Below are 104109 nucleotides of genomic sequence, written 5' to 3'. Positions count from 1 at the left end.
GATGGAAATATAAACATTTCATCAAAAAGTGCGGTTAGAATGCTCAAATTTTTATCGCTATAATTTCTTACGTAATGAAACTTCACCACCATTAAACATCTGAATTTTATTGCCACATAATACTTTTAAATAACCGTGTTCATCTATGCCTTGTTCAATACCTGAAATAACGCCTTGTTCAGTCAGCACATTTACTTCACTATTTGAAAATGCATTATATAATTGCCATGCTTGTTGAAATTCCGTATTAATACCATTTTTCTCAAAGATATTTAAACGTGTATATAAATGTTGTGTGAGTTTGGGTAATAAGGTTTGTCGGTCTACATCAGGATCTATTTCACATACTTCCGCATAAGGCTGACTAATTTCTGTTTGTTTTGGCAACAACACATTAATACCTACGCCAATCACTAAATTGAGCATACCATTTTTATGGTTAGCGATTTCAACCAAAATTCCACCTAACTTTCGCCCATCAAACAAAATATCATTAGGCCATTTCACTTGCACGTTTAACACTTCAGCAATCGCCAAACCAATGACCAAACTCAGGCCTTCGATAGGTTTTCTCGGATCAAACGTCCAATAAAAACTAAAAATGATTTGCCCGGCAAAAGGCGATAACCATTGGCGACCACGTCGACCGCGTCCTGCAGTTTGATATTCAGCCACACAAAGATCGCCTTTTTTTAAGGAAGGAATATTTTGTAGTATCCATTCATTTGTAGAGGAAATAATCGGCTGATAATGGATACTATAAGGAAAAAGTGCGGTTGAAATTTGCTGAGGATTTAATAAAGGAAGACTAGGCACTAAGCAATAATTTTGGCCATCAACGACAATTTCCAAGCCTAGCTCACGTAGTTGTTTAATGTCCTCTTCAATATCCAGAGAAAACTTTTCCAATTCAAACCGCACTTTCGGCTGACAGTCAGCTAAATATGTCAATAAAGCGAAATTCATCATTTATTCCTTGTGGCAAACGGAGCGAAAATCATAGCATAAATCCAAAAATTTCGTTTTCAAAATCAAGCAAAATCTGTATAATCCCGCCGCAATATTTTTTAACTTCAACTTAGCGAGAATATTGCAATGTCATTACGCATTAAACAAGAAGCTCTGACTTTTGACGACGTTCTACTCGTCCCCGCTCATTCAACTGTTCTTCCGAACACAGCTAACCTCTCAACTCAACTCACCAAAGAAATTCGCTTAAATATTCCTATGCTTTCTGCCGCGATGGATACTGTCACAGAAACCAAATTAGCGATCTCTTTAGCACAAGAAGGTGGCATCGGCTTTATTCACAAAAATATGACGATCGAACGCCAAGCGGATCGTGTTCGTAAAGTGAAAAAATTTGAAAGTGGTATCGTATCTGAACCTGTAACTGTTTCGCCTGATTTAACCCTTGCAGCACTTGCTGAAATGGTAAAGAAAAACGGCTTCGCAGGCTACCCTGTTGTGGACAGTGAAAATAACTTAATCGGTATCATCACTGGCCGTGACACGCGTTTCGTAAAAGATTTAAGCAAAACTGTTTCACAATTAATGACGAAAAAAGAAGACTTAGTCACCGTAAAAGAAGGTGCAAGCCGTGAAACAATTTTAGAATTAATGCATCAAAACCGTGTAGAGAAAGTACTTGTAGTAGATGATGCATTCAAATTAAAAGGCATGATCACCGTTAAAGACTTCCAAAAAGCGGAACAAAAACCAAATGCATGTAAAGATGAATTCGGTCGTTTACGCGTAGGTGCAGCAGTAGGTGCTGGCCCAGGCAACGAAGAACGTATCGACGCATTAGTAAAAGCGGGCGTAGATGTATTGTTAATCGACTCTTCCCACGGTCATTCCGAAGGCGTATTACAACGCGTTCGTGAAACTCGCGCAAAATATCCAAACTTGCCTATCGTTGCGGGTAACGTAGCAACAGCTGAAGGTGCAATCGCACTTGCAGACGCAGGCGCAAGCGCAGTGAAAGTAGGTATCGGCCCTGGCTCTATTTGTACCACTCGTATCGTGACGGGTGTTGGTGTTCCACAAATCACGGCTATCGCAGATGCCGCTGCGGCATTAAAAGATCGTGGTATTCCAGTTATTGCTGACGGCGGTATCCGTTTCTCTGGTGATATTGCAAAAGCTATCGCTGCAGGCGCAAGCTGTGTAATGGTTGGTTCTATGTTTGCCGGTACTGAAGAAGCGCCAGGTGAAATCGAACTTTATCAAGGTCGTGCATTTAAATCTTACCGTGGTATGGGTTCATTAGGTGCAATGGCGAAAGGCTCTTCAGACCGTTACTTCCAATCTGATAACGCAGCAGACAAACTCGTACCAGAAGGTATCGAAGGCCGTATTCCATACAAAGGTTACTTAAAAGAAATCATCCACCAACAAATGGGTGGCTTACGTTCTTGCATGGGCTTAACTGGCTGTGCAACCATCGAAGAATTACGTACAAAAGCAGAATTCGTTCGCATCAGTGGTGCAGGTATTAAAGAAAGCCACGTTCATGACGTAACCATTACTAAAGAAGCGCCAAACTATCGTATGGGCTAATCCGTAAGGTGGGCTTTAGCCCACCTTTTGTTGTTTTAAAGTGCGGTTGATTTTTGCAAAATTTTGGAGAAAATTGACCGTCTATACTATCAATAATAAGAGCATTATAAATGACAAATATCCACAACCATAAAATTCTGATCCTCGACTTTGGTTCACAATATACTCAGCTGATTGCGCGTCGTGTGCGTGAAATCGGTGTGTACTGCGAACTTTGGGCGTGGGATGTGACTGAAGAACAAATCCGTGAATTTAATCCAGACGGTATTATTCTTTCTGGTGGTCCTGAAAGCACCACTGAAGAAAACAGCCCACGAGCGCCTGAATATGTATTTAACGCAGGCGTGCCTGTATTAGGTATTTGTTACGGCATGCAAACCATGGCGATGCAACTTGGTGGTTTAACTGAAACCTCTGAACATCGTGAATTCGGCTATGCTTCTGTTTTAATGGATAATCCGACCGCACTTTTCGCTCATTTAAATGATGGCGATAGCAAATTGGATGTATGGATGAGCCATGGCGATAAAGTAACGCGTTTACCTGAAAACTTCCAAGTTACTGGTACGACTCCAACCTGCCCAATTGCGGCAATGTCTGACGAAAATCGTCGTTTCTACGGCGTACAATTCCACCCTGAAGTAACCCATACCAAAAAAGGTTTGGAATTATTGATGAATTTCGTGGTGAACATTTGTGGTTGCGAAACCAAATGGACTGCAGAAAACATTATCGAAGATGCCGTTGCTCGCATTAAAGAGCAAGTGGGCGATGATGAAGTGATTTTAGGTTTATCTGGTGGTGTGGACTCTTCTGTGGTTGCATTACTTTTACACCGTGCTATCGGCAAAAACTTACACTGTGTATTCGTGGATAACGGTTTACTCCGCTTACACGAAGGCGATCAAGTCATGGAAATGTTTGGCGATAAATTCGGCTTGAACATTACCCGTGTTGATGCAGAAAGCCGTTTCTTAGGTGAACTTGCAGGCGTATCAGATCCTGAAGCGAAACGTAAAATTATTGGTAAAGTATTCGTAGATGTATTTGATGATGAATCGAAAAAACTCACTAATGTGAAATGGTTGGCACAAGGTACGATCTACCCTGACGTGATCGAATCTGCAGCAAGCAAAACCGGTAAAGCACATGTGATTAAATCACACCACAACGTAGGTGGCTTACCAGACTATATGAAACTTGGCTTAGTTGAACCTTTACGTGAATTATTTAAAGATGAAGTACGTAAAATCGGTTTAGCATTAGGCTTACCGGCTGAAATGATCAACCGCCACCCATTCCCTGGTCCAGGTTTAGGCGTCCGTGTATTAGGCGAAGTGAAAAAAGAATACTGCGATTTATTACGCCGTGCAGATGCAATCTTTATCGAAGAATTGCGCAATAGCGGTTGGTATAAAAAAACCAGCCAAGCCTTCAGCGTATTCTTACCTGTGAAATCTGTAGGTGTGATGGGCGATGGCCGTAAATACGATTGGGTTATCTCACTACGTGCAGTAGAAACCATCGATTTTATGACCGCACATTGGGCGCACCTGCCTTATGATTTATTAGGCAAAGTGTCTAACCGCATCATCAACGAAGTGAACGGCATTTCCCGCGTGGTGTATGACATTAGCGGAAAACCACCAGCCACTATCGAGTGGGAGTAAAAAAGCACTTTTTCAGATACGTTCTAATTATTTCAGTAACTTTAATAAGTGCGGTTAATTTTCACCGCACTTTATTTTTGTTTAAAAGCCCTTCTATGCCAATCACAATGAGACTTAACCAAATAGGCACATAGGTAAAATAGTCGCTTGTGGTTATTTGATTATCCAGCACAAAGACAGCTATTAAAAAAAGCAATATGGGTTCGATATAACTCAACACCGCAAAAATACTGACTGGAATTTGTTGGCTTGATTTTAAGTTGGCTGAAAGCGAAATCGCACTCACCATGCCAAGTGCTGGTAGCAATAACCAATAACGATATTCTTGCGTAACTAAAGAAAGCGTCGTACTTTGATAAAGAATATGAATAACGCAAGGAATCGAAATTAAAATAATATCCAATGTAATCCCTTGTAGGGCAGGGATTTTCATCAATTTACGGCTTAGATAATAAAATGGATAAACCGTACAAACCCACAAGCTTGTCCATGAAAAACTTTGAGTGTGCCATAATTCATGTGCAACACCGCAGGCAGCCAGTAAAAGTGCGATTTTCTGAATAAGTGATAAGCGTTCTTTTAACCAAACCCATCCTAAAACAGCCATAATCAGCGGAAAAAGGAAATATCCCATCGCAATATTTACCCCTTCGCCATTGAGCGGAGCCCACATAAAGAGCCAGAATTGACTTCCCGCATCTAATGTCCCCAGTAAAAATAAAACCCAACGCATCCAACTTTTTCCTAAAGTTGTCGTAATAAGAGACAAAAGAGAGCGGCAACCAATAGTCGGGAATAAAATTAAAAGTAACCCAAAGATCATGGTTAACATACGCCACGCAAAAACATCCGTTCCGCTAAGTGGTTGGAGCCATATGCTAAATAAATACAATATGCCAAATAAACATTGTGAAAAAATGCACAATAATACGCCTTGAGTGACTACTTTCATCTTGGACCTCATCTCATCAATATGATTATTATAAAATCCCAAGACAATAAAAAATCTCAACTTTATTTTTATTGTGATAATATTTTTCCCAATTATTACATTTTTGAGAAATTATCTTATGCAAACACTGGATAAATTAGATCGTCATATTTTGAATGTATTACAACAAGATGCCATGATTCCGTTAAAAGAATTGTCAGAAAAAGTGAATAGTTCTGTTGCAACCTGTCAACGACGTGTACAAGCATTAACTGATTCGGGAGTTATTACAAAACGAGTTGCGGTAGTTTCCCCAAAAGCCGTTGGGCGTACGATTAGCGTGTTTGTTATGGTTGAAATGGACAATCAACACTCTTATTATCAAGAGCAATTTGAACGAAAAATGCGCCAAGAAGACGAAGTGGTGAGCTGTTACGAAATCTCAGGTGACTATGATTTTATGTTGCTACTCCATGCAAAAGATATGGAAAGCTATCACGCATTCACACGTCGAGTATTGACTGGCGAATTTCATGTAAGAACTTATAAAAGTTTATTTGTAATGAATTTTACCAAAGCAGATAGTGGAATTATCTTATAGAACAAGTGCGGTAAATTTTGCTCTTCTCCCACAAAGTGGAGCTAAATAATTACCGATAAATTTAACTGAAATTAAAAGGACTGGGTTCGATACAATATCGTCATCAGTCCTCAAGTAAATAATTTAGTTTTTGAGGTCAAAGCAAATTTACCGCACTCTTCTTATGAACCTAAACGCTGACGCACAATTTCAAATAAACATACCCCTGTTGCGACAGATACATTTAATGATGAAACTGAACCAGCCATTGGAATGCTAATCAGTTGATCGCAATGTTCACGCGTTAAACGACGCATTCCTTCGCCTTCAGCTCCCATAACAAGTGCTAGTGGCCCTGTCAGTTTGCTTTGATAAATGGTTTCAGTGGCTTCGCCAGCAGTGCCAACCACCCAAATATTATGATTTTGCTGTAAATCGCGTAGTGTGCGAGAAAGATTGGTTACACGAATTAACGGCACGGTTTCTGCTGCACCACAAGCAACTTTACGCGCGATAGATGTTAATTGTGCCGATTTATCTTTTGGTACGATCACGGCTGCTGCGCCCGCTGCATCAGCTGTTCGCAAACATGCTCCCAAGTTGTGTGGATCCGTCACGCCATCTAAAACTAATAAAAGCGAATTTTGTTTATTCGCAAGAACTTCATCAAGATCATTTTCATTAAGTTCTTTTGCCGCTTGTACTCGAGCAATGACACCTTGATGAACCTCTCCATCGGCTTTTTTATCAAGGGTTTGTCGATTAACGAATTGCACACCAATTCCTAGGGAATAAAGCTCGTTTAAGAGTGGCTGTAGACGTTTATCTTCACGGCCTTTAAGTACGAAGACTTCAATTAAACGTTCTGGTGAATGAGTTAAAATACTATTAACAGCATGAATGCCGTAGATTTGTTCTGACATAAATTTCTCTTTTTCTTATTTGAATTTTTAATTCATTCCATAATGGGAAGTGAATTATTTTCGTTTTCTAGATGTTTTCTTCGAAACTTCTTTCTTTTTTACCGCACTTTTTCGTTTTTTGGATGCTTTAGACGGTAGTTCTTTAAAGACTTTCTTGGCTTTTTCTTTCGCGGTTTTTCCAGCACGACGAGGCTTACGTTCACTCCCTATCAGCGAGAAATCGACCATTTTATTTTCTAAATGTACTGCTTCAACTTTGATGCGAACTTTATCGCCTAAGCGATATTGCATTCCGCTATTCTCACCGATTAGACGCTGTTTTGCCGCATCGAATTGGTAATAATCATTTTCTAAGGTAGAAATATGGACTAAACCATCGATGAATAAATCATCTAAGCGTACAAATAAACCAAATCCCGTCACAGATGAAATAACACCGCTAAATTCACCGCCGACATGATCTTGCATATATTCACATTTTAGCCAATCTGCCACTTCACGCGTTGCGTCGTCAGCACGGCGTTCGGTCATTGAACAGTGATTGCCAAGTAAATCCATTTCATCAAAAGAGTAATGATAACCGCCAGTATCAGTTGTTTTACGTTTTGCGCCTTGTTCTTTAGCGAGTAAATACTTGATGCCTCGATGAAGTGTTAAGTCTGGATAACGGCGAATTGGTGAAGTAAAGTGTGCATACTCTTCCAAAGCCAAACCAAAGTGCCCGATATTATCAGCGTGATAGACAGCTTGGCTTAATGAACGTAGCAACATTGTTTGAATAAGTTCATGATCAGGTCGTTCTTTAACTTTTTCTAAGAGAGCAGCATAATCTTTTGTGGTTGGTTTTAAGCCACCTTCTAAAGTTAAACCAAACTCACTTAAGAAAGTGCGGAAAGATGTTAATTTTTCTTCGCTCGGGGTGGCATGAATACGATATAACGCTGGCTCTTTATGTTTTTCCATAAAATTGGCTGCTGCGATATTCGCAAGAATCATACATTCCTCAATGATTTTGTGGGCATCATTACGAACAACTGGTTCAATACGGTCAATTCTCCCCATTGCATTGAAAATAAACTTAGTTTCAATGGTTTCAAAATCGATCGCACCACGTTGATGACGCGCACCAAGCAACGCTTGATAGAGTTTATAAAGTTCTTCTAAATGAGGCACCAGCGTAGAATAACGAGTGCGTAATTCTTCATCGCCTTCAAGCATTTGGGCTACTTTGGTATAAGTGAGGCGGGCGTGAGAATTCATCACCGCTTCATAAAAGCGATAATCTGTGAGCTTACCTTTGGCTGAAATTTGCATCTCACACACCATACACAAACGATCCACTTGAGGGTTAAGAGAGCATAAGCCATTCGATAAAATTTCAGGTAGCATTGGTACAACTCTGTTCGGAAAATAGACCGAGTTACCACGATTATGCGCTTCTACATCCAAAGCGGAACGTAAACGTACGTAATAACTGACATCCGCAATCGCTACCCAAAGTTTCCAGCCCTTGCCGTGTTTTTCACAATAAACGGCATCGTCAAAATCGCGAGCATCTTCACCATCAATGGTCACAAGCGGTAAATTGCGTAAATCCACACGGCCTTTTTTGGCTTCTTCAGGGACTTCTTCAGTGAATTTTTTTACGTATTTTTCCACCGCACTTGGAAACTTATGGGGAATATCGTGGTTACGCAAGGCGATTTCCACTTCCATTCCTTTCGCCATGTTATCGCCTAGAATTTCAGTGATCACGCCAATTGGCTGGTTAAAACTGGCAGAACGTTCTTGCAATTCGACAACGACAACTTGTCCCATTCGAGCACCATTACGATGTTCATTTGGCACGAGAATATCTCGGCCAATTCTACTGTCATCAGGCACGACATAGCTAAAACCGTTTTCTAAGAAAAACCGACCCACAATTTGTTTTTTACGACTTTCTAATACGCGTACAATTCTCACTTCACGGCGACCACGACGATCTAATCCAGCAGGCTGAGCTAAGACAAAATCTCCATGCATGACTCTTTGCATTTGATGGTTTGGAATGAATAAATCATCCTTTTTGCCATCGACCTGTAAAAAACCAAAACCTTCGCGATGACCAATTACAGTGCCTTTAAATAAATCTAATTTTTCTGGCAAGGCATAGCGTTTACGTTTGGTGAACACTAATTGGCCGTCATTTTCCATCGCTCGTAACCGGCGACGCATCGCTTCTATTTGATCTTCATTTCGAATGGAAAGTGCGGTCAAAATTTCATCCCGATTCATCGGTGTATTATTGTCTCGAATAACGCTTAAAATAAATTCACGGCTCGGGATTGGATTGCTGTATTTTTCCAATTCTCGTTTGTAATGCGGATCTTGGTTAATTAAGTTTTTACGTTTTTTTGTCATTATTTTTTACAGTTTTAAAAAGTGCGGAGAGTTTGACACTGTAAGGGGGATAATGCAAGGAAAAGAAAATCTGCACTCGTGATGAGTGCAGATAGAAAGTGAATTAAGCCGATTTTTTGGTAAAGCCAATATAGGCGCAGAATATAAATCCAAGAACTAAAGCGTAAGGCGTGAATTCACCAATGCCAGAGCCTGAAGCAGCAAGGCTTAAACGATGTGCAGCGGCTGCACCTAAAATCATACCAAGCACAAAAATGGCGGAGTCGTTATCGCCTTCACCAAGATGAACTAAATGTTTGCCTGGGCAACCACCGCCAAGGGCGAAGCATAATCCGCAAAGTGCCATGCCGAGGAAGTTCCAAAGATATTGATTATGTGCACCAGGTTGTTGTTCAAACCCTAAATGGAATTGGCCAAGTAAAGCATTGGTAATAGCAGCAAATACCACTAAAGCGATGACCCCATTCAATAATGAAGAATCACGGAATAGAATGAAATTGCGAAATGCGCCAATTGAGCAGAAACGTGATTTTTGCATTAATACGCCTATGATTAACCCGCCTGCTAAAGATAATGCCCAAAATGCATGTTGTGCGCCGGGGCCTTTTTGTGAGAAATAAAGGGGTAAGCCTTCGCCAAAACTAAATTGTGTGATAACGCCAATAAGTAATAAACCCGCGATAATCACAGAAATCCAGCCTGTAATAGGAGCTTGTTCTTTTGCTTTGCCGAGCGAAAATCCTCGATTGCTAAAGAAAATTCCGACTAGTACGCCGACAAATAAACCGACTATACCTGCAATCGCAGATAAATCTCCGCCTCCTAAACGCAAATATGCACGCCATGGACAACCTAAGAATGTTAGGGCACCAATCATGGCAAATGCCCCTAAAATTAAACGAATAAATGGTGATGAACCACCACGAGCTCGGAATTCTTTTGCAAATAACGCACTCACTAATGCACCGAATATTAATCCGATGAGTTCTGGGCGAATATATTGAAGTGGAGCGGCTTGATGTAAGCCAATGGAGCCAGCTGTATCGCGTAAGAAACAGGCCGCGCAAAATCCCATATTGCCAGGATTTCCGCTATAAGTAAGTAGTGGAGCGATGATACCAAGTGCAGCACCTGCAACCACAGGCCATTTTGATCCTTTCATAATGAAACCCTTGTGATATCTAAAGTTAAACTAAATTGTGTACTCTCGAATACTCGAAAAGCATGTTCATTTTAATCTAAGAAGTTAAATGGTAAAGAATGTTTTGATGAAAAGATGAGATAAATCAAAAATTTGGTAGGAAGAAAGTGCGGTAAAATTTTTATTGATTGTCGTAATGAAAATAAAAGATCTATACTAACTCCGTTTATTTTTTACTCGGAAGATACGATGACAGAACGTTCAGCCAATATCATTACCCACGATCCTTTTGGTAGCTTACTTGGATATGCGCCTGGTGGCGTGGCAATTTATTCCTCAGATTACAATACTGCGGATGATAAAGAGTTCCCAAATGATGCTGCATTTCGGAGTTATCTAGGGCGAGAATATATGGGCTATAAATGGCAGTGTGTGGAATTTGCACGTCGTTATCTATATCTCAATCATGGCGTCGTGTTTGCTGATGTCGGTATGGCGTATGAGATCTTTTCTTTACGTTTTTTACGCCAAGTAGTGAACGATGCCTTGTTGCCCTTGCAGGCATTTGCTAATGGTTGCAAACGTAAACCTCAAGCAGGTTCCTTATTAATTTGGCAAGAAGGGGGCGAATTTAAACACACGGGGCATGTGGCAATTATCACTGAGGTATTGGCTGATAGAATTCGAATCGCCGAGCAAAATGTGATTCATTCCCGCTTGCCAAGTGGTCAGCAATGGACGCGTGAATTGCCGATGATTGTTTCAGAACAAGGATATTTTTTACAGGATACTTTTAATGATACTAAAATTCTTGGTTGGATGATTCAAACGAACGATACTGAATTTTCAGAACCTCAACCTTTTCCAAAATCAACCGCACTTCGGTTACAAGCTCATCATGTTGATAATCATGGGCAATTTAGTGGGAAATGGTTAAATGAAAATGAACCATTTGATACGGCTTATATCAAGGCGATGGGCGGACATAAAGTAAGTCATTCTGATCAATATCGCTATTTCGCTATGTCTGAAAGTGCTCAACAGGAATTAATTCACGCCACGAACGAACTGCATTTAATGTATTTACATGCGACAGATAAGGTACTCAAAGATGATAACCTATTGCAGTATTTCAATATTCCGAAGCTCCTTTGGCCACGCTTAAGACTTTCTTGGCAAAATCGCCGTTATCAGACGATTACTGGTCGTTTAGATTTCTGTATGAGTGAACGAGGTTTGAAAGTCTATGAATATAATGCCGACTCAGCTTCTTGCCATGCTGAAGCAGGCGATATTATGAATCGCTGGGCAAAACAAGCTGATTGTGTATTGGGGGAAAATCCATCCGATGGTTTGCGTAATGCATTGGCTGATTGTTGGCAACATAGTCAAGCCTCAAAATTAGTTCATATTCTGCAAGATCACGATGATGAAGAAGATTATCATGCCATGTTTATGCAACAAGCATTGGTACAAGCGGGATTTCAAGCCAAAATTATTCATGGAACAGAAGGCTTACATTGGGATAATCGTGGCCGCCTGATTGATGATGAAAATAACCAAGTTCAAACCGTTTGGAAAACCTGGGCATGGGAGACCATGCTAGAACAACTTCGTGAAGATACAACAGGAATGGAAGTCGCTCCACCTATTCGCACAGGTTATCCTGAAGATAAAGTGCGGTTAATTGACGTACTACTTCGCCCTGAAGTGTTGGTTTATGAACCGCTTTGGACGGCAATTCCAAGCAATAAAGCAATTTTACCGGTGCTTTGGTCTTTATTCCCTAATCATCGTTATTTGTTAGAGGCAAGTTTTCATCTCACACCAAACTTAATTCAAAATGGCTATGCACAAAAACCAATTGCAGGTCGCCGAGGTGATAACGTTAAATTGATTGGTGAAAATAATTCGATGCTAGACACAACCGATGGACAGTTTGGTCAGCAAGATAGTATTTATCAACAACTTTGGTGCTTACCACAAGTGGAAGAGCAATATTTGCAAGTCTGCACTTTTACCGTGGGGGGGCATTATGGTGGAACTTGCCTACGTTCTGATTCGAGTCGAGTGATTGTAGGCAATAGTGATATGCAACCATTGAGAGTGTTGAAGGATAAATAAAACACCTTGTGATATTAAGAATGGGTTTTACGCAATGCTTTTCCAATTAAAATGCTTGCAACTAACATCACTAAAGTCGGAACCAACCAAGCCATTCCTTCAGATGAAAGAGGGAAGTGTTCCAATAATGAATTAATGCTTTCTGGTAACATTTTAACGTTATTTAAGCTGTCACATAAACTAAAACAAACAGTTACGATTAATGTGCTGTTGTATGTAAATTTTATTGATGGAAGTTTTTTGCGTAAGAATTGCAATAATACAAGCACAATAGCTACTGGATAAATTAATAACAAAGCTGGGATCGTTATGCGAAGTAGATCCGTTAAACCATATTGTGAAACAGTGATTGTCATTGCGGTAAAAAGTGCGACCCAAAACGGATAAGAAAAACGCACAGAGAATTTTGAAAAATAGTCAGCGGCAGCACTCGTTACACCAACAAGGGTTGTTAAGCTCGCTAATACAATAATACCCGCCATAATCCAAGTCCCAGCAGAACCGAATAAGACATTTACATAACGAGAGAAAATTTGTCCGCCATTAGTTGCACCTTCTGCAACTGCAGCACTAGTCGCACCTAGATAGAAAAGCGAAAAATATAAACCCGCAAGTAGAATGACTGAAACAAATCCGGCTGAGATAGTGTATTTAACGATATCTTTGGGTTCAGTTACATTTTTTGCGGCAAGTGCGCGAGCGACGATTCCACCGAAAGCAATGGCTGCGAGTACATCCATGGTTTGATAACCACTGATTAAGCCGATTAATAAAGAATGGCCATTTTCATACGCTTTACTTGGCGCTTGAATTTCAGATAAAGGTGAAATGAAGACAGTGACGGCTACAGCAACTAATAACACAAGCAATGCAGGTGTCATGAATTTACCAACACTTGAAATAATGGTATTTGGGCGAATCATAAAGCCCATCGCAATTAAGTTGAAAATTAATGAAAAGAGGAAACGAACACTCTTATTATCTTCCACTAATCCTAAAGGTAACCACGCCATTTCGTAAGCAACATTCGTGATACGTGGCATTGCAAAGGTAGAGCCAATGGTTAGATAAAGTATAACAAGAAAACCTGCGCCCGCCCATTTAGGTAAATCTTTCGTGAGTTCTTCACCACGACCTAAAATAGATACAATAACAAGTGTAATAAAAGGCATTAAAACGCCAGTTAATACAAAACCAAAGGAGGCTCCTGCCCAATGTTGTCCAGAAGTAAAGCCTTCCATTGGTGGAAAAATGATATTACCTGCACCTAAAAATAAGGCGAAGATCATCATTCCTAAAACGATAATATCTTTACGTGAAAACATAATTTTTTAACTCTAAAAATAAAAAGGCCTGCATTCTACTACAAAGTGTAGAAAATCCCTATTCTGTAAAACTAAAAATGTGAATTTCGTCACAATATGAAGAATCTTATCGACAATTCGATAAAAATCCCTGCAAAATCGACCGCACTTTTCCCTTTGAGGGCAAAAATATGCTAGGATTCAGCCTCTGTTAATTTTTTGTTATTTATTTTTGGAAGGAGTTTGCGTGGTACAACTGATTCAACGTTTTTTAAAATTAGAATCCGCTGGTGGTATTTTGTTGCTTTTTTCTGCTGCAGTAGCGATGTTGCTGGCTAATTCGCCATTAAGCAGTCAATATCATGATTTTTTGAATTTGCCAGTCAGTTTGCAAATTGGCAGTTTCTCTATTAATAAAACCTTAATCCACTGGATTAACGATGGTTTTATGGCGGTGTTTTTTGTGTTAGTGGGAATGGAAGTTAAAAAAGAATTATTTGAAGGTGCACTTTCTTCCTACCAACAAGCTATTTTCCCTGCCATTGCTGCAGTGGGTGGAATGATCGTGCCCGCATTGGTTTATTGGTTTATTGCAAAACAGGATCCTAGCCTTGCAAATGGCTGGGCTATTCCTATGGCGACAGATATCGCTTTTGCACTTGGCATCATGGCATTATTGAGCAAGCAAGTGCCATTGCCTCTAAAGATTTTTTTACTCGCACTCGCTATTATTGATGACTTAGGCGCGATTGTTGTAATTGCGCTGTTCTTCTCTCATGAATTAAGTGTGCAGGCTCTAATTTTCTCAGGTATTTCTATTTTGACTTTGGTTTTATTAAACCGCTTTAGAGTTAGCGCGCTTTGCGCCTATATGGTGGTTGGAGCAATTTTATGGGCGTCTGTTTTAAAATCTGGTGTTCATGCGACGTTGGCTGGCGTGATTATTGGTTTTTGCATTCCATTAAAAGGTAAAAAAGGTGAACGACCATTACACGATTTTGAGCACATTCTAGCGCCTTGGTCATCCTTCGTTATTTTACCGCTCTTTGCATTTGCCAATGCAGGCGTTAGTTTTGACGGTATTGATGTGAGTATGATTTCATCGCCATTATTATTGGCTATTGCGTGCGGTTTAATTATAGGTAAACCAGTCGGCGTTTTCGGATTTAGTTATATTTCCGTTAAGTTGGGATTAGCTAAATTACCGGATGGAATCAATTTTAAACAAATTTTTGCCGTCGCAGTTTTATGTGGTATCGGCTTTACGATGTCAATGTTCTTAGCAAGCCTTGCTTTTAATGCGGATGCTGGAGAAAGTGTCAATACGCTTTCTCGTTTAGGAATCTTACTCGGTTCAACGGTTTCGGCAACTCTTGGGTATTTATTCTTAAAACAAACGACAAAACTAAACTAATCATACACAAAGTGAGGTAAATTGATCTGCAGCCCTAAAAGTTGGACTAAATAAGCGACCGATGACATACAAACTATGTCAAGAAAAGAAAACTATCTAAACAATGCGGAAATGGAAAGTTTATTTGGTCGATTAAAAACGGAATGTTTTTATAGTTGAGAATTTAACTGTAGCGAGGAAATAATTGATACAGTAAGATATTACTATCATTACTACTCCTTAAATAAACATTCCTTTTTAGCAGATCAATTTACAGAACTTTTGTTTTATAAATTCAAGCAAAATGAGATAATGCAATTTCTAATTTATTAGTTGCAATTATTTCGTTGGTTCGAGAATTTTAGTCACCACTTTCAAATACTCAATCGCCAAGCTATGTTGCGCAACACTGGCATTAAAAACTAAGTCTTCGGAAAGTACGCCACAAGGTTGCTCTTTCGGTACCTCGCCATTTTCGTAAGCCTCGAAATCCTCTCGCCAATCCCCTTCGAAGTAATAATGTTCTAAGCTTTTCATCTTGGGTAAAAACGCCTGCCATTTTTCCAAAAACTGCTCCGCCTCTGCAAGAAAACCATTTGCCTCATCTAAAATACTTTCCATTTCGACAAGTTGAGATAATCGTTCTTTTGATAGCATGTTTTTCTCCCATTCAATTAAAGTGCGGTTAAATTTTACCGCACTTTTCCCATATTAATATCTTACTAACTCTCGGAAAGCATAGCATAAATAATCTATATTGAATGTAAAGATTGTAAAGTTTGGTAAAGTGATCCCTCCAAAAGTTGGACTAAACAAACCAACAATTTAGGTGCAGATTTTATTATGGGCAAACAAGATAATTGAGTCATTTTATATCCAGACCAAGACTGGCGTATCTGATAATAGCTTATCGTCTAATTTTGGCTACAAATCGCATCATTCCAAAGTATGTCTAGAAAAGGAGATAGTTAATACAGTAAAGGATTATTGGGATTACTATAATCACTAACGAATTCAACTGAAATTAAAAAGGACTGAATACGATACAATATCGTCATCAGTCCTTAAGTAAATATCCCAGTTTTTTTGAACTCAGTTCAAATTTACCGCACTTTTTAACACCTATTGTCTATCTTGAACTTCTGCGTTGGCGTAATCAATAGTAACAACCTTACCAGGTAATAACGCACCAGATAGAATTTGTTGTGCCAAGCTATTTTCGATCTCTTGTTGAATTGCACGTTTCAATGGACGCGCGCCATAAATTGGGTCGTAACCCACTTCACCAATGAAATCTAATAAAGCATCGGTAAACACCAATTCGTAACCACGAGTTTCCATACGTTTTGCTAAGCGCTCTAATTGAATATTTGCAATCGCACGAATATTCTCTTTACCAAGCGGATGGAATACCACTGTCTCATCAATACGGTTGATAAATTCCGGACGGAAATGCTGGCTCACCACAGACATCACTAAGGCCTTCATTTCGCTATAACTTTCGTCTTTGCTGCCCTGAATTAAATCAGAACCCAAGTTAGAGGTCATAATCACCACGGTGTTACGGAAGTCCACAGTACGACCTTGCCCGTCAGTTAAACGACCATCATCCAACACCTGTAATAAGATATTGAACACATCCGCATGGGCTTTTTCAACTTCATCTAATAAGATCACTGAATACGGACGACGACGAACAGCTTCAGTTAAATAACCGCCTTCTTCATAACCAACATAACCCGGAGGTGCCCCAACTAAGCGAGAGACACTGTGTTTTTCCATAAACTCTGACATATCAATGCGTACCATCGCATCTTCACTATCAAACAAGAATTTAGCCAAAGTTTTGCAAAGCTCTGTTTTACCTACGCCTGTTGGCCCTAGGAACAAGAAAGAACCAATTGGGCGATTAGGATCGGAAAGACCAGCACGACTACGACGAATTGCATTTGAGACGGCATCAACTGCTTCTTCTTGGCCAATCACTCGTTTATGTAGTTCATTTTCCATGCGCAAGAGTTTTTCTTTCTCGCCTTCCATCATTTTTGATACTGGAATGCCAGTGGCTTTAGAAAGCACTTCTGCGATTTCTTCATCTGTGACGCGATAGCGCAAAAGCGTCATTTCTTTTCCTTCGCTGGTTTCAGCTTGCTCAAGTTGCTTTTCAAGAGCAGGGATACGGCCATATTGCAACTCAGACATTTTAGCTAAATCACCCGCACGACGAGCTTGTTCTAGTTCGGTTTTTGCAGTATCTAACTCTTGTTTAATATGTTGAGAGCCAGAAAGCGTTGCTTTTTCAGATTTCCACACTTCTTCAAGTTCGACATATTCACGTTCTTTGTCAGCCAATTCTTTCTCTAACATTTCTAAACGTTTGCGACTTGCTTCGTCTTCTTCTTTTTGTAACGCCTGTTGTTCCAATTTTAATTGGATAATACGACGTTCAAGGCGATCAAGCGGTTCAGGTTTAGAATCTATTTCCATACGAATGCTAGACGCTGCTTCATCGATCAAATCAATCGCTTTATCTGGTAACTGACGATCGGAAATATAACGATGTGAAAGCGTTGCTGCAGCGACAATCGCAGGGTCAGTAATATCTACATGGTGGTGAATTTCATAGCGTTCTTTCAAACCACGTAAGATCGCAATCGTATCTTCGACACTTGGTTCATCCACAAAGACTTTTTGGAAACGACGTTCAAGTGCGGCATCTTTCTCGATATATTGACGATATTCGTCTAGTGTTGTTGCGCCCACACAGTGCAATTCACCGCGAGCTAAACTTGGTTTTAACAAGTTACTGGCATCCATCGCACCATCGGTTTTACCTGCGCCAACCATAGTATGAATTTCATCAATAAAGAGGATAACGCGACCTTCTTCTTTCGAAAGTTCATTGAGTACCGCTTTTAAACGTTCTTCAAATTCACCACGATATTTCGCCCCAGCAATTAATGCGCCCATATCTAATGAAAGTACGCGTTTATTTTTCAAACCTTCTGGCACTTCGCCATTTACAATACGTTGTGCTAAACCTTCTACAATCGCCGTTTTCCCCACACCGGGCTCACCAATTAATACTGGGTTGTTTTTGGTACGACGTTGTAATACTTGAATCGCTCGACGAATTTCTTCATCACGTCCAATCACAGGATCAAGTTTGCCACTTTCGGCACGAGCGGTTAAATCAATCGTATATTTTTCTAATGCTTGTCTGCTTTCTTCTGCATTTTGATCGTTCACGTTTTGTCCCCCTCTAATTTGCTGAATGGCTTGCGAAATTTGCTCTTTTTTCGCACCGCACTTTTTCAGAATATCGCTGATCATTCCACGTTCTTCTAAAGCTGCCAGCAAAAACAATTCGCTTGAAATAAATTTATCTTGGTTTTGCTGTGCAAATTTATCACATAGATTAAGTAAATTAATGAGCTGGCGTGAAAGTTGTACATCACCGCCATTGCCAATAACCTGTGGCAATTTATTTAGTTCAGTTTTTAATTCATTACGCAATAAAGTTACATTTACGCCACTTGCAGTTAAAATTGGTGCAATGGACCCGCCCTGTTGATTTAAAAGTGCGGTCAATAAATGCACTGGTTCAATAAATTGATTATCTTTTCCGATAGCAAGTGATTGTGCTTCGCTTAAAGCGTCTTGGAATTTTGTCGTAAATTTTTCAATGTTCATACACTTTCCTCAATTTAGTTTTGGCTTTCGCCGTTTGCCTAAATTAAGTAAGATCGTTTGAAAAGATTTCAAGAGAAAAAATGAAATATTTTTGATTTTATCTATCAATAAAAATCTAATGATAGGTTTCAGCCCACCAAAATATCGAATAGTGAGACATCCCAATGCTCAGTGGGAAGATTTTCTACTTGCTGACATTGATGCGCTAAACCTACAGGAATAAAAGACTTATTTTGCCAATTCTGCAATGTGCGATCATAAAATCCACCGCCCATGCCAAGGCGATTTCCCTGTTTATCAAAAGCCACTAACGGCGTAAATAAAATATCCAGTTCATCTAATGGTAAAACATTTTGAACATTCAGCTTTGGCTCCCAAATACCAAACTGATTTTGTTCCATTGGCGTATCAGGTAAATAGCGTAAAAACAATAAATGATGTTTAGTAAAAGGGTGTAAAATAGGCAAATACACATTTTTATTTTGCATCCAAAGGGACTGGATTAAGGCCTTTGTAGAAATTTCACCATCAAAAGAAAAATATAATGCAATATTTTTGGCTTGTCGTTGGTCGATAAGATTTAACGCCTGTTGAGTCACTGATTGTTCAGCTTTTTGCTGTTGAAGTGCGGTTAAATTTGCGCGTATTTTTCGAATTTCAGCGCGGATTTGCTGGCGTTTTTGAGTATTCATAGACATGAAAAGAGAAGATAGGACCCAGAGTGCCGCTGCGGGCGGTAGTCCTTGAACCCGACGGTTCAAGGAAATCAGTTGATACCGTTTTCAGGTTTCTCAGCCCAATGAACGAGTCAAAGGTTAAGCCTACACACCAACGATAGGAAACCAATTTATAAGATTTAAAGTATCGGCTCAGGGACATAGCCTACTGACGAACACTCCAGGTAATTCTTATGGGTTTATACTAGCCCAAATTCTCAGTATTGACTAGCATTTATTTATCAATTTTGATGAGTTGATTATAAAACGACAAAACAGGTGTGATAACACAAATTAGTTTTAGGTATTTATTGATCTTGGAGAGGAGAATCTAAAGAATATGGCGGTGACTTAAGTAATTTTTAACTAATTGCGCTGAATTAGCTACATCTTTTAATTTGAAAAAATCTCAGCTCTATTTCACCGCACTTTACAATTTAATATTGTTCTTTATTTACACGAATATTTTCTAACGAATGGTCTAATTGTTGGATACCCGTTCTCAATACCTCTTCAATTTTAGCTGCTTTATTTTTTTCTTGGCTTAATTCAAAACTCAAATTGAGCGCCACAATCGAAAGCACACGCTCAAGCTGAATAAGGCCTGTCTTTTCTTTCATTTCGGAAACCAATATATCTAAATTACGCGCAGCTTGGCGCAATAATTCTTCTTGTTCAATGGGCACGTTTAAACGCAAGACCTGACCCAAAACTAAAATTTCGACCAATTTTAACGACATTTGATTTCCTTAAATTAAATATTTGAGTGGCTGATATTATGCCATAGCAAAAAACGTTCGTCACAAATTTTACATTGAATCCGCCGTTCGCTCATCACCATAAATTACGCTATAATGCCCGCATTTTTCAGTTTAAAACGAGATTTTTATGGCCCAAATTGCAACAAATCCACTTGTATTAGTAGATGGTTCTTCTTATTTATATCGTGCATTTCATGCCTTTCCTCCTTTAACTAATGCCGCAGGTGAGCCAACGGGTGCGATGTACGGCGTGTTAAATATGCTAAAAAGCCTCATCTCACAAGTACAACCCACTCATATAGCTGTTGTTTTTGATGCAAAAGGAAAAACTTTCCGTGATGAAATGTTTGAACAATATAAATCTCACCGTCCACCAATGCCTGATGATTTACGCAAACAAATTCAGCCTTTGCACGATATGATTCGCGCATTGGGGATTCCACTTTTAGTGGTGGAAGGGGTTGAAGCTGATGATGTGATCGGTACGCTCGCACTACAAGCATCTAGTTTGGGTAAAAAAGTGCTCATTAGTACTGGCGATAAAGATATGGCACAGTTAGTTGATGACAATATTATGCTCATCAACACCATGAATAATAGCTTATTGGATCGCGAGGGTGTGATTGAAAAATACGGTATTCCACCTGAACTCATCATTGATTATCTAGCACTCATGGGCGATAGTGCAGATAACATTCCGGGCGTTGCTGGCGTTGGAGAAAAAACCGCACTTGGTTTACTACAAGGCATCGGAAGTATGGCTGAAATTTATGCCAATCTTGAAAAAGTAGCTGAATTGCCAATTCGTGGTGCAAAAAAACTAGGTGAAAAATTACTGGCTGAAAAATCCAATGCAGATCTTTCTTATACATTAGCAACCATCAAAACAGATGTTGAACTTAACGTGACAACAGATGAATTGTTGCTTGGAGAAAGTCAAAACGATCAACTCATTGAATATTTTGGTCGCTACGAATTTAAACGCTGGCTTAATGAAGTGATGAATGGCGCAGACTCCATTACCCAAACCACTGAACAGCCTATGAAAATGAACCAGTATCAGGCGACCTCACCAGCTAAAAATTCTGTGGAAAATAGTGCGGTGGAAAATACGCCTAAAATTCAAATCGATCGTACAAAATATGAAACCTTGCTCACTCAAGCGGATTTAACCCGCTGGATTGAAAAACTCAATGCAGCAAAACTCATTGCAGTGGATACTGAAACAGACAGTCTTGATTATATGTCTGCAAATTTAGTAGGTATCTCTTTTGCTCTTGAAAATGGCGAAGCCGCTTATTTACCATTGCAATTGGATTATTTGGATGCACCAAAAACACTCGAAAAATCGACCGCACTTGTGGCTATCAAACCCGTTTTAGAAAATCCTGATATTCACAAAATTGGACAAAACATTAAATTTGATGAAAGTATTTTTGCCCGTCATGGCATTGAATTACGAGGTGTTGAATTTGATACGATGTTGCTTTCTTATACGCTAAATAGTACGGGTCGTCATAATATGGATGATTTAGCTAAACGTTATTTAGGGCATGAGACTATCGCATTTGAAAGCATTGCAGGAAAAGGAAAAGGCCAGCTGACATTTAATCAAATTCCATTAGAACAAGCCACAGAATACGCGGCAGAAGATGCAGATGTGACAATGAAGTTACAACAAGCGCTATGGTTAAAATTGCAAGAAGAACCAACGCTTGTTGAATTGTATAAAACAATGGAATTACCATTACTCCATGTGCTTTCTCGCATGGAACGTACGGGCGTTTTGATTGATAGTGATGCCCTCTTTATACAATCTAACGAAATTGCCACAAGATTAACCGCACTTGAAGAACAAGCTTACGCATTAGCGGGTCAGCCATTTAATTTGGCCTCCACAAAACAATTACAAGAAATTTTGTTCGATAAACTTGGGCTACCTGTTTTACAAAAAACACCAAAAGGTGCGCCATCAACGAATGAAGAAGTATTGGAAGAATTAGCTTATAGCCACGAATTACCAAAAATTTTGGTCGAACATCGTGGCTTGAGTAAACTTAAATCCACTTACACGGATAAACTGCCTCAAATGGTCAATTCACAAACAGGCCGAGTGCATACCTCTTATCATCAAGCGGTGACGGCGACAGGACGTTTATCATCAAGTGATCCAAACTTACAAAATATTCCAATTCGGAATGAAGAAGGTCGTCGTATTCGACAAGCATTTATCGCGCGTGAGGGTTATTCTATTGTCGCCGCTGACTATTCTCAAATTGAGTTACGCATTATGGCGCATCTTTCGGGCGATCAAGGCTTAATTAATTCCTTCTCTCAAGGCAAGGATATTCACCGATCCACGGCTGCTGAAATCTTCGGTGTATCATTAGATGAAGCCACCAGCGAGCAACGTCGCAATGCTAAAGCAATTAATTTCGGCTTAATTTATGGAATGTCCGCCTTTGGACTTTCACGCCAGCTTGGTATTTCCCGTCTTGATGCACAAAAATACATGGATTTATATTTCCAACGCTACCCTGGCGTACAGCAATTTATGACCGATATCCGTGAAAAAGCGAAAGAACAAGGCTATGTGGAAACGTTATTTGGTCGCCGTTTATATTTACCTGATATTAATTCTAGCAATGCCATGCGTCGTAAAGGAGCAGAACGCGTAGCGATAAATGCACCGATGCAAGGCACGGCTGCGGATATTATTAAACGAGCGATGATTAAGCTTGACGAAGTAATCCGTCACGATCCAGATATTGAAATGATTATGCAAGTACACGATGAATTAGTGTTTGAAGTGCGGTCAGAAAAAGTAGAATTTTTCCGTGAGCAAATTAAACAACACATGGAAGCCGCTGCGAAATTAGTTGTTCCGTTGATTGTGGAAGTGGGTGTTGGACAAAATTGGGATGAAGCGCACTAAGGAATTTAGCCATGAATAAAGTTATTCAAAGTCGCCACTTTACGGCAGAACGTGCCTGGGGAGCCCTTGATATTACCAATATGAATGGTATTTCGGTGCGTCTTCACTGGACAAATAAACCTTACAAATGGCATATCAATGACGGTGAAGAAGTCTTTGCGGTGATGGATGGTACGGTGGAAATGCGCTACAAAGAAGAGGGCCTAAAGAAAGCCGTATTGCTCCATACGGGTGATATTTTTTATGCGAGTATCGGTACCGAACATGTTGCTCATCCACAAGGTGAAGCGCGCATATTAGTCATAGAGAAAGAAGACAGTATTTAAAAAGAATTTTATGAATCAAGAAAGACTCAACGAAATCGAAAAACCATTAATTCAAATTGTAGAACGCGATGTTGTTCCTGCACTTGGATGTACAGAGCCTATTTCTCTGGCACTTGCATCTGCAACAGCGGCTAAACATTTAGGAAAAACACCTGAACGCATTGAAGCCAAAGTGTCTCCTAACTTAATGAAAAATGGATTAGGCGTTGCAGTACCAGGAACGGGCATGGTGGGCTTACCAATTGCCGCAGCGATTGGTGCTTTGGGCGGTGACCCTGAAGGTGAGTTAGAAGTGTTAAAGCACATCACGCCAGAGCAAGTTTCCCAAGCTAAAGCGATGCTTGATAAAAAGCTCGTTAATGTGGATATTCATCAAACCGAGCATATTTTATATTCAGAAGCTGTGTTGTTTACGGATAATGACCGAGTGAAAGTCGCCATTCAAGATCAACACACTAACATCATTTTGATTGAAAAAAATGGCGAGATCATTTTTGAGAAAGAGCATGATGAATGCGCTGATTGTGATCCTTATGATATTTTCAAGCAGGTGAGCGCACGTGAAATTTTTGAATTTTCTTGTGAAGTTGATCTCGATAAAATTCGCTTTATCGAACAAGCTGCCACACTCAATCGAGCACTATCTAACGAAGGATTGAGCGAAAATTACGGCCTACATATTGGTAGAACGCTACGCAAACAAGTTGGTAGTGGCTTAATGTCAGATGATTTACTCAGTAAAATTATAATCGAAACCACTGCAGCCTCCGATGCCCGTATGGGCGGGGCTACATTGCCAGCAATGAGTAATTCAGGCTCTGGCAACCAAGGTATTGCCGCGACTATGCCTGTGGTTGTGGTCGCCGATTATTTAAACGTGAGTGAAGAAAAACGTCTCCGAGCGCTCTTCTTATCACACTTAATGGCCATTTATATCCACAGTAAATTGCCCAAACTCTCTGCCCTTTGCGCAGTAACAACTGCATCAATGGGAAGCTGTGCAGGTATCGCCTATTTGCTTACAGGGAAATTTGAAACCATGAGCATGGGGATTTGTAGTATGATTGGTGACATCAGCGGAATCATCTGCGATGGTGCATCTAATAGCTGTGCAATGAAAGTCTCCACCAGCGTGGCTTCAGGCTATAAATCAGTACTTATGGCAATGGATGAGACCCATGTTACTGGCAATGAAGGTATTGTCGAACACGATCTTGATCGAACCATTGATAATCTCTGCGCTATTGCATCAAAAAGTATGCAACATATCGACAGACAGGTTATTGAAATTATGGTGAGTAAACCTTGTCCTTAATGAAAATAAAGTGCGGTGAAAAATAAAGAAATTTCAATTTCACTCGAATTTATCGTAAACAAAAGGGTTGAGTATAAATTTATACTCAACCCTTTATCTTCATTAAGAGACGATATTATTTATCGCTTTCTTTTTCGTGTGGATTTCCTTTAACACCAATATGAGAAATTTCCCCATTAGCATCAATCAAATAAGCTTGGCCAAAACCTCTCACAAAACGACCTGTTCCAAGTGTAAGTTCAAATAAATCAAAATCAGTAAATTCACGAATCGTTTTAATTCCGCCCACATCATTCATCGTTTCCGCTAATTTATCTAAAACTTTTTCAACAATTGGATCTTCACGAGGAATAAAACGTGCACTTGCTTTATAACGTAAGCGAGTACGCACAATAATTGATTTCGCTTTATTTTCATCTTCTAAAAACATCACTTCCACTTGATTTGGATTGCGTTTTAAATTGTCATAATGCTCTGCAATGGCACTGATATAAATATAATATTTTCCATCAAGCGAAATAATTGGCGCATAAGATGCCATCGGTAAGCCATCTTTATCTAAAGTGGCAAGCACACAGCTTTTAAATTCTTGACGAAATTCATCAATTTTAGCTTTGATACGATCGTAATTTGCAACTGGTTTATTTTCTACACAAAGATTGATGATTGCTTGTTTAATTGAACCTTCGTCAGCTTGTTGTGGAAATTCCACGCGTAATGTTTTTCCACCATTATATTTAAAATCTAAACCACCAAAATCTACATTAACTAATGTCACATCCGTGATTTCCTTTTCGCCACCAAATTTTTTACAAAGAGCAACCATATCATCTTGGTGATGATCATTCATGTGAGTAATAATTCTATTGAAATCCATTTTTGTTCCTTATATTTACGATTAATCTCATTATTCTACAGATTATCTTCCGTAGGGAATAATGCTGAGCATTATACTCAAGTAAAATATATTTAACATATTTTTTACAAAATAATAATATTTCAAATAAAAAGGCCCTTACGAAATAAGGGCCCAAAAAGAACTGAAATAGTATTAATTATTTACCGTCTACACTCACGCCATAGAAAGCATCATAGCCAAATGGGCTTTGTACATAGCCTTTTACGCGTGGACTAAGTGGTGCAAAACCTACAGAGTGCGCAACTGGAATCCAAGGTGCCTGATTATGAATGATGACTTGCGCTTGTTTATAAAGTGTGGTGCGTTCTTCCTTATTTGTTAATCCGATTGCTTTATCTAGTAATGCATCAAATTCTGGATTTTTAAAACGAGCCATATTGGAATTACCCGCATTTGAACTTGCCAATAATGGAGATAAGAAGTTATCAGGGTCACCATTATCACCAGACCAGCCAAAGATACCAGCAGTTAACTCACCTGCTTTCGCACGTTTTTGGTAATCCGCCCATTCATAGGTAACAGGGTTGGTTTTTACACCAACTTTAGCCCAGTCCGCCATGATAAGTTCAGCCATACGTTTTGGATTTGGGTTAGAAGCTCGTACAACAGGTTGAATCCAAAAATCAGTTTCAAAACCATTTGGGTAACCCGCTTCTGCTAAAAGTTGTTTTGCTTTTTCTGGATCATACGGATAATCTTGAACTTCATCGTTGTAACTCCAAATTGTTGGAGGAAGTGGATTTTTAGCTGGTGTACCCGCGCCTTGGTAAACTGCTTCAATAATCGCTTTTTTATCCACTGCGTAGTTCAGTGCTTGACGAACTTTGACATTATCAAACGGTGCTTTTTCGGTATTGAATGCGATATACGCCACGTTCAAACCTTTTTGTTCCAAAAGTTGTACTTTTGGATCTGTTTTCATTTTGACTAAATCCGCTACATTCGGGAATAAAATTAAATCACAAGATCCAGCCTGTAATTTTGCATAACGTGTTGTCGCATCTGGCACAATATTGATAACTAAACGATCCAATGGTGTTCTACCTTTCCAATAGTTTTCGTTTGCTACATACTGGGCTGCCTGATCTGTTTTGTAATCAACAAAAACAAATGGGCCAGTCCCTACTGGGCGATTATCAATTGTTTCTGGCTTACCTGCTTTCAGCATTGCATCAGCATATTCTGCGGAATAAATAGAAATAAAATCCATACCTAAACTTGCCAAGAAAGTCGCATCTTTTTTGTTCAAGGTAATACGAATTGTGTTGTCATCTAGTTTTTCCACTGATTTTAACAATTCAGGGAATTTCATTGCTTTGAAATATGGATAAGTCCCCTTAGATACATTGTGATATGGATGATTTGGATCTAACTGACGTTGGAATGAAAATACAACATCATCTGCATTAAAATCACGTGTTGGGGTAAATTCTTTTGTTGTATGGAATTTAACACCTTTTCTTAGATGAAATGTGTAAGTTAAACCATCATCGCTAATTTCCCAGCTTTCTGCTAAAGCCGGTTCAATATCCGTTGAGCCTTTTTTAAATTCAACTAAGCGGTTATACACTTGTTGTGAGCTGGCATTATAAGATGTTCCCTCCATTACAAGTGCAGGGCTAAATCCTAAAGGTGCTTTTGCTGTACAGTAAACGAAAGTGTTGTTAGATGCAGATTTGGTTTCAGATTGTGCGGTCGGTTTATTTGCTGAACCTGATTGATCGCAAGCTGCTAATACAAGCGTTGCAGCCGCAAGAGTTAGTGTTGCTTTTAGCTTCATGATAGTTCCTCACTTTGTTGGCAAAGATTTATTCGAGCATAGTGATATACCAAAGATGCTAGATAAATCCTATCTAAAATAAATGTTTAATAAGATATAAGCAAATGTCGCTTTTTTTAAATAAAAAAATTCTATGGATTATAACAAATTAATCTAAGGATTCTTCCGTAAATGATCACCATCATTTTTATGTAATTTCATAAGTGACCAAACTAAGGCGATTGCAAAAAGTGATGAGGTTAAGAAAGTATAGCTAAATGCCTGTTGTAAGCCATCACTTGCGCTAAAGAAATGTCTATAAAGATTTAGAATTATCGATGAAATGGCAATACCAAATCCAATCCCAACTTGCTGCACAATACTTAATACTGTAGAACCTGTGCCTGCCTGTTGTTTTGAAAGATCGCCTACAGTCAACGTATTAATTGAAGTGAAAATTATCGACATGCAAGCACCGTACCACATAAGATTACAAATAATCCAAGTCAGAGAACTTTGTTTATCCAACCAAGCCATGGAAATCACAGATCCCGCCATCAAAAGTGCTGATGAAATTAACGTTGTTTTATAGCCCCAACGATTTAAAATTCGTCCAATTAATATTTTCAAAATTACAGAAATTAACGCAATCGGTGCTAATAGCCAGCCTGACATTTCAGCACTGTAACCGAAAGATAATTGAAACATCAAAGGCAATAAAAAGGGAACGCCAGATGCAGATAATCGGATAAAAATATTGGCAATAATGCCTAATCTAAATGTACGAGTACGGAAAAGGGATAAAGGTAAAATGGCATCTTCATTGTTTTTGGCATAGCTACAATAAGCCACGAGTAACAGAATACCGACAACTAATACGCTATAGGTTGCAATTGGGCTATGCTGGCTTTCACCGAGTAAATCCAAATCAAGCGTGATGCCAACTAACCCTAATGCAAACAGTAAAAAACCTGTCCAATCTAGTTTCTCTGCTTCGCCTTTGATGTTACTCATCACTCTGCCCGATGCCAAAATCCCTAGTGCACCAATTGGAATATTAATTAAAAAAATCCAGTGCCAACTGGCGTGAATGACTAACCATCCACCTAAAATAGGCCCTAGAATTGGCCCAATCAAACCTGCAGTTGCCATTAAATTCCAAGCATTAACTAATTGTTGTTTAGGGACAGCTTGAATAATAGCTAAACGCGCCACTGGCATCATAAAAGCACCGCCTATCCCCTGAATCACTCTGGCTAAGATTAAACTTTCTAAATTAGGGGCCGCGGCACAAGCAACTGAACCTAAAATAAACGTGAAAACTGCACCGCGAAAAACGGTTAATGTCCCAAATTTTGCCGCGGACCACGCGGTTAGAGGAATAAATAATGCAACGGCTAAAGAATAAGCAATAATCGCCATTTGCATTTCAAAGGCGGGCTTATGTAAATCGGAGGATATCGCCGGTAAGGCAGTATTAAGAATGGTGGCATCTAGGCTCTGCATAAAAAGCGCCATTGCTGCTACCCAAGCTAAACCGCGATAAGCATTGGATTCAGTCATCGTGCTCCGTGAAAATGGTGCAACCAATTTTCAATAAAATCGGCAATTTTCGGAATGCGGTTAATATCCAACAAAGTGCGGTCAATTTCAAGGAGATAATTAGTAGCAACCGCCACAACATATTCGTCAATTTCGGGTAAAGGTTTTGCCATTTCTTGACGGTGAAGCAAAATCTTTGGAATAGGCTCTTGTTTAAAGCCTTCCACCAACACTAAATCCGTTAAAGTGTGGTCAAATTGTTGCGCTAAATAATCCAATGAAACAGGTTTTGGCGTTTCCGTCATGATCGCCCAGCGTTCATCATTCGCTAAAATGACTTGAGAAGAACCCACCTCTTTCATACGCCAACTATCTTTGCCTTCTTTATCAACTTGCATATTGTGATGGCTATGTTTAATCACTGAAACGCGAATGTGACGAGCGATAAGCTCTGGGATAAGTTTTTCTAATAATGTTGTTTTACCACTACCGCTATAACCGGTAATTCCAAATAAAGGAATCTGATTGTTCATAAAAATAACCTTAAAAATAACCGCACTTTAGATACCGAAAACCCCGAAAGATCGGGGTTAATAAATTAAGAATGTTTTGCTGCATAATTGGCAAAAATAAGTCCGCCAATAGCAAGAAGAGCAACAATGTCAAGCCCTATAGCAAGCCACATATTATTTTCCCTCCACTAATTGACGAAATTTACGCCCCATCACAAGGCAAGCATAAGCAATAATGAGCAAAAAACTAATATTTAATCCTTTTAGGAAAAGCGGTTGCTCGCCATAAAGTATAACAGGCATTGCTAGAATAGCAACTTTTGCCACATCATCACTAAGTTTTGACCAAGCCTCTAAAGAACTTTTCTCAATGGGTAATTTAAATAAATTCGGCATAGTTTCTCCGATAAATAAAAAAGAAATTTTGCTTAAATAAAAATAGAATTACTCAACTAGCTTTATAGCTTGCGATCTAGATCCAGCAATAATAAAAAGCGAATAAAAACTTAAGATAATATGCGCAATAAAACAGGCTGAAATTCTGTTTGTTGCCCTAATTTTCTGCTATAAGATTTTACAAAAATGAAAGAAAGTGCGGTTAATCCAAAGATTAAAATTGCACGCAAGATTTCATTGTGGCTGATGTAATCAGATAACATCGTCGCAATCAATAAGGTCAAAAGCGGTACAACATACATCAATAATGCCGATAACAACATCGACTTTTCTTCTAATCCAATTTCAACAATTTGACCTTCTCGTAATGGCATTAATGTGTCCACATAAAAAATATGCTCGCCACGTTTACCGTTTAATTCGGAAAGACTTGATGTTCCACAACTGTTTTTAGCTGCACATTGGCCACAGGCACTTTGGGATTGGCATTTCACTTTGGCAATGCCATTTTCATAGCTAATAACAACGGCACTTTCTCTTAGCATTGGGATTCTCCCATATAAATATCAAAGCGATGATTTTTCGTTTCACGGCTAAAGTGTGGTTGTTTTCCACAAAGAAATTCTGCATAGTCAGGACGCTTCACGACCACACGTTTTTTAGCGAGTTGTAGTGCAGGTAAAAGTAATTCATCGGCATCTAAATCAGCCCCGACTAAATGCTGGAATACACGCATTTCTTTTTTTACTAGTGCAGATTTTTGTTTATGTGGATACATTGGATCGAGATAAACCACATCGGCATAATCGCTATTAGGATCAAGTTCATTAATATGGTGAACATTCAGCAAGCGCAAATTTTGTTGCAACATCTCACCGATTTCCTCATCTTGATAAGCACGATTTAGACCATCTTGCAGAAGTAAAAAAACAACAGGATGACGTTCTACTAAACAAACTTGGCAACCAATAGAGGCTAGCACAAAGGCGTCACGTCCTAGACCAGCTGTGGCATCAATAATCGTTGGCAATTCCGAACCTTTAATCCCTACTGCTTTCGCTACAGCTTCACCGCGACCACCACCAAATTTACGACGGTGAGCCATTGTCCCACCTACAAAATCAACATAAACCGCCCCGAGTTTAGGTTCGTCTAATTTACGAAGTTCTAAACGTTCATCGGTTTGAACAAGTGCAAGTGGGCTTTGTTCATCATGAATAATGTTATGTTCAGCACAAAGTGCGGTCAATTCTGCTAATGTTTTTTCTGGAGATTCAGAAATTAGTTGAATACCTACTTGCGAATGAGCCATACGCCGCTTTCCATGTGGTCAGTGTAAGGGAATTGGTCAAATAACGCTGCTTTTTCAATACGGTGCGTTTTTGATAGTTCAATAAGATTATCGCACAGCGTATGTGGATTACAGGAAATATACAAAATGCGATCGTAATTTTGTACAAGTTTCACTGTATCAGGATCAAGCCCTGCGCGAGGTGGATCGACAAAAATGGTATTACATTCGTAAGATTTTAAATCAATCCCTTTCAAGCGGTTAAAGGCTCGAACCCCATTCATTGCCTGCGTAAATTCCTCTGCCGACATACGGATAATTTGTAAATTATCAACTTTATTTTCAGCGATATTAAACTGTGCGGCGGCTACGGAAGGTTTGGCGATTTCTGTTGCCAATACCTTGCGGAAATTCTGTGCAAGTGCAATAGAAAAATTACCGTTTCCGCAGTAAAGTTCTAATAAATCGCCTTCGCTATTTTGGGTACAATCAATTGCCCATTCAAGCATTTTACAGTTTACCATTGGGTTTGGCTGGGTAAAACTATTCTCGACTTGGCGATAAACATAATTTCTGCCATTCACAGGTAAAACTTCATCCACATAATCTTGCTCAAAACAGATTTTTTGTTTACTTGCACGCCCGATTATTTGCACATCAAAATCTTGCTTTTCGAGTAAATCTTTTAGATTTTTAGCCGCACTTTCCCATTCTTCAGTGAGTGTTTTATGATAAAGCAAGCTCACAATAATCTTATTACTCAAAGTGCTAAGGTAATCAATTTGGAATAATTTTTTGTGTAGCACTTCTTGTTGTTTTAACAAAGGTAATAAGGTTTGCATCATGCGATTTATCAGCGTGCTAGCGATTGGAAATTCATCCACGCGATAACGCTGCAACGTCGCTTGATCAAACATAATATGGTAAAAATCATCTTGCTCGTGCCAAATACGGAACTCCGCACGCATGCGATAATGACTTGTTGGAGAGTCAAAAACTTGAATATCAGGCGCATTGAAAGGGCACAAAAGTGCGGTTAATTTTTCAAGTTTTTTTTGTAGCAGTTCGTTGTATTGAGAAATCGGTAATTGCATAGAAATTAGTATTCATAGGGCGTATGAAGACGAATCGTTCATACAAAGATAGGAGAATAAAGTTATCAGCCGTGAATTACGCGAGATTTCACAAGCTATCAAAAACAAAAGGCAGACTTCCGCCTGCCTTATTTAACGTCTCTTATTCGCCGGAATAATCTTCACCGCCAGAGGCAGCTTCACTCACATCACCAGATAAGGTGTAAACACGTTTTTTAGTGTTAATACGAGTACGATATTTATTCCAAGTTTTTTCAAAGAAAGTCTCTGCTGCGCGCTCACCACGGCAAAAAGCGACGAAATCTTTTTCTTCTTTAGTCGCTGGCTCACGTTCCCCTAAGTCTAATGCTTTGAACGCTTGGCCATATTGCTCAAGCACCTGTGATTCCTTGATTGTGTAATCACCGTGACGGGAAAAACCACGTGGGTAGTTTTTATCGTCAAAGAAACGACGCGTTACGCTAAAACTTGCAGCCATAATATTCTCTCTTCTTTCATTAATATTTACAAAATAGGGCAGGCATTAAACCAATTTTTCGTTATTTTTGCAATAAACCTTTTACGGTTTGCACATAATCTTTCACGAAATCATCGTAATTTAACCCTTCAGGGTTTACGCGGAATTTTCCATTTACATAAAAATCAGGTACGCCACGCACCTTAAATTGTTCTGCGGCATTTACTTGTTTATTGACCAAACCATTCACGGCAAAACTATTAATGCCGCCATCAAATTGCTCGGCGGTTACACCATTCGATAAGAAAATGGCTCGAATATCATCCATTGATTTCAAGGCATCCTTTTGAGCCGCTTCAAATAATGGTGCCTTTACTTTACTTTCTGCACCTAATGCCATTGCTAACGCCCAAGCACGCGTTAAATTTTCAGACTGGCGACCTAAGAAATTCACATGATATTGTTTAAATTTCACGTCTTTTGGTAAAGTATCTGCGACTTGTTGTGGAATTTTATATTCCATTTCAAAGGCATAACAATGCGGGCAATAGAATGAGAAAAACTCAATCACTTCTTTTTGCTGTGAAGCCTGTTGACTCACTTGAACATATTGTTTGCCTTCTTGTAAATCTGCGGCAAAACTATTTACAGACATAAGCGTGCTGATACCTAAACCTAACGCAAGTAATACTTTTTTCATTTGCTTTCCTCTTATTTAATGATACCGCGAGCACGGAGCAATGCGGTTTTAAAATCTTCTTCGTAATCTTTTTTGAGACCAGGAATTGGCTCATGTTTATCTGTACCATCCATTTTTAACTGATAAATAATCACTTCATCAGTTAATTCATTTAATGGCTTTTGAAAACCTGATTCATGGGCAATTTTTTGCAAAATTTCCATTAAGCTCAAATCTGGGTCTTTAGACCAATAAGGCTGTAAAAGTTCCAAAACTTCATTTAAACGCTTACATTTCATTGCTATTTCCTTTTTAATCGTAAAAAATAGGCAAATGATACTTGAAATAACGATAGATTAAAATATGACAATTACAATAAGCGCGGTAATTTTGGCTGGTGGCAAAGCACGCAGAATGGGCGGGCAAGATAAAGGATTACAGATTTTAGGTAAACAATCTTTAATTCAACATGTTATTCATCGCTTGCAACCACAAGTTCATGATATTTCGATTAACGCTAACCGAAATCAAACAGAATATGCAAAATTTGGCTTTCCTATTTTTTCCGATGAACTACCCGATTTTCAAGGGCCATTGAGCGGCATGCTAACAGCCCTAGAAAAAACAAAAAGCGACTTCATCCTTTTTACGCCTTGCGATACGCCTTTTTTCCCTACTAATCTTTTAGATAAACTCAAAAGTACGGTTAAAAATGACCGCACTTTAATTACCTATGCTTGCGATGAAGAACGTGAACATCCCGTTTTTTGTTTGATGTCTGTTCAGCTAAAAGAAAAATTACGACACTATTTAGCATCGGGTGAACGACGCCTTTTGCAGTTTATGAAAGAAAATGGCGGGATTTCAGTAAAATTTACGAAAGAAGAAGGCAACTTCGAGAATTTTAATACGCTGGATGATTTAAAGAAAAACAGTCATCTAACCGAAGACTAACAAAAGTGCGGTTTATTTTTATTATTTACGCGCACCAAATATCGCAATCAATTCTTTCACTTTTATGCGTTTTTCTGAATTCTGACTAATAGAACGTTGAACTTTTACCCGTTTAAATTTAGCACCATTGTAAATTTCACGCGTAAATTTAGTATCGTGATTAGAGATCAATATCGGAATTTGTTTTTCTTTTTGTATAGATTTCGCTAAATCTGCCAAAACACGTTGCTGTATCAAACCAAACTCATTGCCCGCATAACCAGTAAAATTAGTCTCTTGTTGTAGCGGAGCATAAGGCGGATCGCAATAAATCACCGAATCTTTATCTGCCAGTTCAAAAGTCTTTTGAAAATCACAGCATAAAAATACCGCACTTTGCGCTTTATGAGCGAAATAACGTAATTCATCTTCTGGGAAATAATGAGTTTTATAAGCCCCAAAAGGCACATTAAATTCATTTTTGCTGTTATAACGGCATAATCCGTTAAACCCAAAACGGTTCAAATATAAAAAAATAATCGAACGTTCAAAAGGATCCGTTGAAGCATTAAATTGACGACGTTTGGTATAGTAATAATCGGGTGTATTGGCATCATCAGCGAAGAAAATAGGCTTACAAGCTTCGATATAACCCTCTACATTTTCTTTCACAATATTGAATAGATTGATTAAATCAGGGTTGATATCTGCCAAAATATAGCGTTCAAAATTAGAATTAAGAAATACTGCTCCAGCGCCCACAAATGGCTCAATTAAGCAGTTTTTTTTGTTTGGGAAGGCTTTATTTATATCGTCCGTTAAACGAAATTTCCCCCCCGCCCATTTTAAAAATGGACGGTGTTTTAACTTAGGTTTTAAAGATTGTTTTTTCGGACGTAACATCTTAATCCGTTTGAGTACAACGACGAATTGCGTTTAACACGAGGGTATGATCGGTATCATTCGCCACATAAGCTTGGCCTAGAGATTTGAGTAGCACCAGACGCAATTTACCCGCTAGAACTTTTTTATCACGCATCATATGCGGTAAATAGTCTTCCGGCTGCATCGTATCCGGTGATACGGTGGGCAAATTGGCACGAGCAAGTAATTTTTCAAGGCGAGACACATCTGCAATAGAAATATCGCCAAGTTCTTCCGAAAGCGCCGCTGCCATCATCATTCCCGTCGAAACAGCTTCACCATGAAGCCAGTTTCCATAACCTAAGTGAGTTTCAATGGCATGACCAAAAGTGTGCCCAAGATTGAGCAATGCACGGTCACCCTTTTCTGTTTCATCTCTCGCGACCACATCCGCTTTAATTTGACAACAACGAGAAATACAATGTTGAAGCGCCTCAGGATGCAAAGCGACAAGTTCATCAATATGTTGTTCTAGCCATTCAAAAAATTCGTAATCTAAAATGGCGCCATATTTGATAACTTCGGCAAGACCCGCGTTTACTTCACGTTTAGGAAGGGTATTAAGCGTGAGCGTATCAATAATAACCATTGATGGCTGATAGAACGCGCCAATCATATTTTTGCCTAATTCATGATTAACCGCCGTTTTACCGCCCACTGAAGAATCCACTTGGGAAAGCAATGTGGTTGGAATTTGAATTAAACGCACACCGCGCTGGTAACTTGCCGCAGCAAAGCCAGCAACATCGCCAATTACACCGCCACCCAATGCAATGATCGTGGTATCTCGGCCATGATTACCTTGCAAAAGTGCGGTGAAAATTAAGTTTAAAGATTCAAGCGTTTTGTATTTTTCGCCATCTGGCAATAAAACATGATCGACCACGCAACCACGTTTTTCTAACGCATAGATGACTGTATCAAGATAAAACTGTGCAACCGTGGGATTCGTTACAATCATCACGCGATCCCCACGCTTAATCGGGTAACTACGTTCATCTTGTAACAATCCGCTACCAATTAAAATAGGATAGCGACGCTCTTGCAATTCCACGTTGACGCACAGCATAATTTATCCTTAGGTGTGTTTAAAGTGCACCATTCAATCCATTCATATTATCAATTAAATCAACAATTTGATTTACCATTACTTTGGCATTTTGCTCATCGGTTGGCAAAGTGATGTCCGCAATTTCTTCATAAAGTGGGTTGCGAATTTTTGCTAAATCTTCCAATACTTGACGAGGATTCTCTGCATCTTGGAGCAATGGACGTTTTTTATCACGTTGAGTACGTTGGAATTGTTTTTCCACTGTTGTTTCTAAATAAATCACGATACCGCGTGCAGATAAATAATTACGACTCTCTTTAGAAAGCACAGCGCCACCACCAGTTGAAAGCACAATGCCTTGCATTTGAGTAAGCTCATTAATAATGCGTTCTTCACGCTTACGGAAGCCTTCTTCACCTTCCAAATCAAAAATCCAGCTAATGTCCGCGCCAGTACGCTCTTCAATCACGGCATCGGAATCAATAAAATCCATATTAAGCTGTTGTGCTAACTGACGACCGATAGTGCTTTTACCCGCACCCATTGGTCCCACTAAAAAAATATTACGTTTTTCCGCCATTGTTCTTTTCTAATTAAATTAAAGGTGAAATAAAAAATTGATCTTTCTAACAAAAATACACAGTCTAAAACAAATTTGACTACTTGAAAGATCTCCCCAAAAATGGTCTAGATTATCGCAATAAACCACCCTATTTTTCAACCTTTCTAGGGAATTTATTTTCCACGAGAAAGCATTCAGTTGTGGAATAATCAAGATTCTCAATCATCTACGGCATCTTAAAGCAGCAAACTCATAACAAAAATAGCGCGTTAAATACGCGCTATTTTTAGTCTATTTTTCAATTTTATTTTTTAGGTAATGCATCAGTTGAAGCATTAAATTTCACATTTGATGAAGTGTAAGCCTCAAAGTGCGGATGTTTTTTCATAAATTTAATGAAACTTTCCGCATCAGGCAAGTATGTATCAACGCCTTCATATTTAGGATCGTTAAATAATTTACCAAAAGTTTTGTACCCATCTTTACCGCTAGCTACATAAGCATTGGTACCAACGAGATAACGTTTATTATCATCAATCGGTTCCCATTGCTGGGTTTGTTTATTCAATACTTCCACGCTCACTAAGCGTTTACCTTCCGCATTTGGTGTTTCATTCGCTTCGTAACGAATGCCTGCGCCATAAGGGAATGCTCCTGTAGAGCCATCGACTAAAGCAAATTGCATCGCATCTTCAAGCACTTGTTTCACTAACGAACCTTCCATTTTATAGGTATATAACGTATTCCCGAAAGGTAAGAAAGTATAAGCATCATTAAAGGTTACATTGCCCGGTAAAATATCCGCACGCACACCGCCTGCATTTTGAATAGTTAAATCCACTGTTTTGAGTTCGTTATACATTGTTTCTGCAATAAAGCGTGTCGCGATAGAACCTTCTGGATTAGAGCCTGCTTTATTTGGGATACGGTTCGCTGAACCACCCGGCATTGCAGAACCAGTGATGACTCCAACAATTTCTTGTGCTAAACGATCTTTTTCACTTTTATATTTTGAAATAAGCATGTCTGTTTTTGCATCATGATCATCAAGTGAAATACTCTTCATTGATTTTAAAGTATCAAGTGCTTTTTTACGTTCATCGCCTGTTAATTCAGTCCATTTACCTTCCGCATTTTTCACTTGAAGTTTATGAGAACTCATTAACACATGAGGAATTTTACGAGTAATAGACGCAATACCTTCAGGACTGAATTTCACGCCTAAGTCACCCACTACAGCAGAATAAGCCCAACCTTCCATTACAAATACCGGTTCACCATTCGGGTTTTTAAATTCAAGCGGATATTCATAGATTACTGGCAATTTTAAACCACGTAATTCATCGTTTCCGTATAAATAATGTGAATCGCCAGTAACGATCACATCAATATCATTCACTTTTTGAGCGATTTCGATATTTTTTTCACTACCTGCGTGTGAAAGTAAGATGATTTTATTAATACCTTGTTGTTTTAGCGCATTTGCCATAATTTGTGCAGTAGCAATTTCATCATAGAACTTCACATCCTTACCTGGTGAAGATGAATTAACCGTTTTATTCACGGTATCTAAACCGATAATGGCAATTTTTTCTCCATCCACAGTGAAAATATCGTAAGGTTTCCATTTGTTATATAAAATTGAATTTTTATCAGGAATAACATTGGCTGAAAGTACTGGAATTTTTAATGGCTCGAGTAGTTTTAATAAACCTTCATTGCCCGCGTCAAATTCATGATTACCCAAAGTAAAATAATGGAAATTACCAGCATTCATGACAGCCGCATCAGCGGAACCGCCAAAAAGGGTGAAATACAGCGTACCGGTAATCGCATCACCAGCATGTAGCACTAATGGATTTTTATACTTTTTACGTAACTCATAAAGTTTTCCATTCACAGCAGAAAAACCGCCAATATCAACCTTTGTTTGTTGACCATTTAAATTAATTCTCGCTTCGTGCGGTTCCAAATAAGAATGGTGGTCGTTAATATGTAAGATACTTAACTCCACAGCTTTATGTGCTTGCGGCGCTTCTTTAGCAAAGGTTGCACCTGAGCAAAGCATTGCTAACGCACTAACTGCAAAGGTAACTGATTTTTTAGATAAAAACATAATGGCTCCTTGTGAGTAAACGGATTAATTTAAGCCTTCAAGCATTGCTTGGAAAGTCTTATAACGAATAGTATAGTTATTGTGTTGAAGATTTTCACGTGCTTGATCTAAATACGAAAAATCATCAACCTCCACACCTTTAAATTGGCGAGCAAACATCATATTAGCTAGAGCGAGGCGGGGCTTAATTTCTGAAGAAGGGGTTATCAAACTCACTCGATTCTCGGTAATAGAAAAAGTTGTTTGATTAGGAAAATCTTGACGTATCTGTTCAATAATTTTTTGAAATATGCCTTTAGCATCCAAAGACAATAATATGATTTGATCTGGTTTTGCCCCTCGTTCTATTAAAGCCTGAACAAATTGCTCCGAATTATCTGTTTGACGAATATAAATTTTTGCCTGCTCATTCGCTAAAAAAGACACCAATAAGTTTTTCTTCATCTCCTGAATTAAATTAGCATCACCAGTATTTATCGGCTCAAAGTATAAATAATCGAGAAATTTAGGAGTGAGATTTTTATCTGTTTTAAAAATACGAGTGAGGATTTTTTCGCTTATTTGGATCTGATTATCTAGGAATTGAGGAGGTAAAGAAAAAAGTGCGGTAAGTTTTTTCTGTAAAATCGAAATTTGTTGCTTTTCTTGCTTAGCCAAAGCGATTGAAAATTGTTGCTTTAAAGCCTCAGCTGAATCAGTAGATATTGATTGGTGAGAAGACGAAGGTGGACTCGCTATCACAGATTGTTGAATGCCAATACATGACGCTAATCCAAGTAACACAGAATGAAAACCGATTTTCATAATAAACCTCATTTAACTGATATTTTATCAATGTAAAATACCGCTTAACGCTTAAACTTGACCTAAAACTGCTTGAGAGTTTCTTAGATTATACGTAAAACAAAATTGTATGTGAATGATAATGTTTACCTTTTCAAGAGAATATAACGTATATATTAGAATGCTCATCCAAAACTTGCAATTTTGCTCAAAAAGTATAAAATTTGCAGGCTTTTTGTCTATATATACAGAGAAAAAAGTAAGCTATATTCTTAAATCACTTTCGAGTTTGAGAATATTCTTTTAGTAATTAAACATTTAGAGGAAGGTTATGGTAACCATTCGTTTATCTCGTGGCGGAGCTAAAAAACGCCCATTTTATCAAATCGTAGTAGCTGACAGCCGTTCACCACGTGATGGTCGTTTCATTGAGCGTGTAGGTTTCTTCAACCCAATCGCACAAGGTAACGCAGAACGTGTTCGTATCGACCTAGACCGTGTTAACCACTGGGTTGGTCAAGGTGCATCACTTTCTGATCGTGTTGCGAGCTTGGTAAAAGAAGCTCAAAAAGCAGCATAATTTTGCTTTTTGATTTAGTTCTTAAACTAAGATAGGTGAGAAATATGGAACAACAACGTATTGAAGTTGTGGGCAAATTAGGCTCAACCTACGGTATTCGTGGGTGGTTACGTATTTATTCATCAACAGAACAAGCTGAAAGCATTTTTGAGTATCAACCTTGGTTTTTGAAAATTAAAGGTGAATGGCAGCCAACGGAATTAGAAAACTGGCGTCATCATAATCACGAAATCATCGTTAAATTAAAAGGCGTTGATGACCGTGAAGCCGCACAAATTTTAGCAAATGTTGAAATTGGTGTAGATCTATCTGTTTTCCCAGAACTGGAAGAAGGCGATTATTACTGGCACGATTTAATTGGTTGCTCAGTCGTAAACCTAGAAGGTTATACAATGGGAACGGTGACAGAGATGATGGAAACAGGTTCTAATGATGTATTAGTGGTGAAAGCCAATACGAAAGATGCTTTTGGAAAACAAGAGCGGTTAATTCCGTTTTTGTATGAACAAGTAGTTAAAAGAGTCGATCTCACCACGAAAACTATTGAAGTGGATTGGGACGCTGGTTTCTAATCTCAAGTATGCACAAACGTAATGTAGTAGGCTTTTTATGTGGATAGGGGTGATTTCATTATTCCCCGAAATGTTTAAAGCGATTACGGAATTTGGGGTTACAGGTAGAGCCGTAAAACATAATCTTCTGCAAGTGGAATGTTGGAATCCAAGAGATTTTACATTCGACAAGCATAAAACCGTGGATGACCGCCCTTATGGTGGTGGTCCGGGAATGCTGATGATGGTGCAACCTTTACGGGATGCGATTCATGCTGCGAAAGCAGAGGCAGGAGAAGGTGCAAAGGTGGTTTACCTTTCGCCACAAGGACGTAAACTCGATCAAGGTGGCGTAACCGAGCTTGCTCAAAATCAAAAATTGATTTTGGTATGTGGACGTTACGAAGGTATTGATGAACGATTGATTCAAACTGAAATTGATGAAGAATGGTCAATTGGCGATTACGTTCTGACCGGTGGGGAATTGCCGGCAATGACATTAATTGATGCTGTTGCGCGTTTTATTCCCGGTGTATTAGGCAAGCAAGCCTCCGCAGAAGAAGATTCTTTTGCAGATGGTTTATTAGATTGCCCGCATTACACCAGACCAGAAGTGTTAGAAGGATTAACTGTACCACCCGTGCTGATGTCGGGACATCACGAAGAAATTCGGAAATGGCGATTAAAACAATCGCTACAAAGAACGTGGCTCCGACGCCCTGAGCTCTTAGAAGGCCTAGCTCTGACTGACGAACAACGTAAACTGTTAAAAGAGGCGCAAGCCGAGCATAACAGTTAGTTTCAGTTACATCTAGGATCAATAAAGGATCAAACAATGTCTAACATTATCAAACAACTTGAACAAGAACAATTAAAACAAAACGTACCTAGCTTCCGCCCAGGTGATACTTTAGAAGTTAAAGTATGGGTAGTTGAAGGTAGCAAACGTCGTTTGCAAGCATTCGAAGGCGTGGTTATTGCAATTCGTAACCGTGGCTTGCACTCAGCATTTACTTTACGTAAAGTATCTAACGGCGCAGGAGTTGAGCGTGTATTCCAAACTCACTCTCCAGCAGTAGATTCTATCGCAGTTAAACGTAAAGGTGCGGTACGTAAAGCTAAACTTTACTACTTACGTGAACGTTCAGGTAAATCTGCTCGTATTAAAGAGCGTTTAGGCGAATAATTTCGCAAAGAAAAGGCTTGGGAATTCCAAGCCTTTTTTGTGTTCATCATATTAATCTGCACTATAATACAATTTTCCGATTTCAATTTTTTGACGACCAGTCTCTTCTCGCCATTTATTACTATCACGTAAAGAATACACACAACCGCAATATTCCTGTTGATAAAACCGCTCACGCTTACTAATTTCAATCATACGTTGCGAGCCACCTTCTTTACGCCAGTTATAATCCCAATAAATAACATCATCATATTTTTCCGCAGCACGATGCCCACAGCCATTTATTTGATTCATATCCTTCCAGCGAGAAATACCCAAGCAACTAGTAAATACAGGGAAACCATGTTCATGAGCATATTCAGCAGCTTTTTCAAAGCGCATATCAAAACACATAGTACAACGAATTCCCCTCTCAGGCTCCCATTCCATTCCTTTGGCTCGATCAAACCAATTTTGACGATCGTAATCTGCATCAATAAATGGAATGCCAAATTTTTGGGCAAAACGAATATTTTCTTCTTTACGAATTAAATATTCTTTGAGTGGATGAATGTTTGGATTGTAAAAATAAATCGTAAATTCAATGCCAGATGCAAGGATTGCTTCCATCACTTCACCCGAACAAGGCGCACAGCATGAATGTAAAAGAAGTTTATTATGCCCATCTGGCAACTCAAGTTTTTCACGAATAAAAGGTGCACTCGGATCTTTACGAACCTTTTGTTTACGAGTTTTACCTTGAAAATTAACCGCACTTTGCTCAGGTTTAGATTGAAGTTCTGTATTCATAAAGTTTAATTAAAATTAATTGGTATTAAGTATATAAGCTAAATTAAGGGCTAATAATTTCTATCCACAGACAAATAAGCCAAAGAAATCAACGCCTTCTTATAATCACTGTCTGGCAACATTACAATCGCATCTACTGCTTTTTGAGCTTCTTCTTTTGCACGATTCATCGCATAATCTAAAGACTTATGCTCAGCCATAATAGCTAATACTTCATCAATAGCTTCACGTTTACCACCTTGCTCAATCGCTTCGCGAATTAAAGCAGCCTGTTGAGCATTACCATAACGCATAGCATGTAGCAGAGGAAGAGTTGGTTTGCCTTCAGCTAAATCATCTCCTACATTTTTACCTAGAGCTTGTGTATTTGCACTATAATCCAATACATCATCCACAAGCTGAAATGCAGTTCCAATATAACGCCCATAATCTTGTAAAGCCTTTTCTTGCACTTCTGTTCCGCCCGCAACAATTGCCGCAGCTTGACCAGCCACTTCAAACAAACGCGCAGTTTTACTATAAATTACACGCATATAATTAGCTTCGCTCGTTTCAGGATCATTAACATTCATTAGCTGCTGAACTTCGCCTTCCGCTAAAACGTTAGTCGCATCGGCCATGATTCCTAAAATCTTCAATGACTCTAATTGTGCAACTAATTGAAATGCACGCGTATAAATAAAGTCTCCTACAAGTACACTTGCAGCATTCCCAAATTCTGAATTCGCCGTAGCGCGCCCACGACGCATATCGGACTCATCCACCACATCATCATGTAATAAAGAGGCAGTATGAATAAATTCAACAAAAGTAGCACAAGTAATTGAACTAGCTCCTTCGAACCCTAAAGATCGAGCTGCGAGAACTGCGATCAATGGTCGGATCCGCTTACCACCGCCTTGAACAATATAAAAACCTAACTGTCCTATTAATGGAACATCTGAATTAAGCTGAGCAAAAATATTTTGATTCACTTTTTGCATGTCGGGATCTGCAAGTTTCTGGATCTCGTCTATGCTCATAAGATCTTGTTTCTTCATTTTTTCATCAATTATTAGCCAAAAGTGCGGTGCATTTTACCCGAATTTTCAGACTTTCTGAAATCAATCCGCAAATGAAGGGAATTTTTTTATTTTATTGTAAATAAATTCTTGCCATAGGTAGGATTTTTCCGTAGAATTTGCGACCTATTTATATGAATTTTTAAGTGTGGACTGCTAAAGAGCAGGGAAACACAATTAAGCGGAGTATTTATGTACGCAGTTTTCCAAAGTGGCGGTAAACAACACCGTGTGAGCGAAGGTCAAGTTGTTCGTTTAGAAAAACTTGAACTTGCAACTGGAGCAACAGTTGAGTTCGATTCTGTGTTGATGGTCGTTAATGGTGAAGATGTTAAAATCGGTGCACCAGTAGTTGCTGGCGCAAAAGTAGTGGCTGAAGTAGTTGCACAAGGTCGTGGCGAGAAAGTTAAAATCGTTAAATTCCGTCGTCGCAAACACAGCCGTAAACAACAAGGTCATCGTCAGTGGTTCACAGAAGTGAAAATCACTGGGATTCAAGCATAATTTCAGAGGAGATCAAGTAGATGGCAACTAAAAAAGCTGGTGGTTCAACTCGTAACGGTCGCGATTCTGAAGCTAAACGCCTTGGTGTTAAACGTTTCGGTGGCGAATCTGTATTAGCAGGTAGCATCATTGTTCGTCAACGTGGTACTAAGTTCCACGCGGGTAGCAACGTAGGTATGGGTAAAGACCACACCTTATTCGCAACTGCAGATGGCAAAGTTAAATTTGAAGTAAAAGGCGAGAAAAGCCGTAAATACGTAAGTATTGTTACTGAATAATTTAAAATCTATTCGATTGAAACGCCCTACAATTTTGTGGGGCGTTTTGTCTTTTTTAATTTCACATAAGCGAGCACGCAATGAAACAACAACCTTTATTAGGCTTTACCTTTGCGCTTATTACCGCTATGGCTTGGGGCTCCTTACCTATCGCTCTCAAACAAGCTTTATCTGTAATGAATGCGCAAACTATCGTATGGTATCGTTTTATTGTAGCGGCGATCTCATTATTAGCCCTACTTGCTTATAAAAAGAAATTACCTGAACTAATGAAAGTCGGCCAATATGCTTGGCTTGCTCTTATTGGGGTAATTGGTCTTACCGGCAATTTTCTATTATTTAGTAGCTCGCTGAATTATATTGAACCTTCGGTTGCACAAATTTTTATTCATTTATCCTCTTTTGGAATGCTTATCTGTGGTGTACTAATCTTCAAAGAAAAATTAGGGCTACACCAAAAGATCGGACTTTTCTTATTATTAATTGGTTTGGGTTTATTCTTTAATGATCGTTTTGATGTATTTGCCGGACTAAATCAGTATTCAACAGGTGTCATCTTAAGCGTAGCAGGATCCCTTATCTGGGTCGCTTATGGAATGGCACAAAAATTAATGTTGCGTAAATTTAATTCACAACAAATCTTGCTAATGATGTATTTAGGTTGTGCCATAGCTTTTATGCCGATGGCTGAATTCTCACAAGTACAAGAACTCACACCTTTAGCTCTGATTTGTTTTATTTACTGCTGTTTAAATACCTTAATTGGATACGGCTCTTATGCGGAAGCACTTAATCGTTGGGATGTATCAAAAGTCAGTGTTGTTATCACACTTGTACCTCTTTTCACGATCCTATTTTCTCATATTGCGCATTATTTTAGGCCAGCAGATTTCGCAGCACCAGAATTGAATAATATTAGCTATATTGGTGCATTTGTTGTAGTATGCGGGGCAATTTTATCCGCAATTGGACATAAATTATTACCGCATAAAACTCATTAAAGTGCGGTTTATTTTGGAGAAGTTTTAATGAAATTTATTGATGAATCCCTTATTCGAATTGAGGCTGGGGATGGTGGCAACGGTTGCGTAAGTTTCCGTCGAGAGAAATTTATTCCGAAAGGCGGCCCTGATGGTGGTGACGGTGGCGATGGTGGCGATGTATATTTACAAGCTGATGAAAATCTCAATACCTTAATCGATTACCGTTTTAATAAACGCTTTGCCGCAGAGCGTGGAGAGAATGGACGGAGTTCAGATTGTACAGGACGTCGCGGTAAAGATATTATTTTACCTGTTCCCGTAGGAACTCGCGCTATTGATAACGACACCAAAGAAACCTTGGGAGATTTAACCCAACACGGTCAAAAAATGTTAGTAGCTAAAGGTGGTTATCACGGTTTAGGGAATACCCGTTTCAAATCATCGGTAAACCGTGCACCGCGTCAAAAAACAATGGGAACACCAGGCGAAAAACGAGATTTATTATTGGAATTAATGCTACTTGCTGATGTGGGAATGCTCGGTTTACCTAATGCGGGTAAATCTACTTTTATTCGTGCCGTTTCAGCAGCTAAACCAAAAGTTGCAGATTATCCGTTTACTACCTTAGTACCAAGTCTCGGTGTTGTGAAAGTGGACGACTCACATAGTTTCGTAGTCGCCGATATTCCAGGATTAATTGAGGGCGCAGCAGATGGTGCTGGGCTAGGAATTCGCTTTTTAAAACATTTAGAACGTTGCAGAGTGCTTATTCATTTGGTCGATATTGCTCCAATTGATGGCTCTAATCCAGTAGATAATGTCGCTATTATTGAATCTGAACTTTTCCAATACAGTGAAAAATTATCAGAAAAACCACGTTGGTTAGTATTTAATAAAATTGATACGATGAGCGATGAAGAAGCTGAAGAGAGAGCTCGAGAAATTGCTGAACAATTAGGTTGGGAAGAAGACTATTACCTGATTTCAGCGGCAACAAGGAAAAATGTTCCACCACTTTGTCGTGATATTATGGACTTTATCATAGCAAATCCACGCGAAGCTGAAACACAACAAGTTGCGCCTGAAGAAGTGAAATTCAAATGGGAAGATTATCATCAAGAACAACTAGCGGAGCATCAATTTGATGATGACGAAGATTGGGATGATGATTGGACCGAAGAAGATGATGAAGGAATTGAGTTCATCTATAAACCTTAAGAAGGTCTGATTTTATAAGCATTAAAAATTCAAAAGCACCTAAACTATTGTTTAGGTGCTTTTATTATATAAAGGAAATACCTTAGATGAAAACTTCTAGTGTTTTACCCGCACTTTAACACTTGATTTATTATTTTTTACCAATTGTAAGTGGAGACCTCGTATAGGTTTGACTATTGGTTTCACACTCTCTGGAAGTTTGCTTTCTACACGTTGTTTAATTTGTGTTGTAGCATCTACTTTAAAATGAAGTTGACGGCTATGAGCATTCTTCATTTCAGTACGGGTTTTGACACCTTTTACTACAACCTGATTATGCTTAGCATTCACCCCAGCATTAGTTGCAGTTTGTTGTTTTTTCGCATTAACTTCAACTTTTGCGTCTGCTTTCACACCAGCAATAGTCCCATTATCCCAATCTTTTTTAGCACTTTCGGCCCATTTATCTACTGTTGGAACAGCGAGTTTTCCACTGCCATTAGCAGAGAGATTGACACTCACTTCATTCACTTTATTTGCTAGTTGTTCAGTGTGAGAATCCCCAGAAATTGTACCGCTTACATGATTTGCATTAACAGAACCACCCACAAATTTAGCGTTACCACCAGCATTAATTGTCGCTGTATTGGTATTCATAGCGGTTTCCGTATGAGTTTCATTACGAATAACATTTACCGATAAATTTCCGCTACCAGATGATGGCGTCCATTTTTGATCATTAACGCTGCCGCCTAATTTTAATCCTACGGATACATCGGTTTTGTTCACATTATCTTTTGCTGCTGTAAGTGATAAATTACCTTTACCTGCATTTAAATTAAGATTTTGAGATTGAGAGTTTACGCCTTGTAAATTCACCCCATTCTGTGCGGTAATATTGACATTCTCGCCGTTTACTGAAACACCAGTATGAGTTTTGCTATTACTAACATTTACGCCAACATTCGCATTAAAGTTAACATTAGATACATCAGCACCAATATTTACACCTAATCCTACGGTAGCTGCCGTATTTTGATTATGATTATTTCCTGCCGTGATATTTACTCGCTTACCCGATAAATTTGCATTTTCTGTAGCCTGTACATTAGTTCCTTGCAAATTTAACACGCCTTGAGTTTGGACATTCACATTTTTACCAGAAATAGAGCCTGTTACTGCTTGGCTTTGATTACCTTGGTTACCATTTGCAGACACACTTACATCAATAGATGGTACTGCAGCTCCCGCCGATGGTACAACCATTGCACCGACACCTAACTTAGCATCAAAACCACCACCAGATTGGTTCTTACTGTTTGTTGCTTGATTAAATTGTGCAGTTTGAGCATTAATATTCACATTTTCTTTTCCATGAATATTTGCTTGGCTATTTAATTTACCTGTGTTGATGTTTATATTTTTAGCGTTAATAGAACCTTGCACTGAATTGCTTTCATGATTGCTTGATTGACTATAATTTGCGCCTACATTAGCGGATACATTAAAACGTTGGAAATCACTCGTATTCGCAGAAACACCCACACTTGCTCCCGCATTCATTTTGTCTGTTGAAGTCTGATTAAAGACAGCAACAAGTTGATGATTTTGTGAGTTAAATTGAGCCGTTTCACCCACATTATATTTCGTTGCATTATCTTGAATATGATTTGCCGTTACATCCACATTTTTACCCGCTTGCAATGCTGAAGCATGATGAGTAACACTTGAGGATGTTTCACGCCCACCTTTTGCAGAAAGATCTGCTTGAACGCTAAATACTTTTTTATTATCAATGCTGGCTGAAACTGTTACTCCTACATTTACATTATTACCAAAACCATTATGGCTATCCTGTGCGGTAGAATGAACAATCTGTTTGGCATTTTCTTGAATATTTCCATTAGCCTGTACTTGTGTACCTTGATGCTCAATACGATTTGCATTAAGTTGAACATTATTTGCAGCGGAAAGCTTACTCACTTGTGCTTTATTATCTACAGATGAATTAAGTGAATGATTCACGCTTGTACCTAAAGTAGCACTGACTTTACTTTCTGTTACTGTACCAGTTAAACCGATATTCACCTCGTTTTTCACACTATTTTGGATAGATTCGTTAGAATCTGCTTTCGTAGAGATGTGATCAGCTTGAATAGTCAAATTACCTTTTGTTGCAGCAACTTCACTACCAGAAATCACCACTTTTTTTCCAGTTAAAGAGACGTCCCCACCTTTTAATGTTGAGGCAGTATGCGTCGTAGCTTGGCTATTTTGACTATTGTTATAGGCATGTAAACCCACATGGAATTTACCTTCTGCTTTTCTCGCATCGGGCTTTTTATCAATACTGATTTCAGCATCAGAATTAATACTTGGTTTACCTTTACTGTTATCTATATTTAAGTTAGCTGTTAAATGCTCATGCTGGAATGTATTTTTTAAGCCATCAAATCTCCCAAAAAGACTAAAGCCCACTTCATTTGAAGATTTTTCAATATGGTTAGTCGCACCTTTAATCTCAATACCGCTTTTCGCAGCAATATCCAGTAAACCAGCAGATTGAACATTTGAGCCTATAATACTGACATTTTTATTAGTAGAAAGCTGTAGGTTTGACTCTGATTTAAGCGTTGAACCATGCGCAGTGGAAGTATGTTCATAACTGCTTTTACGAGCTTTAGTTATATCAAAAATCGTCCCCTGACGAGCATAATCGTTCGAAGTTTTATCGGCATGAGCACTATCAATAGTTAAAAAACCCTCATTTCCTTTTACAACACCATTACCACCAGTCACCACTCGACTACCAGTAATATGGACGCCTCTTTTAGCATCTAATACAGCATCACCTCTTACGGTGAGATCTGAGCCATGAATAATCTCAGCGTTTCTCCCTGTTCCCACAGTTTTAGAACCAGCCAATCCCCCCCAAAAACGCATATGATCATTTAAACTATAATGCTCCGTTGTTTTTTCTGCGTTAAAAGTTAAATCTCCTTCATTTTTAGCTAACAAGTCTCCATCAACCTTAGCAACCACGCCGATAAGATTAACATCACCTTTGCCACCTAAAACAAGATCATTTTTCGTTGAAATTTCAGTTGCAGTATAACGTTGAATATGACTATCTTGATTGCTCGTGCCCGTTTTTAAACGAGCCGTTTCATTTTTGAAATCAGCATAAGCTGATTGAGATTGAGTCGCACTTGTGCCACGTAAAGTTATGCCTTGTTCGCCATAAAGTGCGGTTGTTTTTGCTGAAATATTTGCACCTTCAGTGGTCACTTTACCTTTTGTAGCAACTATATTGATATTGTCGCCTTCGATAGTCGTACGGTGAGTAATTTCTGTTTTGTTGCTATCCAATTCATTACGATACCAACTACCTTTGTTTTGAAACTTGCTGGATTTATTGGCAACAACCGTTTTTTCTGAACCTAAATGAACGCCACCACCATTGATTTGACTACTTTTAGCTTGAATATCGGCACCATTAATATTCAATTGATTAATAACATTAATATTGAGTTTATCTGCTTTAATATGTGTCGCTTGATAATTTTCAGAGGTACCACTACGTTCTTCACGAACATTTACGGTTCCTACTTTGCCAGATTTACCTGAACTATAACCATCTCCACGACTTACTTTTCCATTTATATTCGCTTTACCAGCAGTAATGCTAATTTCTTTTGCACTTAGCTCTGTTGCTTGAGCTGTAATTGTGGCTCGATCATCAGCGGAATGAATACGAATTCTACCAGCCTGAATACTACCAACCACTCGCCCATCTAATACTTGCCCTGTTTTTTCTGTTGTGGTGATTTTTAGTGTACCGTTATCTTCTCGAGTAATTTTATTTTTACCCGCAATAACATTTACCCCTTCACTTGTTGAGATTTGACCAGCAACATTTACTTGCGGTGCAATTAAATCAATATCACCACTTGTTGTAATTTTGCCATTGGTATTCAATCCCTTATCCCCGGTAACATCATAACCATTTAAATTACCAGCTGATACTTGAGGTTTACCAACAACTAAAGAAGCTCTAGGTGTATTTATAAAATCACCACCTTCAACGCTAATACCATTTGGGTTAGCTAATACATAATCAGCCTTATCCCCAAAAACTTCTTGTTTACCTGCAATTTTAGAAGGATTACGACTAATCACTTCATTAAGGATAACTTTTGCAGATTGAGTTTTAAGATTTGGGTTAGCATTAAGATCACCAGCAAGCTGAGATTTTCCATTTTGACGGGAATTATTTAAAACAGCACCCGCTTGCTCTACGTTAAATTTATTATATCGGTTATGGGAAAGCCCAGAATTACTTGGATTAGCAATATTGATGATTTCAATATTTTGTTTTTTACTAACTTGAGTATTACTGTCTGCAGCATTGATCTCAGCAAAAGCTGACTGCCCTGCAATACTTAGTGTAATGGCGAGAGAAATTTTACTTAATGAGTAAGATTTAGACATATTATTACCTCTAAGATGAAAAAGAATTCAGAGACACTCACTATGTAGCTATAGTGCCTCTTAATAGTTATTAAAAGTTTTTGTATTAAAACAAAATCAGAGAAGTTCGACCAGTATTTAAAATCTAGAAAACGTGATCTATATCACAAGATTAAGATTTTTTATTAATTACACTAGAACAAATAGACAAAATTCGTTGAAATAAAACGTTCTTGCTTTACTCCATCTGATTTATCAAATAATCGTCCTGTTGCCCATTCAAGATTTGCTTGAAATGCTTTATAAGACCAATTTAATCCTATCGCATAAGCAAGTGCTTTTTCACGTTGATCTTCATTAACAGATTTCTGTACTCCTAAATCAAAACCTAAATAAGGCGAAAATGTTCCTATTTTCGTTTGCTTGATCCAAGCAATATCGTTATGTGATACAAGATTTTTTTCAGCCGATAGGTTTAAATCATTTAGCCCACGAACACGATTATACCCTGTTAAATCCTCTTGTTTTACCGATGGTAAATAATGTGAAGCATATTGCCCGGTGAGCTGATGAGAGTGACGGAAAAGCTCACTACCTAACGCTTGATAACGATTAAATTTCAAATCCAAATTCCAACGTTTAAATTGAGATTCAGGTTGCTCTTCCCCCCTATTGTTTCCCTGTTCGTAACGAAGATCGACCACTAAGTTTCCATTTTCAAATAATTGAAGATGATTGATACCAACAGAAATACTAGAAAGCTTTGGACTTTGTAATGCCAACACTACGTCTTCAAGACTGTTCTTACTGTTAAGTTTTTCAAATTGGGTAGAAAATGTAGATATATGATTCCCTCCCCGGTGGAAAACATATTCAGCTGAAATTCCAGTTTGGACAGTACGACCATTTTGCTGTAAAGAAAAGTTTTCCAGTATTAAAGGTGATTTAAATTGTGAGAAAGATGCAAAACTACTAAATGTCCAATATCCATATGGTAAAGAATAATGCAGTAACAAAGAGCGGTTAAATTGATAACGGGATTTTAAAGTATGTGCTCCACTTAAATATAACGTATCGGATAAACCAAACGGATTTCCAATGTTCACAGCAGCACGTGCTTGCCAACGTCCATAATTTTTTGACGCTCGATCATCTATACCAACAGAGCCTGAAATACGAGAAGTTGGCTCATTACTAAAAGACAATCTTATTTCACCATTTTTAGCAGGCAAAACATCAACGGTCACATTGTTTCCAGATATGCGATTCGCTTGGTCAAGTGCTTGATCAAGATCTTGCACTTTAAGAGGTTTACCCAAAACATTTGGTAACAACTGATTTAAATTAAGTTGCTTATCATCACTTTCTAATGCTGTAGTTTTTCCTTCAAAAACATGCAAAGTTAATAAACCTGAGTGATCATCTTCAAATTGGAATGGATTATGAATATATCCCTTATCAATATATTCCTGTGTAAGCTGCCGACTAAGTTGGTTTAGTCTTTCTTCATTTATGCACTCTTCTTTCTTTGGTAATAAGTGTTCCACCTTAACAAGTGTCACGCCCTTAAATTGAATGCCTTGATAATTTAAACAAGCTTTTGAAAGAGAATCATTTTTTGGTTGTTGAGTAGCTGATTGAAAAGAATGTTGTTGAATCCAACGATTTTGATTCAAAGATTGAAATTCATTGAATTGCTGTTTAGATTGTTGAAATGATTGAGTCAAATTATCTGCTAAAACCATAGGTGAAATAGCAAATAAAAAAAATGAGAAAGAAAAGTATTTCATATGAGAAAGCTTAATAACAATTACAGTTTATATTCAGTATATCGGAATCTACTTCTTAGTTTAATAAGGGAAGTGCTTATAACTATAATCAAAACTAACGTTCTAATAATACTAAAACGCCATTTATACATTTATGAGTTCAAGATACTGAATCCGATAAACTTTATATAAATGGCGCGTAGTGAGACTAAATCAATTTAGTCACTATCAATAATAAAAATGGCAATTAGCCTTTAATGTATATCACTTCTTGCAAGTTAAGCATTAACGCTCAAAAATTTCAGAATCAGTAAAGAAATAGGCGATTTCACGATTTGCACTTTCCACACTATCCGAACCATGAACCGAGTTCTCACGCTGACTTAATGCAAAATCTTTACGAATTGTACCTTCTGCTGCAGTTTCTGGATTCGTTGTACCAATCAAAGTGCGGTAATCTTTCACTGCATTTTCTTTTTCAAGAACAGAAACCACTATCGGTGAAGACATCATATAATCAACTAAAGGAGCAAAAAATTCTTTGCCTTGATGCTCGGCATAAAAGCCTTCAGCCTGCTCACTCGTTAAGCGAACCATTTTAGAGGCTATAATTTTAAAACCATTTTGCTCAAAACGAGTTAAGATCGCCCCAATTAGATTACGATTTACCGCATCAGGTTTAATAATCGAAAAAGTTCTTTCTGTCATCATATCTCCTTACTTCAATGATTTTGATAACATTAAATTTGCTAAAGTTTGCACACCAATCCCTGTGGCTCCAACAGCCCATAAATCACTACCAGATCTACGATAAGTAGCGGAACAATCAATATGCAACCAATTTTGCTGATAATTTTTCACAAAATACGATAAAAATGCCGTTGCAGTACTAGCGCCCGCTCCAACAGGAACCGAACCGATATTAGCAATATCTGCAAAAGATGAATTAATTTGTGATCGATGAAAATCTTCAAATGGTAAACGCCAGAAAGGTTCATTTTCTTCTTGTGCTGATTGGAAAAGATTATTCACGAGATCATCATCCATAGATAATACCGAATGATAGTCATTTCCTACAGCCACTTTTGCAGCCCCAGTTAAAGTCGCACAATCAATAATAAAACCTGGATTTTGGTTATCAGCTTCAATCAATCCATCAGCCAACACCAAACGCCCTTCAGCGTCAGTATTGAGCACTTCTGCTGTCACCCCATTTTTATAAGTAATAAAATCACCCAGTTTAAATGCATTATTGCTTACCAAATTTTCTGCACAACATAAATACAGTTTAACGCGTTGATTTAATCCGAGAGCGATAGCGAAACCTAAAGCCCCCGTTAATAATGCTGCCCCACCCATATCGGTTCGCATTGTACTCATTCCATCACTTGGTTTAATGCTGTAGCCGCCACTGTCAAAAGTAATCCCCTTACCAACTAAACAAGATAACACTGGCGCATTCGGATCTTGCGTTGGATTGAAATCGAGTTGCAACATAGCGGGCAAGTTAGCAGATCCTTTACCCACCGTCCAAATTCCATGATAACCTTGTTGCTCAAGATCCTCACCAGAAATAATCTTAAAACTTACCGCACTTTTTTCATTATAAATGTCCGCTTGGTTTAAGATAAATTCCGCCGCTCGCTCCGCTAATTTCACAGGCGTTAAACTTTGTGCTGGCTCATTAATAATCCCACGCACAAAATCACTACATTCGATACGCGCTAATAGTTCATCTTGTAGCTCATGATCCAAATGAGGAAACTCAATCCCGTAATCTTGTTTTGCGGTATAAAAACCTTGATAAAACGCCCAGCAAAATTCTAAATCCCATTCTTCACCGACTAATTCCACATCTTTAATTCCCTGCCCACGCAATTTTCGGGCAGCTTGTTGAACTAAAGTGCGGTCAGTTTTTTCATTATTTTTTAAATGAATCATAGCTTTATTAGAGTCAAAGCTCAAAATAGCATTTTTTCCCCAAGCGTCAGAGGCTAACGCATTTGAAATCGTGATTTGCATATATTCCCCACACATCATACATAAAACAAAAAAAGATTAAAAACTATACCAAATTTTATACCTAATTTCACATCATTCCATCATTAATAACAAGCATTTTACAAATATTTAAGGTAGAATCTACTCAATTTAAGTCTGTACATACTTTTATTCGTATGATTCAAGAAAAACATCTAACATTTACAATTAACCTCTTAGTTTCCCTATTTTTCTTAACCGTTTTGATCATTCCAAAGGGTTATAACTACGCGCCAATAATATTAAGCGCAATTGGATTGATTTATTTCATACCATTAAAGAAAAAACTATCTTTTAGCACTGAAGATAAAAAACTGATTTTTTCTTTTTTATTTTATTTCTGCACATTCTTATTATCCATCATTATCAACAAAGATGGGATTAGAGAAATAGACAATCCAAGCCGACTTCTTTTATTCATCCCCCTACTACTTTTATTCAAAAACTTTCCAATAAAAAGGAAGACAATTTTATATGCAATTCCTTCTAGTGCATTAATTACAGGATTTGTTGCGTTATTTCAGAAGTTTGCATTAGGATATGAAAAACCATTCCCCGAAACAATGCATATACAAATGGGTGATATCTCCATATCTTTAGCAATATCAAGTCTTATTATTAGTATCTATTTTTCTATAAAAAAAGAATATAAATCAGCACTATTCGGAATGATTGGTCTGATACTAGCTGTAAGTACTAGTGCGCTATCTGGAGCTAGAGGTGGATGGGTTGGCTTCCCTATTGTATTTTTTATTGTTTTAGTTCTATATAGAAAATATATTAATAAAAAATTAATTCTATCTTTATTTATAATAACCACCCTGGGATTTTCCACATTACTTTCAAGCTCTAAATTTGGAATTGAGCAACGTTATAATGAAGCAAAATCAGATATCATTAATTACTTTGAAGAAAGTAATAAAGATACATCCTTAGGGGCTCGCTTTGATATGTGGGAAAATGCCTTAATTGCTATAAAGGAAGCACCTATCTTTGGTCATGGAAGTAATGGATACGAGTCATTTAAACATAAACAAGTAGAATCTAAACAAATGGCTAAAACCACTTTAGGATTTAACAGTTTACATAACCAATATTTAGAGTCTTGGGTGAAACGGGGGATAATTGGATTTATAGGATTGATTCTTGTTATTCTAACACCATTATTTTTCTTTATTAGAAATTTAAATACCCATAATTTAGAAACAAAATGTATTTGTATTTTAGGAATTATACATATTGTTTCCCATATATTTTATTTCACAAGCCAGTCATTCTTGGCTCATAACTCAGGCAATATTTTTTACTTCTTCAACTATCTTATATTTTATTGTCTAATAAAAAGAGAAAAAATCACAAAATAGATAAACATTCTTATCGTTTACTCTATTTAATAAGAGGAACCATTAAACAAATACCATTTTACCGTCTGACGAAGTCCTTGTTCAAAGGTTGTTTGCGGTTGCCAACCTAATTCTGCATGAATTTTAGAACAATCCAATGAATATCGCACATCGTGACCAGGTCGGTCTTTTACAAAAGTCATTAAATCTTCGTAATACTTAATGTGATTAGGCTTATTTGGTGCAAGTTCTTCGAGTAATTGGCAAATTGTTTTAACCACTTCAAGGTTTGTTTTTTCACAATTTCCACCGATATTATAGTTTTCCCCGACTCGACCTTTTGTCAAAACTAAATATAAAGCTTGAACATGATCTTCCACAAATAACCAATCACGTATCTGCTGCCCATCACCATAAATTGGCAAAGGCTTTCCCATCAGCGCATTTGAAATCATTAAAGGGATAAGCTTTTCAGCATGCTGATAAGCCCCATAGTTATTGGAACTGTTTGTGATAATCACCGGCAAACCATAAGTGCGATGCCAAGCGTGCACCAAATGGTCACTCGCTGCTTTTGAGGCTGAATAAGGGCTACTCGGATGATAAGGGGAATGTTCAGTAAAGGCAGGCTCAGAAAGGGATAAATCCCCATATACTTCATCTGTAGAAATATGGTGGAATCGAAAAGTCGTTTTTTTAGCTTCGTCTAAGGTATGCCAATAATTCTTAGCAACTTCTAACAACATATAAGTGCCAACAATATTGGTTTGAATAAAATCAGCTGCTCCCGTAATAGAACGATCAACATGGCTTTCTGCCGCCAAATGCATCACTGCATCAGGCTGATATTTCTCGAAAACGCTTTCTATCGCCTTAAGAGCACAGATATCAATTTGCTCAAAAGCATAGCGAGGATTATTTTCTACTTCTCTCAAGGCTAATTGATTTGCCGCATAGGTCAATTTATCAATATTGACAACAGAATCTTGAGTGTGATTAATGATATACCGAATAAGGGCAGAACCGATGAAGCCGGAACCGCCGGTGATGAGGATTCGCGTCATTAATAGGCTCCTGTTTTCTTACACACTACTTTAGCAGTTTTAAGTAAGATCACAATATCATTCCATAGAGACCAGTTTTTAGCATACCAGGTATCGAAATAAACTCGCGTATCATAGCTCACATTATTTCGCCCACTGACCTGCCATAAGCCTGTCATTCCAGGTTTTGCCATAAGGTAATAATCAACGTCCTCTTGATAATAAGACAATTCCTTTTTCACTATTGGACGAGGTCCGACTAAACTCATTTCACCTTTAAGTACATTCCAAAGTTGTGGTAGTTCATCTAGGCTTCTCGCTCTTAACCATCTGCCTATTGGTGTAATGCGTGGATCATCTTTAAGTTTGAAGTCTTTTTCCCATTCTAATCTAGCACTTTCATCCGTTGCCAAAATCTTTTCTAACACTTCATCTGAATTATTCACCATTGTTCGAAACTTCAAACATTTGAATTTCTTTTTATGCTGACCAATTCTTGAATGCTCGTATATGAAATTACCGCCATCTCTTGTGATTATAAAATATAAAGGAATACAAAACGGTAACAATAAAAGTAAGAGAAAAGATGAACCTAAGATATCAAAGGTTCTTTTAACAATCTTAGATGAACGTTTTGCTAAATTATTATTTACTCTAAAAAGCACCATTTCTTGGCTAAATAAAAAAGACATATCCGTGCCATAAAGTGGAATACCTCGAAAATCAGGAATCACAGAAATAGAACGGCATCCCTTGCGAATTAAATAACGCAACCAAAAATCTTGTTTGGCTTTATTTTCTTCATCAATTGCAAGAATAAACTGAGTAAATTCTGGCGACACTAATTTCATTAGCAGCTCAGGGTTATGGCGCATGACGGGAACACCCTCAATAAACTCTGAATGATAATCTTCCGTTGTCACAAATAATTTTATGTCGAATCCTAAATACGATTCATTATTTAAGGCGTTAAATACTTCTTTAGCATTTTTTCCATTACCAATAATGATCGTTTCTTTCAAATATATTCCACTTTTTATCAAAAGCTTTTTTACAATAATCCTGAAAAAAGGAAGCCCTACAAAGATACAAATCCAAGTTACAGACCAGAAATAACGAGAAACATATAGACGAGAAAAGGCAACAATCGCCAATTCAATAATGAAAAGAATCAATAAGGTACGGATAATTTCTTTTAATTCAAACCAAAACGGTTTGCGGTAAGTATAGTGCCGTAATCGTATCCAAAACCATAACACACCAACGAAAGATACACAGGCATGAATCAACACATAGGCATTAAATTCCTCCAAAGGAAAATAAAAACGGCCGCCACGAGTGATATCTAACACTTCATAGGCAATAAACAATGAGCTAAAAAGTGCTAGAAAATCAGTGACTAATAAAATAAATTTACACCACGTAATTTTATGCATAGTGAAATCCTTATCTTAAAAATTTCCGTTTTAATAAATTAATCGCTTTTTTAAACAAATTCTCGCCTTCCAAATTAACTACCGGAATTTCACAAAACTTTAACTGATGATGAACCAACCAAACATTGAATAGGCGCTCGGCAATAAAACCAAATACTCTTTTTTGGTAGCTATCATACTGGGTTATATCTATTCGCTTTTCTAATTCAAACAAAATAGGGAAAAGCCACCTACAGTATTCTGATGCTTTCTCTGATGAGATGACAAACATATTATAAATATGAATCTTTCGGCCTTGCATAATTGCATCAAAGCTCGTTATGTACTCAGGATGCAATTCAGAAATAATTTCCCTTGTACAATTCAGATCCTTAACATGATGGGCATGTTGGTAGTGAGAATAAATTGATTCAATAAAATAATTTCGTTTTTTCGGTAAAATCGCATCATATTTTTCTAGAAGAGATAGCAACTCTCTTTCTGATGCAATATGCTGTTTCTTCAAACATAACTTTTTACCTGCGAAATAACGGCGATAGTGTACTAACCCAACATATTGGTTATTTTTAAAGATACCATTTTGCCAAGCCCAATAAAGCCCTGTTAATTCACAAAAACTACTATTTTTTTCAGCAATATTTACACCTGAATTATCTTGGTAAAAGCCCTCATTTTTTAGAGGGCTTGCAATCTTTCCTCCTACAAACAGCGGGCGATAGCATGCAGAATCTGGAAACTCATAGTCTTTATGCGTAATCACTAATACAGTAAGCTTTTGCATGTTATTTTAAGTAATCCTTATGATGAGAGAAGTCACCCATTATGCCATGAAAGATTCCTCTGACCGCAATGCTTAATTTAGAAAAACTCGGTTGGGTCAATGAATAGAACCATAAAGTTTTAAATATAAATGCCAAAACATGCAAATAACTACTGTATTTTTTGTGATTAGAAATAGCATTTCTACACATGCAATAAAGCTTCAACTTCGATGGTGTATCATTAAAATGTAGTTTGTTAAAAAACATCGGCGTACCTAATGATTCATCTTTAGGGTGATAAAAATAAGCATCCACGATAGAAGCAATGTCTACACCATATTTTTTCATTCTTGCCGTGTATTCCATATCATCACCCCAAATAAAATACTCTTTTAAAGGGAAACCAACCTTTTCAACCACTTTAGATGAAAGCAGAATACCGTTAAATGGAATAACTATACCGTCTATCTTTTCTTTAATTTCTAGTGCTTTCAGATCTTCTAATGTATCTAATCTTTTCAAAGTTGAAGGTAATCTCATTGGAAAACAAAAATTATTTGGTTGTTTAATATCAAGCACTAATGGGCCTAAATAATTATTTTCTGTCGCAAAGGGGAATAAACTCGCTAAACAGTCATTCGCAGGTACACCATCATCATCCATTAACCAAATATAATCAAAACCTTGTTCAAACGCATACTTGATCCCTTCATGGAATCCACCTGCACCGCCCATATTCTCGGGCAAAGTGAGCAAAGTAAAAGCATCATTATTTGTCCAACCATGCTCACCTAAAAAATCAGCTGTGCCATCAGTACTGGCATTATCAATTACTACAATATGAGATAATGAATATGTTTGGGCTTTCAGTGCATTTAAGCAATTTAATAATAATGCTTTGCGGTTAAACGTCACAACCGCTGCACAAATTGATTTTTCAGTATGCATAATTGACTCAATTTTATTTAAACAAAAGCCATACACAAAATCGTATATGGCTTGATTCTAGGCTCGCTATACTTAATCCATATTCACATAGAATGGTTTAAGTGCGGTCTGTTTTTCTAACGATTCTTTCACAACATCCGCTGTTTCTAAGGCCTCTTTAATCGTCACATCCATATCTAAATAACGATAAGTACCTAAACGACCAACGAAAGTCACTTGTGTCTCTTTATTTGCCTTTTCAACATATTGTTGCAAGAGTGCTTTATCTTTCACTAAACGAATCGGGTAATACGGAATATCATTTTCACCACATAGACGGCTAAATTCACGATAACAAATTGTTTTCTCGTGTTGTTCCCATGGTGCAAAGTGTTTGTGTTCTGAAATACGAGTATAGGGTACTTCTTCATCACCATAGTTAATTACCGCATTACCTTGGAAATCGCCTTCATCACGGAATGCTTCGAAATCTAAGGTACGATAACCTAAGCGACCCAATTCAAATCCAAAGTATGCATCTAACGGACCTGACCAGAAAATGTGATCAAATTCTGCTTTCATAGACTCCGCAAATGGCGTATTTAAACGCACTTCAATATTTTCATGATCTAAAATCGCTTCCACAATTTGTGTATAACCGTTTTTTGGCATACCTTGGAATTTATGCGCAAAGTAGTTATCGTCATAATTAAAACGCACAGGTAAACGTTTTAAAATGCTTGCCGGTAACTCTTTTGGCTCAACACCCCATTGTTTTTTAGTGTAACCATAGAAAAAAGCTTTATACAAATCCTTACCTACAAAACGCATTGCTTGCTCTTCAAAGGTTTGCGGATCAGTAATAGACAAATCTGCTTGCGCCTCAATTAAAGCTTTTGCTTCTTTCGGTGAACACGTTTTACCAAAGAATTGGTTAATCGTATGCAAGTTAATTGGAAGAGAATACACCGCACCTTGGCTAATCGTTTTTACACGATTAACAAACGGCATAAACTCACCAAAATTGTTCACATAAGTCCATACTCTTTCATTATCTGTATGGAAAATATGTGGACCATAAACATGAACCATCACATTTGTTTCAGCATCACGTTCAGAGTGACAGTTACCTGCCACATGGCTACGAGAATCAATAACAACGGTTTTATAACCATTTTCCGCTAATTCGCGAGCGATAACAGCATTAGAGAAGCCAGCGCCAATTAAGAGAAATTTCATGTTTTATAGACAAAATTACGTAATTTATTTAATAATTTATATGTTCTATTAAACTTATGACGAAGATAAAAAGCCAAATAGAATGATTGAGGATAATTATAAAACATATAGAATTTTCTCCATGTCTTAGGATCTCTACGCATTTCTTTCTTCAGAAGATCCATATCTACTAAATTGGAATATTTGAAATTATCCACAAATAAAGGATAAAGCTCTTTAGGATCCAATTCAACATTAGATAACGTATCTCCACATGCCCATGTAAAAATAGATAAGTTAAAAATTGAATGCTCTAAAGCAATATCCTTTGGAATAGTACCATACCTATTTTTGAATTCATCTGTTACTGTTCTAAGAGCAGAAGATAGATCTAGAATATTTTTTCTATTCTTTACCTTCATAATGCTACCATCTCTTTGACGATAAAGAATACATTTTATTGGCAAATAGAAAATTGTTTCACATTCATCAATATGTAACGTTGTAGTTCTCACATCTTCATAGTTAAATCCAACTGGACTCAATGTTTTATTTAAAATAGATTTTTTAAAAATATGACGCCAAGCATACACTTGAGCGTTATGATAAACAGCTGAAACAATATTATTTTCTTTTACATTTAATAATTTTCGTTCAGGCAATTTCTTATATTTATGAGTTCCCCAAGTGCCACCATCATCCCAGTAATACTGAAAATCAATCACTAAACAATCTGGTTTATTTTCTGATAAACAATATTTAATGTATGGTAATGTCCTTTTACTAAATAAATCATCACCATCCAAAAAAGCCACATACTCTCCCTGAGCGATTGCCAACCCTGCATTTCTTGCAGAACTTAGGCCACCATTTTCTTTATTTACGACTACAAATCTTTGAGAGTTAATTTTTGCTTTATATTTTTCTAATAAAGAAAATGTCCCATCTGTTGAACCATCATTAACAACAATTAACTCCCAATCATCATCCCATTGTCTAATTACAGAATCTATCGCCTCAGATAAATATTCCACAACATTATATGCAGCTATAACAACACTAATTAAAGGCTTATCCATTTAAAAAACCCTCTACCCCTTAAATTCAATAATATATAATTATTTACTTTCATTAAGAATACTGATGTCAAATAAGAAATAATCAACAACTCAAGAAAAATAAATAATGATACCTTAGGATAATACACAGTATCCTTAGCAAGGGGATAACAATAAAATTAATGAGTTAGCCAAATAAATAGGCTTTTATTACCAATATCCTCAACAATCACTTTAAATATATTTAGCAAATAAATATAAGCAATCATTATAATTAATATTAAGAAAACAACCATAAACGGCATGCTATCCCAACCATAACTTAAGAATGTAATCCTTAATATTAATAAACCACCTATCAAAATAAAGATCTTATAATAATTACTACAAGTAAATTTAGAAATTTTTTCTCTAATTTTTAAATCAGAAAAAAGAAAACCTAAAATATAAGATGGTTGCCAATACAAGAAACTTTGAGCTTTAGAAGGAAATGAAGATAAACACCAGAGAACATATGATAAAGCTAATAGTGCAATATAATTATGTTTCATCTTATGAAGAAAAGGGGTTAATCCCATTAATAATTTAGATAACAGTAACACCTTCTGGATATCGCTCTTCATAGGCAAACAGATGGTGAAGTAACATCAATATGATTGCAACTCCTTTAATAAAAGCACTAAGTCTTTTACTAATTAACCCTTTCTCGATATCTGTACTCACTTTACATTCCTTCATATAGCGGAATGATATCTTTAGCTTTACCGCTAGCCCTTACGTTTCCTTTGTCAATCCAAATTACATTCTGACAAAGCTCTTTTACTTGATCGATTGAATGTGAAACGAATAATAAAGTTGTCCCTCCAGAAAGCATTTCTTCCATACGCTTTTTACATTTTTCTTGGAATGATGCATCTCCAACAGCTAATACTTCATCGACAATCAAAATCTCAGGCTTAATGATCGTGGCAACTGCAAAACCTAAACGAGCAGACATACCTGATGAAAAATTTTTCAAGGGTACATCGACAAAATCTTGAAGCTCTGAAAATTCAATAATTTCATCAAAATGACGATCCATGAACGCTTTATTATGTCCGAGCAAAGCACCGTTCAGATAAATATTCTCTCTTGCCGTAAGCTCACCATCAAACCCCGCACCTAATTCTATAAGTGGTGCAATATTACCATGAACTTCTACACTTCCTTTATAAGGCCGCAATATTCCGCAGATAAGCTTCAATAGCGTTGATTTACCAGAACCATTTGTACCAATCAATCCCCATGACTCTCCTTTTCTAACCTCAAGACTCACATCTTTTAATGCTAAAAACTCTTGGAACATAAGTTCACCTTTTAGCATCTTAATGACATATTCTTTTAAACCATTATAACTTTCAGTCGCTTTATTAAAACGAACAGTGGCGTTAGTTACCTTAATTACAATTTCTTTATTCATTAGATATATAAAATAAATTCATCTTGTTTCTTATTAAAATACCAAGTTCCTAGCAATAAAATAACAAAAGCTAGGGCTGTTCCCATATAAATCGAATTAGAGTTCGGGAAATGAGCATAAAGCACAATATCTCTGAACTGTTCTACATACCAATACATTGGATTGACAGTTTTATAAAGCTCCTGATATTCATTAGGAATGATCGAGGCTGGATAGAAAAGTGGAGTTAAATACATCCACATTGAAACAAAAACCCCCCAAAGATATTGAATATCTCGGAAAAAAACTGTTGCAGCTGATAAAAACAACCCTAATCCCAAACTAAATACACAGACTTGTAAAATAATCACCGGGAAGAAAAGTAAATTCCAAGTAAACTCAGCCCCGGTAATAATCATAACAAATACTAAGGCACCTAAAGAAAATACAAGATTGACTAATGAACTCCCCACTTTCGATATTGTAAATATATACTTCGGAACATATGTTTTCTTGAGCAGAGATGCATTCCCGGTTACTGACCATACAGCAGAATTAGTTGCTTCTACCATGAAATTAAAAATTATCTGACCTGATATTAAATACAATGGATAGTTAGGAGTATCAAATCTAAAAATACTGGAAAACACGATTACTTGTACAACCATTAACATTAATGGGTTCAAAATACTCCATAGATACCCCAAATAACTGCGACGATACTTGAGTTTTACATCTCTTATGATAAGTTGTTTTAAAAGTTCATCGAATGCATAAAATCGGCGAAATTTGCCTACAAATTTATTTAGCATAATCTAGTCCTATCTATAATCGGGCTTTGATTATACAGGAATTCAATGTAATATACATACAAAAAGTGCGGTCAAAAATGATCTGCACCCCAAAAGTTGGACTAACCAAACCAACAATTGAGGTGCAGATTTTTTATGGGTAAACACTACACAATCGAATTTAAATTACAGGTTCTTCAACCTATTTTAAATGGGAAAATAAGTATTAGAGAAACTGCGCGTTTTTACAATATTCCTTCCCACGCCTTAGTCGGGACATGGTTGAAACGGTTTGAAAAAAGTGGCATAAAAGGACTGATTCCCCGTAAACCATCAGGACGACCGCCGATGAAACCCAAATATGCAAAAATGCCACCGCCACCCAAAACTGAAGAAGACCGTTTACGTTTGAGAATTTTACAGCTTGAAGCGGAGGTAGCCTACCTAAAGGAATTGAGAAGGCTCAGACTTCAGGACGAAGCCGAGCAACAGAAATTATCCAAAGGTTAAGAACTTGCTATCCGTTAAAATGGCTTTTAGGCTTTGCACAGTTAGCGCGTAGTACGTTTTTTGCTAAACTTCAGATTAAACTAGATAAGGATGAGCAGCTGAAAAAGGCCATTAAAGGCATCAAAGCCAATCATCCTGATTATGGCTATCGACGCGTTCATGCCTGTCTGCCAGGCGTAAATCATAAAAATTTAGTGCAACGGCCCCGAAACAAAAATGGGTAACTGATATCACCGAGTTTAAGGCGAAAGATGGAAGTAAAGCCTATTTATCCCCAATTTTAGACTTATTTAACAATGAGGTAGTCTCCTATAACCTTAGCTATTCCCCAAACTGGGCGCAAGTAGAGGACATGTTAATGCAAGCCGTCAAAGAATTAAATAAAGCTTGTGGTGTCATTTTACATTCAAACCAAGGCTAGCAATATCAAATGGTGGCTTATCGTCGAATCTTGGCTGAACATGGCGTCATTCAAAGTATGTCGAGAAAAGGGAATTGCTTGGACAATGCCGCGATGGAAAGTTTCTTTGGGCGATTAAAAACGGAATGTTTTTATGGTCGGGAATTTAACAGTAGAGAGGAGATAGTTGATGCCGTCAGGGATTATTTGGATTACTATAACCACCGACGGATTCAACTAAAATTAAAAGGACTGAGTCCGATACAATATCTAAAACAATCCTTTAAATAACAGTCTAACTTTTTGGGGTCAGATCAAATTTCACCGCACTTTTCTTGTTCAACAACTTGAATTCTGTTGTTTATCATTATGCATAATACATCTCAAACTCAACCGGATGTGGTGTCATATTTAAACGTTCTACTTCTTTACGTTTAATACTAATAAATGCTTCGATAAAGTCTTTCGCAAACACACCACCTTGAGTTAAGAACTCATAGTCTTTTTCTAATGAATTCAACGCTTCTTCTAATGAGCTTGCTACCGCTGGAATATCTTTTAATTCTTCAGGTGGAAGATCGTAGAGATTTTTATCCATTGCATCACCTGGGTGGATTTTGTTTACCACACCATCAAGACCTGCCATTAATAATGCTGCGAATGCAAGATATGGGTTTGCCATTGGATCTGGGAAACGCGCTTCAATACGAATTGCTTTCGGATTGGTTACTGCTGGGATACGAATTGAAGCAGAACGGTTGCTTGCAGAGTAAGCCAACAATACTGGTGCTTCAAAACCTGGTACTAAACGTTTATATGAGTTAGTACTTGGGTTGGTGAAAGCATTTAATGCTTTAGCATGCTTAATGATACCGCCGATGTAATAAAGTGCGGTTTCAGAAAGACCTGCATATTTATCACCTTGGAAAATATTTTTACCGTCTTTGCTTAATGACATATTGCAGTGCATGCCTGAACCATTGTCACCCGTGATTGGTTTTGGCATAAAGCAAGCGGTTTTGCCATGTTCTAATGCAACGTTTTGTACCACATATTTATAGATTTGTGTTTCATCCGCTTTCAAGGTTAAGCTGTTGAATTTCGTTGCAATTTCATTTTGACCCGCAGTTGCCACTTCATGGTGATGAGCTTCAATGACTAAGCCCATTTCTTCTAAAATCAAACACATTTCAGAGCGAATATCATGTGCTGTATCAATTGGAGCAACCGCACAGTAACCGCCTTTTTTCAATGGACGATAAGCGTTGTTACCATCTTCGTATTTTTTGTTGGTGTTCCAAGCCGCTTCAATGTCATCAACTGCAAAAGAAGCGCGATTCATTGATACATCAAAACGTACATCATCAAATAAGAAGAACTCTGGTTCAGGACCAAAGAATGCTTGATCCGCAATACCGATTGAACGCATATAGTTTTCAGCACGAATAGCAATTGAACGCGGGTCACGATCATAGCTTTGCATAGTCGTTGGTTCATAAATACTACAACGAATAGAGAGGGTTGGGATCTGCGCAAATGGATCGACTACCGCAGTTTCAGCGATTGGCATTAAAAGCATATCGGCTTTGTTAATGGTTTTCCAACCTTCAACAGAAGAGCCATCGAACATTTTGCCATCTTCAAACATATCTTCATCGACAAGGCTAACCGGGATAGAAACGCCGTGTTCTTTACCTTTGATGTCGGTGAAACGAAGTAGCGCGAACTTAATATCGTTCTCTTCGATCAGTTTGAATACGTTGGCAATTGCATTTGCATTTGGCATAAGGAGTCCTCTATTTTGCTATGTATATAATCTTTATAAAAATTAAAAGAGCATTATAACGCAACCGCTTACTTTTTTCATGGGATTTATTTTAAACACTGGCATAGCAGAGTAACGAAATATCGTGTATAATTTTTGCCCTTTCGAGATTCTCGTAGGGTGAGTTTGACTCGCCAATTTAAACTACTTGGACTATTCGGTGGCATAAAAACTCCACCCTACAAAACTTAAACTTTAAGAACGTAATAAATGAAAAACGACATTGATATTAATAAATTGCGCAATATCGCAATTATCGCCCACGTTGACCATGGTAAAACCACCCTCGTTGACAAACTTCTTCAACAATCCGGTACATTTGAATCCACTCGTGGTGATGTTGATGAGCGCGTAATGGACTCAAACGATCTTGAAAAAGAACGTGGTATTACCATTCTTGCAAAAAATACCGCAATTAACTGGAATGGCTATCGCATTAACATCGTAGATACTCCAGGACATGCCGACTTCGGTGGTGAAGTAGAACGTGTGCTTTCTATGGTGGACTCTGTACTTTTAGTGGTAGATGCTTTTGATGGCCCAATGCCACAAACACGTTTCGTAACCCAAAAAGCCTTTGCTCATGGTTTAAAACCAATCGTAGTTATCAACAAAGTTGACCGTCCAGGCGCACGTCCTGATTGGGTGGTGGATCAAGTATTCGATTTATTCGTTAACCTTGGTGCAACCGATGAGCAATTAGACTTCCCAATTATCTATGCTTCAGCATTAAATGGTGTCGCAGGGCTTGAACACGAAGAATTAGCGGAAGATATGACTCCGTTATTTGAAGCGATCGTTCAACACGTTGAACCACCAAAAGTGGAACTTGATGCCCCATTCCAAATGCAAATCTCACAATTAGACTATAACAGCTATGTGGGTGTTATCGGTATCGGTCGTATCAAACGTGGTGCAATCAAACCAAATCAACCTGTAACGATTATTGATGGTGAAGGCAAAACTCGCCAAGGTCGTGTGGGTCAAGTATTAGGTCATCTTGGTTTACAACGTTATGAAGAAGATGTTGCTTACGCAGGCGATATCATTGCGATTACTGGTTTAGGTGAATTAAATATCTCGGATACCATTTGTGATATCAATGCGGTTGAAGCACTACCTTCATTAACCGTTGATGAACCAACCGTAACCATGTTCTTCTGTGTAAATACTTCACCGTTTGCGGGTCAAGAAGGTAAATATGTGACTTCTCGTCAAATTCTTGAACGTTTAAACAAAGAATTAGTTCACAACGTGGCATTACGCGTAGAAGAAACACCAAACCCAGATGAATTCCGTGTTTCTGGTCGTGGTGAATTACACCTTTCTGTATTAATTGAAAATATGCGTCGTGAAGGTTATGAGCTTGCGGTTTCTCGTCCTAAAGTAATCTACCGTGAAATCAACGGCAAAAAACAAGAGCCTTACGAGCAAGTTACCATCGACGTAGAAGAACAACACCAAGGCTCTGTCATGGAAGCATTAGGTATCCGTAAAGGTGAAGTTCGTGACATGATGCCAGATGGCAAAGGTCGCGTACGTTTAGAATACATCATCCCTAGCCGTGGCTTGATCGGTTTCCGTGGTGAATTCATGACGATGACATCCGGTACAGGTTTACTTTACTCCAGTTTCGATCACTACGATGACATCAAACCAGGTGAAATCGGCCAACGTAAAAACGGTGTGTTAATTTCTAACGCGACAGGTAAAGCATTAGCTTATGCGCTATTCGGTTTACAAGAGCGTGGTAAATTAATGATCGAAGCCAACGTAGAAGTTTACGAAGGCCAAATCATCGGTATTCACAGCCGTACAAATGACTTAACCGTAAACTGCTTACAAGGTAAAAAACTCACCAATATGCGTGCGTCAGGTAAAGACGATGCAATTGTGCTCACTACACCTGTAAAATTCAGTCTTGAACAAGCGATTGAATTTATCGATGACGATGAGTTAGTGGAAGTAACACCTGAGTCAATTCGTATCCGTAAAAAACTCTTAACGGAAAACGATCGTAAACGTGCAAACCGTACAACGACAAGTACTAGCACGCATTAATAAACAACGCTAGCACGAAAATTTGTAAAAAATTAACCGCACTTTTGGAATATAACTAAAGTGCGGTTATTTTTATGCTCAATTTATTAAGGAGAAAGTCTTTCTCTAATCCAATTATTGCTTTCTTTACGATAACGAATGCGATCATGTAAACGGCTTGGTCGCCCTTGCCAAAACTCCACTGTTTCTGGCAAGACTAAATAGCCACCCCAATAATCTGGTCGAGGCACATTTAACGGATGTTTAGCGGCAACTAATGTGGCTTTTGCTAACAAAGATTTATAATTAGAAATCACCGCACTTTGCTCACTTGCCCAAGCCCCTATACGACTGGTGTAAGGTCGGGTAGCAAAATATTTATCGGATTGTTCCGCTGGGATTTTCACCGTCTTACCTTCAATTCGCACTTGGCGCTCCAATTCTGGCCAAAAGAAAGTCAGCGCGACATAAGGATTGCGTTCAATACAGCTGCCTTTTCGGCTAAGATAATTGGTAAAAAAGACAAAACCTTGCTCATTGACTTCTTTTAGCAAAACCATTCGGCTATTTGGGCGACCTTGTTCATCAACAGTCGCAATATTCATTGCTGTTGGCTCATTAACTTGAGCATGAATAGCCTCTTTCTGCCACTGTTCAAATTGCAAGATTGGATTTTCATGGCAATCATGTTGTGAAAGCACTCGTTTAGTATATTCATCGCGAATATTGTGTAACTCCATTTTCTTCCCTTTCAAATTTGATGAAAAATGCAAATAGAATAAAGTCTGTAAAATCGTTCGTCAATTTTCATAAAATAAAACTCAAATGACATCGAATCTTGCAATTATTTGAAATATGCGTATTATCTAGCCCCCTATATTCAACCTCGGGTTCCCTAACCCCGATTTATTTAAACTAAAAAGGTACAACATGAAATTAAACTCTCCGATCTTTAATGATCAACAAAAACGTCGTGCAATCTTCTGGCTCAGCTTTTTCCACATATTCATCATTGCAGCGAGCAATTACTTTGTACAAATTCCTTTTGAAATCACGCTAAAATTGACCGCACTTGGTGCAGCAAACGATTTTTCTTTCCACAGCACTTGGGGAACGCTCACATTCCCATTTATCTTTTTGGCTACTGATTTGACTGTGCGTATTTTTGGTGCGGAAGATGCGAGAAAAATCATCTTCGTGGTGATGTTTCCTGCACTTATTGTAAGTTACGTCATATCTGTTTTATTCTCTGAAAGCAAATTCCAAGGTTTCGAATCATTAACGCATTTCGATCTGTTTGTATTCCGTATTGCTATTGCGAGCTTTGCCGCTTACGTTGTAGGACAATTACTGGATGTGATCGTATTTAACCGCTTACGCCAGTTAAAAACATGGTGGGTAGCGCCAACTAGCTCAATGACATTCGGCTCAATGGCGGATACGTTTGTTTTCTTCAGTGTCGCCTTCTACCAAAGTGCAGATCCGTTCATGGCTGAACACTGGGCACAACTCGGCTTTGTAGATTATCTATTTAAATTATTTATAGGAATTATCTTGTTCGTCCCAGCCTATGGCGTAGTATTAAATGTCATTTTACGAAAACTACAAATGCTCGTAGCAGAAGGCGTTCCTGCATAAACCAAATTTCTGGCGCATATAAAACAATTAACCCCGCTCTTTTGAGTGGGGTTAATTATTATTACTTTGCTAAAACAGTGTTGTAAAAAAGTATAAATTTATAACCGCACTTTTTTTATATCAAAAAAATATATTTTCTAGCTAAAAGTTATTGGCGCTACCTTCTTATTTTTTTAGAAAATACCGACCTACTTAGTTCTAAAAGAGAAGGAATATTTATGCTTTTAACCGGATTACTTTGCGGAATCTTACTCGGATTTGTGATGCAGCGTGGGCGCTTTTGTATTACTGGCGCATTTCGCGATATGTATGTCACCAAAAATAACAAAATGTTTGTAGCCCTTTTATTGGCGATTACCGTGCAATCTATTGGTTTCTTCCTCTTAAAAGAAATCGGTGTATTAAATGTCGATCCGGCTGAAAACTTTGCCTTTTTAGCGGTGATTATCGGTGCCTTTGTGTTTGGTGTCGGCATTGTTCTCGCTGGCGGTTGTGCAACAGGCACATGGTACCGAGCTGCAGAAGGCTTAGTCGGCAGTTGGGTTGCTTTATTCACTTATATGTTATTAAGTGCCATCATGCGCACCGGCCCGTTAGGCGAACTCAATAAAACCTTACGCAGCATCAATATTGAACAACGCAACATTTACGATACATTCGGTATATCACCTTGGTGGTTAGTCGCATTATTAACTTTAGTGACGGCTTTCTATGTATACAAACATCTCAGCAAACCAAGCGTAAAAGTCGCAGCATTAAAACCGAAGAAAACGGGGCTTTCTCACTTATTATTTGAAAAACGCTGGCACCCATTTTTCTCAGCAGTGCTAATCGGATTAATTGCTCTTGCAGCTTGGCCACTCAGTGTCGCTACAGGTCGTGAGTTTGGACTTGGGATCACTGGCCCATCAGCTAATATTATGCAATTCCTTGTTACTGGCGACGGTAAATTTATTAACTGGGGCGTATTCTTAGTTTTAGGGATTTTTATTGGATCATTCATCGGCGCGAAAGCGAGCAATGAATTTCGTGTCCGCGTACCAGATGCCACCACTATTCTACGCAGCGGACTCGGCGGTATTCTCATGGGTATTGGGGCAACGCTTGCAGGTGGCTGCTCTATCGGTAATGGCTTAGTCGAAACAGCCTTTTTCTCTTGGCAAGGTTGGGTCTCATTGCCACTGATGATTCTCGGTACTTGGGTGGCTGCCTACTTTACCATTATCCGTCCACAACGTTTAAAATTAACAAAAACATCATAAGGAGTTTATATGATAGTTAAATTACCAACACTCGGCCTTGTTTGCCCCTTTCCTCTCGTTGAAGCCAAAGAAGCAATGGCTAAGTTAAACAAAGGAGATGGCCTAGAAATTGAATTCGACTGTACCCAAGCCACCGAAGCTATTCCTGCTTGGGCTGCTGAAGAAGGTTATGAAGTGACAAACTTCGAACAAATTGACAATGCCAAATGGTCAATTACAGTGGTTAAATAACACACAAATCAAATCCTAAATATCTTTTCTATTAGCTTGGTCAGAATAGCTGGCCAAGCACTAAAAAAAGCAAGCAAGCAAGCAAGCAAGCAAGCAAGCAAGCAAGCAAAATAATAAAATCAATGAGTTAAAATTACATTGTAAATAAAGTGTAAATTTCTTAATTTTCTCTTCCTTTATTTTAAATTTCAGTTAAAATGCGCCACCTTATCGCCCTGTGCGTACGATTTTCAAACAACAACATCGAGTTTGATTAGAACATATAGATATATTTTAAAGGAGTTTATTATGCGACTTTCCAAACTTTTTACTGCAGCGATTGCAGCTTTCATGCTATCTGCTTGCTCATTAAACAACGAAAAATGGTCAAATTTTGATAATCAATCAACGAGTCTGACACCACAAGAAAATCATGCTGGCTTAGTGTTCTATCGCACTGATGCTGGAGCAAACCCAATCGCAGTAAATATCAAAGTAAATGGCGAATACCTGTCTTCTCTTCAAGTCGGGGGATTCACCAAAACAGAAATTTGTGCAAAACCAACCGCACTTGAAACCCACTATGTTGCAATGAAACCTGCAACAAACTTAAATGTAAACCTAGCGAAACAATCTGTTCATTATTTCTACGTCGATACCTCTAATGCATCAAAACCACAATTAAAAGAGGTGGATGCAGCAACAGCACAAGAAGCTTTAAAAATGCTTAAGCATCAAGCTAATACTATTTCTCGTGTAAACCACACAACTTGTGCAACTCATTAATCAATTAAGGGATATTATTTATGTCAAAAAATATTAGCGTAAAGATTAATAACGGTAATAAAACTATTGAAACCGTCAAATTAAATGCAGCAAATCAAAAAGTTATCATCAAAGCACAACCTCATGTGAACTATGAATTAGTTGATGATGCAACTCAATATGCACCAGAAATGATTGATACCAAGCGAGTTGGTAATGATCTTTACATTGCATTTGAAGATACAGATATCAATAAAGATGTTGATTTAGTGTTAGAAGGCTATTATGAACATGATAATACTGAATTAGTATTAGGTATGGCTGAAGATGGTCAATACTATGCTTACGTTCCACAAAGTGGTGTAGAAAGCGATGCGGTGACATTGCTTGCCGATCAAATTTTTGCTCCACAAGCATTAGGCGGAAACAGCGTAGCTGCACCATTCTGGGCATTCAATCCAAACTGGTTATGGGTAGCTGCTGGTGTGGCTGCTGTAGGGGGTATTATCGCAGCAGCCAGTGGCAGTCATGGTGGTGGCTCGTCAAATAATGCTACTGACAAGCCATCTGATAATAGTGATGCTAATAACAATAGCAATACCGCTAAAGACACTACTGCACCGGCTAAACCGACCGTTGAAGCGAAAGACAATGGCTCAGTAGACGTCACGCCTCCTGTAGATGCGGATACCAAGTCTGTAGAAGTAAACTACACTGATGAAGCGGGTACACCAAAAACTGCCACCTTGACTAAAGGTAACGACGGCAACTGGACTTCAAACAACCCAGATGTTGCAGTAGACCCAGCGACTGGCAAAGCAACCATCCCAGCAGACAAAGTGAAAGATGGCTCTCCAGTGACGGCGAAAGCAACTGACACTGCAGGTAACACTGGTGAAGAAGGTACAGCGAATGCGGGTGATAATCCTGATACTACCGCACCAGCTAAACCAACTATTGAAGCGAAAACGAATGGTTTTGTTTATATTACTCCACCTGCAGATGCTAAATCGGTTGAAGTACACTACATTGATGAAAAAGGAAATCCGCAAACAGTCACGATTACTAAAGATGCTGATAAGGGTTGGGTATCATCTAATCTAGAGAACATCTGGCTTAATTCAGAAACTGGCAAAATAACACTTCTGGCACATAAAGTGAAAGGTGGTTCTCTAGTGAAAGCCTCAGCAACGGATAATAAAGGTAACACAGGTGAAGAAGCAACAAGTGAACAAGCAACGGCAAATGCGGTTGACATTCCGGATACTTATGGGCCAAGTATGCCAGAAACAAGGGCTTTAGAAGATCGTTCTGTAAGCGTAACAATGCCAAAAGAGGCCGAGGTTGGTGATTTTGTTGTAATTAAACGAGCTATTTATAAAGAGCACGGTGATTTGTTGGATTGGTCAGATGATATTGATACTGCTGAAACTTTAGCTACCTTGACTAAACAACAGGATGGTAGTTGGATTTCAGATAAACCAGAGAACGTGCCAAATGTTAAGGCCGGCAACGATAGTACGATTATTCCAGCGAATAAACTTAAAGGATTCGAGAATGTATATGTGGGGGCGATGGATCCTGCAGGTAATTCCAGCGGAGTACCGCAAACTTTTCTTCCTAACGAAATGGATGCTCCAAAGGTAACCGTAGAAACAGGTGGTTTTGTGGAAATCACCCCTCCTGCAGCTCAAGACCTTAAGTCTATGAAGGTAAGATATACCGATAAAGCAGGGACACAAAAAATCACAATCTTAACAAAAGGTGAGGACGGTAATTGGACTTCGGACAACCTGGATGTGACGGTAGAGCCAACGACGGGTAAAGCGATGATTTCAGCGGATAAAATACAAGCTGGTTCGAAAGTAACTGCGAAAGCGTTTGCTAATTCGGGTATAATTAGTCGTGAGGATTACCAGACAGTAGGTGAAGCCCCTAAGACTCCTGCACCAAGCGCACCTGAAATCATTCCATCGACTACAGATGGTTCAGTCACCGTGAAAGTACCAGATGATGCAAAAGTAGGCGATAAGGTTGACGTAAGCATAGTTCCTGAAAAGTCTGACATATTTTTAAACCCAGAGGATTCTAATATAGGTGTCGGAGTGACTTTAACCAAAAATGCAGATGGTAGCTGGACTTCAGACTATCCTATAATGTTACCAAATATTGCAGCGGGTCAGAACAGCACAACCATTCCACAAGATCAAGTAAAAGATGGTTCTAATGTGACCGCTCAGGCGAGAAATCCTGATTACAACTATAGCGCAAAAGTAACAGCTCAAGCGGGTGAAGATACTGGAGATGCTAAAGATCCTGATGAGGCTGGGGTATCATCTAATACTATAGATAGTAACGGTATGGGCAGTAGTGGTGATGACTATGCAAGCTTTGATCAAATTGCGGGCACCATTAATATGGGCGCGGGTAATGATATTCTTGAAGCACGCTCTACAGAAATGCCGTTCAGCTATTTCTACACATTCTCCAATGCAAAAGTAGATATGGGCTCTGGCGATGATATCATAAGAACATCTGGTTCTATATACTCAAGAGAATCTATTAATGGTGGCGATGATTTCGATACACTTGAGTTTGTGAATCGAGACGGCAAAGAGATTAGAACCTCTATTTCAGAGATCTCTAACTTTGAGAAAATTGATATTAAAGGTACGTTAAACAACACACTTAATATCCAAAAAGATGATGTTGAGAGAAACCACAGTGCTAAACCAACGGTTGATGACAGTGGTAAATCTCACAACAACGTATTAATTGTTGATGGTGATGAAGGTGATAAAGTGAATTTAAGTGAGATTAGTAAAGTTGCAAGCTCACAAGTTGATTATAAAGGCAATACTTATCATGTTTACCTCACTGGTTCTAACGAACTCTGGGTTGATTCAGATATTGCTGTTGGTTAATTTGTAACCTCCATTAGAAAAACGCACCTTCGGGTGCGTTTTTTGTAAAAATCTAGAAAATTACATTTGTAAATAAAGTGTAAATTTTTTTAACTTCCCTTCCTTTATTTAAAATTTGAGTTAAAATGCGCCACCTTATCGCCCTGTGCGTACGATTTTCAAACAACAACATCGCGTTTGATTAGAACATATAGATATATTTTAAAGGACTTTATTATGAGACTTTCCAAACTTTTTACTGCAGCAATTGCAGCTTTCATCCTATCTGCTTGCTCATTAAACAATGAAAAATGGTCAAATTTTGATAATCAATCAACAAGTGTGACACCACAAGAAAATCATGCTGGCTTAGTTTTCTATCGCACTGATGCTGGAGCAAACCCGATCGCAGTCAATATCAAAGTAAATGGCGAATACCTGTCTTCTCTTCAAGTCGGGGGATTCGCTAAAACTGAAATTTGTGCAAAACCAACTGCACTTGAAGCGCACTATGTTGCAATGAAACCTGCAACAAACTTAACTGTCAATCTCGCGAAGCAATCTGTTCATTATTTCTACGTCGATACCTCTAATGCATCAAAACCTCAATTAAAAGAGGTAGACGCAGCAACAGCACAAGAAGCTTTAAAAATGCTTAAGCATCAAGCGCACACTATCTCTCGTGTAAACAACACCGCTTGTGCAACTCATTAATCAATTAAGGGAGATTATTTATGTCAAAAAATATTAGTGTAAAGATTAATAACGGCAATAAAACCATTGAAACCGTCAAATTAAATTCAGCAAATCAAAAAGTTATCATCAAAGCACAACCTCATGTGAACTATGAATTGGTTGATGAAGCAACACAGTATGCCCCTGAAATGATCGACACCAAACGTGTTGGCAACGATCTTTATATTGCGTTTGAAGGCACCGATATCAATAAAGAAAGCGATTTAGTCTTAGAAGGCTATTATGAACATGATAATACTGAATTAGTATTAGGTATGGCCGAAGATGGGCAATACTATGCTTACGTTCCACAAAGTGGGGTGGAAAGCGATGCGGTGACTTTACTTGCAGATCAAGTTTTTGCACCACAAGCATTAGGCGGAAACAGCGTAACTGCACCATTCTGGGCATTTAATCCAAGCTGGTTATGGGTAGCGGCAGGTGTGGCTGCTGTAGGTGGTATTATCGCGGCAGCAAGTGGCAGTCATGGTAGCGGCTCATCAAATAACACTGCTGACAAACCATCTGATAATAGTGATAAAAATAATGAGGCTGTACTAGATAACGCTAATAATAATGGCAATACCGCTAAAGACACCACTGCACCGGCTAAACCAACTGTTGAAGAAGGTTCAGCAAATGCGGGGAATAATCCTGACACCACGGCACCAAGTGCACCACAAGTAACGCCATCAACCACTAATGGCTCAGTAACCGTGAAAGTACCAGGTGATGCCCAAGTAGATGATACTGTAGAAGTAACCGTAATTAGCGAAACCTCTGATACCCCTGAAAAAGTCACCTTAACGAAGAATGCAGACGGCAGCTGGACTTCTGATAAACCAGAAATCTTACCGAATGTTGATGCGGGTAAAGACAGCTCCACTATTCCACAAGATAAAGTGAAAGATGCTTCTGATGTAACTGCAGTAGCGAAAGACCCAGCGGGCAATAATAGTGCACTAGTAACGGCTCAAGCGGGTGAAAATGTAGATAAAACGGCACCAGCCAAACCAACTATTGAAGCGAAAATGAATGGCTTTGTTTATATTACTCCTCCAGCAGATGAAGATACTAAATCAGTTGAAGTGCACTACATTGATGAAGAGGGAAATCCACAAACAGTCACGATTACTAAAGATGCTGATAAAGGTTGGGTATCATCTAATCCAGATAATGATATCTGGGTAACTCCAGAGAGTGGACTAATGGTACTTAGAGCAGATAAAGTGAAAGATGGATCTCTAGTGAGGGCCTCTGCAACGGATAATCAAGGTAACACAGGTGAAGCAGCAACGGAAAATGCGGTTAGCATTCCGGATATTTATGGGCCAAGCATGCCAGAAGTAGTTGGATTAGAAGGTCGTTCTGCAAGAGTAACAATGCCAAAGGATGCCGACGTTGGAGATTTTGTTGTAATTAAACGAGGTATTTATCATTATGAGTCTTTTTGGGCTTTCGGTGCTTTGATTCCTGATGATGATAATGATGAAATTTTAGCTACGTTAACTAAACAACAGGATGGTAGTTGGATTTCAGATAAACCAGAGAATGTGCCAAATATTGATGCCGGCAACAATAGTACTATTGTTCCAGCGAATAAACTTAAAGGATTCGGTACTGTATATGCTCGTGCAATGGATCATGCAGAGAATTTCTCTGCACCAGGATATACTAATCTTGCTAACGAAATTGACCGTCCAACAATCACCGTAAAAACAGATGGTTTTGTGGAAATTACCCCTCCTGCAGTTAAAAACCTTAAATCTATGGCTGTAAGATATTTGGATAAATCAGGTACACGAAAAACTACAATGTTAACGAAAGATGAGGACGGTAATTGGACTTCAGACAACCCGGATATTATTGTAGAGCCAGCGACTGGAAAAGCAATAATTTCATCAGATAAAATAGAAGGGGGGTCACAATTAGCAGCGAATGCCTTTGATACTTCGGGTATAATCAGTTATCCAGCTCTCGATATAATAGGTAAAAAAACTGATACTACAGCACCAAGCGCACCGGAAGTCATTCCATCGACTACGGATGGATCAGTCACCGTGAAAGTACCAGATGATGCAAACGTGGGCGATTATGTTTCAATATCGGTAATCCCTAACCGCCCTGGTATATTTTTAAACCCAGAGAATTCTAATATTTCTACTGACATAACTTTAATCAAAAATGCAGATGGTAGCTGGTCTTCAAGCTATTATTCAATAGTACCAGAGATTGAAGCAGGTCAGAACAGCACAACCATTCCACAAGACCAAGTAAAAGATGGTTCTTATGTGAGAGCTACGTCGAGAGATAATGCTGGCAACGCGAGCGCAGATGTAAGGGCCCAAGCGGGTAAAGATACTGGAGATGCTAAAAATCCTGATGAGGCTGGGGTATCATCTAATACTATAGATAGTAACGGTATGGGCAGTAGCGCTAATGACTATGCAAGCTTTGAGACTATTGCGGGCACCATTAATATGGGCGAAGGTAATGATATTCTTGAAGCGCGTTCTACAGATTTTCCGTTCACCTATAGTACCGCCTATGGATCCTTACAAGCTAGGATAGATATGGGCTCAGGTGATGATATTGTAAAAACATCAGGTGCTATTGATGCGCCTTACTATTTTGACAAAAAACCATCTATTGATGGTGGTGATGATTTCGACACACTTGAGTTTGTGAATCGAGGCGGCGAAACGATTATAACCAAGATTTCAGCGCTCTCTAACTTTGAGAAAATTGATATTAAAGGTACGTTAAACAACTCAGTTTTTATCCACAAAGATGATGTTGAGAGAAACCACAGTGCTAAACCAACGGTTGATGACAGTGGTAAATCTCACAACAACGTGTTAATTGTTGATGGTGATGAAGGTGATAAAGTGGATTTAAGTGAGATTAGTAGAGCTGCTAGCTCACAAGTTAATTATAAAGGCAATACTTATCATGTTTACCACACCGGTTCTAATGAACTCTGGATTGATTCAGATATTGCTGTTGCTTAATTTGTAACGTCTATTAGAAAAACGCACCTTCGGGTGCGTTTTTGTAAAAACCGAGAAAGTTTGATCGCTTGATGATGAATAAAAAAGAGGTATGACTGGGATGTTTTTAGCCAGCTTTATGCAATATTTATCTTGAACACTGCCTTTACAAGCGGTTGAATTTTACGAGTAGTTTGCATCTTTAATTATTACTCTTAACTGATTTGAGCTATAATTAAACAGTTAAGAAATTTTATTTTGATTACTCTATAAGAGAGCCTTTCCATGAAACTTGTACATCATAAAATCATTGCATTGCTACTCCTTAGTGCATTGCAATCTCCATCGGCTTTTGCAGAAGAACTTGCTGATATTCTTCGCAATGCTTTGCGAAATGATCCTGCATTACTTGAGGCGAGCGCTAATACAGAAGGCGCTTATAATGAAATGGAAGCATCTAAAGCTGGGCACTATCCAACATTTTCGTTAACAGGACAAAATGTTGTCGCCCAGCAAAATACTTCTAATAATGCCAGAATGCGTGATGATGTTGGCATTAAATCCCGTTTAAATTTATATGCTTGGGGTGGAATTCAAGCTGCTGTTGAGCGTGATAAACATAAAATGGAATATTATCAACATAAATATTATGAAACGCGCGAAGAGTTAGCCAACACGATTAGCACTCTTTATTTAACCGCACTTCGTGCAAAAGAATCCATTGCAGTTGCGAAAAAAAATATTAAACGCCATGAGAAATTCTTAGCAGATTTGCGAGTAATTAGTGAATATGATTCTGGTCGTCGTTCAGAGATGACACAGGCACAATCCCGTTATTTACAAGCACAATCAACAGAAGCGAGTTTACAGAAAACGTTATCCGTTACTTTGAGTAAATTAAACAAATATAGCTCAAAACGTTTAACTGAAAAAGATATTGTCGATCCATTTAATAAACAGAATTCAGCACAGCTTATTGCACTATTCGATAAAGTGCCAATCACTGAACATCCAAGTGTGAAAGCGCAAGAATCAGAATACAGTAGTGCATTATCGGATGCTGAAGTTGCAAAAGCTTCAAAATATCCGTCTATTAATTTAGAAGGAAGTGCAACTCGCCATGATAGAAGTGTTGCGGTAACGATGACTTGGGATCTTTATAATAAATCTGCTGATTATACACTGGAGAAGAGCCACGCAGTAATACGCTCAGCTAGAGCGCGCTCAGATGAGTTATTACGTGATATCCAGGAACGAGCAGAAACAGCAAAAGTGGATATGAAGCAAAGTGAGCAGCGCGCTAAAATTGTAAAATCACTGATTTCGACACAATCTCAAGTTGCTCAAGACTATGAGCAACAATTCTATATTTCTCACCGCACTTTGCTAGAAGTATTAGATTCTTATGCAGAATTAGCCGCAACGGAGACAAATTATGTGGAAGCACAAAATGATTACCGCGATGCAGCTGTGGCATATTTATTGGCGAAAGCAAGTTTAGCAAAATGGGCTAAAATCCCAGATTTTAATGCAAATAGTCAGTTCTAAGTAGAAGGCATTTTGTAGATAAATTTTATGAATTCAATTATTAAACATTTAGCTATTGCAACAAAGCTACTCAATCAACCTGTTGCAGAAGAGGCTTTAGCCGCAAATGTCGCAAGGGATCGAAATTTAAATGCGAATATTCAATCACTTAGCGAAGTATTGCGTAGTTATGGATTTGAAAACCATATTTCTCGCCGTAAGTTAGTTGAGATTCCTTCACTTGCGATGCCAGTTATTATTATTTTACATAATGACGAAGCTGCTGTTGTGAGTGAGGTAAAAGGGCGTGGCGAAGAGCGTGTTTATGTTGTTCGCCAAGGTGATGCGCCAGCACATGAGGTTAGCCATAAAGATCTTGAAGCACAATATTTGGGATTCTGCTGGTTTATTAAGCCAAAATTAACTGCGGATCACCGTTCTGAATTACCAGAATATCATTTACCAAAAGCCTGGTTCTGGAAGGTTATTGGTCGCTTTAAAAAATATTACTACCAAGTCATTTTAGCCTCTTTTTTAATCAACATTTTGGCATTGGTGAGTTCACTTTATGTGATGAATGTGTACGATCGAGTGATTCCAAACCAAGCATATTCAACATTATGGGTGTTAAGTATAGGCGTATTCTTAGCTATTACCTTTGAATTTATTGCTAAAATGATACGTTCGCATTTAACTGATATTGCTGGTAAAAAAGCAGATTTAATTGTCAGTTCGGCGCTTTTTAGGCGGGTTATGGCATTACGTTTAATTGAACGTCCAATTTCTTCAGGCTCTTATGCGAATAATTTACGCGATTTTGAGGCTGTGCGTGAATTTATGACAAGTGCTAGCTTATTGGTATTAGTTGATGCACCATTCTTATTGCTTTTCTTATTTGTCATGTTTGTTATTGGTGGAAAATTGGTGATTGTACCTGCAGTGACTTGTGCTTTAGTACTATTAGTTTCTTTTGCAGTGCAGCCAACATTAGCAAAACGTATCAATGAAAGTATGAAAGAGGGCTCCCAACGTCAGGGGCTAGCAGTTGAAGCGGTAGAAGGCATTGAAACATTAAAGGTTAATAATGCAACTAACTGGGCTCAGCAGCGTTGGGATAGACTCAATGCTTTAACAGCTATCAGTTCAATGAAAGTTAAACAGATCAATGAATTTGTTTCTAACTTTACAGTGGGGCTACAGCAATTAAATACCGTAGGTTTAGTTGTATTAGGGACTTATTTAATTCACGATGATGTCGTTGAAGCTCGTATTACAATGGGTGCGGTAATTGCTTCGGTAATCCTTTCTGGCCGCGCACTTTCATCTCTTGGGAAAATTGCAGGATTAGCCATTCGATATCAACAAGCTAAGAATGCACTCAAAGGTGTAAACTCCATTGTTGAAAGACCAATTGAACGAGATCCAGAACGTTCTTATGTAACACTTGATCAAGTACAAGGTCAGATAACCTTTAACAATGTCGTATTTAAATATAATAAAGATTCGCAACCTGCTATTGCAAACCTTAATTTAACCATTCGTCCTGGTGAAAAAGTTGCAATTTTAGGACGAATCGGTAGTGGTAAAAGTACATTATTGAAATTAGCGAGTGGGCTATATGAGCCAACGGGCGGAAATATCTTGTTAGATAATGTAGATATTCGCCAAATTGATCCGAATTTCCTACGTGATAAAGTCACTTTACTTAATCAATCCCCACGTTTATTCCTTGGGACATTACGTGAGAACTTAGATTTAGCTCGAATGGATGGTTATTCAACAGACCAGGAATTGCTTGGTGCATTGCGTAATTTCCATTTAGATCAGTTGGTTCGTAACCATCCTAAAGGTTTGGATATGCCACTCGGTGAAGATGGTTTGGGGCTTTCTGGTGGACAAAAACAAATTGTTTCATTAGCACGTTTGACTTTACGCCATCCGCGTGTTGTTTTATTAGATGAACCCACAACAGGTTTAGATGAGCAAACTGAACAACAAGCGCTAGGCGTGTTAGCTCAATGGGCTAGAGATAAAACCGTTGTAGTGGTGACGCATCGTTTACAAGTGTTACCAATGGTTAATCGTGTCGTTGTTGTTGATAATGGCCGTGTTGTGATTGATGGCCCTCGAGATGCAGTTATTGCAAAATTGCGTGAAAATGAAGAGCGACAAGCACAAGCAGCACAGGCAAAAGCTCAAAATGTTGCACAGGTTGCCGCTGAGAAAAAAGAAGAAAAAGGTGAGTAATATGTCAAATCAGCAAAGAGAAAACGTCAATCAAGAGGATTTAAAGCTGATTAACGATCTAAATGCAGCCTTACAATCGGAAAAACATACGGGTTATTTTTCAATAATTAGTTTATTTTTGTCTTTTATCATTGCTTTTATCATTTGGGCATATTTTAGTCCGCTCGAAGAAGTTGCCCAAGGACAAGGACGAATTATTCCAAGTAGCCGTGAGCAAATCGTACAAAGCCTCGATCCAGGAACGATTCAAGAAATGTTAGTCAAGGAAGGGGATACCGTTGAAAAAGGGCAAATTCTCTTAAAACTAGATGATACTCGTAGTTCTGCTATTTTACGTGAAAGCCAAGCAAAAGTAGAAAACTTAGAAGCTATGGTAGCTCGTTTACAGGCAGAGGCCTACAACACAAATCTTGTTTTCCCTGACCATATTTCAGATGAATTAAAAAAGCGTGAAGAAGCAGCTTACGTTTCTCGTCGTAGAGCGATGGAAGAACAAGTTTCGGGCTTGAGACAAAGTAAAGATGCGCTTGAACAGCAAATAGCTATAGCAGAACCAATGGTAAAGCGTGGCGTTATGTCACAAGTTGATCTTTTACGTATGCAACGTGATTCACATGATTTAGCAGCACAAATTACAGAACGTCAAAACCGTTATACAACAGATGCAAGTAATGAGTTAGTAAAAACAGAATCGGAACTCGCACAGGCTAAGGAAAATATGGCAATGCGAGCTGACCCCGTTGAACGTTCACAAATTCGTGCACCAATGAAAGGGATTGTAAAAAATATTCGAATTAATACGATTGGTGGGGTTGTTAATGCTGGGCAGGATATTCTTGAAATTGTACCGATTGAAGATAATCTTCTAGTTGAGGCTTATATTCGCCCGAATGATGTTGCATTTATCCGCCCAGGTTTGCCTGCAGTTGTAAAACTCACCGCTTATGATTATGCGATTTATGGTGGTTTACAAGGCGAGGTGACGTTAATCAGCCCAGATACATTAAGTGATGAAAAACATAATGCTAGTGAATTAAAGCTAAATATGAATAACGTGTATTATCGCATATTAGTGAAAACGTCAGGGAGCCATCTTGTTGATAAAAACGGGAACGAAATGCCAATTATTCCTGGGATGGTTGCAACAGTAGATGTTAAAACTGGTGAGAAAACAGTGTTTCAATATTTAATAAAACCAATTACGCGAATGAAACAAGCATTAAGAGAGAGATAAATTTAAAAGTGCGGTCAGAAAAATATATAAATTTCTAACCGCACTTTTTCTTTAATGAATCGAAATAATTAAATCAATTCTACCGGTACTTTCACCACCAGTTTTTTCACAATAGTTGATTTACCGTCTACGGTGCAACCCGGTTTATGGGGTTCATAAGGGAAAAAGACAGCGAACATTTTTGGTAAAAGTGTCACGGTGATTTTATCTTCAATTTGTGGGGTGAGTTGATAATCATCTGCTTCACGATATTCATCGTATAAGCTAAGATTTGGATAAGTCGCGCTTACTTCAACATTTTCTTCACCACGAATAAGTAATTGAATATCTAGATATTTGTGGTGAAGTTCAGCCTGTTTGCTATCCGCTTCAACGGTATCAAATTCCATGACGTTCATATAGACTTGCTCGCTTAAATCATGACGACCATTTTCTAATGCTTCAAGATCTAACGTGTTGAGATGATCGCAAATATCTGCGATAACTTTTGGTAACCCCACTTTAAAATTTGGATTATTTAATGCACTGATAATCATAGTATCTCCTTACGTATGTATTTGTATGAGAATATGATAACAAGTCGGTTAAATGAAATAAAGTTACCAATCACACAAAAACCCCTGTATAATGCTTAAGCTTTATTTTCTACATTAGCGTGCGGCTATCAAAAGCAATTTTACTCACTCGAAGTGCGGTTATTTTTACAAAAGATTTCTTTTGCTAGTCGCAATCTGGAAAATAAGGCATTGTTTTTAATATAAATTTTAAGGAAAACATTGTGAATCCAATTGTTAAGCAATTTAAATACGGTCAACATACCGTTACTCTAGAAACCGGCGCGATTGCACGTCAAGCAACTGCTGCGGTCATGGCAAGCATGGACGATACCACGGTATTCGTGACTGTTGTTGCTAAAAAAGATGTGAAAGAAGGTCAAGACTTCTTCCCATTAACCGTAAACTACCAAGAGCGTACTTATGCAGCGGGTAAAATCCCTGGTGGTTTCTTCAAACGTGAAGGTCGTCCATCTGAAGGTGAAACTTTAATTGCACGTTTAATCGACCGTCCAATTCGTCCATTATTCCCAGAAGGTTTCTTCAACGAAATCCAAGTTGTGGCAACTGTAGTTTCTGTAAACCCACAAATCAGCCCAGACTTAGTGGCTATGATTGGTGCTTCTGCAGCATTAACCTTATCTGGCGTACCTTTCAATGGCCCTATCGGTGCAGCACGTGTTGGTTTTATTGACAACCAATTCGTATTAAACCCAACTATGGCTGAACAAAAACAAAGTCGTTTGGACTTAGTGGTTGCAGGTACAGACAAAGCCGTATTAATGGTTGAATCTGAAGCAGACATTTTAACTGAAGAACAAATGTTAGCGGCAGTCGTATTCGGTCATCAACAACAACAAGTCGTGGTTGAAGCGATCAAAGAATTTGCGAAAGAAGCAGGCAAACCACGTTGGGATTGGGTTGCACCACAACCAAACACAGATTTAATCAATAAAGTAAAAGCGATTGCTGAAGCACGTTTAGGTGATGCATACCGCATTACTGAAAAACAAGCTCGTTACGAACAAATCGATGCGATTAAAGCGGATGTGATTGCACAAATCACAGCAGAAGATGAAGAGATCAGCGAAGGTAAAATCGTGGATATTTTCACCGCACTTGAAAGCCAAATCGTTCGCGGCCGTATCATTGCAGGTGAGCCACGTATTGATGGCCGTACCGTTGATACCGTTCGTGCATTAGACATTTGCACTGGTGTATTACCACGTACTCACGGTTCTGCAATTTTCACCCGTGGTGAAACACAAGCATTAGCCGTTGCAACGTTAGGTACTGAACGTGATGCACAAATCATTGATGAATTAACAGGTGAACGTCAAGATCACTTCTTATTCCACTACAACTTCCCTCCATATTCTGTAGGTGAAACCGGTATGATCGGCTCGCCAAAACGTCGTGAGATCGGTCACGGTCGTTTAGCAAAACGCGGTGTAGCGGCAGTTATGCCTAGCCTTGCTGAATTCCCGTATGTCGTGCGTGTTGTATCTGAAATCACTGAATCTAACGGTTCTTCTTCTATGGCATCTGTATGTGGTGCGTCTTTAGCATTAATGGATGCGGGTGTACCAATTAAAGCAGCAGTTGCGGGTATCGCAATGGGCTTAGTAAAAGAAGAAGAAAAATTTGTGGTACTTTCAGATATTTTAGGTGATGAAGACCACTTAGGTGATATGGACTTTAAAGTAGCGGGTACACGCGAAGGTGTAACAGCACTTCAAATGGACATCAAAATTGAAGGTATCACCCCTGAAATTATGCAAATTGCATTAAACCAAGCGAAGAGTGCGCGTATGCACATTCTTGGTGTAATGGAACAAGCAATCCCAGCTCCACGTGCGGATATTTCTGACTACGCGCCGCGTATTCACACCATGAAAATTGATCCGAAGAAAATTAAAGATGTTATCGGTAAAGGTGGTGCAACTATCCGTGCATTAACTGAAGAAACTGGTACGTCTATCGATATCGATGATGATGGTACAGTGAAAATCGCCGCAGTAGATAGCAGTGCAGCGAAAAACGTGATGGCTCGTATTGAAGAAATCGTTGCTGAAGTTGAAGCAGGCGCAATTTACAAAGGTAAAGTAACTCGCCTTGCTGACTTCGGGGCATTCGTTGCTATCGTTGGAAATAAAGAAGGTTTAGTTCATATTTCTCAAATTGCTGAAGAGCGTGTAGAGAAAGTGAGTGATTACCTTCAAGTTGGTCAAGAAGTAACCGTTAAAGTGGTTGAAATCGATCGTCAAGGTCGTATCCGCTTAACCATGAAAGATCTTGCACCAAAACAAGAAACTGAAATTAACCAAGAAGATTTTGTAGAAGAACAGGAATAATCTTGGAATATAGAATCAAAACTTGGTAGCGTTCGCTGCCAAGTTTTGTTGTTTTCCCAACTTTTAGGCATAAAAAAAGCAAATGCGGTGTTTTCGCTTATCTCGCCATTTTATAGTCTATTTATTTAGCTTATGTGCGATCTTACTCCTTGCAGGCTGTGTTCAGTCTAGGGGCGGTTTTGTGTCTAAAAATCATGTTGTGTTGGCTGAACAAAATCCGAATACTCACTTTGAACAAGAAGTGATGATCGTGCGATTAAGCCAAGTACTACTCGTTGGAAAAATGAGTAATGAAGAACGTGCATCGCTACATTTTGAACGTGGCGTACTCTATGATTCCCTTGGATTATGGGGACTTGCTCGTTACGATTTTACTCAAGCCCTTGCATTACAGCCTAAAATGGCATCTGTGTACAATTACTTAGGGCTTTATTTATTGCTTGAAGAAGATTACGACGGCGCATTGGAAGCATTCAATACGGTGTTTGAATTAGATTCAAGTTATGACTATACCCACCTTAATCGTGGTTTAAATTTTTATTATGTAGGGCGCTACCATCTTGCTCAGCAAGATTTCTTACAGTTCTACCAAGCCGATACAAAAGATCCCTATCGTGTCTTATGGCTATATTTGAACGAACAAAAATTAAAACCACAAGAAGCCCAAACAAACCTTGTTGAACGAGCAAAAGGGCTATCAGAGGACTTCTGGGGTACACATATCGTTCAATATTACTTAGGACGCATCTCTGTAGAAGAATTACAACAACGTGCGAGTGAATTTGCTGAAAATTCACAACAATATGCTGAAATTCTCACAGAAACCTATTTTTATCTAGCAAAACAAAAACTCAATGTAGGGCTAGTAGATGAAGCGGCAGCTTTATTTAAACTAGCTATGGCAAATCAGGTTTATAACTTTGTTGAGTATCGTTTTGCCGCGTTTGAACTAATGAAATTAAAACCGGTTCAAACAGAAGACGAAAAAGAAGAGAAAAGTGCGGTAACAAAAGCGATTGTTTTCTAAAAATCAATCAAAAAAACTTACCGCTCTTTGTAGTAGAACGAATAGAAAAATTCATTCGCTCTGCTCAACTTAATAAACCGAAGGCCTCTTTGAGCTTTCCTTATTTATATTCGAGTATTTTAATGACTGACAAAATTACTTTTAATGACTTAGGCTTACCTGAGTTCATCTTAAAAGCTGTTTCTGACTTAGGTTTTGAAACCCCTTCTCCAATTCAACAAGCTTGTATCCCACATTTGCTCAGTGGCAATGATGTGCTAGGTATGGCACAAACGGGTAGTGGTAAAACCGCTGCCTTTGCACTGCCTTTATTAGCGCAAATCGATCCAAGTGAAAAACATCCACAAATGTTAGTAATGGCGCCTACTCGCGAACTTGCTATTCAAGTTGCCGATGCATGCGAACAATTTGTTAAATATGCTCATGGCTCCCGCATTGTTACCTTATATGGTGGCCAACGTTATGACATTCAGCTTCGTGCATTAAAACAAGGCGCACAAGTGGTTGTGGGTACACCAGGCCGTATTCTTGACCATATTCGCCGTGGAACATTAAATCTTTCAGAACTTCGTTTTATCGTATTAGATGAAGCAGATGAAATGCTACGTATGGGTTTCATTGATGATGTAGAAACCGTCATGGCAGAATTACCAGAAAATCACCAAACAGCGTTATTCTCTGCAACAATGCCTGAACCGATCCGTCGTATTACGAAACGTTTTATGAATGATCCGAAAGAAGTGAAGATCAAAGTTAATAACGAAAATGCCCCAGATATCGACCAAAGTTGTTGGTATGTGCACGGCGTGCGTAAAAATGAAGCCCTTCTTCGTTTCTTAGAAGTAGAAGATTTTGATGCAGCGATTATCTTTGCTCGCACTAAAACTGGTACTTTAGACATTACAGAACTACTTGAAAAAAATGGTTTCCGTTCCGCCGCACTTAATGGTGATATGACACAACAATTGCGTGAACAAACCCTCGATCGCTTACGTAACGGCAGTTTAGATATTGTTGTGGCAACCGATGTAGCCGCACGCGGTATTGATATTGAACGTATCAGCCTTGTGGTGAACTACGACATTCCGCTTGATGCAGAATCTTATGTACACCGAATTGGCCGTACTGGTCGTGCTGGTCGTTCTGGTCGTGCTTTATTGTTCGTTGAACCTCGCGAACGTCGTTTACTTCGTAATATTGAACACCTAATGAAAAAAGGTATCAATGAAGTGGAATTACCAAATCATCTTGTGTTACAAGAATGCCGCCGCAGAAAATTCGTCGCAAAAATTACGAAACAATTAGAACATCACGATTTAGAACAATATCGTAGTTTATTAGAAGACTTATTCACAGCCGATCAGGATCAAGAAGATATTGCTGCAGCAATGTTAATGTTGCTACAAGGAAAACAAAAACTCATTCTTCCACCTGATCCACCAATGGATAAACGTCGTCGTGACCGTAATGAACGAGATGATCGACGCGAAAACCCACGTTCAGCTGAACGTCGTGGCGAACGTAAAGGCTATGGAAATCCACAACCAATGGATTTATATCGTATCGAAGTCGGTCGTGCGGATGGTGTAGAAGTTCGCCATATCGTTGGTGCGATTGCTAACGAAGGTGATATCAATAGCCGCTATATTGGTCATATCAAACTTTATGATGACTACACTACCATTGAATTGCCACAAGGTATGCCGAAAGAATTATTGCAACAATTCGGTAAAACACGCGTATTGAATAAACAAATGCAAATGTCATTCTTAGGTGCGGTGAAGTCTGATAGTTCGCGTGGCGGCGATGATTTTAACGGTAAACGTAAAGGCCGTGGTGGCGATTTCCGTGGAGAACGCGGACGTAATGAACGCACTGGTGACAATCGTGGAAATCGTAAATTTAATGAAAAAAGTAACCGCACTTTTAGCGATAAACCACGCCGTGATCGCCGAGGATAATATCCTTGTGATATAAAGAATAGCGCTATTTCCTAATGTTTTGCCATCATTTAAAATTTAGCACTATTGATAAAGTAGAATTAGCCCCTTGCACCTCAAGGGGCTTTTTATTGTCTATTGCTTAAATTCTAGCTACAATCCTGCAAAATTTTTATATAGGAAAAATCATTGAAAGGTCTCTTTTTACGTATTATTACTGCCTTGGCTTTATTGCTTTGGGCTATTGATATGGTATTCCCATGGCAATTTTTACGCCATGCTGAAGAAAACCACTATACAGCAATTCAAGAACGAGGCTCACTCATTGTTGGAACAATGAATAACCCTATTTCTTATTTTATCAATAAAGACGGCGAACGAGGCTTTGAATATGAGTTGGCTAAAGCATTTTCTGATTCACTCGGTGTAGAACTCGAAATTAAAACTTTCGATAATCAAGAACAATTATTTAATGAGTTAGATAAGCATAATATTGATTTAGCTGCGGCTCACCTTTTATATCATCCTAATAATGCAGAGCGTTTCCAAATTGGCCCAGCATATCATTCAGCTTCATGGCAATTAGCTTATCGAAAAAATGAACAACGCCCTAAAAATCTAGGTGATATCAAGAAAGAAATTTATATCGCTAACAATTCATCATTGGAAGAAACACTAAAAGAATTACAAAAACAATATCCACAATTAACTTGGAAAAGAAATCAAGCGTTTACTCAAGAAGAACTATTGCTGCAGCTGTCTGAAGGAAAAATTCCTTATGTTATTGCAAATTCTATTGATATCGCTGCGATCCAACAAATCAAACCTGAATTAGCCATTGCCTTTGATATTACTGATGAAGCAAACATTCACTGGTATTTACCAAATAATGCCTACAATGATCTGCAAGCTGCCTTACTCAATTTTATGAATAACGCACAAGAAACAGGGCTAGTAGATAATTTAAAAGAAAAATATTTAGGGCATATTTCACAATTTGATTACGTGGATACGCGCTCTTATATGAACGCAATTGAAAATACACTGCCACAATTCTCACCGCTCTTTGAAAAATATAAAGGTGAATTAGATTGGCGATTACTCGCAGCAGTCGCTTATCAAGAGTCTCATTGGAATCCAGATGCAACATCATCTACGGGCGTGCGTGGCATAATGATGCTGACGAAAGATACCGCACAACATATGAAAATCAGCGATAGAACAGATCCTGAACAAAGCATTAAAGCGGGATCAGAATATTTACACTGGCTGATTAGTCAAATTCCAGAAACCATTCAAAAAGAAGAAAAAATTTGGTTTGCCTTAGCTGCCTATAACATGGGGCTGGGACACCTAATTGATGCACGTCGTTTAACTAAAAATCTTGGTGGAAATCCAGATAATTGGCTCGATGTGAAAAAAAATCTGCCTTTATTAGCAGAAAAACGCTATTATTCCCAACTCAAATACGGCTATGCGCGAGGCTATGAAGCCCATCAATATGTAGAAAATATTCGCCGCTATATGAATAGCATTGTGAATTATCATCGAGTCCAAGAAAATCAAACAACGAATGATAATGCAAACAACGAAAGTGCGGTCAAGAATTCAGAAGAAATAAAAGAAAAAAAGGATAAATAAAATGTTAAAACGCAAAACTTTTCTTAAAAAGAAAACCAATTTACAACAAACCTCTTTATCACGTAATCTACGTTTGAGACGCTTGAAACACCGTAAACAACAGCAATTTGCGAGACATTCATTACAATTTGTCGTACAAGAAATTTGTTGTTAATTAAAGCATCTCTATCCAACAAAAAAATGGATGCTCTGCGCCCCATTTAACAAAAGCAGAAATAATCCCAACAAATACTGCCACGCCACAACGACGACGGTTTGCTGGACTTTGAGTAAAAATACCTGACATATTTTGCTCTCCAATAAAAGTAAAGAAAAAATAACCGCACTTTTACGTCATTGTTTATACAATTTAAAATGCGAGCCACATTTTGTCGATATAACAAAATATAGGTAGAATACTAGAATGTTTTGTGGATTGGTCAAGTTATTATTCTGATTTAACACCAAGGTTCCCAATTTTCACGCCTAATAATCCAATAAAAACGGGATCGAAATAATCACCAAGAAATTTGAATAACTCATTCAGTTCTGTAAAAGAGCGTTGAATTTTTATTTGATCTTCTACTTTGCGAACGAACTCATAACGTACTCTATTTTTTTCAAAATATGCAGTTAAAGTTAGGTAGATAGTTTCAAAAAAATGGCTTTTAGCCCCCTCTTCACCAGGATCGCTAATGCGTACATTCCATGTATTATTAAATAGGACTTGAGGCTGATTTGACATTTTTATACTCCTTTTTACTATTTTGAGCCTAAGAAAAACCCGATTATAAAGTTTCTGTAATCAAAAAATTTATAATCGGGCTTTTCAAACATTTTCCCTGCGTGTTTCGCTTTACGTTGGTAACTACCTTTCCCTTTACGTTTTTTCTCAATACGCTGACGAAATAGTTTGTCATGTAATAATGCCATCACTGCATTATCTTTTATCACTCCTCGAGTGTGCAAATAAACGGTTTCATTTTCAACCGCACTTTTTTGTTTCTTTCCCATAATTTTTCCTTAAAAAATCCGCGGAAGGATTTCCACGGCTGGAGTATTATACGCGCAAACGTTTAAATTACAAAATCTCAAGTACACTTTCTGGCGGACGCCCAATTTTAGCTTGATTACCATTGATCACAATTGGGCGTTCAATAAGCGCTGAATGTTCACTCATGGCTTTTAATAATTCAACTTGAGAGAGCTCTAAATTATCTAAATTTAAGATTTTATATAAATCATCTTTCGTACGCATCATTTGACGCACATCATCAATCCCTAATTTTTGGGCAATGCTTTGTAATTCATCAATGGAATATTGCTTTTGCAAATACAATTCAACTATTGGCTGAACTCCTTGATTTTCTAATAATGCTAGCGTTTCACGACTTTTTGAACAACGAGGGTTGTGATAAATCACGACAGACATAGGATTTCCTCTTAGTAGCTATAAAGACTATAAATTTTAACTTATAATGGCGGAAAATACTTATAGGAAAAGAAATTATGCTAGAAATGTTGAAAAGCTGGTACTCGCGTCGCTTAAGCGATCCACAAGCGATGGGGCTATTAGCAATATTATTATTTGGCTTTATCTCCATTTATTTTTTTGGAGATTTAATCGCGCCGTTGTTGATTGCTCTAGTACTATCCTATTTACTAGAAATGCCGATCAATTTTTTGCATCAACATTTAAAATGCCCAAGAATGTTAGCGACAATCATCATTTTTGGTGGCTTTATTGGACTAGCGACAATCTTCTTTTTGATCCTCATGCCAATGCTATGGAATCAAACTATTTCCTTATTAAGTGATTTGCCTGCAATGTTTAATAAGCTCAATGAATGGTTACTAAACTTACCTGAGCATTATCCTGAACTCATCGACTATTCAATGGTAGATTCTATTTTCAATTCTGTGCGAGAAAAAATCCTTGGTTTTGGTGAATCTGCGGTAAAACTTTCTTTAGCCTCTATTATGAACTTGGTTTCCTTAGGGATTTATGCCTTTTTAGTGCCATTAATGATGTTTTTTATGTTGAAGGATAAATCAGAACTTTTACAAGGCATGAGCCGTTTCTTACCAAAAAATAGAAACTTAGCCTTCAAAGTATGGAAAGAAATGCAGCAGCAAATTTCCAACTACATTCATGGAAAATTATTAGAAATACTGATTGTCACGCTCATCACTTACATTATTTTCTTAATATTCGGGCTAAATTACCCGCTCTTATTAGCTTTTGCTGTGGGACTTTCAGTTCTCGTCCCTTATATTGGCGCGGTAATTGTCACGATTCCAGTTGCATTGGTTGCTTTATTCCAATTTGGAATCAGCCCAACATTTTGGTATATCATCATCGCTTTTGCTGTGAGCCAGCTCTTAGATGGAAACTTACTCGTCCCTTATTTATTTTCTGAAGCAGTGAATTTACATCCATTGATTATTATCATTTCAGTATTAATTTTTGGCGGTTTATGGGGATTTTGGGGCGTATTCTTTGCCATTCCCTTAGCGACTTTAGTGAAAGCCGTTATAAATGCCTTACCTCAAGATTAAAAATCTAAATTAAAAAGTGATACAAATAAAAAAATAGTTAACCATGAATTTTTGGTTAACTATTTTTTATTGAAGTTTATTCTAAGAATAGAATTTAACTAAGGTAATTCATCAATTTCCTTATCTACTTTAGGCGGGATCATATGCTCACGGCGTAATCCAACATCGTATGCAATTGCGATTGCAATAAAGATTGAAGAATATGTACCAAATCCAATCCCCACAAGTAACGCTAAAGAGAAGTTATGAATTGACGGACCACCAAAAAAGAACAATGCAATAACAACAATTAATGTTGTCGCAGAGGTCATGATGGTTCTTGATAAAGTTTGCGTTAAAGAAACATCAATAATATCAATCGTATCTAGACGTCTTATTTTTCTGAAGTTTTCACGCACACGGTCAAAGACCACGATACTATCGTTAATAGAATAACCCACAACAGATAAAATCGCTGCAACGAAGGTTAAATCAATTTCGATTTGTAACGCTGAAAACACACCAAGAGTAATAATTACGTCATGCGCAAGGGATGCGATACCACCGAAACCTAAACGCCATTCAAAACGAGAACCTACATAAACTAGCATCATCGCTAATGTCGCTAATGTCGCATACACCGCACCTTGTGCCAATTCTTCCCCTACGTTTGGTCCAACGAATTCAACACTACGAATCTTAATGCCAGAATCTACTTCTTGGAGCATTCCTTTTACGCGATCGCCAATGCCTGAATCATTGTCCGTAGCTGGTAAACGAATCATGACATCTTGAACAGAACCGGTTGTCTGCACAATTGGGCTTTCAATACCATTTTCATGGAGCTTACCACGGATTTTTTCTAAGTCTGCAGATTGTGAAAAATGGGTATCAAAAACAACCCCACCGGTAAAATCCAATCCCCAGTTAAAGCCTTTTGATACGATAAAAAATAGCGAAACGGCCATTAAAAGTGCGGAAAAAACATAGCCCCATTTACGCATTTTCATAAATTCGGTCAATGGGAACGGGAGTTTAATCCCATTGATTTCACGGATAAAATGTCCGTCTTTATCTTTTGCAAAAATTTTCATCGTTCCCTACCTAAATTGATAATTTCTTAAGTTGTTTGCCGCCATAAAGCGCATTAACTAATGCACGTGTTCCTGTAATTGCGGTAAACATTGAAATTGCGACACCAAGTGAAAGCGTAATCGCAAATCCTTGAATTGGGCCTGTCCCCACAGCATACAAGATAATTGCAGTTAAAATTGTCGTTAAATTCGCATCAAAAATAGAGGTAAACGCCCCGTTGTAACCTTCGTTGATTGCTTGTTGAATTGGGCGGCCATTGCGAATTTCTTCTTTAATACGTTCAAAAATCAATACGTTGGCATCCACCGACATACCTAAGGTTAATACAATACCGGCAATCCCTGGCATAGAAAGTGTCGCACCAGGTAAAATAGACATTAAACCGACTAACAACACAATATTAATGACCAAAGCAAAACTTGCGATAATACCGAACATTTTGTAGTAGAACAGCATAAAGACAATTACAGCAATGAGTCCCCAGAAACTTGCATTAATCCCTTGTTCTACATTTTGTGCGCCCAAAGATGGGCCAATTGTACGTTCTTCAACAATTTGAATTGGTGCAATTAATGCCCCAGATTTCAATAAGGTAGAAAGATTGTGCGCTTCCGCGATACTATCAACACCGGTAATTTGGAAATTAGAACTGAAACGACCTTGGATCGTCGCCACATTAATGACTTCCTCATGTTTTTCTAAAATAGTTTTACCATTTTCGTCTTTTTTACCGTTATCTTTATATTCAACATAAAGCGTCGCCATTGGTTTCTTGTAATATTTTTTGGTGGTTTGAGACATAATCTCACCACCTTCACCATCCAAGGTTACGCTCACTTGCGGGGTGCTTGAATGCTGATCTAAACCAGAACTTGAATTAATGATATGCTCACCACCTAATACCGCGCGTTTAAATAATGCAACAGGATGACCTTGGCGATCATATTTAACTTCCGAATCAGCTGGCAACATATTACGAGAAATTGCATCGGCCGTAACATTTTGATTTACGATACGAAACTCAAGCGTTGCAGTTGCCCCTAAAATTTCTTTTGCGCGAGCAGTATCTTGAACACCTGGTAATTCAATTACAATACGTTCAGCGCCTTGACGTTGAATGACCGCCTCAGATACCCCTAGTTCAGCAACACGTTTACGCAAAATCGTTAAGTTTTGCTCAATTGCTAAGTCGCGTGCTTCATTTAATGCTGAAGTTGAAAGACCTAAATTGATACTATCATTATCCAACTCTGTGATATCTAAGGTTGGATGCAACTGATGAATAATACGTTCCGCTTTAGAGCGTTGACTTGCATCGGCCAATGTGAGCGATGTACCAAAATGCTCAGTATTTTTAATTGCCGTATATTGAATTTTTTCTTTACGAAGTTCGTTACGTAAACTGTCTTGTAATTGTTCTTGGCGTTTTACAAGTGCAGCATTCATATCAACTTCCATCAAAAAACGAACCCCACCTCGTAAGTCCAACCCCCATTTCATTGGGTTAGCACCAAACATGCTTAACCAAGCTGGAGTGGCTGGAGCAAGATTTAATGCGGTGGTGTAATTATTGCCAAGACGTTCAGCAATTTTATCTTTAGCGAGGAGTTGATCATCGGTATTAGTAAAACGAGCTAGAATTGAGCCGTTCTCAAGCACGATAGATTTGGTTGGAAGATTGTTGGTTTTAAGCACATCTTGAACTTGTCCAAGCACGCTAGTATTCGCTTCTTGACCGCGCGTACCAGAAATTTGAACCGCAGGATCTTCACCATAAATATTTGGAAGAGAATATAAAATCCCGATGGCCACAATAAAAATCACCATCAAATTCTTCCATAATGGATAACGGTTTAACATAGTTTTCCTTTTCTTTTCTAACGCACAGAGCCACAATTCGTGGCTCTGGAAAATAATTTAACGTTACTCTTAAAGTGATTTTAATGAACCTTTAGGAAGAACGCTCACAATGTAGTTACGATTAATCGTAATTTCTGTCGTGTCGTTTAACGCAATCACGATGCTATCGCTACCTTCGGTTACTTTAGTAATTTTGCCGATTAAACCACCAGCAGTTAAAACTTCAGTACCTTTTACAAGCTCAGACATCAATTTTTTATGTTCTTTATTGCGTTTAGCTTGCGGGCGATAAATCATAAAGTAAAAAATTAAACCAAAGATCACGAAAATAAATAACGTGGACATCGGGTTTTGTGCTTCCATTGTATGTTTTCCTTGTTAATTTAAGTTAAAAATTGCGCTTAAAATACCATAAATTGGCTCATTGGGAAAGGTGAACCACGCCCAATATCCTAAGTTATGGCGATTAATTTTATTTTTTCAAGATAACGATAAATTCTTTTTCCGAAGCGTAATATTGCTCGACCAAAGCAACCGAATTTTCTTCGGCAAAAATAGAAAAATTTTCCACCGCACTTTCAAGGTTTAAGATCAACATTAGCTCATCATTTTTATCCAAATTTTTTAAGGCTTTTTGGGCACTTAAAAGAGGAATCGGACATCGAAGTGCGGTTAAATTGAGCTTATATTTCATTCTTTAACTTGACGACGAGCACTCATGTTCTTGCCCATTTCAGTCAAAATATCCGCACTTAAGCACTCACGCCCCATTTCAAATAGCGGTTCTTCTAACGCAATATGACGATCATAACCTTGAATAAAGCGTTCAATTAAATGTTCATCAATATTTTGACGTTGTTCAGAAATAAGCTCTTCTAACTGCGCAGATAGTGCATTCCAATTTTCATGCAAATATTCGTGCTGTTTTTCTAATTCATCAATAGAGCTTTGTGCTTGCGGAGCCACTTTGACTAATTGAGGGAAAAAATCTAATTCTTCATCCTCATGATGTAGGGGGGCGGCACGATTAAAATAAGTTAAAATTTGCTCAACATCATTTAATACAGCCTGAGTATAGCCGTGTTTTTCTAGATAATCAGGCAAAATGCTTAACTGACGACAAAAACGTTTTACCTTACTATGACAGGCATAAAGCATTTCAATAGGTTCATTCCATGTGGCGAATTGTTGAGGTTCAAGAATTTGCATAAGGTTTCCTTTGTTAAAAAGTGCGGTCAAAAAACATTGGATTTTTCTACCGCACTTTCATCAATTATGATTTATCCGCTAATTGTAATGGTGGAACAGGTTTGCCCATGCGAGCATAAAATTCCACCACAAAATCATCAAAACGATCGTCTTCGATAGCTTGACGAATTTCTGCCATTAAACGTTGATAATAGCGTAAATTGTGAATGGTATTTAAGCGTGCACCTAAAATTTCACCGCATTTATCTAAATGATATAAATACGCTTTGGTGTAGTTTTTACAGGTGTAGCAATCACATTCAGGATCCAATGGGCTGGTATCATCACGGTATTTTGCATTACGGATTTTAACAATACCGTCTGTCACGAATAAATGACCGTTACGTGCGTTACGGGTTGGCATCACGCAGTCAAACATATCAATACCACGACGTACGCCTTCCACTAAATCTTCCGGTTTACCCACGCCCATTAAATAGCGTGGTTTATCAGCCGGAATTTGTGGGCAGATGTATTCTAAAATACGGTGCATATCTTCTTTCGGTTCGCCTACCGCTAAACCGCCCACCGCGTAACCGTCAAAGCCAATATTCACTAAACCTTCTAGTGATACTTTGCGTAATTCTTCAAATACGCCGCCTTGAATAATACCGAATAGCGCATTTTTATTGCCTAATTCATCAAAGCGATCTCGGCTGCGTTTTGCCCAACGAAGAGACATTTCCATGGATTTTTTCGCATAATCGAAAGTCGCTGGATAAGGCGTACATTCATCGAAAATCATTACGATGTCAGACCCTAAATCATATTGAATTTCCATGGATTTTTCAGGCGAAAGGAAAATGCGCTCACCATTAATTGGGTTTTGGAATTTCACGCCTTCTTCGGTGATTTTACGTAATTTACCTAAACTAAATACTTGGAAACCGCCACTGTCAGTCAAAATCGGGCGATGCCATTGCATAAAGTCGTGTAAATCACCGTGTTTACGCATCACTTCTTGTCCAGGACGAAGCCATAAATGGAAGGTGTTACCAAGTAAAATTTCTGCACCTGTCGCACGCACTTCTTCTGGTGTCATGCCTTTTACGGTGCCATAAGTACCCACTGGCATAAATGCAGGGGTTTCTACGCTGAACGTGCCTTGTGGACGTTCAAATACCAAGCGACCACGACGAGCATTGCCGCTTGTTTTATCTAATTCATACTTCATTTTTGCTCCAACGAATAAACAGTTCGAAGATTTTCTTGAACAAAAAAGCCTGTTAAAAAATACAGGCTTTGTGATATCATATTTACAATGCTCTTTGAGCAGAGGCGGATCTGCTAAAATCAGTCCGCCAGTATGCACCTGACGGGCTGTTTGAGTAGATCCTTCATTTGTAATCAAATTGAGGATAAAAACTATGATTAATCTCATTATTAAACTAATCATTGTTATTCTACTTTGCCTACTATTGAAAGGTAGCGCTGGCTAGGTAGATTCTCCGACAAGGGATGGTTACCGCCATCTCTTGTTCTTTATTGTAGGTGCTGACTAATTACAAGTCAAACAACTTATTCCAATCCTCTCAAATTAGAATTTTTATTAATAAACATCGCATCTCCATAACTAAAGAAACGATATTTTTCTTGTACTGCATGCTTGTACGCATTCATGGTATTTTTATAACCAGCAAAAGCTGAAACTAACATAATCAGTGTGCTTTCAGGTAAGTGGAAATTAGTAATTAAGCAATCCACCACTCGGAATTTTTTACCAGGATAAATAAAAATAGAGGTATCAGAAAAATAAGGCTCAATTAAATCTGGATTACTAAATTCTTCCGCAGAAAGCGCCGCACTTTCAATAGAACGAACAGAAGTAGTTCCCACTGCAATAACACGTTTACCCGCTTTCTTTGTTGCAATAATAGCATTGCAAACTTCTTGAGAAACTTCTACATATTCTGCATGCATCACATGATCTTCAATATTTTCGACACGAACTGGCTGAAATGTTCCAGCGCCTACATGCAATGTGACAAATTCAAAATTCACACCTTTCTTTTTAAGTTTTTCAAGCAAGGGATCATCAAAATGTAAGCCTGCTGTTGGTGCAGCTACAGCACCGGGTACTTTATTATAAACCGTTTGATAACATTCTTGATCGGCTTCTTCATCTGGACGGTCGATATAAGGCGGCAATGGCATATGTCCAATGGTTTGCAACACATCTAAAAGAGCGGTTGATTTATCACTTAATTCCACTTCAAACAATGCACCATAACGCGCTGTCATTACCGCTTTAATTCCATTATTTTCGCCTAATTTATCTTCACCTAAAAATAATTCAGCCCCTTCTTTTGGTGATTTTGATGAACGGATATGCGCTAAGAAACGATGCTCATCTAACATGCGTTCAACTAAAACTTCAATTTTTCCACCGCTGGCTTTACGCCCGAACATCCGTGCAGGAATGACGCGAGTATTATTGAAAATCAATAAATCGCCTTCATCAATTAAATCCAATACATCTGAAAAAGTGCGGTCAATTACCGCGCCATTTTCTCCATTCAAATGCAATAAACGGCAAGATGCTCTATCCTCTTTTGGATAGCGAGCAATAAGTTCATCAGGTAAATCGAAATTAAAATCTGAAACACGCATAATAAAATTTAGGTTAAATAAAATAGGCGGTAAGTCTAGTTTGAATCGGGGATGATCTCAAGAAAAAATAAAAATCTTATCTTCTATTCATAGTTAAAATTTTTTATTTATCTATTGAGGTGATGCAAGTTAAGAAGTATTTAAGATAGAAAAATGGCTAGCAATTACGCTAGCCATTTTGATGAATTATAAATTTGCTTTTTTAGTTGCTTTTGCGTTTACATCACAATTTTTAATGATGATCTTATCGCTAGTTTTGCCTTTTTGAATTAAATTCACTGGCACAACAGAATCAAATTTATCTAAAGTTAAACCACTATCTACATTCCAAACATAGTCACCAGAAGTGAAACTTGTAAAATCGTTTTGTGATTTATCACGAGCAAAATCTTTTGCAATAATTTTGTTACCTAAACTAACCATTGCCGCAACTGGCTCTTGGTTTTCAAATTGATACACTGCAGTCACAGTTTTTTTATTGCAAGAATAAACTACTGTTTTGTCAGTAATAGTTGACGCAGTTTGAGCAGCCATTTGAGTCGATGCATTTTCCATTATTGGCGCATCTTTTGCACATGCAGATAATACAACAGCGGCAGCAAATGCTGGTAAAACTTTAGTAAAGTTCATTATTAAATCCTCTTAATTAAGCCCCAATCTGAGGCGCTACTTAGATACGTTAAATAAAATAAAGTTCTATTTTAAAGTAAAAATTTGTTGAGATAAAAACTAAACAACTCGTCAAACAAATCAACCTATCTACGAATAATGTTTTACCAACGATAACCTAATTTCAAGCCTATATTTTGCTGTTTATCTAATTGCGAACCTTGTGATTGTGAGATAGCAGCAGAAAATTGGAAATGTAAAATTTCCGTACTTAATCCAACCTCTTTTTGCCAATAACGTCCAAATGGCTGTTGTAATGTAGCACTATTCACTTTGATTTGCATATTGGCATTAGATGCATCAACATAATTCACTGAGAAATAAGGCTTAATCGTGATGTTATTAGTTGGTGTAAAAGTATAATCGAACCGTACACCTGTATTATAGCGATTAAATACAAGGCTAGGTGTTTGAATTCTCACGCCTTCCGATTGATAGTTTTCACGTTCAATAAAATAGCGATTCCCCCCCAAATAAGGCTGAATACCTAATTGCCCTAAGCGGAACTGATAACTTGCATTTACACCATAATTTACCACTTTACGATAAACTTTTCGACTTTGTTCTCCTGCGGTTTTACTTACACTGCTCCCCATTCCTACGCTTACACCGAACTGGAAATCCTTCCATTGATATTGAGCAAATCCCGATAGCATCATCAGTGTAGTATAATTTTTAACTTGCTCATCAAAGGTATTATCCGAACGGCTATGTGAGAAAACTGCCCCAATTCGTCCATTACCTAACACTTTTTGCATCCCAATTTGACGCAAGTTAGTTTTCTGCTTATAAGCACGGAACGCATCAGAATCATAGCGTCTTTTATCCTGTGCGATATTTGTCCACACCATAGGCTGCGTTTGCCCCACAAAAAGACGATCCAATTCATCTTGAACGGAAAGCATACTATTTACGGTAGCAGACAATTCCGATAACGCATTGTTTGAGTATTTGCTAATTAAATTTTTTTGTTTGAGCTGTTTTTTAGCTTCTATTCTTGCTTGCTCTTCTTGAGCTCTACGTTTCTCGGCTTCAATACGCTCTGCTTCTTCTTGAGCTTTACGTTTCTCAGCTTCAATACGTTCTTGCT

Annotated in this window: 93 protein-coding genes, 1 other RNA gene and 1 pseudogene; 37 read left to right on the top strand and 58 right to left on the bottom strand. The window is 38.2% G+C overall.

Annotated elements, in window-relative coordinates:
- Positions 1-57: 57 nt before the first annotated feature.
- Positions 58-966, bottom strand: coding sequence for a bifunctional biotin--[acetyl-CoA-carboxylase] ligase/biotin operon repressor BirA (gene birA / locus AAX18_RS01325; protein ID WP_046952699.1), 909 nt, complete (start codon positions 964-966; stop codon positions 58-60).
- A gap of 129 nt (positions 967-1095) precedes the next feature.
- On the opposite strand from birA, the gene guaB reads away from it, so the two are divergent.
- Both guaB and guaA read left to right on the top strand, forming a co-directional pair.
- The gene (gene guaB, locus AAX18_RS01320; protein ID WP_046952698.1) at positions 1096-2562 is read left to right on the top strand and encodes an IMP dehydrogenase; all 1467 of its coding nucleotides are present in this window, start codon (positions 1096-1098) and stop codon (positions 2560-2562) included.
- Between the two features lie 110 nt (positions 2563-2672).
- Complete coding sequence (gene guaA / locus AAX18_RS01315) at positions 2673-4232, top strand: glutamine-hydrolyzing GMP synthase (protein WP_046952697.1); 1560 nt, start codon at positions 2673-2675, stop codon at positions 4230-4232.
- Between the two features lie 61 nt (positions 4233-4293).
- Here the strand turns inward: guaA and rarD are convergent, their stop codons facing one another.
- Entirely contained in the window at positions 4294-5184 is an 891-nt protein-coding gene (gene rarD / locus AAX18_RS01310; protein ID WP_046952696.1) for an EamA family transporter RarD, read from the bottom strand.
- Between the two features lie 118 nt (positions 5185-5302).
- Between rarD and AAX18_RS01305 the strand changes: the two genes are divergently transcribed.
- A complete protein-coding gene (locus AAX18_RS01305) occupies positions 5303-5764 on the top strand; it encodes an Lrp/AsnC family transcriptional regulator (protein ID WP_005629427.1) in 462 nt (153 codons plus the stop codon).
- A gap of 161 nt (positions 5765-5925) precedes the next feature.
- Here the strand turns inward: AAX18_RS01305 and rlmB are convergent, their stop codons facing one another.
- From rlmB to yedE, 3 genes are all read right to left on the bottom strand, one after another.
- Entirely contained in the window at positions 5926-6666 is a 741-nt protein-coding gene (gene rlmB, locus AAX18_RS01300; protein ID WP_005629428.1) for a 23S rRNA (guanosine(2251)-2'-O)-methyltransferase RlmB, read from the bottom strand.
- 54 nt (positions 6667-6720) lie between these two features.
- Positions 6721-9069: a ribonuclease R gene (gene rnr / locus AAX18_RS01295; protein WP_046952695.1), complete on the bottom strand. Its 2349-nt coding sequence runs from the start codon at positions 9067-9069 to the stop codon at positions 6721-6723.
- A 103-nt stretch (positions 9070-9172) separates the two neighbouring features.
- The gene (gene yedE / locus AAX18_RS01290) at positions 9173-10231 is read right to left on the bottom strand and encodes a YedE family putative selenium transporter (RefSeq protein ID WP_046952694.1); all 1059 of its coding nucleotides are present in this window, start codon (positions 10229-10231) and stop codon (positions 9173-9175) included.
- 228 nt (positions 10232-10459) lie between these two features.
- Here yedE and gss point away from each other — a divergent pair, with 228 nt between their 5' ends.
- A complete protein-coding gene (gene gss, locus AAX18_RS01285; protein ID WP_046952693.1) occupies positions 10460-12334 on the top strand; it encodes a bifunctional glutathionylspermidine amidase/synthase in 1875 nt (624 codons plus the stop codon).
- A 14-nt stretch (positions 12335-12348) separates the two neighbouring features.
- On the opposite strand, the gene brnQ is transcribed toward gss, so the two are convergent.
- On the bottom strand, positions 12349-13659 hold the full coding sequence (gene brnQ / locus AAX18_RS01280) for a branched-chain amino acid transport system II carrier protein (RefSeq protein ID WP_046952692.1): 1311 nt from the start codon (positions 13657-13659) through the stop codon (positions 12349-12351).
- Positions 13660-13885: 226 nt separating this feature from the next.
- On the opposite strand from brnQ, the gene nhaA reads away from it, so the two are divergent.
- The gene (gene nhaA / locus AAX18_RS01275; protein WP_046952691.1) at positions 13886-15052 is read left to right on the top strand and encodes a Na+/H+ antiporter NhaA; all 1167 of its coding nucleotides are present in this window, start codon (positions 13886-13888) and stop codon (positions 15050-15052) included.
- Positions 15053-15370: 318 nt separating this feature from the next.
- Here the strand turns inward: nhaA and AAX18_RS01270 are convergent, their stop codons facing one another.
- The 5 genes from AAX18_RS01270 to AAX18_RS01255 form a co-directional block, all read right to left on the bottom strand.
- On the bottom strand, positions 15371-15688 hold the full coding sequence (locus tag AAX18_RS01270) for a DUF4298 domain-containing protein (RefSeq protein WP_046952690.1): 318 nt from the start codon (positions 15686-15688) through the stop codon (positions 15371-15373).
- Between the two features lie 465 nt (positions 15689-16153).
- Complete coding sequence (clpB, locus tag AAX18_RS01265; protein WP_046952689.1) at positions 16154-18724, bottom strand: ATP-dependent chaperone ClpB; 2571 nt, start codon at positions 18722-18724, stop codon at positions 16154-16156.
- 128 nt (positions 18725-18852) lie between these two features.
- Positions 18853-19416 carry a 5-formyltetrahydrofolate cyclo-ligase gene (locus AAX18_RS01260; RefSeq protein ID WP_046952688.1) on the bottom strand — a complete coding sequence of 188 codons (564 nt, stop codon included), beginning with the start codon at positions 19414-19416 and terminating at the stop codon, positions 18853-18855.
- A 17-nt stretch (positions 19417-19433) separates the two neighbouring features.
- Positions 19434-19631: non-coding RNA, 6S RNA (gene ssrS, locus AAX18_RS08660), on the bottom strand.
- A 246-nt stretch (positions 19632-19877) separates the two neighbouring features.
- On the bottom strand, positions 19878-20180 hold the full coding sequence (locus AAX18_RS01255; protein WP_046952687.1) for a cell division protein ZapA: 303 nt from the start codon (positions 20178-20180) through the stop codon (positions 19878-19880).
- 148 nt (positions 20181-20328) lie between these two features.
- Here AAX18_RS01255 and polA point away from each other — a divergent pair, with 148 nt between their 5' ends.
- From polA to AAX18_RS01240, 3 genes are read left to right on the top strand one after another with little or no spacing between them, the layout of a single operon-like run.
- Entirely contained in the window at positions 20329-23136 is a 2808-nt protein-coding gene (polA, locus tag AAX18_RS01250) for a DNA polymerase I (RefSeq protein WP_046952686.1), read from the top strand.
- A gap of 11 nt (positions 23137-23147) precedes the next feature.
- Positions 23148-23462 (top strand): cupin domain-containing protein, encoded by a 315-nt coding sequence (locus AAX18_RS01245; protein ID WP_046952685.1) that lies wholly within the window; start codon positions 23148-23150, stop codon positions 23460-23462.
- A gap of 10 nt (positions 23463-23472) precedes the next feature.
- Positions 23473-24777 (top strand): L-cysteine desulfidase family protein, encoded by a 1305-nt coding sequence (locus AAX18_RS01240; RefSeq protein ID WP_046952684.1) that lies wholly within the window; start codon positions 23473-23475, stop codon positions 24775-24777.
- A gap of 115 nt (positions 24778-24892) precedes the next feature.
- Here AAX18_RS01240 and AAX18_RS01235 read toward each other — a convergent pair whose 3' ends face one another.
- The 11 genes from AAX18_RS01235 to AAX18_RS01185 form a co-directional block, all read right to left on the bottom strand.
- On the bottom strand, positions 24893-25654 hold the full coding sequence (locus AAX18_RS01235; protein WP_046952683.1) for a HugZ family heme oxygenase: 762 nt from the start codon (positions 25652-25654) through the stop codon (positions 24893-24895).
- A 178-nt stretch (positions 25655-25832) separates the two neighbouring features.
- The gene (locus AAX18_RS01230) at positions 25833-27476 is read right to left on the bottom strand and encodes an ABC transporter substrate-binding protein (RefSeq protein ID WP_046952682.1); all 1644 of its coding nucleotides are present in this window, start codon (positions 27474-27476) and stop codon (positions 25833-25835) included.
- 153 nt (positions 27477-27629) lie between these two features.
- On the bottom strand, positions 27630-29018 hold the full coding sequence (locus AAX18_RS01225) for an MDR family MFS transporter (RefSeq protein ID WP_046952681.1): 1389 nt from the start codon (positions 29016-29018) through the stop codon (positions 27630-27632).
- On the bottom strand, positions 29015-29530 hold the full coding sequence (gene mobB / locus AAX18_RS01220; RefSeq protein ID WP_046952680.1) for a molybdopterin-guanine dinucleotide biosynthesis protein MobB: 516 nt from the start codon (positions 29528-29530) through the stop codon (positions 29015-29017). Before mobB ends, AAX18_RS01225 begins: the two co-directional genes overlap by 4 nt.
- 153 nt (positions 29531-29683) lie before the next feature.
- On the bottom strand, positions 29684-29905 hold the full coding sequence (locus tag AAX18_RS01215) for a hypothetical protein (protein ID WP_046952679.1): 222 nt from the start codon (positions 29903-29905) through the stop codon (positions 29684-29686).
- A 110-nt stretch (positions 29906-30015) separates the two neighbouring features.
- Positions 30016-30450 (bottom strand): SoxR reducing system RseC family protein, encoded by a 435-nt coding sequence (locus tag AAX18_RS01210; protein WP_046952678.1) that lies wholly within the window; start codon positions 30448-30450, stop codon positions 30016-30018.
- Positions 30444-31217 carry a class I SAM-dependent methyltransferase gene (locus AAX18_RS01205; RefSeq protein ID WP_046952677.1) on the bottom strand — a complete coding sequence of 258 codons (774 nt, stop codon included), beginning with the start codon at positions 31215-31217 and terminating at the stop codon, positions 30444-30446. The genes AAX18_RS01210 and AAX18_RS01205 overlap by 7 nt, the downstream gene beginning before the upstream one ends.
- On the bottom strand, positions 31199-32290 hold the full coding sequence (gene trmA, locus AAX18_RS01200; RefSeq protein ID WP_046952676.1) for a tRNA (uridine(54)-C5)-methyltransferase TrmA: 1092 nt from the start codon (positions 32288-32290) through the stop codon (positions 31199-31201). The genes AAX18_RS01205 and trmA overlap by 19 nt, the downstream gene beginning before the upstream one ends.
- Positions 32291-32432: 142 nt before the next feature.
- The gene (locus AAX18_RS01195; protein WP_005626449.1) at positions 32433-32768 is read right to left on the bottom strand and encodes a MaoP family protein; all 336 of its coding nucleotides are present in this window, start codon (positions 32766-32768) and stop codon (positions 32433-32435) included.
- Positions 32769-32829: 61 nt separating this feature from the next.
- Positions 32830-33447 carry a thiol:disulfide interchange protein DsbA gene (gene dsbA, locus AAX18_RS01190; RefSeq protein ID WP_046952675.1) on the bottom strand — a complete coding sequence of 206 codons (618 nt, stop codon included), beginning with the start codon at positions 33445-33447 and terminating at the stop codon, positions 32830-32832.
- A gap of 11 nt (positions 33448-33458) precedes the next feature.
- Positions 33459-33725 (bottom strand): YihD family protein, encoded by a 267-nt coding sequence (locus tag AAX18_RS01185; RefSeq protein ID WP_005626445.1) that lies wholly within the window; start codon positions 33723-33725, stop codon positions 33459-33461.
- A 64-nt stretch (positions 33726-33789) separates the two neighbouring features.
- Here AAX18_RS01185 and mobA point away from each other — a divergent pair, with 64 nt between their 5' ends.
- On the top strand, positions 33790-34380 hold the full coding sequence (gene mobA / locus AAX18_RS01180) for a molybdenum cofactor guanylyltransferase MobA (protein WP_046952674.1): 591 nt from the start codon (positions 33790-33792) through the stop codon (positions 34378-34380).
- A gap of 21 nt (positions 34381-34401) precedes the next feature.
- Here the strand turns inward: mobA and AAX18_RS01175 are convergent, their stop codons facing one another.
- From AAX18_RS01175 to AAX18_RS01155, 5 genes are all read right to left on the bottom strand, one after another.
- Entirely contained in the window at positions 34402-35262 is an 861-nt protein-coding gene (locus AAX18_RS01175; RefSeq protein ID WP_046952673.1) for a Dam family site-specific DNA-(adenine-N6)-methyltransferase, read from the bottom strand.
- Position 35263: 1 nt separating this feature from the next.
- The gene (gene aroB / locus AAX18_RS01170) at positions 35264-36352 is read right to left on the bottom strand and encodes a 3-dehydroquinate synthase (RefSeq protein ID WP_005626439.1); all 1089 of its coding nucleotides are present in this window, start codon (positions 36350-36352) and stop codon (positions 35264-35266) included.
- A 19-nt stretch (positions 36353-36371) separates the two neighbouring features.
- Entirely contained in the window at positions 36372-36914 is a 543-nt protein-coding gene (aroK, locus tag AAX18_RS01165) for a shikimate kinase AroK (RefSeq protein ID WP_005626436.1), read from the bottom strand.
- Positions 36915-37200: 286 nt separating this feature from the next.
- The gene (gene nadN, locus AAX18_RS01160; protein WP_005626434.1) at positions 37201-39012 is read right to left on the bottom strand and encodes an NAD nucleotidase; all 1812 of its coding nucleotides are present in this window, start codon (positions 39010-39012) and stop codon (positions 37201-37203) included.
- 24 nt (positions 39013-39036) lie between these two features.
- Complete coding sequence (locus AAX18_RS01155; RefSeq protein WP_046952672.1) at positions 39037-39816, bottom strand: hypothetical protein; 780 nt, start codon at positions 39814-39816, stop codon at positions 39037-39039.
- A 310-nt stretch (positions 39817-40126) separates the two neighbouring features.
- Here AAX18_RS01155 and rpsP point away from each other — a divergent pair, with 310 nt between their 5' ends.
- From rpsP to rplS, 4 genes are read left to right on the top strand one after another with little or no spacing between them, the layout of a single operon-like run.
- Positions 40127-40375: a 30S ribosomal protein S16 gene (gene rpsP / locus AAX18_RS01150; protein ID WP_005626429.1), complete on the top strand. Its 249-nt coding sequence runs from the start codon at positions 40127-40129 to the stop codon at positions 40373-40375.
- A 44-nt stretch (positions 40376-40419) separates the two neighbouring features.
- A complete protein-coding gene (gene rimM / locus AAX18_RS01145; RefSeq protein WP_005626427.1) occupies positions 40420-40947 on the top strand; it encodes a ribosome maturation factor RimM in 528 nt (175 codons plus the stop codon).
- A 37-nt stretch (positions 40948-40984) separates the two neighbouring features.
- Entirely contained in the window at positions 40985-41725 is a 741-nt protein-coding gene (gene trmD / locus AAX18_RS01140) for a tRNA (guanosine(37)-N1)-methyltransferase TrmD (protein WP_046952671.1), read from the top strand.
- A 36-nt stretch (positions 41726-41761) separates the two neighbouring features.
- Positions 41762-42112 carry a 50S ribosomal protein L19 gene (rplS, locus tag AAX18_RS01135; protein WP_046952670.1) on the top strand — a complete coding sequence of 117 codons (351 nt, stop codon included), beginning with the start codon at positions 41762-41764 and terminating at the stop codon, positions 42110-42112.
- A 51-nt stretch (positions 42113-42163) separates the two neighbouring features.
- On the opposite strand, the gene AAX18_RS01130 is transcribed toward rplS, so the two are convergent.
- Both AAX18_RS01130 and ispB read right to left on the bottom strand, forming a co-directional pair.
- Positions 42164-42901: an epoxyqueuosine reductase QueH gene (locus AAX18_RS01130; protein ID WP_046952669.1), complete on the bottom strand. Its 738-nt coding sequence runs from the start codon at positions 42899-42901 to the stop codon at positions 42164-42166.
- A gap of 50 nt (positions 42902-42951) precedes the next feature.
- On the bottom strand, positions 42952-43941 hold the full coding sequence (ispB, locus tag AAX18_RS01125; protein ID WP_046952668.1) for an octaprenyl diphosphate synthase: 990 nt from the start codon (positions 43939-43941) through the stop codon (positions 42952-42954).
- Between the two features lie 213 nt (positions 43942-44154).
- Between ispB and rplU the strand changes: the two genes are divergently transcribed.
- From rplU to cgtA, 4 genes are all read left to right on the top strand, one after another.
- Positions 44155-44466: a 50S ribosomal protein L21 gene (gene rplU, locus AAX18_RS01120; protein ID WP_005626416.1), complete on the top strand. Its 312-nt coding sequence runs from the start codon at positions 44155-44157 to the stop codon at positions 44464-44466.
- A gap of 20 nt (positions 44467-44486) precedes the next feature.
- Complete coding sequence (rpmA, locus tag AAX18_RS01115; protein ID WP_005626413.1) at positions 44487-44744, top strand: 50S ribosomal protein L27; 258 nt, start codon at positions 44487-44489, stop codon at positions 44742-44744.
- 80 nt (positions 44745-44824) lie between these two features.
- On the top strand, positions 44825-45745 hold the full coding sequence (locus AAX18_RS01110; RefSeq protein WP_046952667.1) for a DMT family transporter: 921 nt from the start codon (positions 44825-44827) through the stop codon (positions 45743-45745).
- Between the two features lie 27 nt (positions 45746-45772).
- On the top strand, positions 45773-46945 hold the full coding sequence (gene cgtA, locus AAX18_RS01105; protein ID WP_046952666.1) for an Obg family GTPase CgtA: 1173 nt from the start codon (positions 45773-45775) through the stop codon (positions 46943-46945).
- A 96-nt stretch (positions 46946-47041) separates the two neighbouring features.
- Here the strand turns inward: cgtA and AAX18_RS01100 are convergent, their stop codons facing one another.
- From AAX18_RS01100 to pepB, 4 genes are all read right to left on the bottom strand, one after another.
- Positions 47042-51415 carry a two-partner secretion domain-containing protein gene (locus tag AAX18_RS01100; protein WP_046952665.1) on the bottom strand — a complete coding sequence of 1458 codons (4374 nt, stop codon included), beginning with the start codon at positions 51413-51415 and terminating at the stop codon, positions 47042-47044.
- A gap of 173 nt (positions 51416-51588) precedes the next feature.
- Positions 51589-53184: a ShlB/FhaC/HecB family hemolysin secretion/activation protein gene (locus AAX18_RS01095; protein ID WP_046952664.1), complete on the bottom strand. Its 1596-nt coding sequence runs from the start codon at positions 53182-53184 to the stop codon at positions 51589-51591.
- Between the two features lie 264 nt (positions 53185-53448).
- A complete protein-coding gene (gene ndk, locus AAX18_RS01090; protein WP_046952663.1) occupies positions 53449-53871 on the bottom strand; it encodes a nucleoside-diphosphate kinase in 423 nt (140 codons plus the stop codon).
- Between the two features lie 9 nt (positions 53872-53880).
- On the bottom strand, positions 53881-55185 hold the full coding sequence (pepB, locus tag AAX18_RS01085) for an aminopeptidase PepB (RefSeq protein ID WP_046952662.1): 1305 nt from the start codon (positions 55183-55185) through the stop codon (positions 53881-53883).
- A 155-nt stretch (positions 55186-55340) separates the two neighbouring features.
- Between pepB and AAX18_RS01080 the strand changes: the two genes are divergently transcribed.
- Entirely contained in the window at positions 55341-56567 is a 1227-nt protein-coding gene (locus AAX18_RS01080) for an O-antigen ligase family protein (RefSeq protein ID WP_046952661.1), read from the top strand.
- Positions 56568-56593: 26 nt separating this feature from the next.
- On the opposite strand, the gene rfbB is transcribed toward AAX18_RS01080, so the two are convergent.
- The 9 genes from rfbB to AAX18_RS01035 all read right to left on the bottom strand — a co-directional run bounded on the left by rfbB (position 56594) and on the right by AAX18_RS01035 (position 65239).
- Positions 56594-57610 carry a dTDP-glucose 4,6-dehydratase gene (gene rfbB, locus AAX18_RS01075; RefSeq protein WP_046952660.1) on the bottom strand — a complete coding sequence of 339 codons (1017 nt, stop codon included), beginning with the start codon at positions 57608-57610 and terminating at the stop codon, positions 56594-56596.
- Entirely contained in the window at positions 57610-59025 is a 1416-nt protein-coding gene (wbaP, locus tag AAX18_RS01070) for an undecaprenyl-phosphate galactose phosphotransferase WbaP (protein ID WP_046952659.1), read from the bottom strand. Before wbaP ends, rfbB begins: the two co-directional genes overlap by 1 nt.
- 10 nt (positions 59026-59035) lie before the next feature.
- Positions 59036-59806: a DUF4422 domain-containing protein gene (locus AAX18_RS01065; RefSeq protein ID WP_046952658.1), complete on the bottom strand. Its 771-nt coding sequence runs from the start codon at positions 59804-59806 to the stop codon at positions 59036-59038.
- Between the two features lies 1 nt (position 59807).
- Positions 59808-60734: a glycosyltransferase family 2 protein gene (locus tag AAX18_RS01060; protein ID WP_046952657.1), complete on the bottom strand. Its 927-nt coding sequence runs from the start codon at positions 60732-60734 to the stop codon at positions 59808-59810.
- Between the two features lie 72 nt (positions 60735-60806).
- The gene (gene glf, locus AAX18_RS01055) at positions 60807-61952 is read right to left on the bottom strand and encodes a UDP-galactopyranose mutase (RefSeq protein WP_046952656.1); all 1146 of its coding nucleotides are present in this window, start codon (positions 61950-61952) and stop codon (positions 60807-60809) included.
- Positions 61949-63010: a glycosyltransferase family 2 protein gene (locus AAX18_RS01050; RefSeq protein WP_046952655.1), complete on the bottom strand. Its 1062-nt coding sequence runs from the start codon at positions 63008-63010 to the stop codon at positions 61949-61951. The genes glf and AAX18_RS01050 overlap by 4 nt, the downstream gene beginning before the upstream one ends.
- A 564-nt stretch (positions 63011-63574) precedes the next feature.
- Positions 63575-63712, bottom strand: coding sequence for a hypothetical protein (locus AAX18_RS08830; RefSeq protein ID WP_155397203.1), 138 nt, complete (start codon positions 63710-63712; stop codon positions 63575-63577).
- A gap of 1 nt (position 63713) precedes the next feature.
- Complete coding sequence (locus tag AAX18_RS01040; protein WP_046952653.1) at positions 63714-64448, bottom strand: ABC transporter ATP-binding protein; 735 nt, start codon at positions 64446-64448, stop codon at positions 63714-63716.
- A complete protein-coding gene (locus AAX18_RS01035; RefSeq protein WP_046952652.1) occupies positions 64448-65239 on the bottom strand; it encodes an ABC transporter permease in 792 nt (263 codons plus the stop codon). The genes AAX18_RS01040 and AAX18_RS01035 overlap by 1 nt, the downstream gene beginning before the upstream one ends.
- Positions 65240-65374: 135 nt before the next feature.
- On the opposite strand from AAX18_RS01035, the gene AAX18_RS01030 reads away from it, so the two are divergent.
- Complete coding sequence (locus AAX18_RS01030; RefSeq protein ID WP_046952651.1) at positions 65375-65728, top strand: helix-turn-helix domain-containing protein; 354 nt, start codon at positions 65375-65377, stop codon at positions 65726-65728.
- A gap of 190 nt (positions 65729-65918) precedes the next feature.
- Positions 65919-66419: pseudogene (locus tag AAX18_RS09090) on the top strand (IS3 family transposase); the annotation flags it as partial.
- Positions 66420-66495: 76 nt separating this feature from the next.
- Here the strand turns inward: AAX18_RS09090 and glnA are convergent.
- Complete coding sequence (gene glnA, locus AAX18_RS01020) at positions 66496-67914, bottom strand: type I glutamate--ammonia ligase (RefSeq protein WP_046952650.1); 1419 nt, start codon at positions 67912-67914, stop codon at positions 66496-66498.
- Between the two features lie 249 nt (positions 67915-68163).
- Here glnA and typA point away from each other — a divergent pair, with 249 nt between their 5' ends.
- Positions 68164-70014: a translational GTPase TypA gene (typA, locus tag AAX18_RS01015; protein ID WP_046952649.1), complete on the top strand. Its 1851-nt coding sequence runs from the start codon at positions 68164-68166 to the stop codon at positions 70012-70014.
- 86 nt (positions 70015-70100) lie between these two features.
- Here typA and pdxH read toward each other — a convergent pair whose 3' ends face one another.
- Positions 70101-70733 (bottom strand): pyridoxamine 5'-phosphate oxidase, encoded by a 633-nt coding sequence (pdxH, locus tag AAX18_RS01010; protein ID WP_046952648.1) that lies wholly within the window; start codon positions 70731-70733, stop codon positions 70101-70103.
- Between the two features lie 190 nt (positions 70734-70923).
- On the opposite strand from pdxH, the gene AAX18_RS01005 reads away from it, so the two are divergent.
- The 10 genes from AAX18_RS01005 (at position 70924) to AAX18_RS00960 (ending at position 85504) form a co-directional block, all read left to right on the top strand.
- Positions 70924-71631 carry a 7-cyano-7-deazaguanine/7-aminomethyl-7-deazaguanine transporter gene (locus AAX18_RS01005; protein ID WP_046952647.1) on the top strand — a complete coding sequence of 236 codons (708 nt, stop codon included), beginning with the start codon at positions 70924-70926 and terminating at the stop codon, positions 71629-71631.
- Positions 71632-71849: 218 nt separating this feature from the next.
- Entirely contained in the window at positions 71850-72893 is a 1044-nt protein-coding gene (locus AAX18_RS01000; RefSeq protein ID WP_046952646.1) for a YeeE/YedE family protein, read from the top strand.
- A gap of 9 nt (positions 72894-72902) precedes the next feature.
- Positions 72903-73124: a sulfurtransferase TusA family protein gene (locus AAX18_RS00995; RefSeq protein WP_046952645.1), complete on the top strand. Its 222-nt coding sequence runs from the start codon at positions 72903-72905 to the stop codon at positions 73122-73124.
- A 288-nt stretch (positions 73125-73412) separates the two neighbouring features.
- Positions 73413-73889 (top strand): hypothetical protein, encoded by a 477-nt coding sequence (locus tag AAX18_RS00990; protein ID WP_046952644.1) that lies wholly within the window; start codon positions 73413-73415, stop codon positions 73887-73889.
- A 20-nt stretch (positions 73890-73909) separates the two neighbouring features.
- Positions 73910-76792 carry a hypothetical protein gene (locus AAX18_RS00985; protein ID WP_046952643.1) on the top strand — a complete coding sequence of 961 codons (2883 nt, stop codon included), beginning with the start codon at positions 73910-73912 and terminating at the stop codon, positions 76790-76792.
- A 216-nt stretch (positions 76793-77008) separates the two neighbouring features.
- On the top strand, positions 77009-77485 hold the full coding sequence (locus tag AAX18_RS00980) for a hypothetical protein (protein ID WP_046952642.1): 477 nt from the start codon (positions 77009-77011) through the stop codon (positions 77483-77485).
- Between the two features lie 20 nt (positions 77486-77505).
- Positions 77506-80517 (top strand): hypothetical protein, encoded by a 3012-nt coding sequence (locus tag AAX18_RS08605; RefSeq protein ID WP_052748870.1) that lies wholly within the window; start codon positions 77506-77508, stop codon positions 80515-80517.
- 264 nt (positions 80518-80781) lie between these two features.
- Positions 80782-82044 (top strand): TolC family protein, encoded by a 1263-nt coding sequence (locus AAX18_RS00970; RefSeq protein WP_046952641.1) that lies wholly within the window; start codon positions 80782-80784, stop codon positions 82042-82044.
- Positions 82045-82071: 27 nt separating this feature from the next.
- Complete coding sequence (locus tag AAX18_RS00965; protein ID WP_046952640.1) at positions 82072-84270, top strand: type I secretion system permease/ATPase; 2199 nt, start codon at positions 82072-82074, stop codon at positions 84268-84270.
- Position 84271: 1 nt separating this feature from the next.
- On the top strand, positions 84272-85504 hold the full coding sequence (locus AAX18_RS00960) for an HlyD family type I secretion periplasmic adaptor subunit (protein ID WP_046952639.1): 1233 nt from the start codon (positions 84272-84274) through the stop codon (positions 85502-85504).
- A gap of 68 nt (positions 85505-85572) precedes the next feature.
- Here the strand turns inward: AAX18_RS00960 and nanQ are convergent, their stop codons facing one another.
- Positions 85573-86040, bottom strand: a complete 468-nt coding sequence (nanQ, locus tag AAX18_RS00955) for an N-acetylneuraminate anomerase (protein WP_046952638.1) — start codon at positions 86038-86040, stop codon at positions 85573-85575.
- A 242-nt stretch (positions 86041-86282) separates the two neighbouring features.
- On the opposite strand from nanQ, the gene pnp reads away from it, so the two are divergent.
- From pnp to AAX18_RS08915, 5 genes are all read left to right on the top strand, one after another.
- The gene (pnp, locus tag AAX18_RS00950; protein WP_046952637.1) at positions 86283-88412 is read left to right on the top strand and encodes a polyribonucleotide nucleotidyltransferase; all 2130 of its coding nucleotides are present in this window, start codon (positions 86283-86285) and stop codon (positions 88410-88412) included.
- An 82-nt stretch (positions 88413-88494) separates the two neighbouring features.
- Positions 88495-89439, top strand: coding sequence for a lipoprotein NlpI (gene nlpI, locus AAX18_RS00945; RefSeq protein ID WP_046952636.1), 945 nt, complete (start codon positions 88495-88497; stop codon positions 89437-89439).
- A 122-nt stretch (positions 89440-89561) separates the two neighbouring features.
- On the top strand, positions 89562-91400 hold the full coding sequence (locus AAX18_RS00940) for a DEAD/DEAH box helicase (RefSeq protein WP_046952635.1): 1839 nt from the start codon (positions 89562-89564) through the stop codon (positions 91398-91400).
- Positions 91401-91568: 168 nt separating this feature from the next.
- Positions 91569-93020, top strand: a complete 1452-nt coding sequence (gene mltF / locus AAX18_RS00935; protein ID WP_046952634.1) for a membrane-bound lytic murein transglycosylase MltF — start codon at positions 91569-91571, stop codon at positions 93018-93020.
- A 1-nt stretch (position 93021) separates the two neighbouring features.
- Positions 93022-93174: a hypothetical protein gene (locus AAX18_RS08915; protein WP_005631066.1), complete on the top strand. Its 153-nt coding sequence runs from the start codon at positions 93022-93024 to the stop codon at positions 93172-93174.
- Here AAX18_RS08915 and AAX18_RS09035 read toward each other — a convergent pair whose 3' ends face one another.
- The 4 genes from AAX18_RS09035 to arsC form a co-directional block, all read right to left on the bottom strand.
- Complete coding sequence (locus AAX18_RS09035) at positions 93175-93306, bottom strand: hypothetical protein (protein WP_268988367.1); 132 nt, start codon at positions 93304-93306, stop codon at positions 93175-93177.
- A gap of 141 nt (positions 93307-93447) precedes the next feature.
- Positions 93448-93744: a DUF5377 family protein gene (locus AAX18_RS00930; protein ID WP_046952633.1), complete on the bottom strand. Its 297-nt coding sequence runs from the start codon at positions 93742-93744 to the stop codon at positions 93448-93450.
- Between the two features lie 17 nt (positions 93745-93761).
- A complete protein-coding gene (locus AAX18_RS00925) occupies positions 93762-94013 on the bottom strand; it encodes an alternative ribosome-rescue factor A (RefSeq protein WP_046952632.1) in 252 nt (83 codons plus the stop codon).
- Positions 94014-94080: 67 nt separating this feature from the next.
- The gene (gene arsC / locus AAX18_RS00920) at positions 94081-94431 is read right to left on the bottom strand and encodes an arsenate reductase (glutaredoxin) (RefSeq protein ID WP_046952631.1); all 351 of its coding nucleotides are present in this window, start codon (positions 94429-94431) and stop codon (positions 94081-94083) included.
- Between the two features lie 77 nt (positions 94432-94508).
- On the opposite strand from arsC, the gene AAX18_RS00915 reads away from it, so the two are divergent.
- The gene (locus AAX18_RS00915) at positions 94509-95558 is read left to right on the top strand and encodes an AI-2E family transporter (protein ID WP_046952630.1); all 1050 of its coding nucleotides are present in this window, start codon (positions 94509-94511) and stop codon (positions 95556-95558) included.
- Between the two features lie 98 nt (positions 95559-95656).
- Here the strand turns inward: AAX18_RS00915 and secF are convergent, their stop codons facing one another.
- The 9 genes from secF to AAX18_RS00870 all read right to left on the bottom strand — a co-directional run.
- Entirely contained in the window at positions 95657-96631 is a 975-nt protein-coding gene (gene secF, locus AAX18_RS00910) for a protein translocase subunit SecF (RefSeq protein ID WP_005634414.1), read from the bottom strand.
- Positions 96632-96641: 10 nt separating this feature from the next.
- Entirely contained in the window at positions 96642-98492 is a 1851-nt protein-coding gene (gene secD / locus AAX18_RS00905) for a protein translocase subunit SecD (RefSeq protein WP_046952629.1), read from the bottom strand.
- A 69-nt stretch (positions 98493-98561) separates the two neighbouring features.
- Entirely contained in the window at positions 98562-98855 is a 294-nt protein-coding gene (gene yajC, locus AAX18_RS00900) for a preprotein translocase subunit YajC (protein ID WP_005626741.1), read from the bottom strand.
- A gap of 109 nt (positions 98856-98964) precedes the next feature.
- The gene (locus AAX18_RS00895; protein ID WP_005626738.1) at positions 98965-99186 is read right to left on the bottom strand and encodes a sulfurtransferase TusA family protein; all 222 of its coding nucleotides are present in this window, start codon (positions 99184-99186) and stop codon (positions 98965-98967) included.
- A complete protein-coding gene (locus tag AAX18_RS00890) occupies positions 99183-99701 on the bottom strand; it encodes a hemerythrin domain-containing protein (protein ID WP_005626735.1) in 519 nt (172 codons plus the stop codon). Before AAX18_RS00890 ends, AAX18_RS00895 begins: the two co-directional genes overlap by 4 nt.
- A 64-nt stretch (positions 99702-99765) precedes the next feature.
- The gene (gene tgt / locus AAX18_RS00885) at positions 99766-100914 is read right to left on the bottom strand and encodes a tRNA guanosine(34) transglycosylase Tgt (protein ID WP_005645731.1); all 1149 of its coding nucleotides are present in this window, start codon (positions 100912-100914) and stop codon (positions 99766-99768) included.
- 344 nt (positions 100915-101258) lie between these two features.
- The gene (gene queA, locus AAX18_RS00880) at positions 101259-102350 is read right to left on the bottom strand and encodes a tRNA preQ1(34) S-adenosylmethionine ribosyltransferase-isomerase QueA (RefSeq protein ID WP_046952628.1); all 1092 of its coding nucleotides are present in this window, start codon (positions 102348-102350) and stop codon (positions 101259-101261) included.
- 186 nt (positions 102351-102536) lie between these two features.
- A complete protein-coding gene (locus tag AAX18_RS00875) occupies positions 102537-102980 on the bottom strand; it encodes a hypothetical protein (RefSeq protein ID WP_005626732.1) in 444 nt (147 codons plus the stop codon).
- Between the two features lie 143 nt (positions 102981-103123).
- Positions 103124-104109 (bottom strand): autotransporter domain-containing protein (locus AAX18_RS00870; RefSeq protein WP_046952627.1); only part of this gene is annotated, 986 nt, incomplete at its 5' end.

The sequence above is a fragment of the Haemophilus haemolyticus genome, assembly GCF_001008205.1.
Classification (GTDB): Bacteria; Pseudomonadota; Gammaproteobacteria; order Enterobacterales; family Pasteurellaceae; genus Haemophilus; species Haemophilus haemolyticus_Q.
This window is presented reverse-complemented; position numbering and strand designations above follow the sequence as displayed.

Bases quoted from the DNA above. Each gene is read 5' to 3' on its own strand.
- cgtA (WP_046952666.1), top strand. From the start codon at position 45,773: ATGAAATTTATTGATGAATCCCTTATTCGAATTGAGGCTGGGGATGGT.
- clpB (WP_046952689.1), bottom strand. From the start codon at position 18,724: ATGAACATTGAAAAATTTACGACAAAATTCCAAGACGCTTTAAGCGAA.
- wbaP (WP_046952659.1), bottom strand. From the start codon at position 59,025: ATGCATAAAATTACGTGGTGTAAATTTATTTTATTAGTCACTGATTTT.
- AAX18_RS00960 (WP_046952639.1), top strand. From the start codon at position 84,272: ATGTCAAATCAGCAAAGAGAAAACGTCAATCAAGAGGATTTAAAGCTG.
- AAX18_RS01185 (WP_005626445.1), bottom strand. From the start codon at position 33,725: ATGAAATGTAAGCGTTTAAATGAAGTTTTGGAACTTTTACAGCCTTAT.
- AAX18_RS00895 (WP_005626738.1), bottom strand. From the start codon at position 99,186: ATGAAATATAAGCTCAATTTAACCGCACTTCGATGTCCGATTCCTCTT.
- mobB (WP_046952680.1), bottom strand. From the start codon at position 29,530: ATGAACAATCAGATTCCTTTATTTGGAATTACCGGTTATAGCGGTAGT.
- AAX18_RS01110 (WP_046952667.1), top strand. From the start codon at position 44,825: ATGAAACAACAACCTTTATTAGGCTTTACCTTTGCGCTTATTACCGCT.
- AAX18_RS00915 (WP_046952630.1), top strand. From the start codon at position 94,509: ATGCTAGAAATGTTGAAAAGCTGGTACTCGCGTCGCTTAAGCGATCCA.
- AAX18_RS00990 (WP_046952644.1), top strand. From the start codon at position 73,413: ATGCGACTTTCCAAACTTTTTACTGCAGCGATTGCAGCTTTCATGCTA.
- AAX18_RS01215 (WP_046952679.1), bottom strand. From the start codon at position 29,905: ATGCCGAATTTATTTAAATTACCCATTGAGAAAAGTTCTTTAGAGGCT.
- AAX18_RS01195 (WP_005626449.1), bottom strand. From the start codon at position 32,768: ATGGCTGCAAGTTTTAGCGTAACGCGTCGTTTCTTTGACGATAAAAAC.
- rnr (WP_046952695.1), bottom strand. From the start codon at position 9,069: ATGACAAAAAAACGTAAAAACTTAATTAACCAAGATCCGCATTACAAA.
- AAX18_RS00930 (WP_046952633.1), bottom strand. From the start codon at position 93,744: ATGTCAAATCAGCCTCAAGTCCTATTTAATAATACATGGAATGTACGC.
- AAX18_RS01240 (WP_046952684.1), top strand. From the start codon at position 23,473: ATGAATCAAGAAAGACTCAACGAAATCGAAAAACCATTAATTCAAATT.
- rpsP (WP_005626429.1), top strand. From the start codon at position 40,127: ATGGTAACCATTCGTTTATCTCGTGGCGGAGCTAAAAAACGCCCATTT.
- rpmA (WP_005626413.1), top strand. From the start codon at position 44,487: ATGGCAACTAAAAAAGCTGGTGGTTCAACTCGTAACGGTCGCGATTCT.
- nadN (WP_005626434.1), bottom strand. From the start codon at position 39,012: ATGTTTTTATCTAAAAAATCAGTTACCTTTGCAGTTAGTGCGTTAGCA.
- birA (WP_046952699.1), bottom strand. From the start codon at position 966: ATGAATTTCGCTTTATTGACATATTTAGCTGACTGTCAGCCGAAAGTG.
- AAX18_RS01095 (WP_046952664.1), bottom strand. From the start codon at position 53,184: ATGAAATACTTTTCTTTCTCATTTTTTTTATTTGCTATTTCACCTATG.
- rlmB (WP_005629428.1), bottom strand. From the start codon at position 6,666: ATGTCAGAACAAATCTACGGCATTCATGCTGTTAATAGTATTTTAACT.
- arsC (WP_046952631.1), bottom strand. From the start codon at position 94,431: ATGTCTGTCGTGATTTATCACAACCCTCGTTGTTCAAAAAGTCGTGAA.
- AAX18_RS00875 (WP_005626732.1), bottom strand. From the start codon at position 102,980: ATGAACTTTACTAAAGTTTTACCAGCATTTGCTGCCGCTGTTGTATTA.
- AAX18_RS01260 (WP_046952688.1), bottom strand. From the start codon at position 19,416: ATGAATACTCAAAAACGCCAGCAAATCCGCGCTGAAATTCGAAAAATA.
- aroB (WP_005626439.1), bottom strand. From the start codon at position 36,352: ATGCTGTGCGTCAACGTGGAATTGCAAGAGCGTCGCTATCCTATTTTA.
- rimM (WP_005626427.1), top strand. From the start codon at position 40,420: ATGGAACAACAACGTATTGAAGTTGTGGGCAAATTAGGCTCAACCTAC.
- rplU (WP_005626416.1), top strand. From the start codon at position 44,155: ATGTACGCAGTTTTCCAAAGTGGCGGTAAACAACACCGTGTGAGCGAA.
- AAX18_RS08915 (WP_005631066.1), top strand. From the start codon at position 93,022: ATGTTAAAACGCAAAACTTTTCTTAAAAAGAAAACCAATTTACAACAA.
- rarD (WP_046952696.1), bottom strand. From the start codon at position 5,184: ATGAAAGTAGTCACTCAAGGCGTATTATTGTGCATTTTTTCACAATGT.
- AAX18_RS01225 (WP_046952681.1), bottom strand. From the start codon at position 29,018: ATGACTGAATCCAATGCTTATCGCGGTTTAGCTTGGGTAGCAGCAATG.
- dsbA (WP_046952675.1), bottom strand. From the start codon at position 33,447: ATGAAAAAAGTATTACTTGCGTTAGGTTTAGGTATCAGCACGCTTATG.
- mobA (WP_046952674.1), top strand. From the start codon at position 33,790: ATGACAATTACAATAAGCGCGGTAATTTTGGCTGGTGGCAAAGCACGC.
- rfbB (WP_046952660.1), bottom strand. From the start codon at position 57,610: ATGACGCGAATCCTCATCACCGGCGGTTCCGGCTTCATCGGTTCTGCC.
- nanQ (WP_046952638.1), bottom strand. From the start codon at position 86,040: ATGATTATCAGTGCATTAAATAATCCAAATTTTAAAGTGGGGTTACCA.
- AAX18_RS01230 (WP_046952682.1), bottom strand. From the start codon at position 27,476: ATGAAGCTAAAAGCAACACTAACTCTTGCGGCTGCAACGCTTGTATTA.
- AAX18_RS01065 (WP_046952658.1), bottom strand. From the start codon at position 59,806: ATGCAAAAGCTTACTGTATTAGTGATTACGCATAAAGACTATGAGTTT.
- AAX18_RS01205 (WP_046952677.1), bottom strand. From the start codon at position 31,217: ATGGCTCATTCGCAAGTAGGTATTCAACTAATTTCTGAATCTCCAGAA.
- AAX18_RS00980 (WP_046952642.1), top strand. From the start codon at position 77,009: ATGAGACTTTCCAAACTTTTTACTGCAGCAATTGCAGCTTTCATCCTA.
- glf (WP_046952656.1), bottom strand. From the start codon at position 61,952: ATGAAATTTCTCTTAATTGGCGCTGGCTTCTCTAATGCTGTTATCGCT.
- ndk (WP_046952663.1), bottom strand. From the start codon at position 53,871: ATGACAGAAAGAACTTTTTCGATTATTAAACCTGATGCGGTAAATCGT.
- yedE (WP_046952694.1), bottom strand. From the start codon at position 10,231: ATGAAAGGATCAAAATGGCCTGTGGTTGCAGGTGCTGCACTTGGTATC.
- AAX18_RS01040 (WP_046952653.1), bottom strand. From the start codon at position 64,448: ATGAATAAAGAAATTGTAATTAAGGTAACTAACGCCACTGTTCGTTTT.
- yajC (WP_005626741.1), bottom strand. From the start codon at position 98,855: ATGGAAGCACAAAACCCGATGTCCACGTTATTTATTTTCGTGATCTTT.
- AAX18_RS01305 (WP_005629427.1), top strand. From the start codon at position 5,303: ATGCAAACACTGGATAAATTAGATCGTCATATTTTGAATGTATTACAA.
- AAX18_RS00965 (WP_046952640.1), top strand. From the start codon at position 82,072: ATGAATTCAATTATTAAACATTTAGCTATTGCAACAAAGCTACTCAAT.
- aroK (WP_005626436.1), bottom strand. From the start codon at position 36,914: ATGGCGGAAAAACGTAATATTTTTTTAGTGGGACCAATGGGTGCGGGT.
- guaA (WP_046952697.1), top strand. From the start codon at position 2,673: ATGACAAATATCCACAACCATAAAATTCTGATCCTCGACTTTGGTTCA.
- ispB (WP_046952668.1), bottom strand. From the start codon at position 43,941: ATGAAGAAACAAGATCTTATGAGCATAGACGAGATCCAGAAACTTGCA.
- AAX18_RS01270 (WP_046952690.1), bottom strand. From the start codon at position 15,688: ATGCTATCAAAAGAACGATTATCTCAACTTGTCGAAATGGAAAGTATT.
- AAX18_RS01035 (WP_046952652.1), bottom strand. From the start codon at position 65,239: ATGCTAAATAAATTTGTAGGCAAATTTCGCCGATTTTATGCATTCGAT.
- AAX18_RS01000 (WP_046952646.1), top strand. From the start codon at position 71,850: ATGCTTTTAACCGGATTACTTTGCGGAATCTTACTCGGATTTGTGATG.
- brnQ (WP_046952692.1), bottom strand. From the start codon at position 13,659: ATGTTTTCACGTAAAGATATTATCGTTTTAGGAATGATGATCTTCGCC.
- AAX18_RS01005 (WP_046952647.1), top strand. From the start codon at position 70,924: ATGAAATTAAACTCTCCGATCTTTAATGATCAACAAAAACGTCGTGCA.
- gss (WP_046952693.1), top strand. From the start codon at position 10,460: ATGACAGAACGTTCAGCCAATATCATTACCCACGATCCTTTTGGTAGC.
- AAX18_RS00995 (WP_046952645.1), top strand. From the start codon at position 72,903: ATGATAGTTAAATTACCAACACTCGGCCTTGTTTGCCCCTTTCCTCTC.
- rplS (WP_046952670.1), top strand. From the start codon at position 41,762: ATGTCTAACATTATCAAACAACTTGAACAAGAACAATTAAAACAAAAC.
- AAX18_RS00890 (WP_005626735.1), bottom strand. From the start codon at position 99,701: ATGCAAATTCTTGAACCTCAACAATTCGCCACATGGAATGAACCTATT.
- pepB (WP_046952662.1), bottom strand. From the start codon at position 55,185: ATGCAAATCACGATTTCAAATGCGTTAGCCTCTGACGCTTGGGGAAAA.
- nlpI (WP_046952636.1), top strand. From the start codon at position 88,495: ATGCGGTGTTTTCGCTTATCTCGCCATTTTATAGTCTATTTATTTAGC.
- AAX18_RS00985 (WP_046952643.1), top strand. From the start codon at position 73,910: ATGTCAAAAAATATTAGCGTAAAGATTAATAACGGTAATAAAACTATT.
- AAX18_RS01050 (WP_046952655.1), bottom strand. From the start codon at position 63,010: ATGGATAAGCCTTTAATTAGTGTTGTTATAGCTGCATATAATGTTGTG.
- AAX18_RS01060 (WP_046952657.1), bottom strand. From the start codon at position 60,734: ATGCATACTGAAAAATCAATTTGTGCAGCGGTTGTGACGTTTAACCGC.
- AAX18_RS01255 (WP_046952687.1), bottom strand. From the start codon at position 20,180: ATGTCGTTAAAATTGGTCGAAATTTTAGTTTTGGGTCAGGTCTTGCGT.
- AAX18_RS00970 (WP_046952641.1), top strand. From the start codon at position 80,782: ATGAAACTTGTACATCATAAAATCATTGCATTGCTACTCCTTAGTGCA.
- AAX18_RS01210 (WP_046952678.1), bottom strand. From the start codon at position 30,450: ATGCTAAGAGAAAGTGCCGTTGTTATTAGCTATGAAAATGGCATTGCC.
- AAX18_RS00925 (WP_046952632.1), bottom strand. From the start codon at position 94,013: ATGGGAAAGAAACAAAAAAGTGCGGTTGAAAATGAAACCGTTTATTTG.
- secD (WP_046952629.1), bottom strand. From the start codon at position 98,492: ATGTTAAACCGTTATCCATTATGGAAGAATTTGATGGTGATTTTTATT.
- queA (WP_046952628.1), bottom strand. From the start codon at position 102,350: ATGCGTGTTTCAGATTTTAATTTCGATTTACCTGATGAACTTATTGCT.
- trmD (WP_046952671.1), top strand. From the start codon at position 40,985: ATGTGGATAGGGGTGATTTCATTATTCCCCGAAATGTTTAAAGCGATT.
- AAX18_RS01080 (WP_046952661.1), top strand. From the start codon at position 55,341: ATGATTCAAGAAAAACATCTAACATTTACAATTAACCTCTTAGTTTCC.
- polA (WP_046952686.1), top strand. From the start codon at position 20,329: ATGGCCCAAATTGCAACAAATCCACTTGTATTAGTAGATGGTTCTTCT.
- trmA (WP_046952676.1), bottom strand. From the start codon at position 32,290: ATGCAATTACCGATTTCTCAATACAACGAACTGCTACAAAAAAAACTT.
- AAX18_RS00940 (WP_046952635.1), top strand. From the start codon at position 89,562: ATGACTGACAAAATTACTTTTAATGACTTAGGCTTACCTGAGTTCATC.
- AAX18_RS01155 (WP_046952672.1), bottom strand. From the start codon at position 39,816: ATGAAAATCGGTTTTCATTCTGTGTTACTTGGATTAGCGTCATGTATT.
- AAX18_RS01245 (WP_046952685.1), top strand. From the start codon at position 23,148: ATGAATAAAGTTATTCAAAGTCGCCACTTTACGGCAGAACGTGCCTGG.
- tgt (WP_005645731.1), bottom strand. From the start codon at position 100,914: ATGAAGTATGAATTAGATAAAACAAGCGGCAATGCTCGTCGTGGTCGC.
- secF (WP_005634414.1), bottom strand. From the start codon at position 96,631: ATGAAAATTTTTGCAAAAGATAAAGACGGACATTTTATCCGTGAAATC.
- AAX18_RS01130 (WP_046952669.1), bottom strand. From the start codon at position 42,901: ATGAATACAGAACTTCAATCTAAACCTGAGCAAAGTGCGGTTAATTTT.
- AAX18_RS09035 (WP_268988367.1), bottom strand. From the start codon at position 93,306: ATGTCAGGTATTTTTACTCAAAGTCCAGCAAACCGTCGTCGTTGTGGC.
- AAX18_RS01175 (WP_046952673.1), bottom strand. From the start codon at position 35,262: ATGTTACGTCCGAAAAAACAATCTTTAAAACCTAAGTTAAAACACCGT.
- AAX18_RS08605 (WP_052748870.1), top strand. From the start codon at position 77,506: ATGTCAAAAAATATTAGTGTAAAGATTAATAACGGCAATAAAACCATT.
- AAX18_RS01030 (WP_046952651.1), top strand. From the start codon at position 65,375: ATGGGTAAACACTACACAATCGAATTTAAATTACAGGTTCTTCAACCT.
- AAX18_RS01235 (WP_046952683.1), bottom strand. From the start codon at position 25,654: ATGGATTTCAATAGAATTATTACTCACATGAATGATCATCACCAAGAT.
- pdxH (WP_046952648.1), bottom strand. From the start codon at position 70,733: ATGGAGTTACACAATATTCGCGATGAATATACTAAACGAGTGCTTTCA.
- glnA (WP_046952650.1), bottom strand. From the start codon at position 67,914: ATGCCAAATGCAAATGCAATTGCCAACGTATTCAAACTGATCGAAGAG.
- typA (WP_046952649.1), top strand. From the start codon at position 68,164: ATGAAAAACGACATTGATATTAATAAATTGCGCAATATCGCAATTATC.
- AAX18_RS01100 (WP_046952665.1), bottom strand. From the start codon at position 51,415: ATGTCTAAATCTTACTCATTAAGTAAAATTTCTCTCGCCATTACACTA.
- guaB (WP_046952698.1), top strand. From the start codon at position 1,096: ATGTCATTACGCATTAAACAAGAAGCTCTGACTTTTGACGACGTTCTA.